Raw genomic sequence first — 113,842 nt, 5'->3', positions numbered from 1 at the left:
CCCCAGTGGCCGCCAGCGCGAGAAGGAGGACGACGACCGCCGCCAGCGGATGGCGTCGTCGTACGGAGAGCTTTTTCACGGATTACCCCGGTGTCAGGATCTTCTGCGTCGATGCTTGCTGGATGTCTCGGTTCGCCGAGCGGGCGCCCCGATTACTTGATCATGTAGATCGTGGCGAAGAGGCCGATCCAGACGACATCGACGAAGTGCCAGTAGTAGGACACGACGATGGCGGCGGTTGCCTGCTCGTGAGTGAACCTCTTGGCGGCGTACGTCCGGCCCAGGACCAGCAGGAAGGCGATGAGACCGCCCGTCACGTGCAGGCCGTGGAAGCCGGTGGTCAGGTAGAACACGGAGCCGTACGGGTCCGACGAGAGCGAGAGACCCTCGTGCTTGACCAGCTCGGTGTACTCGAAGACCTGGCCGCCGATGAAGATCGCACCCATCACGAACGTGATGATGAACCACGTCCGGAGCTTCTTCACATCGCCCCGCTCCGCGGCGAAGACGCCGAGCTGGCAGGTGAGGGAGGAGAGCACCAGGATCGTGGTGTTGGTGGCCGAGAACGGGAAGTTCAGGGCCTCGGCCTGTTCCGCCCAGAATTCGGCACCCGTCACCGATCGCAGGGTGAAGTACATCGCGAAGAGGGCCGCGAAGAACATCAGCTCGGAACTCAACCAGATGATGGTTCCGACGCTGGTGAGGTTCGGTCGATTGACCGACGGGTGCGCGTGCCCGGTTTCTACTGTCGTTACTGTCGCCACGACCGACATTATGTCGGTCGCTTATCCCGCCCTCACTCCGGGGGGTGCCGTTCGGAGTGTCAGGGGCCTGTGGCCAAGCCGAACGGCCCATCGATGCGGCCTCCCAGCCGGTGTCGAACCGGTGTTGACGGGGTGTGGGACGGAGTAGCATCCGCCGCATCGGTTGATGACCTTCACGGAGGAACGATGCAGTCGAGCGCCACGGTCCTGGTCTACAGCGACGACGCGAACACGCGGGAACAGGTGCGGCTGGCTGCGGGGCGCAGGCCAGCGGCCGACGTTCCCCCGGTCGAGTTCATCGAATGCGCGACACTCCCGGCCCTGCTGAAGCGGCTGGACGAGGGCGGCGTCGACGCGTGCGTCCTGGACGGCGAGGCGGTGCCGGCGGGCGGGATGGGCGTGTGCCGCCAGATCAAGGACGAGGTCTTCCGCTGCCCGCCCGTACTGATCCTGATCGGCCGCCCGCAGGACGCCTGGCTGGCCACCTGGAGCCGCGCGGACGCCGCGGTCACCCTTCCGGTGGAACCGGTCGAGTTCACGGCGTCCCTGGCGTCCTTGCTGCGCAAGCGCCTCGCCGTGGACGCCTGACAAGCGCCTGGCTGAGCGCCCCGGAGGTGCACCGAGCCCTCAAATTGAGGGCCTGAGCCGGTTCGGGTTCGGCTCGTGGGCGGCGCTCTTGGTGTCGGTCACCAGGGCGCTGCCCTTGCGCCACTTGTCCCAGGGCATGTTCCAGTCGCCGAAGCCGTTGCCGAACGTGTCCATTGTGTCGCCGTAGCTGTTGACGGTCTTCACGATGTCGCCGGGGCGGACGGTCTCGAAGAACCAGGCCGCGTTCCCTGTCGACATGCCGACACAGCCGTGACTGACGTTCGCCACGCCCTGTGAGCCGACGGACCAGGGCGCGGCGTGGACGTATTCACCACTCCAGGTGACGCGGGTCGCGTAGTAGACGGGCAGGTCGTACGATTCCGCGCTGCCCGCCGCGATGCCCACGCTGGTGCCCCGCATCCGGACGAAGTACTCCTTGCCGAGGATGACTTTGATCCCGTTACGGGTGGAGAAGCCCGGTTTCCCGGTGGTCACCGGAATGGTCTTGATCACCTTTCCGTTGCGCCGCACGGTCATGGAGTACGAGCCCGCGTCCGCGATCGCCTCGATCCGGTCGCCGATCGTCAGCTTCAGCGGCTTCGACTCGCCGCCGTAGAGCTTGTCGCCGACCTTGACGCCCGCGAGGTTGCCCGTGACCGTGATCGCCGCCCCGGCGGGCCAGTACTCCTTCGGACGGAAGTGCAGTTTCTTGTCGTCCACCCAGTGCCAGCCGCCCTCCACCGACGGCGTGGAGCGCACCTTCAGGGCCCGTTCGACCACCGCCCTGGCCGCCCGGTCCTTGACGGGGAGGCTGAGGTCGGCCGTGATGGGCTGTCCGACGCCGTACTTGCCCGCCTCCGGGCCGAACTTCACGGTCAGGGCCCGTTTGGCCGGGGCCGTCTCGAACGTGAACGTACGGGTGCCGGGAGCGCCGTCCTCGTCCTCCGTGGCCACCTTGACCGTGTAGCGGCCGCCGGCCGTCAGAGAGCCCGTGGAACGCCACCGCTGGCCGTCCGCGGTGAGTTCGCCCGCCAGGTGGTGCCCGGTCGCGTCGACGGCCGTCACGTCGGTGATGCGGCCGTCCGTGCCCTTGGCCGTGATTTCCAGCGCCTTGTCCGGGTCGGCCTTCTTGCCGTCCTCGGGAGCGTTGAAGGAGATCTGCCGCTCCGCGTCGTACGGCCTCGCCGACAGCGGATGGCCCTGGGAGCCCGCGCAGGCGGTGGCGCCGGCGGTGACGGTGAGGGCCAGAAGAGTGCAGATCGGAACAGTCCGAATGCGCGGCGTGTCGTTCATGACATCACCGTAAGAACATTCCTCGGAGCCAGCGCGCCGAGTGCTGCAAAAGAGGGGCCCGGGCACTTCGGTGACGAAGCGTCCGGGCCCCTCGGGGTCCTGCGGGTCCTGCGGGTCCTGCCGGGTCCTGCTACTGGTTCTGGTTCTCACCGCGGTAGAACTCGAACACCCAGCCGAAGATGCCGACCAGGATCAGCGGAGCCGAGAAGTACAGGATCCACCAGCCCATCGCGACACCGAGGAAGGCGAGAGCGCCACCGAGGGCCAGCGAGAGCGGCTGCCAGCTGTGCGGGGCGAAGAAGCCCAGCTCGCCGGCCTCGTCCGCGACGTCGGCCTCCTTGTCGTCCTGCGCCATGGCGTCCACTCGCCGGGCCGTGAAGGCCAGGTAGTAGCCGATCATGATGGCGAGGCCGAAGGCCAGGAAGAGCGCCGTCGTACCGACCGGCTCCTTCGACCACACGCCATAGAGGATCGCCATGGCGAGGATGAAGACGCTCAGCCAGATGAACATCTTGCCCTGGATCTTCACTTGCCGGCCTCCTTGCCACCGGAGAGGGCAGCCACCTCGTGAGGCTTGTTCTCGAGCTGGTCGAGAGCGGCGATCTCAGGGTGGTGCAGGTCGAACGCCGGGGATTCGGAACGGATCCGGGGCAGGGTGAGGAAGTTGTGCCGCGGCGGCGGGCAGGACGTCGCCCACTCCAGCGAACGGCCGTAGCCCCACGGGTCGTCGACCTCGATCTTCTTGCCGTACTTGGCGGTCTTCCATACGTTGTAGAAGAACGGCAGCATCGACAGGCCGAGCAGGAAGGAGGAGATCGTCGAGATCGTGTTCAGCAGGGTGAAGCCGTCGGCCTCCAGGTAGTCCGCGTAACGACGCGGCATGCCCTCGGCACCGAGCCAGTGCTGCACCAGGAACGTGCCGTGGAAGCCCACGAACAGCGTCCAGAAGGTGATCTTGCCGAGCCGCTCGTCCAGCATCTTGCCCGTGAACTTCGGCCACCAGAAGTGGAAGCCGGAGAACATCGCGAAGACCACGGTGCCGAAGATGACGTAGTGGAAGTGCGCGACGACGAAGTACGAGTCGGAGACGTGGAAGTCCATCGGCGGCGAGGCCAGGATGACGCCGGTCAGACCACCGAAGGTGAACGTGACCAGGAAGCCGACGGCCCAGAGCATCGGTGTCTCGAAGGACAACGAGCCCTTCCACATCGTTCCGATCCAGTTGAAGAACTTCACACCGGTCGGTACGGCGATGAGGAACGTCATGAAGGAGAAGAACGGCAGCAGCACACCACCGGTGACGTACATGTGGTGCGCCCACACCGTCACGGACAGACCCGCGATCGCGATCGTCGCGGCCACCAGACCGATGTAACCGAACATCGGCTTGCGGCTGAAGACCGGGATGACCTCGGAGATGATGCCGAAGAACGGCAGCGCGATGATGTACACCTCGGGGTGGCCGAAGAACCAGAAGAGGTGCTGCCACAGCAGCGCTCCACCGTTGGCCGCGTCGAAGATGTGCGAGCCGAACTTCCGGTCCGCCTCCAGGGCGAACAGCGCGGCCGCGAGCACCGGGAAGGCGAGCAGGACCAGAACACCGGTCAGCAGCACGTTCCAGGTGAAGATCGGCATCCGGAACATCGTCATGCCCGGAGCGCGCATGCAGATGATCGTGGTGATGAAGTTGACCGAACCGAGGATCGTGCCGAAGCCGGAGAAGGCCAGACCCATGATCCACATGTCGGCACCGACACCCGGCGAGCGGACGGCGTCCGACAGCGGGGAGTAGGCGAACCAGCCGAAGTCGGCCGCACCCTGCGGGGTGAGGAAGCCGGCCACCGCGATGATCGAGCCGAAGAGGTACAGCCAGTACGCGAACATGTTCAGCCGCGGGAACGCCACGTCGGGCGCGCCGATCTGCAGCGGCATGATCCAGTTCGCGAATCCGGCGAACAGCGGCGTCGCGAACATCAGCAGCATGATCGTGCCGTGCATCGTGAACGCCTGGTTGAACTGCTCGTTCGACATGATCTGCGTGCCCGGACGGGCAAGCTCGGCGCGCATGAAGAGCGCCATCAGACCGCCGATGATGAAGAAGACGAACGACGTCAGCAGGTACATCGTGCCGATCGTCTTGTGGTCGGTGGTCGTCAGCCACTTCACCACGACGTTGCCGGGCTGCCTGCGGCGTACCGGGAGCTCGTTCTCGTACGAGTCCTCAGCCGCGGCCGCACCCTGGGGTTCGTTGAGGATGCTCACAGTTGGTTCTTCTCCGCATTCCTGGCCGGGTCCGTCTGCTCAATGCCCGACGGGATGTAGCCGGTCTGCCCCTTCTCCGCCAGCTCCTTCAGGTGCTGCTGGTAGCGCTCCGGGGAGACCACCTTGACGTTGAAGAGCATCCGGGAGTGGTCGACACCGCAGAGCTCGGCACACTTGCCGAGGAAGGTGCCCTCCTGCGTCGGGACGACCTCGAAGGCGTTGGTGTGCCCCGGGATGACGTCCTGCTTCATCAGGAAGGGGACCACCCAGAAGGAGTGGATGACGTCACGGGAGGTCAGGACGAACCGGACCTTCTCGCCCTTGGGCAGCCACAGGGTCGGGCCCGGGTTGCCGGTCTGCGGGTTCCGGTCACCGGGGATACCGGCGTCGTAGACGCCGCCGGCGTTCGCCGGGAAGTCGTCCTTGTACCGGTCCGGAATGGCCGCCAGGTTGGGGTTCGTCTGCGCGTCGCCCGTCACTCCGGGCACGTTCTCGACGTAGTTGAAGCCCCAGCTCCACTGGTAGCCGACCACGTTGATGGTGTGGGCCGGCTTGTCGGAGAGTTCGAGGAGCTTCGACTCGTCACGCGCGGTGAAGTAGAAGAGCACCGAGACGATGATGAGCGGAGTGACCGTGTAGAGCGCCTCGATGGGCATGTTGTACCGCGTCTGCGGAGGTACCTCGACCTTGGTGCGGCTGCGCCGGTGGAAGATGACCGCCCACATGATCAGACCCCACACCAGGACACCCGTGGCGAGCGCAGCCGCCCACGAGCCCTGCCAGAGGGAAAGGATCCGGGGCGCCTCTTCCGTCACCGGGGTCGGCATACCAAGGCGGGGGAAGTCTTCCCAGTTGTACGAGCAGCCCGTGGCTGTCGCCAGGATCAGGCCCGCAGTCAGCACCTGCGGCAGCTTCCGCCGCATCGGGCGCCGCGACGAGCGGTCGGAGCCGTTGGGACTCACGTAGCGCCTTCCCGAGAGTCTCGGCCCGCGCTGGTCGGCCACGGCCGTCCGTCACGCTGGTCGGTCGCCGCCCCGGCCGCGGGCAGGGGTTTGGATGTTTATGCGGACCAAACCCTACTGGACGCTATTTGGGGTCGCGCGGGGAGGGTGCCCAACGCGCCGTCCGACTCCCCGAAGGGATGGACCCCGCCCTTCCGGAGGGGGGTCCCGGACCCCTGGGGGAGGTCCGACCGGCGGCGCGGGCGGGGCATCTGACGGAGGGTCGGCGCACGGGGGCTAGCGTGGTCGTGTGCCCTACTTCGATGCCGCCTCCTCCGCACCGCTCCACCCCGTCGCACGCCAGGCGCTGCTTGCCTCCCTGGACGAGGGGTGGGCCGACCCCGCCCGTCTCTACCGCGAGGGGCGGCGGGCCCGGCTGCTCCTGGACGCGGCGCGGGAGGCCGCCGCGGAGGCCGTGGGCTGCCGCCCCGACGAGCTCGTGTTCACTCCTTCGGGGACGCGCGCGGTTCACTCCGGAATTTCCGGCGCGCTCGCGGGGCGTCGGCGTGTCGGAACCCGGCTGGTGTTCTCGGCGGTCGAGCACTCCTCCGTCCTGCACGCGGCCGAGGCGCACGCGGCGGCGGGCGGGTCGCTGGCGGAGGTGCCGGTGGACCGGTCCGGGGCGGTGGAGGCCGCGGCCTTCGCGGCGGCCCTGGACGCGGGGACCGCGCTGGCCTGTCTGCAGTCCGCCAACCACGAGGTGGGGACGGTGCAGCCGGTGGCGGAGGTCGCGGAGGCCTGCCGCGCCGCGGGGGTGCCGCTGCTGGTCGACGCGGCGCAGTCGCTGGCGTGGGGACCGGTGGAGGGCGACTGGTCGCTGCTCGCGGCGAGTGCGCACAAATGGGGCGGACCGGCCGGGGTGGGGCTGCTCGCCGTACGCAAGGGGGTGCGGTTCGCGCCTCAAGGTCCGGCGGACGAGCGGGAGTCGGGGCGGGCGCCCGGCTTCGAGAACCTGCCGGGGATCGTGGCCGCGGCGGCGTCGCTGCGGGCGGTGCGGGCGGAGGCGGAGGCCGAGTCGGTACGGCTGCGGGCTCTGGTGGACCGGATCCGCGCCCGGGTGCCGGAGCTGGTGCCGGACGTGGAGGTGGTGGGCGACCCGGTGCGCCGGCTCCCCCATCTGGTCACGTTCTCCTGTCTCTATGTCGACGGGGAGACCCTGCTGCACGAGCTGGACCGGGAGGGTTTCTCCGTTTCGTCCGGTTCGTCGTGCACCAGCTCGACGCTGACGCCCAGCCATGTGCTGCGTGCGATGGGGGTGCTGAGCGAGGGAAACGTACGGGTCTCGCTGCCGACGGGAACGCCGGAGGAGGACGTGGACCGCTTCCTGGAGGTGCTGCCGGGGGTGGTCGCGCAGGTACGGGAGCGGCTCGGCGCCCCGGAGGCGGTGACGGGGGCGGACGGGTCGGGGGCGCTCGTGGTCGATGCGCGGGGCAAGCGCTGCCCGATCCCGGTCATCGAACTGGCGAAGGTGATCGGCGACGTACCCGTGGGCGACACGGTCACCGTCCTCGCCGACGACGAGGCGGCCCGCCTGGACATCCCCGCCTGGTGCGAGATGCGCGGCCAGGAGTACGTGGGCGAGGAGCCGTCCCCTGAGGGCGGCACGGCGTACGTGGTGCGCCGGGTGGCGTAGGCGGTAGGCACCGAGGTGCGGGGGCGGGGCGCCGGGGCGGGGATGCCCGCCCCGGCACGCTCCGGGTCAGGACAGGTGCGCCTGGACCTCGACCGCGGCGTCGTCGCCGTACGCCTTGGTGAAGCGCTCCATGAAGTGGGCGCGGCGCAGGGTGTACTCCTGGGTGCCGAGGGTCTCGATCACCAGCGTCGCGAGCATGCAGCCGACCTGGGCCGCGCGCTCATGGCTGACGCCCCAGGACAGACCGGTCAGGAAGCCGGCGCGGAACGCGTCGCCGACGCCCGTCGGGTCGACCTTGGCCTCCTCCTCCGGGCAGCCGACCTCGATGACCGGGCCGCCGACGCTCTCGATGCGCACGCCGCGCGAGCCGAGCGTGGTGACCCGGTGGCCGACCCGGCCCAGGATCTCCGCGTCGGTCCAGCCCGTCTTGGACTCGATGAGGCCCTTCTCGTACTCGTTGGAGAAGAGGTAGGTGGCGCCGTCGAGCAGGGTGCGGATCTCGTCGCCGTTCATCCGCGCGATCTGCTGGGAGAAGTCGGCGGCGAACGGGATGCCGCGCGTCTTGCACTCCTCCGTGTGGCGGAGCATCGCCTCGGGGTCGTCGGCGCCGATCAGGACGAGGTCGAGGCCGCCCACGCGGTCGGCGACGGCCTTCAGCTCGATCTGCCGGGCCTCGCTCATCGCGCCCGTGTAGAAGGAGCCGATCTGGTTGTGGTCCTTGTCCGTGGTGCAGACGAAGCGGGCGGTGTGCAGGACCTCCGAGATCCGCACCGAGCCGGTGTCGACGCCGTGGCGGTCGAGCCAGGCGCGGTACTCGTCGAAGTCGTATCCGGCCGCGCCCACGAGGATCGGGTTGCCGCCGAGTTGGCCCATGCCGAAGCAGATGTTCGGGCCGACGCCTCCCCGCCGGATGTCGAGGTTGTCGACGAGGAAGGAGAGGGAGACCGTGTGGAGCTGGTCCGCTACGAGCTGGTCTGCGAACCGGCCGGGGAAGGTCATGAGGTGGTCGGTGGCGATGGAGCCGGTGACTGCGATACGCACGGCTGAGCGCTCCTGCGGGACGGAAAGGGGTTGACAGTTCACGCTACCCGGTGGAAAGCGCCCTGCCGAACAGTGGAAACTACCCCAGAGTAGGCCTTTTCCCCGAAGCTGTGCCGTGCGTACGGTGCGCCTATGTCCACGTACCCCGCTCCTCGTGAGCACCAGGAGTCCGAGCTCAGCCTGGCCCAGCTGCGCGGCGACAGCGCGCGGATGGCCCCGCACTGGGTGGTGCCCGCGGCCTCCGTGGCCGCCCCGGTCTCCCCGGCCCTCATCCACGGTGTCGTCGTCCCGCCCGATTCGGCACGGCTGATCGACGCCACCTCCGAATACGGCGCCTGAGGGACGGAACCACCCGCTCGCCCATTCCGTCCCACTGATGTCTTCCAGGGATGAAGGAGCGATGCGGTGAGCGGTACGGAGAACCGGCGGATGCGGCACCGGCCGCTGCTCGTCGCCTCGGTGGCGGCGAGCGTCCTGCTCGCCGGGGGCGGCGGGGCGTATCTCGCCACCACGGCATCGGAGGGTGACGGCCGGCCTTCCGGGGCGGCCGCTCCCCCGCCGCTGCGCCTCGACGGCACGGACACGGGCCCAGGACCCGGTATCGCGCCGGGCGAGCCCGACCCCGGCGGCGGCGCCGTCTACAAGGCCAAGGGGCCCCTCCCCGACGGGCCCTCCTCGGCCGCGGTCCACCTGCCCGAGGGCAAGGTCACCTCGGCGGACGTGACCCGGCTGGCAAGGGCGCTCGGTATCGCGGGCACGCCGAGGCTGGAGGGCGCGGTCTGGAAGATCGCGCCGGAGAAGGACGGCGAGGGGCTGCGCCTCGACGTGATGGCCGAGGCCCCGGGCAGCTGGACGTTCTCCCGGTACGACGGGGGTCCGGCCGGCGACACCTGCCTCAAGGGCAAGGCGTGCCCGCCGCCGGGAGAGACGAAGCCCCCGGGCGGTGCGCCGGTGAGCGAGGCGGCGGCGCGGGCGGCGGCCACGCCCGTCCTGAAGGCGATCGGCCAGGAGGACGCGAAGCTGGACACGAGCCAGCTGATGGGCGGGACGGTACGGGTCGTCAACGCCGAGCCGGTCGTGGGCGGGCTGCCGACGTACGGCTGGTCGACGGGGATCCACGTCGGACCCGACGGTGCGCTGGTGGCGGGCAGCGGGCAGCTGAAGGACCCGGTGGCGGGCCACACGTATCCCGTGATCGGCGCCGAGAAGGCCCTCGAGGAGCTGAACAAGGCGGGTGCGGGCACGATCGGTATCGGCGGCTGCGCGACCGATCCGCCGGCCGTCACGACGGAGGGCGGCGCGGACGCCCCGGCGATGACCTGCGAGCCGGACGCCCCGCAGCGGGAGCTGACGGTGACCGGTGCGGTGTTCGGGCTCGCGTCGCAGTACGTGGACGACAAGCGGGCGCTCGTGCCGGCCTGGCTGTTCTCGGTGGAGGAGAAGCCGGGGGCCCGGCCCTTCACCGTCGTACGGACGGCGGTGGCTCCGGAGCATCTGGCGCCCCCGGAGAAGCCGGCCCCGACGCCTCCCCCGACCCCCACACCGGTTCCGGACGAGGGCACGGAGCCCGCGCGGCGCGTGGAGTCGTACCGGGTCGACGGGGCGGGCACGAAGCTCTCGGTGACCTTCTGGGGCGGGGTGTGCAGCGAGTACACGGTGTCGGCGCGGGAGAGCGCCGACAAGGTCACCGTGAAGGTGGCGGAGCGGCCCATGGACCCGGACAGGGTCTGCATCGCCATCGCGGTGGAGGTGACCCGGACGGTGACGCTGGAGCAGCCGCTGGGCGCCCGGGCGGTCGTGGACGCGGCGAGCGGGGAGCCGGTGCCCCGTAAGTGAGGCGGTGAGGTGTACGCACGAAGGCGGCCGCCCGGATGTCCGGGGCGGCCGCCTTCGTACGTACGACTGGCGACGTGACGCGCGACTCAGCTGAACGAGTCGCCGCAGGCGCAGGAGCCCGTGGCGTTCGGGTTGTCGATCGTGAAGCCCTGCTTCTCGATGGTGTCGACGAAGTCGATGGAGGCGCCGCCCAGGTACGGGGCGCTCATGCGGTCGGTGACGACCTTGACGCCGTCGAAGTCCTTGACGACGTCGCCGTCGAGCGAACGCTCGTCGAAGAAGAGCTGGTAGCGCAGGCCGGAGCAGCCGCCGGGCTGTACGGCGACACGCAGCGCCAGGTCGTCGCGGCCTTCCTGGTCGAGGAGGGCCTTGACCTTGGCCGCGGCGGCGTCAGACAGGAGGATGCCGTCGCTGACAGTGGTCTTCTCGTCCGATACGGACATCTGCTTCTCTCCCGGGTTGTACGGAGAACGGAGACTGCTTGCCGACGGTTGCAACCGGCGGGGCCCGGGATTCATTCCGGGCGAGCCCTAGTCTTTCCCTTTCATGCTCGCACACCCGCTCGCGGACCAGCACAGCCCTGCACAGCCCGGCACCGGCAAGTGCCGCCGCGTGGAGAGCGAATTCGTCACATCGACACTATGGACATCGTCAAACTGACGTGAAGCAGTTATGATAGATAGCGTCATTTAGACGAAAAGGTCTTCCGCAGAAAGAAAGGGTGCGTGACGTGACCACCGCCCAGCCCCTGGACGTCCAGCCGACGCCGCTCGCCCTGCTGCTGCTCGGCCGCGAGGCCGACCCGAAGAGCGAGCGCGGAGTGGAGTGTCCCGGCGACCTTCCGTCGCCCTCCGACCCCGACCTGGTGGAGCGCGCCCGCGCGGCCAAGGAGAAGCTCGGGGACAAGGTCTTCGTCCTCGGGCACCACTACCAGCGCGACGAGGTCATCCAGTTCGCCGACGTCACGGGCGACTCCTTCAAGCTCGCCCGTGACGCGGCGGCGCGCCCGGAGGCCGAGTACATCGTCTTCTGCGGTGTGCACTTCATGGCCGAATCGGCCGACATCCTCACCACCGACGACCAGAAGGTCGTCCTGCCGGACCTCGCGGCCGGCTGCTCGATGGCCGACATGGCCACGGCCGAGCAGGTCGCCGAGTGCTGGGACGTGCTGACCGAGGCCGGCATCGCCGAGCAGGTCGTGCCGGTCTCGTACATGAACTCCTCGGCCGACATCAAGGCCTTCACCGGCAAGCACGGGGGCACGATCTGCACCTCGTCGAACGCCAAGCGCGCCCTGGACTGGGCCTTCGAGCAGGGGGAGCCCCATTCGACAAAGGTCCTGTTCCTGCCCGACCAGCACCTGGGCCGAAACACCGCGGTGCGGGACATGGGCATGTCGCTCGACGACTGCGTCCTGTACAACCCGCACAAGCCGAACGGCGGCCTGACCGTCGAGGAGCTGCGCAACGCCAAGATGATCCTGTGGCGGGGTCACTGCTCGGTGCACGGCCGCTTCTCGCTGGACTCGGTCAACGACGTACGGGAGCGGATCCCGGGCGTGAACGTGCTCGTGCACCCGGAGTGCAAGCACGAGGTCGTGGCGGCCGCGGACTACGTCGGCTCGACCGAGTACATCATCAAGACCCTGGAGGCGGCCCCGGCCGGCTCGAAGTGGGCGATCGGCACGGAGCTGAACCTGGTCCGCCGCGTGGCCGACGCGCACCCGGACAAGGAGGTCGTCTTCCTCGACAAGACGGTCTGCTTCTGCTCGACGATGAACCGGATCGACCTGCCGCACCTGGTGTGGGCGCTGGAGTCGCTGGCCGAGGGCAACCTGGTCAACCGGATCCAGGTCGACAAGGAGACGGAGAGCTTCGCGAAGCTGGCGCTGGAGCGGATGCTGGCGCTGCCGTAACGGTTCTGTACGTACGCCGAAGGGGCGCCCCCGAGCGGGGGCGCCCCTTCGGCGTACGGGGCCGGGGCCCCACGAACGGTCAGACCTTCGCCGACTCCTTCGCCTGCGGCGGGAGCGGCGCCTCGTCGGACTTCGCCGACCGCTTCGCCGCCTTCTTCTTCGCGCGGCGCTCCTTGCGGAGCTCGACCATCGCGTAGAGCGTCGGGACCAGGAGCAGCGTAAGCAGCGTCGAGGTGATCAGACCGCCGATCACCACCACCGCCAGCGGCTGGGCGATGAAGCCGCCCTCACCGGTGATGCCGAGGGCCATCGGGAGCAGCGCGAAGATCGTCGCCAGCGCCGTCATCAGGATCGGTCGCAGACGGTGGCGGCCACCCTCGACGACCGCCTCGACGACGCCCAGGCCCTGGGCCCGGTACTGGTTGATCAGGTCGATCAGGACGATCGCGTTGGTGACCACGACGCCGATCAGCATCAGCATGCCGATCATCGCCGGGACGCCCATCGCCGTGCCGGTCGCCACCAGCAGACCGATGGCGCCGGTCGCCGCGAACGGGATCGAGACCAGCAGGATCAGCGGCTGGATCAGGGACCTGAAGGTCGCGACCAGGAGCATGAAGACGATCGCGATCGCCGCGAGCATCGCGAGGGCCAGGTTGAGGAAGGCCTCGGACTGGTCCTCGGAGACGCCGCCGATGGAGGCCGTCGCGCCCTCAGGGAGCTCCAGAGCGTTGATCTTCGACTGGAGTGCGGCGCTCACCGCGCCGGTGTTGTCACCGGTCGGCTTGGCCGTGATCGTCGCCGCGCGCGAGCCGTCGATCCGGGTCATCGAGACCGGGCCGGGGACGAGCCGTACGTCGGCGATGTCGCCGAGCTTGACCGGGCCGAGCGGCAGCGCCTTGAGCTCCGCCATCGTCGTGGCCGGCTTCGCCGAGGTCAGGACGATGTTCCGCTCGGTGTCGTCGAGGATCGCCTTGCCGGCCGGGGTGCCACGGACCGCCTGCGCGACGGCCATGCCGAGGGTCGTGTCGTCGAAGCCGAGGTCGGCCGCCTTGGCGGTGGCCTTGACGGAGATCCGCGGCACCGACTGGGACAGGTCGCTCTGGACGTCGGTGACGTCGTCGAGCTCGGCGACCTCGGCCTTGACGGCCTCGGACGCCTTCTTCAGGGTGTCCGCGTCGGACGCCTTGACGACCACGCTCAGGTCCTGGCTGCCGAAGCCGTCGCCCGCCGCGATCGTCGTGTCGCCGATGCCGTCGAGCTTGGCAAGGGACGCGTCGATGGCGTCGCGGGTCGTCTCGTACGACGCCGAGTCCTCCAGCGTCACCTGGTACGAGGCCTGGTTGGCGCCCGTGCCGCCGCCGAAGGCGGCCATGAAGCCCGAGGAGCCGACCGTGACCTGGTAGTCCTTCACGCCGTCGGTGGTGGAGAGGACCTGCTCGACCTTCTTCGCGGCCTCGTCGGCCGCACCGAGGCTGGTGCCCGGGGCCAGCTCCTGCTTGATGCTGAGGATCTCCTGCTCGCCCGGGTCGAAGAAGTTGGTCTTCAGGAGCGGGGCCATGCCGAAGGTGCCGACCAGGACGACCAGCGCGATCGCCACGCTGGTGAGGCGGCGGCGGGTCGCGAACCGCAGGACCGGGACGTACAGGCGCTGGAGCCGGCTCTTGTTCTCCTTCTCCTCGGCCAGGCGCCGGGCCTCCTCCGGGTCCGCCGACGTGCCCTTGGGGGCGCGCAGGAACCAGTACGAGAGGACCGGGACGACGGTGAGCGAGACCAGGAGGGAGGCGAGCAGGGCGGCGGTGACCGTCAGGCTGAACGAGCCGAACAGCTCGCCGACCATGCCGCCGACCAGGCCGATCGGCAGGAAGACCGCGACCGTGGTGAGGGTGGAGGAGGTCACGGCGCCCGAGACCTCGCGTACCGCCGTGAGGATCGCCGCCTGGCGCTCCTCGCCGTAGCCGAGGTGCCGCTTGATGTTCTCCAGGACCACGATCGAGTCGTCGACGACCCGGCCGATGGCGATGGTGAGAGCGCCCAGCGTCAGCATGTTGAGCGACAGGTCGCGCGTCCACAGCACGATCAGGGCCAGGACGACCGAGAGCGGGATGGAGACCGCGGTGACCAGGGTCGAGCGCAGCGAGGCCAGGAAGACCAGGATCACCAGGACGGCCATGACGAGTCCGAGCGCGCCCTCCGTCGTCAGACCGGAGATCGACTTGGAGACGGCCGGGCCCTGGTCGGAGACGACCGTCAGCTCGGCGCCGGCGCCGAGGTCCTCGCGGAGCTCGGGCAGCTTGTCCTTGACCGCGTCGGAGATGGCGACGGCGCTGCCGTCGTTGTCCATGGTGGCCATGACGGCGAGGCTCGGCCTGCCGTTGGTACGGGTGATGGAGACCCGGGAGGACTCCTCCTGCTTCACCGTGGCCACGTCGGCGAGGCGGACGGCCGCGCCCTTCTCGGGCTTGATGCGCAGGTCCTGGATCTGCTGGAGCGAGGTGAAGCCGCCGCCGACCTGGACCGTGCGGCTCTTGCCGTCCTCGGAGAAGGAGCCGGCGGGAACGGTGGCTCCGCCCGCCCTGAGGGCCTCGGCGAGCTTCATCGTGTTCAGGCCGGCCGCGGCGAGCTTCCGCTCGTCCGGGGTGACGGAGACCTGGAGGTCCTGGACGCCGTCGATGGAGACCTGGCCGACGCCGTCGATGTCCTCGAGGGCGGGCACGACGGTCCGCTCCAGCTGGTCGGCGAGATCCCCCAGAGCCTCCGGCCTGGGGGTACCCCCAGGCTGGTCCATGCCAGAGGACACGGCGAGGACGACGGTCGGGATGTCGTCCGTCGAGCCGGCGACGACCTGCGGGTCGACGCCGTCGGGCAGGGCGACCCTGGCCCGGTTCACGGCCTGCTGGATGTCGGCGACGAGCTGCTTGGTGCCCTCGTCGCCGTAGTCGAAGCTCGCCATGATGAGGGCGTTGCCCTCGGACGCCGTGGAGGTGACCCCCTTGACGCCGTCGACGGCCTTGATGGTGTTCTCGAGCGGCTCGACGACCTGCTTCTCGACCACGTCGGGAGAAGCGCCCTGGTACGGGGCGAGGACCGAGACCATGGGCAGCTCGATCGAGGGGAACAGCTGCTGCTTCAGCTGCGGTATCGCTATCGCTCCGAAGACGATGGCGACGATGGACATCAGCCCGATCAGGGCCCGTTGCGCGAGGCTGAATCTGGACAGCCAGGACATGGGGTCTCTCTTCTGTGGCGTGCTCGGCAGGCGGGCGCCAGGACGTTCCAGGGGTGCCCGACTACACGATCAGCCATGAGGAGGCCCGGTTCCTCGGCCCCGGGGGCCAAATCCTTGTCCCCGCATACCGCGTCTGGAGTACGCGAAGGGGCCCCGTCACTCCACCCTTGGACGTACCAGTCCCGATTCGTAGGCCGTGACCACCAGCTGGGCGCGGTCCCGGGCGCCGAGTTTGGCCATCGTCCGGTTGACATGGGTCTTCACCGTGAGGGGGCTGACCTGGAGGCGTTCGGCGATCTCGTCGTTGGAGTGACCGCCGGCCACGAGGACGAGGACCTCGCGTTCGCGGGTGGTGAGCGCGGCGAGACGCTCGGAGTACGCCGGGGAGTCCTCGTCGCCGTCGGGGTCCGAACTTCCGCCCTGTGCCAGGAACTTGGCGATCAGGCCCTTGGTCGCGACGGGCGAGAGCAGGGCCTCTCCGGCGGCGGCGATACGGATGGCGTTGAGCAGTTCCTCCGGCTCCGCGCCCTTGCCGAGGAAGCCGGAGGCGCCCGCGCGGAGGGACTGCACGACGTACTCGTCCACCTCGAAGGTGGTCAGCATGACGATCCGTACGGCGGACAGCTCCGGGTCCGCGGTGATCAGGCGGGTGGCGGCGAGTCCGTCCGTGCCGGGCATCCGGATGTCCATCAGGACGACATCGGCCCGCGTGGAGCGCGCGAGGGCGACGGCCTCGGCCCCGTCGGCGGCCTCGGCGACGACCTCCATGTCCGGCTCGGAGTCCACGAGCACCTTGAACGCGCTGCGGAGCAGGGCCTGGTCGTCGGCGAGCAGCACCTTGATGGTCATGTGTCCTCCCCCGTACGGGCCGTTGCGGGCAGTATCGCCTGTACGCGGAAGCCGCCGCCGTAGCGGGGCGCCGCGGTCAGCGTGCCGCGGAGGGCGGTGACCCGCTCGCGCATGCCGATCAGCCCGTGGCCGCCGCCGTCGGTGGGGGCGCCGGGCTGCGGGGTGCCGTTGTCGAGGACGGTGATCTCGACGGTCCGGCCGACGCGGACGACGCTCACCTCGGCCTTGGCGTCCGGGCCCGCGTGCTTCTGCACATTGGTCAGGGCCTCCTGGATGATCCGGTACGCGGCGAGGTCGACCGCCGCGGGCAAGCGAAGCGCGGTGGGGGCACCCCCCGGCTGAAAGCGCAGGGGGACCGCGTCGTCGGCGGAGACCCGGGCCAGCTCGACGGGGAGGCCCGCGTTGCGGAAGGTGGCGAGGAGCTCGTCGAGGACGGCGAGGCCGGGGGCCGGTTCGGTGGGGGCCTCGGGGTCGCCGGACTGGCGCAGCAGACCGACGGTGGCCCGCAGCTCGTTGAGGGCGGAGCGGCTGGCCTCGCGGACGTGCGCGAGGGCCTCCTTGGCCTGGTCGGGGCGCTTGTCCATGACGTGCGCGGCGACCCCGGCCTGGACGTTGACCAGGGCGATGTGATGGGCGACGACGTCGTGGAGGTCGCGGGCGATCCGGAGGCGTTCCTCGGCGACCCTGCGCCGGGCCTCCTCGTCCCGGGTCCGTTCCGCGCGCTCGGCCCGCTCGCGGATGGCGTCGACGAAGGCGCGGCGGCTGCGGACGGCGTCGCCGGCGGCCGCGGCCATGCCGGTCCAGGCGAAGACGCCCAGATTCTCCTGGGCGTACCAGGGGGTGGGCCCGAAGAGCATCGCGGCGCCGGTCAGCACGGTCATCGTGGCGAGGCCGACCCGCCAGGTGGTGGGGCGGTCGGTGCGGGAGGCGACGGTGTAGAGCGCGACGACGGCGCTCATGGCGACGGGGGCGGGCCGGTCGTCGGCGATCAGCTCGATCAGGGTGACCCCGCCGGTGAAGGCGAGGACGGCGAGGGGGTTGCGCCGCCGCAGGACCAGGGCCGCGGCGCCCAGCACCATGAGGAGCACGCTGCTCGGGTCGGGGGTGCGGTCGCCGAAGGTGGGGCCGTTGGGGCTGCCGTGGGGGTCGGCGAAGGAACCGGTGACCATGCAGGCGAGGACGGCGAGCGCGAGGGCGCCGTCGAAGGCGAGGGGGTGCGCCCGCAGCCACTGGCGGCCCCGCAGGAAGCCGTTGTCGAGGGAGGTCACGTCAGGCAACGGTACGGGGTCAGAACGCACCGGTGCCCCGCCCCCTGCGGTGAGGGAGACGGGGCACCGTCGCTGTTGGAGGCGTCAGCCCGGGATCAGACCGTTGTCGGAGAGCATCTCGCGCACCTCTTCGAGCGTCGCGTCCGGGGACGGGAGAATCAGCTCAGAGGGTTCCAGCGCGTCGTCCGGGAGAGGTTCGCCGATGTCGCGGACCTCGTCGAGCAGAGCCGAAAGCGTGCGGCGGAAGCCGTCCGCGTCCCCCGACTCCATCTCTTCGAGCAGCTCGTCGTCCAGCCTGTTCAGCTCGGCGAAGTGGCTGTCGGCCAGCTTCCACTGGCCCTCCCCCATGATCCTTACGATCATGACGTGCCGTCCTTAAGGAGCTCGTCTACTGCTTGTCGAATCGGGGCTGCGAGGACTGCTGCTGCTGGTCCTGAGGCGTCGCCGTGCCGCCCTCGATCGCCTGCTTGGAGGCCGAGGGGCCACCCGCCAGCTCCGCCTTCATCCGCTGGAGCTCCAGCTCGACGTCCGTACCGCCGGACAGCCGGTCGAGCTCCGCCTGGATGTCGTCCTTGGCCAGGCCCGACTGGTCGTCGAGCGCGCCCGAGGCGAGCAGCTCGTCGATCGCGCCGGCCCGGGCCTGCAGCTGGGCCGTCTTGTCCTCGGCGCGCTGGATCGCCACGCCGACATCGCTCATCTCCTCCGAGATACCGGAGAACGACTCGGCGATCCGGGTCTGCGCCTGGGCAGCCGTGTAGGTCGCCTTGATCGTCTCCTTCTTCGTACGGAAGGCGTCGACCTTGGCCTGCAGCCGCTGCGCGGCCAGGGTGAGCTTCTCCTCCTCGCCCTGCAGCGTCTGGTGCTGCACCTCGAGGTCGCTCACCTGCTGCTGCAGCGCCGCCCGCCGGGACAGCGCCTCGCGCGCCAGGTCCTCGCGGCCGAGCGCCAGCGCCTTGCGGCCCTGGTCCTCCAGCTTCGAGGACTGGCCCTGGAGCTGGTTCAGCTGCAGTTCGAGCCGCTTGCGGGAGGTCGCCACGTCGGCGACGCCCCGCCGGACCTTCTGCAGGAGCTCCAGCTGCTTCTGATAGGAGTAATCGAGGGTCTCGCGCGGATCCTCGGCCCGGTCAAGGGCCTTGTTTGCCTTCGCGCGGAAGATCATCCCCATACGCTTCATCACACCGCTCATGGGCTTCGCGCGCCCCCTTCTGACGGACTCGGCTCAAGCACTCCAACAGGATCCACAGTACGGTCCCTGTCTCCATTACCGCACTGTTCGGGGCCGGATGTGCTCCTCCCCAAGGACGAGTGCGTACGGGCTCTCTCAGGCCCAGGGAGTAGAAGGACCTCGGGGAAACCGTGCGCGTCGCCCCTCCGTACCTCCACAGACGCAGGCTGTTAGCGGATCGTTCCCGCCCGCACTGGGGTCCATGCCTGCCACCACGTACCCTGGGCCATGTGTTCCGTAGCCGTTCCAAGGAAGAGAAGGCCGCCACCGACAAGGTGAGCGTCGACTTCTCCAAGCAGCCCCGCGACCCCGAGGCCCCCAAGGGCCGCCCGACCCCGAAGCGGAGTGAGGCCCAGACGCAGCGTCGTCGTGCCGCGACGGTACCGACCGACCGCAAGGAGGCCGCCAAGCGCCAGCGCGAGGCGCGCCGTGCGGACCTCGCCCGCCAGCGCGAGGCGCTGGCCAGCGGTGACGAGCGCTATCTGCCGGCCCGTGACAAGGGTCCGGTGCGCCGCTTCGTGCGCGACTTCGTCGACTCGCGCTTCGCCATCGCGGAGTTCTTCCTGCCGATGGCCGTGGTGATCCTGGTCCTGTCCATGATCCGCGTCCCGGCGCTGCAGAACATCTCGCTGCTGCTCTGGCTCGGTGTGATCGTCATGATCATCATCGACTCGATCGGCATCTGGCTCCGTCTGAAGAAGCAGCTGGCCGAGCGCTTCCCGAACGAGCCGAAGCGCGGTGCCGTGGCCTACGGCCTCATGCGTACGCTCCAGATGCGCCGACTGCGACTGCCGAAGCCGCAGGTCAAGCGCGGAGAGCGGCCCTGAGCGCGGACAGCTCCGCTTCCGGCGTGGGCGGTGGTCCGCTGCTGCCCGCCACCTCCCCGTGGCCGAGCGGGTACGGCGGGCTGCGCGAGACCGTCCGCCAGGAGCTCATCGCGCGCCAGCTCGACGAGCAGATAGCCGCCCGCTACCCGGTGGGGCAGCGGCTGCGGATCCTGGACGCGGGCATGGGGCAGGGCACCCAGGCGCTGCGGCTGGCCAGGGCCGGTCACACGGTGACCGGTCTCGAGGCCGATCCTGAGCTGCTCAAGGCCGCCCGTGAGTCGCTGGCCACCGAACCGGCCGGGATCCGTGAGCGGGTCCGGCTGATCGAGGGCGACGGCCGCGAGACGGGCGTGCACTTCCTGCCGGGCAGCTTCGACGTGGTGCTCTGCCACGGTGTGCTGATGTACGCGGACGAGCCGGACGCGCTGCTCGCGGGCCTCGCCCGGATGCTGGCGCCCGGCGGTCTGCTCTCCCTGGTCGTACGGAACGCGGAGGCGCTCGCCCTGCGGCCGGGTATGGCCGGGGACTGGACGGGTGCGCTGGCCGGCTTCGAGTCGGACACGTACACCGACGGGAACGGGTTCAAGGTGCGGGCCGACCGGCTCGACGCGCTGCGGTCGACGCTGGCGGGGATCGCGGCGCCGCTGCACGCCTGGTACGGCGTGCGCGTCTTCACCGACGGGGTGCCGGGCGACGTGGGGCTGCCGGCGGCCGAGGAGCTGGAGCGGCTGCTGGCCGCGGAGGACCGGGCCGGCCGGACGGAGCCGTACCGCAGGATCGCGGCGCTGCTGCACCTGTGCGGTGTGCGGGGCTGACGGCCGCTGAAGTCGTGCCCCCGTGGGCACCGCGGGCACCGCGGGCACCGGGAGCCTGGGCCCGGCAAGGGCGCCGTCCCGTGTGCCCACCCGTCCCGCCTGGGGGTCCCCCGGACGGAGTCCGGGGGAGGGACGAACGCCCACGACGGCGGGGTGGCGGGGTAGGACCCAGGGCCCCGTGGGGCCCCGGGTGCCGGGCGCTCTAGCCCTCCGCGTTCAGGGGCATCGGGCCGTAGATCTTCGTGCCGTCCTCGGAGAGGGTGACCTGGTCCGCGCCGCCCTCCAGGAGGTCCTTCCAGTACTCGCCGATCCAGGACTCGGCGTCACCCTGGGTCGTGAACTCCTCCGGCACCACCGCCGGCTGGACCTCCGTGCCGTCGGACTTCTCGAACCGCCACGTCCATGCCATGTCCGCCTCCTGGGGCTCACCGGATGATCGGTTTCCTGCCCGCAGCGTAGCCGGGCGCGCACCCCTCGCGGTGACGCGGGAGGATCAATGCGTGGAACTGACTCTGCTCGGCACCGGAGCCCCCCTCGGGCTTCCCCGCCCCGACTGCCCCTGCGCCGTGTGCGCGACCGCTCGTCGTGACCGGGCGCGCGCCGCCACCGCGCTGCTCGTGGACGGGGCGCTGCTGCTCGATCTGACGCCGGGGGCCGCGCTGGCCGCCGCCCGGTCGGGGCACTCCCTCGTCGGCGTACGGCAGGTGCTGCTGACGCATCCGCACGACGGGCCCTCGGTCGAGGTGCCGGCCGGGCTGCCGGCCGCGGTCCGGGTGCCGGACGGGCGGGAGCTGACCCTGATCAGCGGGCACCGGGTGCGGGCCGTGTCGATGGACTCCCCCGGTACGGGGTACGAGGTGACGTCCCCGGACGGCGAGCGGCTCCTCTATCTGCCGCCCGGCGGCTCCCCCGCCGGTCTGACCGGCGATCACCTCCGCCCGTACGACATGGTCGTCGCGGACGTCACGGGCCGGCCCGACGCGCTGGCCCGGCTGCGGTCGACCGGGGCGGTCGGGGCGAGCACGGACGTGATCGCCGTCCACATCGACCACGACGTGCCGAACGGCGCGGAGCTGGACCGGCGGCTCGCGGCGGCCGGGGCTCGGACGGTGCCGGACGGGACGACCCTCTACGTCGGCGAGTACCACGCCGTGCCCGACGTCCCGCGCCGCACGCTGGTGACCGGCGGGGCCCGCTCGGGCAAGTCGCTGGAGGCCGAGCGGCGCCTGGAGTCGGTTCCCGAGGTGCTGTACGTGGCGACCGGCGGGATCCGCGAGGGCGACCCGGAGTGGGCGGAGCGGGTGACCCTGCACCGGGACCGGCGGCCCGGCTCCTGGCGTACCGCCGAGACCTGCGATCTCGTACCGCTCCTGGAGGCCGACGGTCCCGCGCTGCTGATCGACTGTCTGTCCCTGTGGCTGACGGACGCCATGGACCGGGTGGGGGCCTGGGACGACGAGCGGTGGGCGAGCGGCGCGCAGGAGGCGCTGCGGGAGCGGGTCGCGGAGCTGGTGGCGGCGGTGCGGGCCACGTCCCGTACGGTCGTCGCCGTCACCAACGAGGCCGGCTCGGGGGTGGTGCCGGCGACCGCGGCGGGGCGCCGTTTCCGTGACGAGCTGGGCCGGCTGAACGCGGCCTTCGGCGACGAGTGCGAGCACATGCTCCTCGTCGTGGCCGGTCAGGCTGTCGTGCTGCGTTGACGGGCGGGGTCGCCGGGTAGGGTGCGATCACCGATGGCCCCACGATGACGTCACAAGGATGACCCTTGAATCTGGACGACTTCTCCGATCTGATCGAGCGCCCCGACGGCGGTATACGGCGTGACGCCGAGGAACGCCGGGAGCGGCTCATCGTTCCGCCCGGTGCGCTCGGCCGGCTCGACGAACTCGGCGAGTGGCTGTCGGCGGCGCAGGGTTCGGTTCCGGTGCGGGCGATCGAGCAGCCGCGGGTCGTGCTCTTCGCGGGCGACCACGGCGTGGCCTCGCTCGGGGTGTCGGGCCGTCCGGCGGGGACCGCGTACGAGCTGGTCCGCTCGGTGCTCGACGGTGCGAGCCCGGTGGCGGTGCTGGCCCGGAGCGCGCACGTGCCGGTACGGGTGGTGGACGCCGGTCTGGACTGCGACCCGGAGCTGCTGCCCGCCGAGGTGGTACGGCACCGGGTGCGGCGCGGCAGCGGCCGGATCGACATCGAGAACGCGCTGAGCGCCGAGGAGACCGAGGCGGCGATCCGGCTCGGCATGACGATCGCCGACGAGGAGGCCGACTCGGGCACGGATCTGGTCGTGCTCGGCGATCTGAGCGTGGGCGGTACGACGCCGGCCTCGACGCTGATCGCGGCCCTGTGCGGGACCGACGCCTCGGTGGTCACCGGCCGGGGCGGGGCCGGGATCGACGACCTGGCGTGGATGCGCAAGTGCGCGGCCGTCCGGGACTCGCTGCGGCGCGCCCGGCCGGTCCTGGGCGATCAGCTGGAGCTGCTCGCCGCGGTCGGCGGGGCGGACCTGGCGGCGATGACGGGCTTCCTGCTGCAGAGCGCGGTGCGCCGGATGCCGGTGATCCTGGACGGTGTGGTGGCGGCGGCCTGCGCGCTGGTGGCGCAGCGGGCGGCGTTCCGGGCGCCGGACTGGTGGCTGGCGGGTCAGGTCAGCGGTGAGCCGGCGCAGTCGAAGGCGCTGGACAGGATGGCACTCAACCCGCTGCTCGACCACGGCGTCACTGTGGGCGAGGGAACCGGGGCATTGCTCGCTCTTCCCCTCGTCCAGGCCGCGGCCGCCCTGGCGGCGGAGCTGCCGGAGCAGACCACTCCGGACACCGCGGCCGACGAGGAGAACTGAGACGGATCACGGCACCGGACGCGGCCCCTCCCCCGAGGACTTCGTCCTGGGGGACCCCCATCGCGCGGAGGGCCGCCTCCGGTGCCCGGCCATGACAAGCGATGCCCCATATGATCGCTTTTCATGGGAGAGGTCCGTTTGTCCATCGAAGGAGCGCCCGGGGGAACCGTCCGTTCGCGGCGCAGCGCCGCGTTCGCCGTCTGGTACCTGCGCGCCGTCACGTTCGTCAACTTCCTGAGCGCCGTCTGGGTCTCCCTGGGCCAGGATCTCCGCCGGCACAACACGGACGACTACTTCACTCCGTACATGCTGACCGCAGGCTTCGCCTCGGGTGTCTTCACGCTCTTCCTGGCGATCACCATGCGCCGCCGCAAGCGCGCCGCGTGGATCCTGAACCTCGTGCTCAGCGGCCTGTTCCTGGCGCTGTTCGCGCTGGCCGTCGGCCTGGACGCCGGCATCCGGCAGCACGCCCAGAACTGGATCTCGCTCACCCTGACCGCCGCGTTCGTCCTCGCCCTGCTCCTCGGCCGCAAGGAGTTCTACGCGAAGGGCGACCGCTCCAACCCGCTGCTCGCCGCGGCCGTGGCGGTCGGCGGACTGTTCGTCACCTCCCTGCTCGCCGCGGGCCTGGTCACCGTCACCAACACCTCCACCGGCACCTCCACCTTCCTGGAGCGCTGGCGGTACGGCGTGATGCGGCTGGTCACCGTCGCCGCCGACGACTCGCGCTTCGACGGGATCGCCACCCCCGGCTGGGTCGACGTCACCATCAACGTCCTGTCCACGCTGCTGCTGTTCGCGGTGCTCTTCGCCGCCTTCCGTTCGCGCCGGGCCGTCGACCCGCTGACCGAGGAGGACGAGGAGAGGCTCCGGCTGCTGCTCGACAAGCACGGAGAGCGCGACTCGCTCGGCTACTTCGCGCTGCGCCGCGAGAAGAGCGTGGTGTGGTCCCCCAGCGAGAAGGCCGCCGTCGCCTACCGGGTCGTCGGCGGGGTCTCGCTCGCCTCCGGCGACCCGATCGGCGACCCCGAGGCATGGCCGGGGGCGATCGAGCCGTGGCTGGCCGAGGCCCGCGAGCACGGCTGGATCCCGGCCGTGATGGGCGCGAGCGAGGAGGCGGGCACCATCTACGCCCGGCACGGCCTGGACGCGCTCGAACTGGGCGACGAGGCGATCGTGGACATCGACGAGTTCACCCTCGACGGCCGGGCCATGCGCACGGTGCGGCAGGCGTTCAACCGGGTCAAGCGCGCCGGGTACGAGGTGCGCGTCCGGCGCCACGAGGACATCCCGGCCGACGAGATGGACGAACTGCTCCGCAAGGCCGACGACTGGCGCGACGGTGCCACCGAGCGGGGCTTCTCGATGGCGCTCGGCCGGCTCGGCGATCCGCGGGACGGTCAGTGCGTGATGCTGGAGTGCGCCGACGAGCGGGGCGAGCTGCGCGCGGTGCTCTCGTTCGTCCCCTGGGGCCCCAAGGGCCTCTCGCTGGATCTGATGCGCCGTGACCGGGACTCCGAGAACGGCCTGATGGAGTTCATGGTCATCGAACTCCTCCAGCGCGCGAAGGAGATCGGGATCACCCAGGTCTCGCTGAACTTCGCCATGTTCCGTTCCGTCTTCGAACGTGGCTCGAAGCTCGGGGCGGGACCCGTGCTGCGGATGTGGCGTTCGCTGCTCGGCTTCTTCTCCCGCTGGTGGCAGATCGAGTCGCTGTACCGCGCCAACGCCAAGTACCGACCGATCTGGGAGCCCCGCTTCATGCTCTTCGAGAAGAGCGCCGACCTGCTGCGCATCGGCCTCGCCGCGGGCCGCGCCGAAGGCTTCCTGGAAGCCCCCGGCCTGCCGAACTGGATGCACCGCAAGCACCTGGAGGGCCGGCGTTGAGCCCCTCGCTGCAGGCATTCGCGCGCCGTGAGTGGGGACCGCTGTTCACCACCGTACGGACGGCGCTCGTCACGAGACGATGGCGCGCGATCCCGATGACGCTGGCCGCCGTCTGCCTCACGGCGCTGTTCCAGCTCGTGCAGAACCAGGACTGGGGGTACCAGCCGGTCCAGGACATCGGCTCGGTGCGGGCCGAGGTCCCGCTCTGGCTCGCCCTCCTGCGAACCCCGCTCTCGCTCTTCGTCCCCGCGCTCGATCTGCCGGTGTGGGGCGCGCTCGCGCAGATCCTGCTGGTGTTCGGGATCGCCGAGATCTGTCTGGGGCGGTGGCGGACGCTCGCCCTCGCGTATCTGGCGACGCTGGCCGGGACGCTGTACGCCCGGGCCGGGATCGCGCTCGGCCCTGACAGCCCGCTGGGGCTGCCCGCCTCGGACGCGCGGGTCGTCGACACCGGCCCCTCGGCGGCGGTGGTCGGCCTCGCCGTCTACGTCTGCTGGCGCCACCGGGCCTGGTGGACGGGGACGCTCGTGGTCGTGGCGATGGTCGTCGAGGTGCTGTTCAAGAACAACCTGGCGGGCAAGGAGCATCTGGCGGCGATCGCGGCGGTGCTCGTGCTCGTGGCGGTCATGGCCTGGCGCGAACGCCGTCAGGGCGCGTCGGAGCCCCGCCCCGGGACGCGCTCCTGGAAGCCGCCGATCACGTCCTGAACCTTGCGGCGGACGCGGTCCCAGCGTCGGTCGTGCCGGTAGGTGCGCAGCCGGGAGCGGGCCCGGGCCTTGGGGCGGCGGGCGTAGGCGCGCCGGGACCACCAGGAGCCGGGCCGGGCGAGCCGTACGGCGCCGATGACCGCCACGAACGGCACCAGCGTGCCGATGACGGCCATCCGGAACTTCCCCTTCACCAGGGCGACGAGGACGAACAGGAAGTTCACCAACAGGGTGAGGATGAAGGCGGACCGGTTCTGGCGCTCTTCCGCGGTGAGTTCGTCGACGCCGAACGGCGAGAAGCCGCCGAGGACGAGCATCACCAGGGCCGCGGTCAGGACGACCACCTCGACGCTCTTGCGGCCCTCGTCGCTCCAGTAGACGTCGTCAAGGTGGAGGATCAGCGCGAACTCGTCCAGGACGAGGCCCGCGCCGATCCCGAAGACCGCCGCGAAGACGCAGGCGGTGACCCCCTCACGGCCGGTGGCCACCGCGCCGAAGCCGCCGCCGACGGTCAGCACGACGCCCGGCACGACGTGGTGGATGTGCAGCCCGCCCGCGGCCTTCACATTGCGGAACGGGCCCTTCCCGGCCCTGATCATCCGGACGATCATCCGCGTGACCAAGAAGGTCACGACGAACGAGGCGAGGGCGATGAGCAGCGGGAGCTTTCCCGGCTCGACGAAGTTGCGGTAGAACCAGTGACCCATGCCACCCGCTTCCGATATGTGCCTGATGCGCAACTTACAAGGTGCGGCTCTGCTTTACGCTCCCCGGATGGACGGCCTGCGTTTCGCCTTCGGCACCCTCACCGTGCTCCCCGCCCGCATCACCCGCTGGGACCGGGACGCGGCGCGGGCCGGAATGCTCTGGGCCCCGCTCGCGGGTCTCGTCGTCGGGCTCTTCTCCGCCGCGCTCGGCGGGGTGTTCCTGCTGCTCGGCTCCGGCCCGCTGCTCGCGGCGGTGGTCACGGCCTCGGTCCCGGCGCTGATGACCCGGGGCCTGCACCTGGACGGGCTCGCGGACACGGCGGACGGGCTCGGCAGCGCGAAGCCGGCGGAGGACGCGCTGCGGATCATGAAGCAGTCGGACATCGGCCCCTTCGGTGTCATCGTGCTGCTCTTCGTCCTCTTCGCCCAGGTCGCCGCGCTGTACCGGCTGTACGAGGAGGGCTGGGCGTACGGTACGGTCGCCGCCGCCCTCGCCGCCACGGTCGCGCGCCTCGCGCTCACCCACGCCTCCCGCCACGGCGTTCCGGCGGCTCGCCCGGAGGGCCTGGGCGCGATGGTCGCCTCCACCGTCCCGGTCCGCGCCGCGGCCCTGGTGACCGCGGGCGTCCTGGTGGGGTGCGCGGTGGCGGGCGCGCTGTTCTCCCCGTACGACGCGCTGCGTCACGTCCTCGCGGCCGTCGCGGGGCTCGGCGCGGCGGCGCTGCTGCTGCGGCGGTGTGTGCGGCGGTTCGGCGGGGTGACGGGCGATGTGTTCGGGGCGGTGGAGGAGGTGGCGGGCACGGTGGCGCTCGTCGCGCTGACCCTGGGTTGATCGCCGGGGTGATCGTTTCGTGATGCGCCGGAGGGCAACCCTCCGCGCGTCCGCCCGGTCATGAAGGCGTGATCAGACGCCTCGCCCGTACCGCCGCCGCGCTCGCCGCCGCCTCCCTGCTGCTCACCGCCTGCGGCGGTGGTGCCGACGACGGGGGTGCCGAGCCGAAGGCGAGCCCTTCGCAGCACCCGGTCTTCGACCAGCCGCTCGACCGCCAGGTCTTCCTGGCCCTGCGCGAGACGCAGAAGGCGGGCACCGCGAGCTTCACCCAGACGCTGACCTTCGAGTCGAGGAAGGGCCGGGCCGTGCAGACGGTCAGCGGCCGGCTCGACTTCGCGCGGGGCGTGGGCGAGGCGACGGTGAGCTGGCGGATACCGGAGAAGTTCGACGAGCGGGCCAAGGAGACGCTCCTCGGCCGGACTCCCGGCCGGGGCCACGGCGACACCTCGGGCAGCTATCTGATCGACCGGCAGCAGATCCGCTACCGCGCGGAGTCCTCGCCGTACTGGCTCGCGTACAGCAGCGCCGACACCCTCGGGGTCTTCGGGGACGACCCGATCGACCACCTGCGCGGCACGGAGAGCCCGGTCGGCGGCATGCTGCTGGAAGGCATCAGCGGTGCGAAGGCGCAGAAGCAGCACCCCGCGGGCGCCGGCCGCGACTACCGGGCCGAGCTGCCGCACACCGTGACGCAGGAGATGTTCCCGCGGGATCTGAGCAACGAGCTCAGAACCCCTCTGTACGTCGCCCCCGGCGTGGAAGAGGCCGGGCATCCCCTGACCGTGTCCGTGGACGCCCAGGGCAGGATCACCCACGGCCGGGCGGACCTCACCGGCCTCCTGGAGAAGGAGGGGGGCGTCTTCGCCGGTATGACCTCCCTGACGATGGAGCTCACCCTCAGCGGGTACGGCGCGTCGCAGCCGGCCACGACCCCCACGGGGAAGGTCCGGAAGGCCGCCGAGGCCGTGCTGCCCGTCGCCGAGGTGAAGGCCGGGAACTGCGTCGACTTCAACACCGGGCAGCGCGAGGCGCAGTCGGTCGTGAGCGTGCCCTGCGCGGAGCCTCACGACGGGCGGGTGTGGGCGCAGAAGTCGCTCGGCGAGCGCGCGTACCCCGGCGCGGCCGCCGCGAGGTCCGCGGCGCGTGACGCCTGCCGCGACGCGTACCGCGCCGCCCCGTCCTCCTGGACGAAGGAGTCCGTGCAGGCCGGCCGTTACTGGTACATGTGGTCGTCCGAGCGCGCGTGGCGGGACGCCGGCGCCGGGCGCGTCACCTGCTACGTCGAGACCCGCAAGGGCGCGTCCTAGCGGCTCGGCGACTCATCCGTGCTGCCGGCACGGCTCCAGGGCGTGCGGGAGCGTGCCCCAGGGGTGGGCGCCGGTGCCCGGGACCGTGCAGTGGACGCGCGTGGTCGGCTGGGCCTCGCGGGGGGCCGCGTAGACCAGATGGCAGTAGTGGTCGGCGACCGGCAGGTCCAGGCCGCGGTACGTGTCCCAGGGGCCCTCGAAGGTGACCAGCAGATCGGCGAGTTCGGCGTAGCCGGGGTCGGGGTGCGCGCCGTGGTTGAGGACCAGCGTCCGGGCCCCGGCGGCGCGGGCGGCGACGCCGACGCGGCGGACGTGGGCGAGGGCATCGGGCGCGGTGGGCACCTGGTCGAGGAAGGCGCCGTCGGCCCCGTACCAGTCGCGGTGGCGCAGCAGTTCGGCGACGACCTCGCCGTGCGGCCGGCGGCCGTACGCGGTGTCGGTGTAGCCGAGCACACGCACCCCGGCGGCCCGGAGCCGCTCGGCGACGGCGGCGAAGGCGGGGTCGGGGCGCGTCCCCGCGCCGTTCGCGGGGTTGATGACCACGCCGTAGAGCGACGGCGCGGCCTCGATCACGGCGGACCAGTCCTCGGGCCGGTCGGCCGGATGCTCGTAGAAGGGCACCAGCAGGGAGGAGTTCACGGGTGGGTCCTCAACGGTGACTAAGCACGGTGGGCGGTGGGGCGGGCGAGGAGGGCGCAGGCCAGGACGGTCAGGACGGCGGCGGCCGTCGCCGCGACGGCCGGGCCGGAGGCCGGGGTGAGGGTCTGGGCCGCGGCGGCGAGGGTGCAGACCGTGGCCGCGCCGCGTACCGCGCCGAAGGCCTGGAGGAGCAGGCCGAGCCAGAGCACGATCCCGACGAGCAGCAGCCCGAGGAGCCGGATCCCGTCGAGCGCCGGGGCGCCGGGCCACAGCAGGGTGCCGACGGAGGCCAGGGCGAGCAGCACCGCGAGATAGGCGCCGAGGCAGCGGGCGAGCGTTCCCACGGCCGCCCACCGGAACGCGTGCGCGCTGGTGAGGGTCCGCAGTCCGGCGAGGCTCTCGCTGCGGAAGCGGTGCAGCAGCCACTCCGCGGGCCCCATGGAGAGCGTGAGCGCGACCACGGGCGCGGCGCCCGTCACGAGGGCGTCGCCGGCCCCCGCGTACAGCACGAGCAGGCCGCTGCCGAGGCCGAAGAGGCCGTACGGGAGGGAGGCGGCGAGCGGGGGGCCGGACCGGGGCCGCCGGCCGGCGGGGCGCAGCACGATCGACGCGAAGGCGACCGTGGCCGTGAGGGAGAGGATCAGCAGCGCGGCGCGGAGCGGGTCGGGAAGGTCGTACCGGAACGCGGGCACGGCTCCGGCGAGCGGCAGCAGGGCGCAGAGCAGGGCGCGTTCGCGGCCGAGGACGAGCAGGACGGTCGCGGCGCCGAGGTAGAGGGACTGCCCGGCGGCGAACACGACGACCGGCCATTCGCCGGGATCGGCGGCCGCGAAGGCGACGGTCGAGCCGACGAGCGCGCCTGCCGGGGCACCGACCAGCAGGGCGCGGGCGGCGGCCCCGCGGTCGCCGAGGCCGAGCCAGGAGTACGCGCGGTGGGACAGGGCCTGGTTCCACACCCACCCGGCGACGGCTCCGGCGAGCAGCGGGGCCGTGGCCGGCCCGCCCAGGAGCGGCGCCCCCAGCACGTACGCGAGGCCGGGCAGGGCGAAGACGAGGCCGCGCAGCAGGCAGCCGGCGAGTCCGGTGTGCCAGGGGCCCGCGGGCGGCGCCTCGGGGGCGGGGTGGCGCCGCTCCACGCGCGCGTAGAGCTCCTCGGCGAGGGCGAAGGAGTCGGCGCGCCCGTAGGTGAGGCGGATGTGGTCGTCGGTCATGCCGTCCGACTCCAGGATCGCGGCTATCTCGTCGGGGTGGACGGCGTCGGCGGCCAACGCGTGCAGCCGATCGGCGAGTTCGTCGAGGGGGTCGGGGGCGAGGGGCCCGTGCGGGCCGGGGACCGGGTCCGGGGCGAGGGGCCCGTGCGGGCCGGGGACCAGGTCCGGGGCGCACGTGGTGCAGGCGCCCGCGTCGGTCGTCGCCCCGTCAGTCCGCCGCGGGCCGTCGGCGGCGCTGGGCGCGTCGGGTCTGCCGGGTCCGGCGGACAGCGAGCCGCGCCCACCGCACCGGCCGGGCGCGGCATGCGTCGCGGCGCACCACCCCTGCGGGCCCTCGCCCGAGACGCACCGGGCCGGCCCGGCTTCCGCCGTGCGAAGCGGGTGGGGCGGGCGGCACTCCGCCGCGCGGGGCGACGCAACCGCGCCCGCCGGGCGGCCGGCGCCGGGTCCGTCGGCGCAGCACGCGCATGCGCCGTGCGAAGCGGCCGGGCCGTGCGCGGCGCGAGCCGACGCGCGGGGAGCATCCGGCACGGCGGGCGTCGGGCCGTGCGCGGGGCGGGCCGACGCGCGGGGAGCGTCCGGCACGGCGGGCGTCGGGCCGTGCGCGGGGCGGGCCGACGCGCGGGGAGCGTCCGGCACGGCGGGCGTCGGGCCGTGCGCGGGGCGGGCCGACGCGCGGGGAGCGTCCGGCACGGCGGGCGTCGGGCCGTGGGCGTCGGGCGCGGCGCACCCCTCGCGTCGGGCGCCGGGTCCCGCGCCGCCGCGCGGTCGCGGGATCACCGGCAGCGTGTCCCGCATGGAGCCGTTCTTCAGCCAGAGGGAGCCGCTCATGACAGGGAGCCTCCGCCGACGAGGTCCTGGCGCCAGGGGTCGGTGAGGCGGACCGTCCAGTCCTCCGGTTCGGGCGCCGGGCACACCGGCTGTCCGGCGAGCTCGCGGTAGATCTGCCGGAAGCCGTCCACCGAGCGGTGCAGCGTGAACCGGTCGACGACCCGCTGCCGGGCCCTGCGCCCCAGTTCGGCCCGCCGCTCCCCGTCGCGCAGCAGCTCCGTCACGGCCGCGGCCATCACGGCGGGCTCGCGCGGCGGGACGACGACTCCCGTGTCGCCGACGGCCTCCCGTACCCCGCCCACGTCCGTGGAGACCGTCGCCCGGCCGCAGGACATCGCCTCGATCAGGGAGAAGGGGAAGCCCTCGCTGATCGAGGACAGCACCACCACGCTCCCCGCCGCATAGGCGCCGGCCACATCGGAGACCCGCCCCTCGAAGGTGATGCCGTCGGTGACGCCCAGCTCGGCCGCCAGCTTCTCCAGGCGGGTCCGGTAGTCCTCGTTCCCGGCCGGGACCGGGCCGAACAACCGCAGCCTCAGCTCGGGCAGTTCGGCGCGGGAGATCGCGTACGCCCGGATCAGCGTCTCCAGGTCCTTGATGGGGTCGATCCGGCCGCACCAGCTGAGCGTGGGGACCTCCGGTTCGGGGCCCGCCCAGGGGAACGCGGCCGGGTCCACGCCGTTGTAGACGGTCCGGATGCGGTCGGCGGGGGCGCCGCCGCGCTCCTCCCAGCGCCGGTTGTACTGGTTGCAGGGGGTGATCAGGTCGGCCTTGCGGTAGCCGAGGGTGTTGAGCTCGCGGTAGAAGCCGAGCATCAGGGCCTTGACGGGCCAGCGCTGGGCCTCGGTGCGGTATCCGAGGTAGCGCTCGCGGAGATAGATGCCGTGTTCGGTGAGCAGGAAGGGCACCCCTTCGAAGTGCTGGGCGGCGAGCGCCGGCAGGGTCGCGAGTCCGCTGGAGACCGCGTGCGCGACGCTGCTGTCGGATATCCGGGCGGCGAGCGGGCGCAGCGCGTGTTCCAGCAGGTCGGTGGCGGTGAGGGCGTCGTGGACGGTGGGCCGGGCCGCGGCCGTCGGCAGGTGCGGCATGGTCCAGATCCACATCAGCGAACGCAGCGTGCGCTCGGAGCGCAGGGCGGCGGTGAGCCTTCCGCGCCGGGCCAGTTCGGCCAGGGCGTAGAGGCCCTCGCCGAAGTCGTAGCCGGCCTCGGGGTCGAGGATCGAGAGCAGGAAGCGCTCGTAGGTGTCGGCGAAGCGGCTGCGCCGACGGCCCAGCAGGGGCCGGCCGCCCCGCTCCGGGGCGGCGCCCCAGAGCGGGAACGAGGTGTGGCGGTACACGTTGGGCGGCAGCTCCCAGGTGACCGGTTCACGCCCGCTGCCGGTGAGCGCGAGGACGGCGAAGTCGACCTCCGGCATGCCCCGGACGAGCTGGTCGCACCACGTGCTCACTCCCCCGTGGACGTGCGGATAGGTGCCTTCGGTGAGCATGGTGACGTGACGGCCACTGCTCGGCATGTGTGCCTCTCCCCCAGAAGTGACGTGCTGGTCAGGCGGTCGGCAGCTTGAGGGTGATCGCGGACTGCAGCGACTCCGGGGCCGTCCACGCGGACCGCGCGCCCGCGTACGGCGTCCCGAAGACCGCCGTGCCGAGGAGGAGTTGCTTACGGGTTCCCTCGGGCGCGGTGACCGGGGCGGTCACGCCGGAGGGCGCCTTGACGGTGACGGTGGTGCCGACGCGGTACGCGGTGACCTTGCCGGCCGCGAGGGCCTGATCCCAGGCGGTACGGCGGTTGAGCTCGGTGCCGACCTCGCGCTGACGGGGGTTCACCAGGGGGGTGTTGTCGGCGAAGAGGGTCCGGTAGTCGGCGAGGACCCGGTCGAGGACGGGGTAGAGGGTGCGCTCCTCGGCGAGGTTGGACTGGTGGACGTAGTGCGGGCGCGGGTCGTTCGCCACGATGTGGGAGAGGGCCGTGCGGGCCTCCTGCGGGACGATGTGGGAGGCGTACCCGGTGGCGGTGTCGAGCGGGGCGGGCAGGCAGGTGGAGGCCGGGTTGGTCTCGCAGATCCCGCTGCCGCCGTCGGCGCGCGAGGTGTAGACCCAGTTGTACTCGTCGGCCATCTCGGCGGCCGTGCCCACGTTGTAGTACACGTTCATCGGGTGGCGCGGGACGGTCTTCGCGGCGGCCGTACCGGTGCCGACGGCCCGCTGTCCGGGCTCGCGGGAGTTGTCGCTCGCGACCCACTTCACGCGGTTGTCGGAGAGCGCGCCGGCGAGGTTGGGGTTGTCGGTGGGCTGCTGCGGGAGGATCTTCAGGCCGGAGTGCTCGCCGGTGACGAGCTCGGCGCGGTCGACCGAGAGGCCCTTGCCGACGGCCCAGTTGTGGTTGTCGCGGATCTGCCCGGAGATCTCGGAGCGGCTCATCCAGAGCGTGCTGCCGCTGAGGTTCTCGGCGCACGTCCAGGGGACGGTGCTGGTGTCCTGGACGCAGCCGAGGAAGGGGTGGGTGTAGGTGTGGTTGATCCAGCGGTACTGGGCGCGGTCGGCGATCAGCTGCGCGGCGAGCGGGTCGGTGCCGCCGTGCTCGGTCTTCCACTGCTCGCCCTGGCCGCCGTTGTAGACCATGTCGAGCGTGAAGCCCGCGGCCTTCTGCCAGGCGGCCGCGTACCGGGCGTCCTCGGCGGTCATCCGGACGGGGTTCTCGCCCTCGCCCTCGTCCCCGACGCAGTCGAAGTCGCCGGGGGTGCAGTTGCGTTCGGTGTCCCAGCGCGCGTCGGGGGCGAAGACGTCGTCGACGTGGACGGAGAAGTAGTTCCGGCTGCGACCGAGGTGGACGCCCTGGGTGAGCCACTCGACGATGCCGCGGGCGAGCGCCCGGAACTGCCGCTGGTACTGGTTGTAGGCGAAGGTGACGACGAGCTCGCGGCGCCCGTCGTGGGCGTACTCGCCGATCAGGCTGGCCCGTCCGCCGCCGTCGACGGGGATGTCGAGGTAGCTGGTGAAGCCCTCGCGCGGGCGGCCCGCGTAGCCGTAGCTCTCGGAGATCGACGGGTCGTTGTCCTCGAAGGTCAGCGGCCCGTCGAGGTAGCGGAAGGGTCCCGCCCGGCCGGCGGTGGTGACGGAGGCGGCGGCCCCGTCGAGGGGGCCGGAGAAGCCGCCGTCGGAGGTGTAGTCGAGGCCGACGCCGGGGTGGGCCCAGGTGTACGCGTCGACCTGCGGGATGCCGAAGGTCCTGCCGTACGCGGCGAGCGCGGCCTGCTCGGCGGAGTCGGGGCCGAAGGCGGCCTCGTGGGGCAGCACGACGCCCTGGTACTTGGCCCGGGGGCGGCCGGTCGCACTGTCGGCCGGCTCGCTGAGGAAGCCGGCGTCGATCACCGGGCGGCCGGAATCGGCCAGATCGACCCGGCGGTACGGGACGCCGGTGGAGCGCAGCTCGGCGGTGATCGCCTCCACGGCGCTGCCGCCGTCGTCGACGACCAGGACGGTGAGGTCGATCCGCGGCACCGTTTCGGCGGCGCTCGCGCCCGCGGACGGGACGACGGTGGCGAGGAGCGCGGCGGCGAGCAGGGCCGCGGTCCTGGCTGTTCTGGGCATGCGGGATCCGGCAGAGTCCATCGGAGTGGTGTCCCCCCTCGACAGGCCCCCGCCGTTCTGGGAGGACCTGTGGAGATGATGCGGATGATGCAAAGGGGCTGGTGCCGCCCTTGCGGGAATGAGGCGAGTGTGGAGGAGCCCTCGGCCCTCGCGCGGTAAACGTGAAAGAGACACCACGGATGAGTGAATCACCGTCGCCGTGAGCGAACAGGACGAGCGAGCGTAGGCTCGTTCTCGGCGCTCTCCGGGCCGAAATACGATGCGGCGGGCACGGTCGGCCCATCCCTCGACCGCCACAGAACTCAATGGAAGCGAGATTTCACCACCGTGACTGCTCTCACTCTCAGCACTGCCGGTGCGGCGACGCTGCGCGCCGACGCCCTCGTCGTCGGCGTCGCGAAGTCCGGAAAGGGCCTGGTCGTCGCCCCCGGCGCCGAGGCCGTGGACAAGGCGTTCGACGGTAAGCTCGCCGCCGTCCTGGAGACCCTGGGCGCCGCGGGTGCCGAGGGTGAAGCGACCAAGCTGCCCGCCCCCGCCGGCCTGAAGGCCCCTGTCGTGCTCGCCGTCGGCCTGGGCTCCGCCCCCGAGGACGGCGAGGTGTACGGCGCCGAGGCGCTGCGCCGCGCCGCCGGTACCGCCGCCCGCACCCTGCACGGCACGAAGAAGGCCGCGTTCGCGCTGCCGGTCGCGTCCGCCGAGGACGCCGAGGCGATCGCGGAGGGCGCGCTGCTCGGCGCGTACACCTTCACCGCGTACCAGGACAGCAAGAACGGCAAGGACGCGAAGAAGCCGCTGGCCGAGGTCGCCCTGCTCGGCGGCAAGCCGCGCGACAAGGCCTTCAAGGCCGCCGCGGAGCGCGCGCAGGCGCTCACCGAGGAGATCAACCGCGCCCGCGACCTGATCAACATGCCGCCGAACGACCTCACGCCGGCCACCTTCGCCGCCCAGGCGCAGGCCGCGGGCAAGGAGCACGGCCTCAAGGTCCAGGTCCTCGACGAGAAGGCGCTGGCCAAGGGCGGCTTCGGCGGCATCCTGGGCGTCGGCAACGGCTCGGAGAACCCGCCGCGGCTCGTCCGGATCGCGTACACCCACCCGGAGGCGGAGAAGACCCTGGCCCTGGTCGGCAAGGGCATCACCTACGACTCGGGCGGCATCTCCCTGAAGCCGGCCGGTCACAACGAGACGATGAAGTGCGACATGAGCGGCGCCGCCGCCGTGTTCGCCGCGGTCGTCGCCGCCGCCCGGATCGGTCTGGCCGTCAACGTCACCGGCTGGCTGGCGCTCGCCGAGAACATGCCGTCGGGCTCGGCCACCCGCCCCGGCGACGTGCTGCGCATGTACAGCGGCAAGACCGTCGAGGTCCTCAACACGGACGCCGAGGGCCGGCTGGTCCTGGCCGACGCGCTGACCCGCGCCTCGGAGGAGAACCCGGACGCGATCGTCGACGTGGCGACCCTGACCGGCGCGATGGTCCTGGCGCTCGGCCACCGCATGTTCGGGATCATGGCCAACGACGACGACTACCGCACCGCGATCCACGAGATCGCCGAGGAGGTCGGCGAGCAGTCCTGGCCGATGCCGCTCCCCGTGGAGCTGCGCAAGGGCATGGACTCCCCGACCGCGGACATCGCGAACATGGGCGAGCGGATGGGCGGCGGCCTGGTCGCCGGTCTGTTCCTGCAGGAGTTCGTGGGCGAGGGCATCACCTGGGCCCACCTCGACATCGCGGGCCCGGCCTTCCACGAGGGCGCGCCGTACGGCTACACCCCGAAGGGCGGCACGGGATCCGCGGTCCGCACCCTGGTGAAGCTGGCGGAGCGTACGGCCGACGGCGAGCTCTGACCGGTGTGATCCGTGTCCGGCCCCGGGGAGGTCTCTCCGGGGCCGGACACGTTCACCGACAACGGAATCCGTACGTTCGTACACCCTGATCGCCCGTCCGTACGGACGATCGCCCCGTCTCAGAGACCGGCCCCGCGTCCCGCCTTCCGGGAACAAGTGCGAAGATGGGTTCTCGGCAGGACAGGGCCCCCACCACAGGGCCGAAATAAAAGCGGCCGAACACCAGCCGCCGCCCGGTCAGAGAAGACCGGCGACCGGCGCACATGCATGGAGGACGTGACGTGGCGAACGACGCCAGCACCGTTTTCGACCTAGTGATCCTCGGCGGCGGTAGCGGCGGTTATGCCGCGGCGCTGCGCGGAGCGCAGCTGGGCCTGGACGTCGCACTGATCGAGAAGAACAAGCTCGGCGGCACCTGCCTGCACAACGGCTGCATCCCCACGAAGGCGCTGCTCCACGCCGGCGAGGTCGCCGACCAGGCGCGCGAGGCGGAGCAGTTCGGTGTCAAGGCCTCCTTCGAGGGCATCGACATCAAGGCCGTGCACAAGTACAAGGACGACGTGATCTCGGGCCTCTACAAGGGTCTGCAGGGTCTCGTCGCCTCCCGTAAGGTGACGTACATCGAGGGCCACGGCCGCCTCTCCTCCCCCACCTCCGTCGACGTGGACGGCCGCCGCGTCGAGGGCCGTCACGTCCTCCTCGCCACCGGTTCCGTACCGAAGTCGCTGCCGGGCCTGGAGATCGACGGCAACCGGATCATCTCCTCGGATCACGCGCTGACCCTGGACCGTGTCCCGGAGTCCGCGATCATCCTCGGCGGCGGTGTCATCGGCGTCGAGTTCGCGTCCGCGTGGAAGTCCTTCGGCACCGACGTGACCGTCATCGAGGGTCTGAAGCACCTAGTCCCGGTCGAGGACGAGAACAGCTCCAAGCTTCTTGAGCGCGCCTTCCGCAAGCGCGGCATCAAGTTCAACCTCGGCACGTTCTTCCAGTCCGCCGAGTACACCGAGAACGGCGTCAAGGTCACCCTGGCCGACGGCAAGACCTTCGAGGCCGAGGTGCTGCTGGTCGCCATCGGCCGCGGCCCGGTCTCGGCCGGTCTCGGTTACGAGGAGCAGGGCGTCGCGATGGACCGCGGCTACGTGCTCGTCGACGAGTACATGCGGACGAACGTCCCGACGATCTCCGCGGTGGGCGACCTGGTCCCCACCCTCCAGCTCGCGCACGTCGGCTTCGCCGAGGGCATCCTGGTGGCGGAGCGTCTGGCCGGTCTGAAGACCGTTCCGATCGACTACGACGGCGTGCCGCGGGTGACGTACTGCCACCCCGAGGTCGCCTCCGTCGGTATCACCGAGGCCAAGGCCAAGGAGATCTACGGCGCGGACAAGGTCGTCGCCCTGAAGTACAACCTCGCGGGCAACGGCAAGAGCAAGATCCTCAAGACCGCGGGCGAGATCAAGCTCGTCCAGGTCAAGGACGGTGCCGTGGTCGGCGTCCACATGGTCGGTGACCGCATGGGCGAGCAGGTCGGCGAAGCGCAGCTGATCTACAACTGGGAGGCGCTGCCGGCCGAGGTCGCGCAGCTCATCCACGCCCACCCGACGCAGAACGAGGCGCTCGGCGAGGCCCACCTGGCCCTGGCCGGCAAGCCTCTGCACTCCCACGACTGACGCTCACGTCACGGGCGCGACGACCACTTTCCGCAATTCGTTAGGAGCAACTGAAACCATGTCGGTTTCCGTAACCCTGCCGGCGCTCGGCGAGAGCGTCACCGAGGGCACCGTCACCCGCTGGCTCAAGGCCGAGGGTGAGCGTGTCGAGGCCGACGAGCCGCTGCTCGAGGTCTCGACCGACAAGGTCGACACCGAGATCCCCGCCCCCGCGTCGGGCGTCCTCGCCTCCATCAAGGTCGCCGAGGACGAGACCGTCGAGGTCGGCGCCGAGCTGGCCATCATCGACGACGGTTCGGGCGCCGCTCCCGCGGCCGCTCCGGCCCCCGCCGCCGAGCCGGCTCCGGCCGCCGCCCCCGCGCCGGTCGCCGAGGCTCCGGCCGCTCCGGCCGCGCCCGCCGCCCCGGCTCCGGCTGCCGCTCCTGCCGGTGGCGCCACCGGTACGGACGTCGTCCTGCCGGCGCTCGGCGAGTCCGTCACCGAGGGCACCGTGACCCGCTGGCTGAAGTCGGTCGGCGAGACCGTCGAGGCCGACGAGCCGCTGCTCGAGGTCTCCACGGACAAGGTCGACACCGAGATCCCCGCCCCGGCCTCGGGCGTGCTGCTCGAGATCGTGGTCGCCGAGGACGAGACCGCCGAGGTCGGCGCCAAGCTGGCCGTCATCGGCGCCGCGGGTGCCGCCCCGGCCGCCCCGGCCCCGGCTGCTCCCGCCGCGCCCGCCGCCGCCCCGGCCCCGGCCGCCCCCGCCGCCCCGGCTCCGGCTCCCGCCCCGGCCGCCCCGGCCGCCGCTCCGGCTCCGGTCGCGCCCGCCGCCCCGGCCCCCGTGGCCGCTCCGGCTCCGGTCGCGCCCGCCGCTCCGGCCGTCTCCCCGGCCGCCCCGGAGGACGAGGGCGCGTACGTGACCCCGCTGGTCCGCAAGCTCGCCTCCGAGCACGGCGTCGCCCTGGCGTCCGTCAAGGGCACCGGCGTCGGCGGCCGTATCCGCAAGCAGGACGTCCTCGCGGCCGCCGAGGCCAAGAAGGCCGCCCCGGCCCCCGCCGCCGCCGCTCCGGTGGCCGCTGCGAAGGCCCCGGCCCTCGAGGTCTCCCCGCTGCGTGGTCAGACCGTCAAGATGACCCGCATGCGCAAGGTCATCGGCGACAACATGATGAAGGCGCTGCACGGCCAGGCCCAGCTGTCCTCGGTCGTCGAGGTCGACATCACCAAGCTGATGAAGCTGCGCGGCCAGGCGAAGGACTCCTTCGCCGCCCGCGAGGGCGTGAAGCTCTCCCCGATGCCGTTCTTCGTCAAGGCGGCGGCCCAGGCGCTGAAGGCCCACCCGGTCATCAACGCCCGGATCAACGAGGACGAGGGCACCATCACGTACTTCGACTCGGAGAACATCGGCATCGCCGTGGACTCCGAGAAGGGTCTGATGACGCCGGTCATCAAGGGTGCGGGCGACCTGAACATCGCCGGTATCGCCAAGGCCACGGCCGAGCTGGCCGGCAAGGTCCGCGGCAACAAGATCACCCCGGACGAGCTGGCCGGTGCGACCTTCACCATCAGCAACACCGGTTCGCGCGGTGCGCTGTTCGACACGATCATCGTGCCGCCGAACCAGGTCGCCATCCTGGGCATCGGTGCCACGGTCAAGCGCCCGGCCGTCATCGAGACCGCCGAGGGCACCGTCATCGGCGTCCGCGACATGACGTACCTGACGCTCTCCTACGACCACCGTCTGGTGGACGGCGCCGACGCCGCCCGCTACCTGACGGCCGTCAAGGCGATCCTGGAGGCCGGCGAGTTCGAGGTCGAGCTCGGCCTGTAAGGCAACGTAACGAGCCTCACCTGCGGCGCCCCCGCCCGGAAGTGTTTCCGGGCGGGGGCGCCGCCGTATTGTCTTGAGTGTCAACGCGTCCCTTAAGGAGCGGCTTCATGAGCGTCCCCGTCGTCCACTCGCTGCGCGAACAGATCCGCGAGCACATCGTGGAGGGCATCGTCAGCGGGCGCTGGAAGCCGGGCGAGCGGATCGTGGAGCGCCGGATCGCCACGGAGCTGGAGGTCAGCCAGACGCCGGTGCGCGAGGCGCTGCGCGAGCTGGAGTCGCTGCGGCTGATCGAGTCCTCCCCCAACAAGGGTGTACGGGTACGGAATCTCACGGCGGCCGACCTGGAGGAGAGCTACCCGGTCCGGGCCGGTCTGGAGCAGATCGCGGCGGAGCTGGCGGCGACGCGGCTCGCGGCGGACTGCTCGGCCCTGGAGCCGCATGTGGCGGCCCTGTACGAGGCGGACCGGACGGCCGACGGGACGGCGCAGGTGCGGCACACGGTGGCCTTCCACCGCGAGCTGGTGAAGGCGGCCGGGAACAGCGTGCTGCTGCACACCTGGGAGGGCCTGGGCATCGAGGTCTTCACGGCCCTGTCGATCCGCTGGCTGGGCACGGTCCAGAAGTCGTACGCGGAGGAGCACCAGGAGCTGGTGGAGGCCTTCCGCCGCGGCGACCCGAACATCGGCGCCCTCGTCAAGGCCCACGTCCTCGGCTGCGCGCCGAGAGCCTGACGGCATCGCACACCCCTGAGCGGGCCCCCGAGGAGGCCCGCTCATTCGTGCGCGCCCACCCTCATCCGCCTCCCCACCTGCGAAAACAAGGCACCGGGTGCCCATTTTCGCGGCACCCTGTGCCGACTTTCTCGATCCGAAGAGGTTTTCCCCCTCAACCCTTTGATCGATCATCGATCGGCGGCTTACAGTCTTCGGCGGGCCGCTACCCGGCCCTTCGCCCTGTCCTGCCACGACAAGGCACCCCTTCTCCACCCCCACCTGTCCGGAAGGCGGCGATCATGACCGATCCCGTAGGCAAGATTCCGAGCGAGCTCGACCAGCTCCCGGACCGTGACACCGAGGAGACCGCCGAGTGGGCGGCCTCCCTGGACGCCGTCACCAAGGCCGCCGGCCCTCACCGGGCCGCCTACCTGATGCGCCGTACGCTCCAGCACGCCGAGGGCGCGGGCCTGGCCCTGCCCAAGCTGCTGGAGACCGATTACGTCAACACCATCCCCACCTCCGCCGAGCCGGGTATCGACGGCGACGAGGAGATGGAGCGCCGGATCACCGCGTGGAACCGCTGGAACGCGGCCGCCATGGTCACCCGCGGCGCCAAGCACGGCGTCGGCGGCCACATCGCGACCTTCGCCTCCGCGGCCTGGCTCTACGAGACCGGCTTCAACCACTTCTTCAAGGGCAAGGAAGCCGACGGTTCCGGCGACCAGCTCTACATCCAGGGCCACGCCTCCCCCGGCATCTACGCCCGCGCGTTCCTCGACGGGCGCCTCACCGAGGCCCACCTCGACAACTTCCGGCAGGAGTCGGGGGGCAACGGTCTCCCCTCCTACCCGCACCCGCGCCGCCTCCCCTGGCTGTGGGAGTTCCCGACCGTCTCCATGGGTCTGGGCCCGCTCTCCGCCATCTACCAGGCGCGCTTCAACCGCTACCTGACCAACCGCGGCATCAAGGACGTCTCCGCCTCCCACGTGTGGGCGTTCCTCGGTGACGGCGAGATGGACGAGCCCGAGTCGACCGCGGCCCTCGCGCTCGCGGCCCGCGAGGGTCTGGACAACCTGACCTTCGTCATCAACTGCAACCTGCAGCGCCTCGACGGCCCGGTCCGCGCCAACTTCAAGATCGTGCAGGAGCTGGAGGCCCAGTTCCGCGGCGCCGGCTGGAACGTCGTGAAGTCGCTGTGGGGCAACGCCTGGGACGAGCTGTTCGCGCTCGACACCACCGGCGCCCTCGTCCGCCGCCTCCGCGAGGTCCCGGACGCGCAGGTCCAGACGTACCAGACCCGCGACGCCGCCTACATCCGCCAGGACTTCTTCGGCTCGGACCCGGCGCTCGTCGCGATGGCGCGGCTGCTGAGCGACGACAAGATCCTCGAGTGCTTCCACCTCTCCCGCGGTGGCCACGAGCCGCGCAAGGTGTACGCCGCGTACAAGGCCGCCCTGGAGTTCAAGGGCGCGCCGACGGTGATCCTCGCGCAGACCGTGAAGGGCTTCACCCTCGGTGAGGGCTTCGCGTCGAAGAACGCGAACCACCAGATGAAGAAGCTGTCGACCGACGAGTTCAAGGCGATGCGGGACCTGCTCGACCTCCCCATCTCCGACGCCCAGTTCGTCGACGGCGTGGTGCCCTACGGCCACCCCGGCGCCGACTCCCCCGAGGTCCGCTACCTCCAGGAGCGCCGCGCGGCCCTCGGCGGCCCGGCCCCGGCCCGCCGCACGCACGCGGTCGCCCCGCTGCCGACCCCGGCCGAGAAGGCCTTCGCCGCCTTCGACAAGGGCTCGGGCTCGCAGTCGGTCGCGACGACGATGGCCTTCGTGCGGCTGGTGAAGGACCTGGTCCGCGACAAGGAGACCGGCAAGCGCTGGGTCCCGATCGTCCCGGACGAGGCCCGTACCTTCGGTATGGAGTCGCTGTTCCCCTCGCTCGGCATCTACTCGCCGAAGGGCCAGACGTACGAGCCGGTCGACCGCGACCAGCTGATGTACTACAAGGAGGCCGTCAACGGCCAGATCCTCAACGAGGGGATCACCGAGGCCGGTTCGATGGCCGACTTCATCGCCGCTTCGACGTCGTACGCGACGCACGGCGAGACGATGATCCCGTTCTACATCTTCTACTCGATGTTCGGCTGGCAGCGCACCGCCGACCAGATGTGGCAGCTCGGCGACCAGCTCGGCCGCGGCTTCCTCGTCGGCGCCACCGCGGGCCGTACGACGCTGACGGGTGAGGGTCTGCAGCACGCCGACGGCCACTCCCCGGTGATCGCGGCAACAAACCCGGCGGCCCTGACGTACGACCCGGCGTTCGCCTACGAGGTCGCGGCCATCGTCAAGGAGGGTCTGCGCCGGATGTACGGCGAGGCCGCCGAGGGCGAGGACCGGGACGTCTTCTACTACCTCACCGTCTACAACGAGCCGATGCCGCAGCCGGCGAAGCCCGCGGGCGTGGACGAGGGCATCATCAAGGGCCTGTACCGCTTCAACACGGCGGAGTCGGCGGGTCTCGACCTGCCCGCGAACGCCGCGCGCATCCAGCTGCTCTCCTCCGGCACGGCCATCCACTGGGCCCTGGAGGCGCAGAAGCTGCTCGCCGCCGAGTGGGGCGTGGGGGCCGACGTGTGGTCCGCGACCTCCTGGACGGAGCTGCGGCGCGACGCGCTGGAGGCCGACGCGGCGCTGCTGCGCGGCGAGGAGCGGATCCCGTACCTCCGCAAGGCGCTGGAGGGCGTCGAGTCCCCGGTCCTCGCGGTGTCGGACTACATGCGCCAGGTGCCTGACCAGATCGCGCAGTGGGTCGAGCAGGACTGGTCCTCGCTCGGTGCGGACGGCTTCGGCCTCTCCGACACCCGCGACGCGGCCCGCCGCCACTTCGGTGTCGACGCCCAGTCGATCGTCGTCGCGGCCCTCGCGCAGCTCGCGCGGCGCGGCGAGGTCCCGGCCTCGGCCGTGAAGGAGGCGCGCGAGCGCTACGGTCTGTAAGGCCCCCGTCGGCCGGGCAGAATGCGTGTCATGCGCGCTGCCCGGCTGATCAAGATGGTGCTGCTGCTCCAGGCCCGTCCCTCGATGACGGCGGCCGAACTGGCCGCCGAGCTCGAGGTGTCCGAACGCACCGTCACCCGTGATGCCCTCGCCCTCTCGGAGGCGGGGGTTCCGGTGTATGCGGACCGGGGCAGGGCCGGCGGGTACCGGCTGATCAACGGCTACCGGACCCGGCTCACGGGGCTCGCGCGCGGCGAGGCCGAGGCGCTGTTCCTGTCCGGACTGCCGGGCGCCCTGCGGGACATGGGCCTGGAGGACGCGGCCTCGGCGGCCCGGCTGAAGGTGTCCGCGGCGCTGCTGCCCTCGCTGCGCGACGCGCCCGAGTCGGCCGCGCGGCGCTTCCATCTGGACGCGCCGGGCTGGTACCAGGAGCCGGAGACCCCGGGGTCGCTCGCGCCGGTCGCCGAGGCGGTCTGGGACGACCGGATGATCTTCGCGCGCTACCGGCGCGGTGAGCGCGAGGTCGAGCGGGAGCTCGCGCCGTACGGGCTCGTGCTGAAGGCGGGCGTCTGGTACCTGTGCGCGCGGGCGGGTGCGGCGTTCCGTACGTACCGGGTGGACCGCTTCACGGTCGTCGTGCCGGGCGAGGAACGCTTCGTACGGGACGAGGAGTTCGACCTGCCGTCCTTCTGGGCCGAGCGCGCCGCGGAGTTCGCCCGCTCGCTGCTACGGGCGGAGGTCGTCGTGCGTCTCTCGGAGGCGGGAGCGCGCCGCCTTCCGTACGTGACGGACCGGGTGGCGGCCGAGGAGGCGCTGGCGGCCGGCGCGAAGGACGCCGACGGGCGGGTGACGGCGACGCTCCGCGTGGAGAACGAGGAGGTCGCCGCCTCCCAGCTGCTCTCCCTGGGCCCGGAGGCGGAGATCCTGGCGCCGGAGTCGCTCAGGGCCCGTTTCGCGGAGGCGGCCCGGGCCCTGGCCGCGCTCTACCGGTAGTCCTCCACGCGGACGGAGGGATCGGTCTCCTTGGCGATGATGAAACCCCAGGCGTCCGGCCGCGAGCCGTCCGCGTCCGTGAAGCCGTACTCCTTCGCCAGCTGACCGCTGGAGAGCGACCGGCCGTTCCAGCGGGCCCGGCCGGGATCCGCCGCGAGGGCGGCGACCGCGCGGCCCACGTACACGGGGGACTCGGCGACGGCGAAGTCCGGGATCTTCTCGGTCGCGTCGCGCCAGTTCTCCTCGGTCACGCCGAACGTGGCCAGCATCTGCTCGGAGCGCAGCCAGCCGGGGGTGAGGGCGACGGCTGTGCCTCCCACGCTCTCGAGGTCGTGGCCGAGCGCGAACGCCATCCGGAGGGGCGCGTTCTTCGCGAGGTCGTAGAAGAAGTTGTTCCGGAAGCGGGTGTTGTACTCGGACGTGCCGTCGGTCATCTCGACGACCAGGCCGCCGGGGTTCTTGATCAGCAGCGGCAGCGCGAGGCGGGAGGTGATCGCGTGCGTCTTCACGCCGAGCTCCAGCATCCGCAGCCCGCCCGTCAGGTCGGTCTCCCAGACCTTCTTGTCGAACTCGATCAGATGCTCCCCTCCCCAGACGTCGTTGACCAGGATGTCGAGCCGGCCCTGCTCGTTCTCGATCCGCTCCACGAGCGACCGGACCTGGTCGATCTCCAGGTGGTCGGTGGGGACGGCGATGCCCTCGCCGCCGGCCGCCGTCACCAGCTCGGCCGTCTCCTCGATGGTCTCGGTCGCGCGCCCGACCTCGCTGACCTTCTCCCGGGTGGTGCGCCCGGTCACGTACACCGTGGCGCCGGCCGCGCCCAGCTGTACGGCGATGGCGCGTCCCGCGCCCCGCGTGGCGCCCGCGACCAGTGCGATCCTGCCGCCGAGCGGCTTCTTCTCCGTCGTCATGGAAGGAGCGTGACAGGAAAGTACGACATCTCCTGTCCGGATTGATTTTGGTCGTTTCCGGGTGCGCCGCTCTCCCCCACGGTCGATGCTGGATGCCGTGATGGACGAAACGGAGTTCTGGGAGATCATCGACGCCACCCGCGAGGCCGCCGAGGGCGATCCCGAGGAACACGCCGACCTGCTCGTCGAGCGGCTGCTGCAGCTCGACCCCGACTCCGTGCTCGACTTCGCCCGCCATTTCGAGGCCCGTTACAACCGCGCGTACCGCTGGGATCTGTGGGGCGCGGCGGCGGTGCTGCTCGACGGGGCGGGTGACGACGCCTTCGACTACTTCCGCTGCTGGCTGATCGGCCAGGGCCGTGAGGTCTTCGAGGGCGCGGTGCACGATCCCGACGCGCTGGCCGAGCTGCTCGACGAGTTCGACGAGGAGATCGACGGGGACGGCGAGGAGCTGGGCTTCGCCGCGGACGAGGCGTACGAACAGCTCACCGGCACCGAGGCCCCGGATCTGGGGATTCCGCCGCAGCCGGCGGAGCCGGAGGGGGTCGCCTTCGATCTGGAGGACGACGCGGTGCTCGCGGCGCGCTTCCCGCAGCTGTGGGGGCGCTTCGGGGCGGCGGTACCGGACTGACCCGGCTGAGGTACGGACCCGGGGGTCGTCCCCACCCCGGGTCCGTACCGGCCTGTCAGCCCGTCGGGAGCCGGGGGTCCACCTGGCCGAGGATCATGTCCGTGCGCGCGGGCAGCGCCTCGCGGAGCGTCTCGGGCTGCGGGATGACCCAGAACTTCCCCTCCGCGACGCTCGCGAAGACGCGCCGCGCGTGCTCCTCGGGGGTCAGACCGTGCTCGTCGCTCATGGTCTGGAGGTGGTCGGCGAAGCCGGTGACCTCGGGCGCCTCGGGCGGTTCGTTCGCGTCGGGACGCGCCGCCCGGAAGATCTCGCTCCGGACCGCGCCGGGGGTGACCACGGAGACCTGGACCGGCGCGCCCTTCATCCGCATCTCGTGGTGCAGCGACTCGGTGAGGGCGAGCACGGCGAACTTGGTGGCGCTGTACGGGGCCATCAGCGGGCTCGGCAGCAGGCCGCCGATGGAGGACACGTTCACCACCCAGGCCTGCTCGCCGCGCTCCAGCATGCGCGGGACGAAGGCGCGGATGCCGTTGACGTAACCGCCGATGTTGACGCGGAGCATGGCGTCCCAGCGTTCCGTCGGGATCTCCCAGGAGTAGCCCAGGGCCATGATCCCGGCGTTGTTGACCAGGAGGTCGACGGCGCCGAAGCGGGTGTACGCGCGGTCGGCGAGGGCCTCCACGGAGGCCGGGTCGGCGACGTCGGTGACGACCGGTTCGACCTCGGCGCCGGTCGCGCGCAGCTCGTCCGCGAGGGCGGCGAGGCTGTCGGCCGCGATGTCGGCGAGGACGAGCTTCATGCCGAGCCGGGCGGCGTGACGGGCGAGGCCGGCACCGATGCCGGAGGCCGCGCCGGTGATGACGGCCGTTCGGCCGTGGAAGACCTCGGCCGCGGACATCAGAAGTGCGTCCCGCCGTCGATGCGGACCTCGGTGCCGGTGATGAACGTCCCGTCCTCGCTCGCCAGCATCGCGACGACGCCGGCAACGGTCTCGGGTCCGGCGAAGCCCTGGCCGAGGGCGGGGGCGAGCTTCGCGAAGAGCGACCAGTCGGTGTCCTCGGGCAGGCCGGGGCCGACGGACTGGCGGCTGGCGCCGGTGCCGTCGGTCATGCCGGAGGAGATGGAGCCGGGCTGGACGGCGGTGAAGCGGATGCCCTGCTTGGCGTACTCGGCGGCGAGCGCGTGGGTCATGGACTGGATGCCGCCCTTGCTGGCCGCGTAGGCGGCCATATAGGGGTGGGCGAACATCGCCGAGGTGGAGGAGAAGTTCACGACGGCGGAGCCGTTGCCCTCCAGGAGGGCGGGTATCGCCTCGCGGATCACCAGGAAGGTGCCGGTCAGGTTGGTCCGGATGACCTGCTCGAAGGCGTCGAGGCCGGTCTCGTGGGTGTGCGAGGAGCGCAGGATGCCGGCCGCGTTGACCAGCACGTCCAGGCCTCCGCCGCCCAGCGCCGCGACGGCGGCGGCGACGCCCTCGCGTACGGAGGTCTCGTCGGCGACGTTCAGGACCACGGTCGTCAGGCGGTCGGCGTCCGTGCCCGCCTTGGCGAGGGTGTCCTTGAGCCCGTCCTCGCTGATGTCGGCGGCGACGACGCTGCCGCCCTCGGCGAGCATGCGCAGCACGGTGGCCTGGCCGATGCCGGAGCCGCCGCCGGTGACCAGTGCGCGGCGTCCTTCGTAGCGGTTCATGTCCTGTGGGACCTCTCGACGACGGGTGTGCTCGATATCGGGGACACCGTACGCCGAGGTGGCACGTTTTGCCATATCTGCATGATGTGCAAGGTCGGCAGGGGTGGGGCGTACTCTTCGTACGGTGAGCACCAAGCCCCCCTCCCTGACGGAGCGCCGCAAGGCCGCCACCCAGCTCGACATCGCCCGGGCCGCCGCCGAGCTCTTCACCGAGCGCGGCCCGGACGGCACCACGGCCGAGGACATCGCACTGCGGGCCGGGGTCGCCCTGCGCACCTTCTACCGCTACTTCCGCTCCAAGCAGGACGCCGTCGCCCCGCTCCTGGCGGGCGGCGCGGACCGCTGGCGGGAGTCGCTCGCGGCGTCGGAGCCGGGTACGACCGTGCCGGCGGCCCTGGAGCGCTCGATCGCCGAGGCGCTCGCGGCGGACGGCGAGGAGGCGGCCGAGGGGCTGCGCTGGACGCGGGGGCTGCTGCGGGCGGCCGCCGAGGACCCGGCGCTGCGGGCGGTCTGGTACCGGGTCAACCAGGAGTCGGAGGAGAAGCTGCTGAGCGTGGTGGCCCGGCTGGCCGGCCCCGGCGCCGACCCGCTGGAGGTACGGCTCGCGGCGGCGGCGGCCACGGACGCGATCCGGGTGGCGCTGGAGGCCTGGGCCGAGACGGACGCGCCGGTACGGGGCAAGGGCGCACCGGCCGAGCTCGCGGTGCGCTGTCTGCGCGAACTGATGGGCGGGATGGCCCCGCTGACGCCTAAGGCGTGAGCGAGCGGCCCATCAGCACGTCGTCGACGTACGCCCCCTGGAGGAGGAACTCGCCGGGCAGCACGCCCTCGACCACGAAGCCCTCGGACTCGTAGAGCGCGCGGGCCGGGGTGTTGTGGCCGAGGACCCGCAGCGTGATCCGGCTCCCGCCCTGCCGCCGGGTCTCCGCCATCGCCGCGCGCAGCAGCGCACGGGCCACGCCCCGGCCACGGGCGCTCTCGGCGACGGCGAGGCCCTGGATCTGGCGGACGTGCGCGTTGCAGGCCAGCGGGGTGGGCGGCACGAGTTTCAGATAGCCGACCAGGGTCTTACCGCCCAGCTCCGCGACCAGGTAGTCCTCGGGCCGGTGCCGCTCGTCGAAGAACGGGCTGTACGGGGGCTGCGGGGCGGGCAGTACGGCGTGCAGCGTCGACCAGGTGGCGCGGTCCAGCTCACCCAGTGCGCTCTCGTCGGCCGGCCGGGCCCGGCGTATGTGCGTCTCGGGAGCGGTCATGGCGGCCACTGTGCCACGGACTGGCCGGGGAGGGCAGGATGGGCCCCATGCAACGCTCCCGCATCGCCGTCACCGGCGCGTCCGGACTCATCGGCTCGGCCCTCGTGCGCTCCCTGCGCGCCGACGGCCATCACGTCTCCCGCCTCGTGCGGCGGCCCGCCCGGACCGCCGACGAGGTCGAGTGGGACCCGAAGCGGCTGTACGTGGACACCGCCGGGCTCGTCGGCGTCGACGCGGTCGTGCATCTGGCGGGCGCCGGGGTCGGCGAGCGCCGCTGGAACGAGGCGTACAAGAAGGAGATCCGCGAGAGCCGCGTGCTCGGTACGAAGGCGATCTCCCAGGCCCTCGCCTCGCTCGCCGAGCCGCCGAAGGTCCTGGTGTGCGGCACGGCCCTGGGCTACTACGGCGACACGGGCTCGCGCGCGGTGGACGAGAGCGCGCCCGCGGGCGAAGGCTTCCTGCCCTCGGTGTGCGTGGAGTGGGAGGCCGCGGCGGCCCCCGCCGAGGAGGCCGGTATCCGAGTCGCGTACGCCCGCACGGGTCTGGTGGTGGCCCGCGAGGGCGGGGCGTGGGGCCGTCTCTTCCCCGTGTTCCGGGCCGGGGTGGGCGGCCGGATGGGCGACGGGCGTCAGTTCTGGAGCTTCATCTCGCTGCACGACGAGGTGGCCGCCCTGCGGCATCTGATCGACACGGACTCCCTCGCGGGGCCGGTGAATCTGACGGCGCCGGAGCCGGTCACCAACCGGGAGGTGACGGCGGCGATGGGCCGCGTCCTGCGCCGCCCGACGCTCTTCACGGTCCCGGCGCCGGCGCTGCGGCTGGTGCTCGGGGACTTCGCCCAGGATGTGCTGGGCAGTCAGCGGGTGCTGCCGAGCCGTCTGTTGGAGTCGGGGTTCGACTTCGCGTTCCCGACGATCGACGACTCGATCCGGGCGGCGGCCGGCTGACACACCGTACGGTCCCGGGCAGCACCGCGCGGCCGCGTGCGGTCCGTGCGACCCCGTGCTGCGTGCACCCCGGTGCGCGCTGCTGGCGCCGGCGGGAAGGCTGCCTAGGCTGGCAGGTCCTGAAATGCGAACTCGGGCATTCCACGGGCCGGTTGGGGGCATAGGCCTCCCACCAGCCGCGCCGACCTGGGGAGGGGCACGTGCTCAGTACCGCACGCCATACGGATGGCGACACGGACGTCGTCATCGTCGGAGCCGGGATCGCGGGGCTCGCGGCCGCCCATCAGCTGACCAGGGCCGGGATCGGGGTCACCGTCCTGGAGGCCGGGCCACGGGTCGGCGGCCGGATGATCACCGACGACGTCGACGGCTTCCGGCTCGACCGGGTCGGGCCGCTGCTCACCACCTCGTACGCCGAGCTGCTCCGGACACCGGGCCTCGACGGGGTCGTGCTGCGGCCGTTCGCACCGGGGGTGCTCGTGCACAGCGACGGACGGTACGCGAGGACGGGCGAGGCGGGAAGCTCCACGTTCGCGCCCTGGCGCGTAGGGAGGGGGTCCCCCCACGCCCCCTGGGGCGTAGGGGGCGCCTTCACGGTGGCGCGCGCCCTTGCGAGCGCCCCTCGAAATCCGGCCGCGTCGCTCGACCAGGCGCGCCTCGGGGCCGGCCTGGCGCGGCTCGCCGCGACGCCCGCGCAGCGGCTGCTCGCCCGTCCGGAGCGGACCGCCCGCGAGGCGCTGAGCGCGCGGCTGCCGACCCGTACCGTTCAGGGGTTCCTGCGGCCGCTGCTCGCCGCGCTGCTCGGGGACCCGGACCTCACCACGTCCAGCCGCTACGCCGATCTGGCGCTGCGGGCGTTCGCGCGGGGGCGGCTGTGCGTACCGGAGGGCGGGTCGGCCACGCTGCCCGACCTGCTCGCGGCGGCGCTCCCGCCCGGCACGGTCCGTACGGGGGTCCGGGTCACCGACATCGCGGTCAACAAGGTCACGACCGCCGAGCACGGGGAGGTCCGCTGCCGCTCCGTCGTCCTGGCGACCGGTGCCCGTAGCGCCGCCGAGCTGCTGCCCGGGCTGCGGACCCCCGCCTTCCACGCGGTCACGGTGCTGCACCACACGGCGCCCGCCGCGCCCACGCCCGACCCGGTCCTGCTCCTGGAGTCCGACCCGGGCGGCCCGGTCGCGCACACGGCGGTCATGAGCGCGGTGGACCCCACACGCGCCCCCGGGGGCCGGGTCCTGGTCACCTCGACGGTCCTCGGCACGCCGCCCGACGACGCCGAGCGCCGGGTGCGCAAGCATCTCGCGACGCTGTACGGCACGTCGACGGACGAGTGGGAGCTCCTCGCCCTGCGCCACACCCGCGACGCCGTCCCGGCGATGCGCCCCCCACACGACCCCCGCCGCCCGGTGCGCCTCCTCGCGGGCCTCTACATCTGCGGCGACCACCGCGACACGAGCACCCCCCAAGGCGCCCTCACCTCGGCCCACCGCGCCACCCACGCCCTCCTCACGGACCTGGGCCTCCGCCCGGCCGCAGGCTCGCTCGCGGACGCGGCGTAGCCCTGGGACGGCCGGCGGCGCGGGCGCTCCCGGGCCGCCGGCCGCCGAGGGTCCGGCCGAGGGCCGGAGGGCGACGCCTGGTTTCGACAGCCCACGCAGGGCCGCGTCGCGGCGAGACCGCCCCCGGCCTCCGGCAGGGAGCGAACGGCGCCGGACGCGCGCACGCAGCACCGCCGACCGCCGGGCCCTACGGGCTCGGGCGGTCCCTGCGCCCATGGGCGGGGTCCCGCCCGCTAGCCGATCGCCGCCACGCGGTCGCGGTAGGTGCGGACCGCCGCCGCGTCGCGGTAGGGCTCCAGGCGGCGTTCGAAGTCGCGGACGTACTCCAGGGCGCGGGCCGAGCGCATTTCGGAGGCCTGCTGCGCCGCCTCCGCGCCCAGGGCGCACGCCTGGTCCAGTTCGCCGAGGCCGAGGCGGGCCGAGGCGAGGACCACGCGGCAGAAGAGGCGGCTGCGGGCGAAGCCGGGGGCGCGCAGTTGGAGTGAGCGTTCGGCGTGCTGCGCCGCGGACCGGTACTGCTGGAGGTCGCGGTGGCAGTGGCCGAACTCGTCGGCGAGCTGCGCCTCGTCGAACGGCCGCGCCCAGTACGGGACGTCGTCGCCCGGCCGCGCCGCCTCCAGCGCCCGCTCGGCCCTGGCCAGGGACGCGCTGCACGCCCGCGCCTCGCCGAGCACGCCGTGCCCGCGCGCCTCCACGGAGTGCAGCAGCGCCTGGACGACGGGCGGCGCGGCCGAGCCGACGCCCTGCTGGGCGACGCGCGCCAGCTGCACGGCCTCGCGCCCGTGGCCGAGGTACACGGCCTGCCGGCTCATGGTGATCAGGACGTACGAGCCGTACGCCCGGTCCCCCGCGGCCTGCGCGAGGCGCAGCGCCTGGACGAAGTACCGCTGGGCGAGGCCGTGCGCGGCGATGTCGTACGAGGTCCAGCCGGCCAGCCTCGTCAGGTCGGCGGCCGCGGCGAACAGGCGGCGCCCGACGGACTCCCCGTACGTGCCGCGGAGCATCGGCTCGGCCTCGTGCTCCAGGTACCGGACGAGGGCCTGCCGGGCGTGGCCGCCGCCGTAGGCGTGGTCGAGGGTCCGGAACAGTTCGCCGACCGAGCGCAGCGCGGCGATGTCGCCGCTGGAGACCCGCTGCCCCGGCCCCCTGTCGGTGCCGCGCTGTCGGGGCACCGAGGGACGGCCCTGCGGCGGCACCCGGGGGTCCTGGGCGAGGCGTCGCGCGTCGGCGCCGGCCGCCCGCACGTCGGACAGGAGCCGGCCGTCCGGGCCGAGGCGGCCGTTCGGCGACGCCCCGTCCCCCCGGCCCACCCGCTCGTCGGCCCGCCCGATCAGCCAGTCCCGGCTCGGGACCACCAGCCCCGCGGGCGTGAACGCGATCTTGCGGAGCTCGACATGGCTGCCGGAGTCCTTCCGCCACAGCCCGCTGACGATGTCGACCGCCTCCTCGGGCGTCGCCGCGAACTCCAGTCCCGCGTAGACCGGCGCGCAGGCGTCCAGACCGAGGTCCTGCGCCGAGAGGCGGCGGCCCAGGCGCCGGGTGAAGACCTCGGCGATCAGGGCGGGCGTGGTGCCCCGCGGCTGCTGACCGCGCAGCCAGCGGGTCACGGAGGTCTTGTCGTACCGCAGGTCGAGTCCGTGCTCCAGGCCGAGCTGGTCCACCCGTCTGGCCAGGCCCGCGTTGGAGAACCCGGCTTCGGCGATGAGCGCGGCGAGCTGGCGGTTCGGGATGCGCTGCGGGGGTCGTTCCGTCATCAGCTGTGCGGTCTCCTGCCTTCCGGGCCCGGGTGGAAGCCCGTATGGACCCTCATGGAACGGCGTGAATTTAGCGGCCCCCGCCGCCTATACCGCCTCCTTCGCCCCACATTCATCCGATCGTGTGAGGATTGGGGCCATCGCTGACGTAGGCGCAGCGTAGGAACGGCGTAGATCCGGTGGAGACGCCCGTGTCGGAGCCCGTGCTCCCACTCGTCAAGGCACCGGTGTGGGCACCCCCTCACACCTGCCGGACGGCTCTCCGCGGCGCCGCCGTACAGTGGCATGGGCGCGAATGACGCATGGTGCCGAGCCGGCCCGGGACGATCCCCGAACCCGGCCCCGGCACCCAGGAGGAGGCATTGCCGTGAGTGAGCTGCGATTCGTCCGTCTGGGCTTCGGCGAGGAAGCCGTCGAGTACCAGGTGGCCTGGGACAAGCAGCGCGAGGTGCACGCGGCCCGGTTCGCCGACGAGATCGACGACACCTGCCTGCTCCTGGAGCACCCGCCGGTCTACACGGCCGGCCGTCGTACGGAGGACAGCGAGCGCCCGCTCGACGGGACGCCGGTCGTGGACGTGGACCGCGGCGGCAAGATCACCTGGCACGGCCCGGGCCAGCTCGTCGGCTACCCGATCATGAAGCTGCCCCGCCCGGTCGACGTCGTCGCGCACGTCCGCCGCCTGGAGGAGGCGCTGATCCGCACCGCCGCCGAGTTCGGCGTGGAGACCACCCGGATCGAGGGCCGCAGCGGCGTGTGGGTGCTGGGCGACCCGGTGGAGCAGCGCCCGTCGCTCGGAGGGCTGTCGCTGGACTTCGACCCGCGGCTGAGCGACCCCGAGTTCGACCCGCGGCTCAACGGCCCCGAGTACGCGCCGTCCAACGCCGGCCAGCGCCGCGAGGACCGCAAGCTGGCCGCGATCGGCATCCGGGTCGCCAAGGGCGTCACGATGCACGGCTTCGCGCTGAACGTGAACCCGGACAACGCGTGGTTCGACCGGATCATCCCGTGCGGGATCCGGGACGCCGGCGTGGCCTCGCTGGCGAGCGAGCTCGGCCGGGACATCACGATCGAGGAGGTTCTGCCGGTGATCGAGAAGCACCTGCGGGAGGTCCTGGAGAACGCGGACCTGAAGCCGCGCGAGGTCGAGACGGCCTCGGCCTGAGGAATGCAGGGCGTTGGCCACAGGTTGGCCAGACGTAAGACTTGCGAAGCAACGGGCGTACCCTGGTGGACGCCGAAGAATCGAAGCTACAGGGAGCCGGTCGTGTCCGCAGTCGCACCCGACGGACGCAAGATGCTGCGCCTGGAGGTCCGTAACGCTCAGACCCCCATCGAGCGCAAGCCCGAGTGGATCAAGACGCGGGCGAAGATGGGCCCCGAGTACACGAAGATGCAGGGCCTCGTGAAGAGCGAGGGCCTGCACACGGTGTGCCAGGAGGCGGGCTGTCCCAACATCTTCGAATGCTGGGAGGACCGCGAGGCCACCTTCCTCATCGGCGGTGACCAGTGCACGCGGCGCTGTGACTTCTGCCAGATCGACACGGGCAAGCCCGAGGCGCTGGACCGTGACGAGCCGCGCCGGGTCGGCGAGTCCGTCGTCACGATGGACCTGAACTACGCCACGATCACCGGCGTCGCGCGCGACGACCTGGAGGACGGCGGCGCCTGGCTGTACGCGGAGACCGTGCGCCAGATCCACGAGCAGACGGCGGGCCGCGCCGACGGCCGTACGAAGGTCGAGCTGCTCGCCCCCGACTTCAACGCGGTGCCGGAGCTCCTGGAGGAGGTCTTCGCCTCCCGTCCCGAGGTCTTCGCGCACAACGTCGAGACGGTGCCGCGGATCTTCAAGCGGATCCGCCCCGGCTTCCGCTACGAGCGTTCGCTGGACGTCATCACGAAGGCCCGGGACTACGGTCTGGTCACGAAGTCGAACCTGATCCTCGGCATGGGCGAAACCCGTGAGGAGGTCAGCGAGGCGCTGCGGCAGCTGCACGACGCCGGCTGCGAGCTGATCACGATCACGCAGTACCTGCGCCCGTCGGTGCGCCACCACCCCGTGGAGCGCTGGGTGAAGCCGCAGGAGTTCGTGGAGCTGAAGGAGGAGGCCGACGAGATCGGCTTCTCCGGTGTGATGTCGGGTCCGCTGGTGCGGTCGTCGTACCGCGCGGGCCGGCTGTTCCAGCAGGCGATCGAGAAGCGTGGCGCGGTCTCCAACGCCACGCAGGCTGTGTGAATTCACGCACAAGTAGTTACCGGCCAGTAATGGCCGGATCCGTCGCGGCCCGTACGCACTCCCAGGTCAGGGAGCGTGTACGGGCCGCGTCCGGGTTTCCGGGGTCGCACGAATGGCCGTATCAACGTTTCATCAGTGTTTGACCACCGGGTCACGCCCTGGTAACACCAATCTGTGAGCCTGGCTTCACGCACCGCCACTTCGTGTGCGCCGATCCCCGCTCAACCCCCCACCTCATCTCATCCATGCTTGAGGGAGGACCCCGAGATGCAGGCCGCGACCCATGTCCGCGCCACCGCGATCCCGTCCGTCACCGACGCCCTGAAGGCCGTCGAGGCGCTGCTGCTGGCCGGCGGCCAGCGGACCGCCCGCCGCAACGCCTGGACCTCCGTCCTGGAGGACCGCCGCCGGGCCAAGGACCGGGTCGAGGCTCAGCATGTGATGGAGGCCGTGGCTGGCCACGCTTCCCGGGCCACGTAAACTTCAGGACATGGCGAGGAAGGCAAACACGGGCAGCGGAGACGCTGCGAACCAGGGGCGACTGAAGCAGATCGCCCTCACGTACAAGATGACCCGAAAGGCCGACCCGAAGGTCGGGCTTGTCGTCGCGGGCGTGGGCATCGTCGTACTCGGTGTCCTCCTCGCGATCGGCTTCGTGATCGGTCACCCGGTCTACCTGGGCATCCTGGGATTCATCCTGGCGCTGCTCGCGATGGCGATCGTCTTCGGACGACGCGCCGAGCGCGCGGCCTTCGGCCAGATGGAAGGCCAGCCGGGCGCGGCGGCCGCTGTCCTGCAGAACATCGGGCGCGGCTGGACGACCACCCCGGCGGTGGCGATGAACCGCAGCCAGGACGTCGTGCACCGCGCGGTCGGCCGGGCGGGCATCGTGCTGGTCGCGGAGGGCAACCCGAACCGGCTCAAGCCGCTGCTCGCGGCCGAGAAGAAGAAGATGGCCCGGATCGTCGTGGACGTCCCGGTGACCGACATCATCGTCGGCAACGGCGAGGGTCAGGTGCCGCTGAAGCAGGTCCGCACGAAGATGCTGAAGCTCCCGCGGGTGCTCTCCGGCCCGCAGGTGACGGCGGCCAACGACCGGCTGCGCGCGATGGGCGACCTGATGAGCAACATGCCGGTGCCGAAGGGTCCGATGCCGAAGGGCATGCGGATGCCGCGCGGCGGAAAGACGCGCTGAGCACCCCGATACGAACGAGAGCGCCCCGGAGCCGTCGGCTCCGGGGCGCTGTCGTTGTCTTTGCGGCTGTCCTTGCGGCTGTCCTTGCGGCTGTCCTTGCGGCTGTCTTTGGGGGGCGCGGCTAGATGCGGACCTGTACGGCGCCGGAGAGGCGGTCGTGGAGGCCGCGGCCGTCGCGGTCCCAGATGAGGGCCGGGACGGCGAGGCAGACGAGGAGGCTCCGCAGGGCGACGCGCAGGACGCCGAGCCGGCCGCCGCGCTCCGAGACCACCCGGAGGCCGAAGAGGCGCTTGCCGGGGGTCGAGCCGATGGTGCCGACCGTGAGGATGCTCATGACCAGCAGGATGCCGAGGGCCCAGTTGCCGGTCGCCTGGCTGTAGCCGTCGGTGACGAGGCCGTATGCGATCAGCATGCAGAGGGCCCAGTCGACGACGAGGGCGCCGATCCGCCGCCCGGGGCGGGCGATCGAGCCGGGCCCCTCCTCGGGAAGGCCGAGCTGCTCCCCCCGGTAACCGAAGTCGACGCCTGCGTCCTCGGCCGCCGCGCGGGGTCCCGAGAGCCACGATCCCATTGCTTGCCTGTTGTCCACGCGTCCACGGTACTGTGCCCGTTTTTGATCACTTCGGCCTGGGTGGGTGACGGCGTCCCGCGATGCCGCGCACACCCGAGCCGGTTAACTTGGGTGAAACAAATGGGTCATGCTTGAGAAATCCCGCCTGCCTATGGTCGGGTCCAGCGTGTGCCACCGCACTGGCCGCACGACCCGAGCTGCAACCCCGCCCCTCCCCGGGCCGGGAGTAGGAGGAGTTGGATGTTCCAGAACGCCGACGAGGCCAAGAAGTTCATCAAGGACAACGACGTCAAGATGGTCGACGTCCGTTTCTGTGACCTTCCGGGAGTGATGCAGCACTTCACGATCCCGGCGACGGCGTTCGACCCGTCCGAGGAGCTCGCCTTCGACGGTTCGTCGATCCGCGGCTTCCAGGCCATCCACGAGTCCGACATGGCGCTGCGCGCCGACCTGTCGACGGCCCGCCTGGACCCGTTCCGCCGTGACAAGACGCTGAACATCAACTTCTTCATCCACGACCCGATCACGGGCGAGCAGTACAGCCGTGACCCGCGGAACATCGCGAAGAAGGCCGAGGCGTACCTGGCCTCCACCGGCATCGCGGACACCGCGTTCTTCGGCCCCGAGGCCGAGTTCTACGTCTTCGACTCGGTGCGCTTCGAGACCTCGGCGAACCAGGGCTTCTACCACATCGACTCCGAGGCCGGCGCCTGGAACACGGGTGCGCTCGAGGACAACCGCGGTTACAAGGTCCGCTACAAGGGCGGCTACTTCCCGGCCCCGCCGGTGGACCACTTCGCCGACCTGCGTGCGGAGATCTCCCTGGAGCTGGAGAACGTCGGCCTGCAGGTCGAGCGCCAGCACCACGAGGTCGGCACCGCCGGCCAGGCCGAGATCAACTACAAGTTCAACACGCTGCTGGCCGCGGCCGACGACCTGATGCTCTTCAAGTACATCGTGAAGAACGTCGCCTGGCGCAACGGCAAGACCGCGACCTTCATGCCGAAGCCGATCTTCGGCGACAACGGCTCGGGCATGCACGTCCACCAGTCCCTGTGGGCGGGCGGCGAGCCGCTCTTCTACGACGAGCAGGGCTACGCGGGCCTGTCGGACACCGCCCGCTACTACATCGGCGGCATCCTGAAGCACGCCCCGTCGCTGCTGGCCTTCACCAACCCGACGGTGAACTCGTACCACCGCCTGGTCCCCGGCTTCGAGGCCCCGGTCAACCTGGTCTACTCGCAGCGCAACCGCTCCGCGGCCATGCGTATCCCGATCACGGGCTCGAACCCGAAGGCCAAGCGCGTCGAGTTCCGCGCCCCGGACCCGTCCTCGAACCCGTACCTCGCCTTCTCGGCGCTGCTCCTCGCGGGCCTCGACGGCATCAAGAACAAGATCGAGCCGGCCGAGCCGATCGACAAGGACCTCTACGAGCTGGCCCCGGAGGAGCACGCGGGCGTCGCCCAGGTCCCGACCTCCCTCCCGGCGGTCCTCGACGCCCTCGAGGCGGACAACGAGTACCTGCAGGCCGGCGGTGTCTTCACCTCCGACCTGATCGAGACCTGGATCGACTACAAGCGCACGAACGAGATCGCCCCGATCCAGCTGCGCCCGCACCCGCACGAGTTCGAGCTGTACTTCGACATCTAGAACATTGGGCAAACCGGCACAATCAGACCTGCATCGGTGATCGCCAGACTTGCCCGCTGACCTACGGAAACCCCCGGCGACAGCCGTGGGCATTGGTCGACAGTCGGTAGCCTCATGTGCAACACAGGCGCATTCCGACCTTGATCAACTGGCGTAGCGCCAGAAAGAATCTTCACAAAGTCGAGCCCCCGTCACTCTTTACAGAGAGTGACGGGGGCTCAGCCTTTGCCCCGAAAGGTCCAGGTCAGACAGTACCCGTCAGAAAAGAAGCACACCTGATCACGCACCCATAACGAAAACCCCTGCCATGAGCGCCACGGCAGGGGCTCATTTACGCGAGGGATCTCCGACCTGTTCGCCGTCGCTTCCAAACTCGTCCACCTCGACCGCACTCGCTGAGTTCGCCGGAGCACATCCTGATCTCTGTCGTGGTCAGGGGAACGTGGTAGTGGAATCCGCATTCGGCGGACATCACGATCAGGTTCGGATCTTCGGCGACGAGACCCAGCTCGTAACCCTGCGAGATCCATGTCAGCGGCCAGCTGCACGCCACGGGGTCGGCCGTGTGAGTGTGCTCTCGCCTGCTCCCGACCTTGTGAATGCATCGGCCCGGCCGTCCCCTAAGCTCGGTGCCGACGAAGTCGATCAGTCGTGATAGCGCCTCCGGCTTCCGTACAGCCGCGTCCCGGTAGCCCCTGATCTCGGATTCCGTGACGTCTGTGTACTGCTTGCCGTCATAGAGCGTGTGGCAGTTGCAGCACAGCGGGAGCACGTTACCGAGGTCGTGGAAGCGGCTGATGGCTTCCGCGTAGTGCCATGCCTCCGGCGGGGCTAGCCCGTCGATCTCCTCGCCAGCGGACGCGAAGCAGCTCGGCCAGTCCACTATGTGTGCCACCTCCAACGGGCGATCAAGATCGCATCGGAGGCAGCGTGTGCCCAGCATGCGGTAGGTCGCAGCGACGAGGTACTTCGGCGTCTTCAGCCGTTCCGGCCGCTCGAACGTTGACATGCCGTCACGGTACGCAACGGCCCGACAACAACCCTGCCCCGACCGGCTAGAAGCGCCTGCACCGTGCGGTCGGCCAGGGGCCGGGGGAGGCCAATGCAGTTGCCTTTGAGCTGAGGAGATCGTTGCCCCGCGTGTGACGGGGTGGGGTGCGGGCCAGCGGGTGCGGATCGGGATCCTGACGAAGGTGTTCACCGCCGAGCTGGTGGACGCGGCGATAGCCAAGCACGACCGTGGCGAGCGGCGCCGTCGCCTCCTTGCCGCGCGGCTGGTCGTGTACTTCGTCCTGGCCCTGTGTCTCTTCGCCCGGGAGTCGTATGAGGAGGTGTTACGCGTACTGACCAGCGGCATCCCGGCCAGCAGGGCTCTCGCGCGGGTGAACCGGTCGTCGTTGTGCCGGGCTCGCGCTCGGCTCGGGCAGGACGTGCTGGAGACCGTGTTCCGGCAGGTGGCTGGCCCGCTCGCCACCCCGGATACACCTGGCGCGTGGTGGCGAGGGCTGCGGCTCCTCGCCTTGGACGGCACGCAGTTCGACCTTCCGGATTCGACTAGCAACGGCGACACCTTCGACGGCCCCTCCGCTACTGGCGGCGTTCCCTTCGGGTTCCCTCAGGTCAGGGCGGTGATCCTCGCCGAGATCGGAACGCACGGAGTCCTCGATGCCCGCCTCGGCGGCTATCGCGACGGCGAGCGCAGCCTCGCCTACCCGCTGGCCGGCTCCACGGGCACCGGGGACCTTGTCATCGCCGACCGCGGCTTCTGGTCGGTCGAGTTCGCTCACGTCTTCACCGCGGCGGGCGCGGATCTGCTGGTCAGGCTCCAGTCCAACCATCTCGGCACCGCTCAGGAACAACTTCCGGATGGCTCGTACCTGTCGATGGCGCGACCGGGCAAGGAGGTCCGGCTCCGAGCCGCGCGAGAGGGCCGAACGCTGCCCAAGCACGTGATCTACCGGGTCGTCACCTTCGCCAAGGGCGACAAGGTCGCCTACCTGGGCACGACGCTGCTGGACCCCGAGCAGTACCCGGCCGCCGAGCTGGTCGCGCTCTACCGGGAACGCTGGGAGGTCGAGCTCGCCTTCGACGAGATCAAGAACCACCTCGGGCCAGGCGGCCCGATCAGGTCGCGGACACCGGAGGGCGTCCGGCAGGAATTGTGGGCCTACCTCGCGGTTCACCATGCGATCCGCCAGTTCGCCCACACAGCCGCCCTTGCCCGCCCAGCAGTGGACTTTGAGGACCGTGTCTCCTACTTGAAGTGCGTCCGCATCGTCCGCCGCAGCATCCCTTCCCAGCTCGGAGCGACCACCGCCAAGCTCGCCCTCTCCTTCACCGAGGCCGGGCGGGAGGCACGCAGTCGCCTTCTTCCGGCCCGGCGCACCGGGACTGCCCACGCGCGATCAAGAAGCCGAACCGATGGCCGGTACTGAGGACGCGAGCCAGACGAGACACGGTGCAGCCTGGCCGCTGGGCCCACAACCAGACCACGAAGCCGAAGAGCAACCGCCGGGCTGGACGGCCGGTACTCAAGGGAAAGCAGGCCCTCGCGCCGCCCTAAGAGCTGCGGCTGCCCCTACGGTTCGCCGGCGGTGTGGCTCACAGCCCGGCAACCTCCACGGCCCAGCCCCCTGCAGGGCGCTCGTCACCCGGCCGCCGCGAGGTAGGCGAGGAGCACGGCCGGGGGTACGACCATGCACACCAGGTGGGTGAGAACTGAACGAGGCAGACGGAACAGGCCGAACAACAGCAGCCCGCCAGCAAGCCAGCCGAAGTAGAGCCGCTCGGTCAGCTGCTTGGTGGCGTCCATCTCTGCCTGCTGGGTTGCATCCGGCGCACCAAAGGTGATCCCCGAAGCGATGACCATCATGTAGAGCACCCCGCACAGCAGGAGGTCCCCCACCCCGACCAACACCGCCACCAGGGCGTCAGCGCGGCGCACACGCTGGTACCAGCCGACACCGTCCCCCGTCGTGCCCGTCTCATGCATGACGCTCAGCCTGCCCCACACGTATGCAGCAGGGCATGAGTACGGATACTCAGCATCCGTCAGGCGATCAGGGTCGCTCAGCGTTGGAACCGGACGCAACGCCAAGGCAACTGCATTGGCCGGGGGAGGCCCCCGCTGTTACGGACTGCGCCAGACCCGTTGCCAGGCGGGTGCGTACTGAGTGGGCAGTGCCCGTGCAGGCGGCCATGTCTCAATCCACGCATGAGCGGAGAGAGTGTGATCGACCTGTGTAAGTTGAGCGCCGCTCGCTTCCCTGCTCATGGAGAGACTCGATGACACAACCGCCGCCGCCCGGCTACGGCCAACCCCAGTGGTCCGCGCCGTACAGCCACCAGCCGTACCCGCCCCAGCCTCCTACGCCCGCCCGGCGGTGGTGGCAGCACCCGGCGCTCATCATCACGGCCTTGGTCGTCTTCCCGCCCGGCGGTATAGCCCTCGCATGGCTCAGCCGCTGGAGTCAGGCGAAGAAGATCGTTGCCACCGTGCTCGCCAGCCTCTGGTTCCTGACTCCCTTTCTCGGCGACCCGCCGAAGGATCCAAAGGACGACGCCAAGCCGAAGGCCGCCGCGACGACCACTCCGTCTGCGAGCCCGACACCGAGCGGACCGCCCAACTTCGTGGGAAAAAACCTCAAGGAAGCCAAGGCTGCCGCCTACGACACCGGATACAACGCCATCTCGCACGACGCCTCGGACGACAACGCAGGGCAGTGGGATGACGACAACTGGAAGGTGTGTTTCCAGATGCCGGCCGACAGGCAGGTCGGCAAGAAGCCCACCCTGGACTTCGGTGTGGTCCGCAACGAGGCGCCCTGCCCGGCGAAGGACGGCGAGAAGATCCCATGGCCGAAGATGCCCAGCGTCATCGGCATGACGTTCGAGAAGGTGTCCGAGGCGCTGAAACCGATCGGGTTCAAGGGGATCGAGCCGGACAGTGCCTACACCGACGTCACGTTGCCCGGCGCAGTGAACGACTGGAAGGTCTGCTTCCAAGAGCCCGAGGCGGCCACGGAGCTCCAGTCGCCGCAGTACAAAACTGTGCGCCTCAAGCTCACGTCACCGAGCACCGCGTGTCCCAAGACCCCATACACCGAGCTGCACCCCGACCCCGACGTGCCCAGCACCGGGGATGACGGCACCTCTAACTCCGGCGGCTCCTCTTCGACCGGCGGTTCGGGTGGAAGCGGCAGCGTCTACTACAAGAACTGCACGGCGGTCCGCGCCGCCGGCGCTGCCCCCATCCGCCGGGGCGATCCCGGCTTCGGCAGCCACCTCGACCGCGACGGCGACGGCGTGGCCTGCGAGTAGGGAGAGCGGATGAGCAACGGGGCACCCGGCCATGCCGCTTCCAAGCCGTCCGGCTGCGCCATAGGCCGTGGAATCCTGGTCGCCATTCTTCCTCTTGGTGGGGCTCCTCGGCGGCGACTCCGAACCCAGCCAGGAGGAGGAAGACGCCCGGTGGCACAACCGGTCTGTGACGCCACTCACGACAATTGGTTCGACCAAGCGCAGTGCTACGGAGAGCAGTAGATCCCCATGCGTCGAAGCCCCGCCCCAGAGGGCGGGGCTTCGACGTTACCGGTGCGGGCCGATCTCCAGGATGGTGATCACCGGAATTTCGGTTCCTTCGTCGCCCTTCTCGTTGGGCCCGTAAACCCAGTAGATCCGCCACGCGTCAGCGCCGGTGCTGACGTATGAGTCCCACACCTTCGTCCCTCGGGCATAGCCGGGGTAGGACTCGTACTCGTGGCTGCTGAGCGAGGGATGGCGCGGATCCACGGACAGGAACGCGAGTGCTTTACGCACCTGCTTGAGCCGCTTAGCCGTGCCGGGGACGCCATTTTCGAGATCGTCCATCGTGCTGTCGGCGGCCGACATGAAGCGGATCCGGAAGACAGTCACTCATCGTCCTCGTCGTCGAGGTACTGGGTGAAGTCACCACGGTCCTTGCCGCGCTCGCCCGTCTCGATGGCCGCCAGGCCATCATCGAGACGCTCGCGCAGTTCGGGGTCAGTCCAGACGGGAAGCTCCCGCTTGGGGATGGAGATGACCGGGGTCAGTACGACGACTCCGTCCACGTCGACCTCGACGCGGTAGCGGATACCCGGTCGGACTCCGGCTCGTGTGAGCGGCAGCCGGTTGCGGGCGTCAGCTTCGACCTCGCCAACGACCTCTCGCTCCCTCACGGGGGCATCACCCCGTGCTTCCCTGATCATGCGACTGTGCCCCTTTTCAATCAATGCCTACAAGTGGGCACTACCCACCTTACGCCGATACCCACTCCGTCGCATCCTCCACCGAGAATCAGCCCGCACAGGCACACCCACTGACCGAAACCACAGAGTCACGGAGAGTGGCTTGAGCCGCCGACTCCCGGTATCTCGCACATCCGCCGCGCCGCCGTCACTGCGGGGGGTACTGCGCCCACCCCCGCACCGTGTGCAACATTTGCGCAAGATGATCTTCAGAGGGAGACTCCGCCGTAGGTCAGGGCACTGTTCGTGCTGTACTTCGACATCTAAGAGTCGGGGTCGGGTGGCCTGGGTGGAAGCGCACCGCGTGTGCACCGCCCGGCCAACTCCCTGACGTGATGCCAGAAACGCTGCGAGGGCCGCTACCCCATGGTCGGGGTAGCGGCCCTCGTCGGCTCGTGCGGACTGTGTGCGGACCGCTGATACGCCGTCGCTCGACCGGGGCGTCCCCGAGCGAAGCTACGCCGTGGGCGGCTCGGGGATGCGCCAGGTGATGTGGAACCGCTGGTCCGGTGGAAGCCCGAATCTCCCCACCGGGCCGATCTCCTTGATGAGATAGCCGAAGATCTGATGGTGGCCTCCTCGGAGAGTTCGTGCCAGGTCTCCGGGGTCGCGGTCATGATCTCCCGCATCAGGGACGCGTCCGATTCGGCGCGCAGCATCTCGATGCGGTCCTCGCGGTCCATGGTCTCGTCGGCGTGCATGGCGCTGATCGACCGCTGGAGGAGGTTCGGCTCGACCGCCAGGCGCCGGAGGATCCGGTCGCAGCCGTGGAGGAAGGCCGTGTGCGCGTCCACCGCCGCCTGGTCCGGGTAGTGGTAGCCGAAGGGGCTGCCCTGCTCGGCACCGACGTAGTCGCCCTTCAGGGTCCGCAGGAGGGCGCGCAGGGCGAGCTCGGCACCGTGCTCCTCGATGAGGCGGACACCGACCTGCACCCATTCGTCCTCGGAGACCACCGGCTCGTGCGGCACCGCAAGCGAGGGGTCGATCTCGATGGCGTTGAACGGGTTGATCATCATGCCGAACACCGCCTCGGCGGACCACTGCCCGTCGTAGTCGGCGGGCGGCGTCTTCCTACGGACCCCGGCATCCGAGGACGCCGCACATGGGCGTGGTTCGCCCAGCTCCGCACACCAACGTCAGTGGGTTCAGCAGCCATGCGACCCGAGGTGCCGGCCGGGGTGGCGCGAGGTGTCGACATGCCCAGAAGTACGGACAGAGCCCTGGCCCGCGCGTTCGGCGCCGTTTCACGTGACGGCGCGCCGGCACTCGGGCAGTTCCATCGCCCAGGAGCCCCGCGGCCCTACCGCGGACCTGCTGAGGAGGCGGTGCTGTGAAGTGGGACGACGTGACCTTGGTCATCCTCGCCGCGTTCGGCTGCGTCACGCTCCTGCTGACGCAGGTCAGCGAGGTGCTGTCGAGGCTGCCACAGATCATCCGCGCGTGGCGGCAGGTACGGCAGGAACTGAGCGGTGGTACCGATACCGGCCCACGGGACCGCTCGGCGAGCGCCGCCGACCCCGGCAGGAGGGGAAGTCATCCATCCGAAGAACCCGAAGCAGGGCGAGGCGAGGGCTGACCGGCCGACGAAGCGGGCCGCCGCCCCGGGGTTCCGGGGGCGGCGGCCCTTTCGTGGGTGAGCTCGGGTCGGGTCAGCGGCCGTAGCGGATCAGGGCGCGGACCATGCGGCAGGTGGTGTCGGAGGGCGGGTGGATGCCGAGGAGTTCGGCCGTGGTGCGTATCTTCGCGTTGCCGGCCTTCGCCGGGTCGTGGACACCCGCGTCGAGCAGGGCGATCGCGAGGCGCATGGCCTTCAGGCGGCGGTTGTGGGTGATGTACCACTCGCGGGGGCGGCCCGCGGGGAGCGGCTGCTTCCGAAGGGGCTTCCAGGGTTCGATGGACGGTGTCCGGATCATGGCGACGGCCATGGGCGACCTCCTGACGAACGGTGGGTGCGGGCCCTCCCCGGGACCCTCACCTTCACCCACGATTTTACTGCCCCCCACTGACAATCGCCCCTGGCCAGAGGGCGTTTGAGGGGTACCGTGGGGCGCATGGAGATCTGGATCAATCCCGCGTGTTCCAAGTGCCGTAGCGCGATCGGTCTGCTGGACGCGGAGGGCGCCGACTACACCGTCCGCCGCTACCTGGAGGACGTGCCGAGTCCGGACGAGATCCGGGCCGTACTGGAGCGGCTCGGTCTTGAGCCGTGGGACATCACGCGGACGCAGGAGGCCGTCGCCAAGGAGCTGGGGCTGAAGGACTGGCCCAGGGACGAGGCGAGCCGGGACCGTTGGGTGGAGGCGCTGGCCGCGCATCCGAAGCTGATCCAGCGGCCGATCATCACCGCCGACGACGGTACGGCCGTGGTGGGGCGGAGCGAGGAGGCCGTGAGGGACGCGTTGTCACGCTGACGCCAGGAAGCGCGCGATGTGGTCGTACGTCTCCGCCGGGGATCCCGCCGGCAGCGTGTGGTGGGTGGCCCCGGGCAGCGTGTGCGTCTCCACGCCGGGGACCGTCACCCGTGCCCGTGCCGCCACCTCGGCGATGTCGTGGGCCCGGCTCCGCTCGGCGAGGAGGAGCAGCGTCGGCGGTTTCAGGGTGCTCAGCTCCGTGGACGTCGGGCGCGGGCCGGTGACCGGGCGCACGGTGGGGAAGTCCGCCGTGCGCGCGTCCAGTTCCCGCCAGTCGGGGTCGAGCGGCGCGCCACGGGTCTCCCACTCCAGGAACGAGCGGTTCCGGGCCGGAGTGGGGCGGAGCAGCATCGGCAGGGCGCGGAGCACATAGCGCGGGCTGAAGCCGGTGAAGCAGTTCGTCGGGTCGAGCAGCACGAGCCGGTCGACGCGGCCCGGCGCCCGCAGCGCGTACCGGAGGGCGATCCAGGCTCCGTACGAGTGGCCGACGAGGGCCGTGGACGGCAGGTTCAGGCCGGTCAGCAGCGCGTCGAGCCAGGACGTCAGGTCGTCCGCCGTACGGAGGGGGCGGCCGGGCTCCGGCACGCTGCGGCCCGGTTCGCCGATCAGGTCGGCCGCGTGGACGCGGTGGGTCCGGGCCAGTGCGGTGGCCGCTCCGTACCAGCCGGTCGAGGTGGCTCCGCCGCCCGGCAGGAGAAGGACGGGCGGGGCGTCGTGCGGGCCGCAGCTGTGGACGTGGGTGCGTCCGTGCGGCGTGGTGACGTCGGAGTGGGTCGTGCCCTCGGGCCACTTGGCGAGAACAGTGTCGTAAGCGGCGAGGAAAGCCTGGGACATGACGGCTCTGCCTTCCGGTGGAGTTCATTGACTCGCTCGGCGATAATCTCGTTGAGCGAGATAATAGGGGAGGCTGGACGCTGTGGCGGAGAGTTCCGAGCTGCAGATCTTTCATCTGCTGCGCGCGGTCACGGTCGAATACGGCCTGCGGCAGGGCGAGTTCGCGGCCCGTAACCGGATGCACCCCACGGACGTACGGGCCCTGATCTGCCTCCTCGACGCCGAGCGCGCGGGAACGGACGCAACGGCCGGATGGCTCGGCGCGCAGCTCGGCGTCAACTCCGCCGGGACGACCGCCGTCATCGACCGCCTCGAACGGCTCGGCCACATCGCCCGCGTCCGGGACGAGCGTGACCGGCGCCGCGTGCTGCTGCGGGTCGAGGAGCGGGCCAAGGAGCTGGGCCGGGCGTCCTTCGGTCCGCTGATCGACGGGACGGTGGCGCTGCTGCGGGAGTACGACGAGGGCGAGCGGGAGGCGGTACGGCGTTTCCTCACCGGAGTACGGGACGTGCTGGCGGCGTCCGGCGACCCCGAGGGGCGTGGCGCATGACCGACGCCGCCGAGGTCCTCGGGGCCGATCTGCATCTGGAGCTGACCGGGGCGGGCAGCCGGCGCGCCGTGCTGATCCGGGCGCTGCGCGAGGCGGTACGGAGCGGGCGGCTGGCCCCGGGGACGCGACTGCCGCCGTACCGCTCGCTCGCCGCCGATCTGGGGGTCGCCCGCAACACGGTCGCCGACGCGTACGCGGAACTGGTCGCCGAGGGGTGGCTGACCTCCCGTCAGGGGTCGGGGACGCGGGTCGCCGAGCGGGTCGCGACCCCGGAGCCGGAGCGGGCGCCCCGGGACACGGCCCGCCCGCTCCCGTACGACCTGGTCCAGGGCAAGCCGGACCCCGCCGCCTTCCCGCGGACGGCCTGGCTGGCCTCGGCGCGCCGCGCTCTGACGGCCGCGCCGCACGAGGCCTTCGGGATCGGCGATCCACGGGGCCGGGTGGAGCTGCGGCGCGAGCTCGCCGCGTATCTGGCGCGGGTGCGCGGGGTGCGGACCGGCCAGGACCGGATCGTGGTCTGCTCGGGCGCGGCGCACGCGCTGCGGCTCCTCGCCCGGGTCGTGCCCGGCCCGTGGGCGGTGGAGGCGTACGGGCTCCCCTTCCACCGGGGACTCCTCGCCGAGGCCGGGATCCGTACCGTGCCGGTGGCCGTCGACGAGGACGGGGCGCGGCCGGGCGAGATCCCCCGAGGCCCGCGGGCGGTCCTGCTCACGCCCGCGCACCAGTTCCCGACCGGCGGGCCGCTGCACCCCGAGCGGCGCGCGGCCGCCGTCGACTGGGCGCGCGCGACCGGCGGGTTCGTCCTGGAGGACGACTACGACGGGGAGTTCCGCTACGACCGCCGGCCCGTGGGCGCGCTCCAGGGCCTCGCCCCCGACCGGGTGGTCCTGATCGGGTCCGTCAGCAAGAGCCTCTCCCCCACCCTCCGGATCGGCTGGATGGTGCTGCCGGGCGCGCTGACGGACGGCGTCCTGGCGGCGAAGGGCGAGCGCGAGCCGTACTCCTCCGCCACCGAGCAGCTCACGCTCGCCGACTTCCTCGCCTCCGGCGCGTACGACCGGCACGTCCGGCGGATGCGCCGGCGCCACCGTGAGCGCCGCGACCGGCTGGTGGCGGTCCTCGCCGAACGCGTTCCGGGGGTACGGGTGACGGGGATCGCGGCCGGGCTGCACGCGGTGGTGGAGCTGCCACCGGGGACGGAGGCCGCGGCGCTCGCGGCGGCGGCACGGCACGGGGTCGCGGTGGAGGGGCTGGGCGGTTACCGGCATCCGGACGCGGTCTCCCGCTCGGGCGGTGTCGGCGGCGTCGGCGGCGGCGGCGTGCGGGAGGGGGACGGGCTGGTCGTCGGGTACGCGACGCCGCCCGAGCGGCTGTACGGCGGAGCTCTCGACGCCCTGTGTAACGCACTGCACACCGCCCTGCGTTGAGCGGAACCGGCGCGCGCCTCGTATCTGACGCCACAGGAACCGACAGGAAACGAACGGAGCCTCACGTGTCACGCAGGAGAACGCTCAGCCGGAAGAAGAAGATCGCGCTGCTGGCGGGCGCGACCGTACTCGTCGGGGGGACGGCCGTGGTGATGACCGGTACGAGTCAGGCCTCCGTCGCCTGCGACGGTCTGGCCACGGCGCTCGCCAACAACGAGCGGTTCATCGCGGACCAGCGCGCCAACCCGGACGCCCTGTCGCAGGCGCGGATCGCCAACCGGGAGGCCGTGATCGCCGAGATCGGGCGCAAACAGGCGGCGTCGGGGTGTGCCGGTGGTTCGGCAGGGGGCGGCCAGACGGCCGCGCCCACTGTGCCCGCCGCACCTCCCGTGTCCGCCGCACCGCCCGTGTCCGCCGCACCGCCCGCCGGTGGCGCGGGCGATGGCAATGGCGATGGCGGTGGCTCCCGTGACGTCGTCTGCGCCGGTTCCACCGTCACCCTCTCCGGCGAGGGCGGCGCCCCCGCCGCGTCCAGCAACCAGTTCCCGCTCGGCACCCGGCTGAAGGTGACCAACCTGGACAACGCCAAGTCGACCACCGTCGAGGTCACTTCCGTCTCCGGCAGCTGCGTCCTGCTCAACAACGCGGCCTTCGAGCAGGTCCGCGAGCCCGGCAAGTTCCTGATCCGCAAGGCCCGGATCGAGCGCGTGGGCTGAGCCGGCCGGCCGTCAGGCCGTCAGGCGGCGGGTCCCGTGGGGCGCGGGGCCCGCCGCCTGAGTCTCCGCCCAGGTCAGGATCTCCGTGAGCCGCAGCCCGAACCGGGCGTCGCACGCGTGCGGCACCCCTGTCCGCGCCGCCTCGACGAGCGCGTCCACCGCCCCGCCGAACGCTCCCACCGCGCCGTCCCACCCCGGCATCGCCGCGCGTCCCCGCTCGCCGTACAGCGTGAGCGCGGCCTCCGCCGCCTCCGGCGGGGCGCCGAGGGTCAGGGTCGCCGTGCTGCTCGCGCCCGAGGCGTGCCGCAGAACCAGGTGGTGGGTGTCCGCCGGGCCCCGTACGGCCGTCATCTCGGTGACATCGCCGAGGAGCGGGAGATACACGGAGAGCACGTGCGGGCCGACGTCCCACAGGCCGCCCTTGTCGCGCCGCCACGGCGAGGCCGCGTACGCGCTCGTCGAGCCGGGCGCGAACAGCGAGCCCAGCCAGTGCGCCTCCCCGAGGAACCATCCGCCCGCCGCGGCCTGTTCGTCGATCCAGCGTGCGGTCGGCTCCGCGAAGCGCAGCGTGCAGAAGACGACGGACGCAACGCCGGCCCGCTCGGCCGCCTCGGCCACCTCCCGGGCCGCCTCGACGGTCGTGGCCACCGGCTTGTCCAGGAGCAGGTGGCAGCCGGCGGCGGCCGCCCGCACCGCGAGCGGGGCCTGGATGTCCGGGGGCAGGGCGAAGGCGACGGCGTCGCACGCCTCGAAGAGCGCGTCGACGTCGTCGTAGGCGCTCGTGCCGCAGGCGCCGGCGAGCTCGGCGGCGGCCTCGGGGCGCCTGCCCCACACCCCGGCGAACTCGACGCCCTCGTGCGCGGCGAGGGCGGGGGCGTGGGTCCGCACGGCCCAGGGGCCGGTGCCGAGGAGTCCGATGCGGGGCTTCGCGCCTGGGTGCGTGGTCATGCCCCCAGTGTGCCGGGCGCCTCCGACACCGGGGCGGCCGCCGCCCTTGCCAGGCCCAGGCTCCCGGTGCTTGCGGACCCTGGTGGTACTTTTCGTCCGCCGGTCGCGGGACTCCGGTGCGACTTCCGGGACCTGCCTCTACCGCAACGTTTTCGCTGTTCGCTCCCCCATTCCCCGGCCGGCACCCATGTCACTGCGAGGGGAACCATGACGGAGACGCACTCCGACCTCATCGCCGCCGAGGACGTCCTGCTCTTCGTCAACGCGGCCGTCACCGCCACCGGGCAGCGCGAGTTCCGCTCCTCCGCCGGTGAGCAGCGGCTCTCCCTCGCCTTCCTCCACGAGTACGTCCGGGTCAACTACCGGCCGGTGTACGCCGCCGCGCTCGCGCTCGACATCAACGACCACAACGCGGCCCTGATCGTCGAGCAGCTGCTGCGCACCCCCAAGGAGGCCGGGGAGCGGGAGGGCCGGCTGATCGCCGCCCGGCTCGCGCTGATGCCGCCGCAGCGGGTCTACCGTCTCTTCCGCGCCCTGCGCGCCGCCAGGGTCAACAACCGCCGCACGCGCGCGATCATCCGTGACTGGCTGGCCGCCCGCGCGGAGCGCGAAGGGCTCGCGCTCGACGCCGTGAAGTACCGGCCCGGGCTCAAGGCCGCCGCCCGCCACGTCCACCAGCGCTTCGCCGACCCCGAGTGCGGGGACTTCCTCTTCACGCCGGGCCGCCGGGTCCGCTACGAACACCCCTACCTGGACGCGTACCGCCGTGCGCGCTACGAACAGGGGGCGCTGTACGAGCTGCCGTTCACCGTCGCCGAGGGCTTCGCGGCCCGGCACGGCATACCGCGCGAGCGCTTCCTGGAGCGGATCGCGCCGCGGATGACGCGTCTGGAGCGGCTGCGTACGGAGCGGGCGAGCGATCTGACCGTCATGCCGCTGACCCGGCTCGCGCTCTACGTGCTCTCCCTCCCCTTCGGGGAGCGGGTGGCGCGCCGCGCCGAGCTGACGGGTGCGCTGCGGGCGGCCGCGGGCCGGGTCGCGGGGCCGTACGCGGGGACCTGGGGCAGGGTCGCGGCGGTCCTCGACGACAGCTACTCCGCCTCGGGATCGGCCGTGAAGCGGCGTCGTCCGCTCGCGGTCGCCCTGGGCTGCCACTTCCTTCTGGAGGCCCTGGCCGCGCCGGGGGCGTACGCGGCGCACTGGACCTCGGGCGGCGCCGATCCCCTTCTCGTGCGGCCGTGGGGGCCGACCCCGCTCGGTACGCGGATCCTCGACGCCCTGGAGGGCCCGGCCGCCCCCGACCGGCTGGTGATCGTCTCGGACGGCTGGGACAACGCGCCGCCGGGGCTCGCGGGCGAGGTGCTGCGCGTGTGGCGGACGCGGCTCGACCCGGAGCGGCGGACGAGCGCGGTCCATGTGAACCCCGTATACGACGCCGCCGGATTCGATGTGCGCCGGCTCGCGCCGAGCGTGCCCACGGCCGGGATCAGGGACGCGGAGGACCTGGCGGCGCTGGTGGAGATCGCTCAGTTCGCGGAGGGGCGCACGGGGCTGGCGCAGCTCCGGGCGTATCTGGACCGGAGGGTGGAGCTGTTCCTGAAGGGGGCGTCCCGATGACCCGGATCGATCTGACCGGTCTGGAGGTCCGGCCCGCACAGGTGTGGGGTGGTGTCCGGTTGGTCCCGCTCGTCCGACCCGAGCCGGTGGAGGGGCTGCGCCTCCACCGTGAGGTGTACGGGAACGCCGGCTCGGTCGACCTCGGGGACCGTACGACGTACACCTCGTACATCCCGCACGGCTTCGTCGCCGACTGGTCGGGCAAGGGAGCGGAAGGCGCCGCGTACGGCACCCGGCTCGGGGACGGCGAGCCGCGCGCCGTCCCCGTACGCCGCCATCACCGTCTCGCCAAGCGGCGGAACGGCGAGAAGAGGCTCCGTTTCCTTCCCCTCCATCTCGCCCTGGAGGGCTATCTGGCGCTCCACTTCGGCGGCCCGTCCGTGGTCTGGGACGAGTGGTCCCAGCAGGCGGTACGCCAGGGGCTGTCGCCGCGCGCCGAGGCGGCGTACGCGGGGTGGAGTGTGCCGGGGCTCTCGGAGGCCTTGCGGGTCTTCGAGATCCACCCGGGGCAGTGCGGGCTGATGCTGTACGTCGCCGACGCCCTGGCCGCGGCCTTCGTCGTCCCGCACCCGCGGGACTACCGCGTGCTTCACCCCACGCTGATCGAGGACCTGTACGGGGAGCTGGTCCACCAGTACGCCTTCTACGGCGCCCCGGTGCCGGAGTTCACGGCGCGGATCCGGGACGAGGCCGGCTCCGTGCGCACCCTCGCGGATCTGCGGGCGGCGGCCCGCGCGCAGGAGCGCGCGTGGGCCGAGGCGCACGACGGCCTGATGGCGCGGGATCTGCTGGACACCTCGTACGCCTTCGAGCGGGTGTACCGGATGGATTCCTATGATCTGTACCGGTTCCTCCCACCGTTCCACCGGGGCGGTGAGGAACAGCACATCGGTGAGCTGATCGCCGACCACAAGGGGCGCACGCTCTATCTGAAGACCTTCCGGCTCTCCGAGAACCAGATCAGGCGGGGCCATCTCCTGCGCCGTCTCGCGGACTGCGACTGGCACCTGGAGCAGACGGCGGAAGCGCTCGGGACGACGTACGCCGAGGTGGTGCGGCGTGTCACCGCCGCCGGCTTCGGTTCGCTGCTGAACGCCCATGTGATCGCACAGCGTCTGCGCGAAACACAGGAAAGCTGAGTAACACGGGGTTCACAAACGGGCAACGGACGGGAAATCCGGTGTTGCCAAGCTGCGCGCAGACACAGACACCGCAGCTCTCGCAGCGTCGCGAGCCGCAGCACGCTCCCCGCAGCAGCACGCCAAAGGATGAGGCCCGTGACCTTCAAGGCTGAGTACATCTGGATCGACGGCACCGAGCCGACCGCGAAGCTTCGTTCGAAGACGAAGATACTGCCGGGCACGGGCGCCACCCTGGAGGAGCTGCCGATCTGGGGCTTCGACGGATCCAGCACGAACCAGGCCAAGGGCCACGCCTCGGACCGTGTCCTCAAGCCCGTCTTCGTCTGCCCGGACCCGATCCGCGGCGGCGACGACCTGCTGGTGATGTGCGAGGTCCTCAACACGGACATGACGCCGCACGAGTCCAACACGCGTGCCGCGCTGGCCGAGGTCTACGCGAAGTACGCCGCGCAGGAGCCGATCTTCGGCATCGAGCAGGAGTACACCTTCTTCGACGGCGAGCGCCCGCTCGGCTTCCCGGTCGGCGGCTTCCCGGCCCCGCAGGGTGGCTACTACTGCGGTGTCGGCGCCGACGAGATCTTCGGCCGTGACGTCGTCGAGGCGCACCTGGAGAACTGCCTGAAGGCGGGTCTGGGCATCTCCGGCATCAACGCCGAGGTCATGCCGGGCCAGTGGGAGTTCCAGGTCGGCCCGCTGGCGCCGCTGGACGTCGCGGACCAGCTGTGGGTGGCCCGTTGGCTGCTCTACCGCACGGCCGAGGACTTCAAGGTCTCGGCGACGCTGGACCCGAAGCCGGTGAAGGGCGACTGGAACGGCGCGGGCGCGCACACCAACTTCTCCACGAAGGCGATGCGCGAGGGCTACGACGCGATCATCACCGCGTGCGAGTCCCTGGGCGAGGGTTCCAAGCCGCTCGACCACGTGAAGAACTACGGCGCGGGCATCGACGACCGTCTGACGGGTCTGCACGAGACCGCCCCGTGGGACAAGTACTCCTACGGTGTCTCCGACCGCGGCGCCTCGGTCCGTATCCCGTGGCAGGTCGAGCAGGACCAGAAGGGCTACATCGAGGACCGCCGCCCGAACGCGAACGTGGACCCGTACGTGGTGACGCGTCTGCTGGTCGACACCTGCTGCGAGGCGCTGGAGAAGGCCGGCCAGGTCTGATCCGCCCGCTCGTCACGCCGAAGGGGCGCCCGCCGGAACCGGTGGGCGCCCCTTCGGCGTTGGGTCGGGGAGGGCTGCTCCGCGGGCTTGTCTTCTGGTTCAATGGGGGGATGGCCGGGATGCAGAACGACAGTGCGAGGGGTCGCCTCGACCTCGAGCCGTTCTGGCCGTCCCGTCAGCACGACGACTTCGACCGGGTGTGTTGCCGCGCGAGGAACGCGTCGGCCCTCTAAAGCCCCGATCGGTACGGTCCCCAGGTCCCCGGGTCCTCCGGTCCCCCGGCCTTCGGCCGACGCGCAACGACGTACGTACGACGTTCTGTCCGTTCCGTCCGTTTCTTCGCGCGAGAGAGCTGACTTTCCATGGCCCACACCCCGAGCGCTTCCCTCACGGCCGTCCACCCCGGCCGTCACCGACTTCGTGCCGTCGACCCTCATGAGCTCGCCGACCTCTGCGAGGTCGTGGACTTCCTGCCGCCCGGCGCCACTCTGGTGCCCGCGCCCCCGCACGCACTGCCCACGCTGCCCGGGCGGCCGCCGATGGTCGGGTATCTGGTCCTGGTGCCGGCCGACCAGCAGTCGGCGGCGGCTGCTGCTGCTGGTGCTGCTGCTGCTGCGCAGGGTCCCGTGACGATCGACGGTGCGCGGCGGCTGGCCTTCGTGGACGGGGAGGCGCTGGACCTGACGTATCTGGAGTTCGAGCTTCTGGCCCATCTCGTCGCCCATCCCCACCGGGTGCACACCCGCGACCAGTTGGTCACGACGGTATGGGGGTACGGGTACGGGCATGTGGGCGACGGGCGGACCGTCGACGTCCATGTGGCGCGGCTGCGCCGCAAGCTGGGCGCCGAGCACCGCCGCACGATCGAGACCGTGCGGCGGGTCGGCTACAAGTACACGCCCTGATCAGGCCGCGTGCGACCTCGCCCGGACCCGGGCGACCAGGCCGAGGGCGAGGTCGACGACCAGGAACGCCAGCAGGCTGAGGCCCAGCAGCGGGACGAACCAGCCCACGAGGGCGGTTCCCGCGAGCAGCGGCAGCAGCATCGTCGGCGGGACCTTGCGCCAGACCCCGCGCGCGACCGGGCGGCCGGGGCGGCGCAGCCACCACATCCGGTAGCCCCAGACGATCAGCAGGATGAGGCAGAGGGCGAGCGCGGCGAGCGCCAGCTGGTTGAAGAGGCCCAGGAAGACACCCGTGTGGGCGTCGATGCCGAACCGGGTCAGCTGGGCGAGCACCGGGTAGTCGGCGAAGCGCAGTTCGTCCATGACCGTGCCGTCGGCCGGGTTCACCGCCACCGAGTCCAGGTGCACCGGGAACTGGGTGTCGGTCTCCTTGACGACGTAACCCTTGCCCTCGGAGGGCAGGACGACGGACGTCCTCCCCTCGATGCCCTTCGCGCGGGCCGCCTCGACCACCCGGTCGATGCCGACGTCCGGGCCGTTCGCGACGGGGGCCTGGGCCTGGTGGCCGCTGCCGTGGCCCTCGTGGCCCGAGGAGCCGCCGGCGGCCGCGCCTTCGAGCGTCGCGGAGACGGACGGGGTGGCGCCGCCGAGCTGTTCGCGGACCAGGTCGATGTTCTCGCCGGCGTACCGCGACCAGGTCAGGCCGGTCGCGGAGAGCAGGACGAGTCCGGTCACGGCCCACAGGCCGACCGAGCCGTGCCAGGAGAGCGTGCGGCGGCGGGACCGGGGGCCGCGCTCCGGTACGAACAGGGCGCGGCGGTTCTTCCTGCGGCGGCCGAGCCACAGCAGCAGGCCGCCGAGTGCGATCACCCACAGCCAGCTGGCGGCCAGCTCGCTGTAGTTGCGGCCGAGGTCGCCCAGGTGCAGGTCGCGGTGGAGCTCGTCGATCCAGGTGCGCAGCGGAAGCGCGCCGGAGCTGCCGTAGCTGGGCAGCTGTCCGCGTACCTCGGCGGTGTACGGGTCGACGAAGACGGCGAGGGACGTGCCCTCCTCGACGTCGGGGTCGGCCATGAGGACGCGGGTGGTGGCGCCGTCCTCTGCGGAGGGCCAGACGGCGGTGACGGTGCCGTCGGGGTTCACCTTCTTCGCGGCGTGGACCTGCTGCGAGAGCGGCAGGACCTTGTCACCGACCGGGACTTCGAGCTCGTGCGCGTACAGGACCTTCTCTGCCTGGAAGGAGAGCGCGTAGAGCAGTCCGCTGGTGGCGGCGATCAGCAGGAAGGGGGCGATGAGGATGCCGGCGTAGAAGTGCAGGCGCAGGACGAGGGGGCGCAGCGCGCTCCAGGTCCCGGTGCCGGTCCCGGCTGCGGTTGTGCTGTCGCTTTCGGTCTCGGTCGGGTTCTCGGGTGTGGTGGGCGCTGCCGCGGTGTCCGGGCGCGCGGGATCGTCAATGGTCATGGCTGTCCTGGGAGTCGGTGTCGACAGGGGAGGCGACCCCCGGGTCAGACGTGTGCTCCGAGGGCCGTGGCGCGGGGTACGGACAGCCGGGGCGGGCCGCGCCGGGAGAGGGTGTGCGCGAGGACGACGCCGTGCAGCCGGCGGATGTGCGGGCGGCGCGGGCGTGCGGGGTGCGGGAGTTCGGGGACGCGGACGACGGTGAGGAACAGCCGCAGCGGGGTGAAGGCGAGCGTCCCGACGGTCCGGGCGAGCGCGAAGAGGGCGGCCTCGCCACGGGCCAGCCAGAGGCCGCAGAGCAGGGCGGCGAGGAGGTGGGCGGCGAGCATGCCGGTGGAGGAGTGGGCCGCGGCCGTGTGGTCCATCGCGGCGTGGTCCATGGCCTCGTGTGACGACCCGCCCGCCGAGAAGATCAGGTGCAGGACCGTCTGGACGGCGGCCAGGCCTCCGGAGATCGCGTACGCGCCCCGCCGACGGCCACCGGCCAGCCACGCAAGGCCACCCGTGACGGCGAAGGCGAGGGCCAGAGAACCCGCGGGGAGGTCGTGCGCAGACATGAACGAATGCCCCACGGCTGCCAATGTCACGCACACCGCCGCGAAAAGGGCGGCTCGCAGGGCGCGTATCGGCGACCGGGAATCCGTCATGGTCCGGACATCGTGACATCCCGCCCGCCGGCGCGGGAGACCGCCTCCCGCGTTCATCCCTGAGCGGAAGCAGTGGGCGGTCGGCGGGTCCGCGGTGCAGAGTCGTGGCATGAGACTTCTGATCTTGGGCGGGACGGAGTTCGTGGGGCGCGCCGTGGCCGAGGCGGCGCTCGCCCGCGGGTGGGAGGTGACGGTCTTCCACCGCGGCCGTCACGAGCCTCCTGCCGGAACGTTTTCGCTTCTCGGCGACCGTACGGCCCCGGACGGACTCGCCGCCCTCGCCTCCGCCGGATCGACCTGGGACCTGGTCCTCGACACCTGGTCGGGCGCGCCCTCGGCCGTGCGGGACGCGGCCCGGCTCCTCGCGGACCGGGTGGAACGCTTCGTCTATGTGTCGAGCCGGTCCGTGTACGCCTGGCCGCCCGCCGCCGGTCTTGGCGAGGACGGGCCGCTGGTCGAGGGTTCGCAGGACGCCGGCGAGGTGCCGTACGCGCCGGCCAAGCGGGGCGGGGAGCTCGCGGCCGTCGAGGCGTTCGGCTCCGGGCGGACCCTGCTGGCCCGCGCGGGGCTGATCATCGGGCCGTACGAGAACGTGGGCCGCCTCCCCTGGTGGCTGGGGCGCATCGCCCGCGGCGGCCCGGTCCTCGCGCCCGGCCCGCGCGCGCTGCCGCTGCAGTACATCGACGTCCGCGATCTGGCCGAGTGGACGCTCGACGCGGCCGAGGCCGGGCTCTCGGGGCCGTACAACCTGGTCTCGCCGCCCGGGCACACCACCATGGGCGAGCTGCTCGACGCCTGCGTGCGGGCGACCGGTTCGGACGCCGAGCTGCGCTGGACCGACCCGGAGAGGCTCCTCGCGGCCGGGGTCGAGCCGTGGTCCGATCTGCCGGTCTGGATTCCGCCGGGCGAGCTGTACGACGCGATGCACACCGCCGATGTCTCCAAGGCGCTCGCGGCGGGGCTCCGCTGCCGCCCGGCGGCGGAGACGGTCGCGGACACCTGGGCCTGGCTGCGGTCGATCGGCGGGGTGGCGCCGCAGCGCCCGGACCGGCCGTCACTGGGTCTCGCCCCGGAACGGGAGGCGGCCCTTCTGTCGGACTGACGTACGCATCGGTTCGGTTGAACGCGTGGGGCCTTTCTTCCGTATGAAGGCCCATGCGACGCACACGAAAACGTTCGACACGCGCGAAACGAGCGGTGGCCGCCTCCGTCGCCCTGATTCTGGGCGGGGGCGGCCTGATCGCCGCCAATGTCTACGCCTCGGCCGGTGAGGGCTGGGGCGATCCGCCCCCCGGCCGGCAGAACGCGGTCTCGACGATCGACTGTCCCGAGGTCATCGACGAGCTGCCCGAGATTCCGGAGTCCGTACGGGGTGCGGTGGACCGGGAACTGGCCACGCTGGACAGCCAGATCACCGTCGCGTACCAGCGCTTCGCCGACAACAAGGAGCGGGTGGAGAGCGATCCGGCCTTCGCCGAGCAGCAGATCCTCGCTCCGTTGGAGAACGAGCGGCTGGTCATCCTGCAGCGGATCGTGGCCCTCATCGACCGGGAGGGAGAGGCCCCCAAGGACCTGGAGAAACTCGCACCCTGCACGCTGCGCGCCGACGACGACGGAGATCCGCAGGGCGGGAACGGGGACGGAGACGGAGACGGCGGAGACGAGCAGGGCGAGGGCCAAGGCCAGGGGCAGGGGCAGGCCGGCAACGGGCCCGAGGCCTCCGACTTCGTCGACATCCGCTCCGTGGAGCCGAACGTGAAGAAGCCCCGGCAGCGCTCCGGCGCCTCGCGCGGCACCTTCACCACCGACTGCGGACGCAACCGGAACGGCAAGTTCAATCCGGACAACGTCATCGTCGCCCCGGGCGTGAGCAACGGCGCCCACCATATGCACGACTACGTCGGGAACCAGGCCAACGACGCCTTCGCCGGGGACGACGACCTGGCCAGGGGCCGGACCAGCTGCCGTAACCAGGGCGACCGGTCGACCTACTACTGGCCCGTGCTGCGGCTCCAGAACGGGCAGGCGGAGGAGGACGCCCGGGCCGACGGCGGCGGGAAGGACAAGAACGTCGGCGAGATCCAGACACCCGCGCAGGTCACGCTGAACTTCGTCGGCAATCCCGTCTCCAAGGTCACCGCGATGCCGCGCTTCCTGCGGATCATCACCGGTGACGCCAAGGCGTTCACCAACGGCGACGCCAACGCCAACGCCTCGTGGTCCTGCACCGGCTTCGAGGACCGTCAGCTGAAGGACAAGTACCCGATCTGTCCCGAGGGCAGCAAGGTGGTGCGGACGTTCCGGTTCCAGAGCTGCTGGGACGGCCAGAACACCGACAGTGCCAACCATCGCACCCATGTGGCCTTCGCCGACCCGGTCAACGGGCGGTGCGGAAACGGCTTCCGTGCCATTCCGCAGCTCGTGCAGCGGATCGTCTACGACATGCCTCCGGGCCCCGGTTTCGCCGTGGACTCGTTCCCGGAGCAGCTGCACAAGCCGATCACCGACCACGGCGATTTCATCAACGTCTTCGACGAGCGGCTGATGCGCCGGATGGTGAGCTGCATCAACGAGGGGCGCCGCTGCACCTAGTGCTGTCCCGCGGTGTGTCCCGCGGTGTGTCCCGCGGTGTGCCCCTCACCATGTCCCTCGTCGGTCTGTCCCGAGGGATGCGACCCGTGCGGCTCGGTGGTCTCTATCTGACCGCCGAGCCGTTCGCGTACCTGCTTCACCGTCCCCGCGTCGGCGGACACGGTCCACTTGCGGCCGACGAGATACGAACCGCCGTAGTCCTTGGCCTGGTTGAGCCATTCACGCTGCCCGCGGTCGGTCGCGAAAGTGGTCAGGACGTACGTCCCGTCGCCCGTCGCGCACTTCGCCTGGCGCAGCTCGGCCGCGTCCGTCTGGAGGTCGGGGGCGCAGCCTGCGCGCTCCGCGATCTGCTCCAGCGTGCCGGTCGCCTCCTCGGGCGCCGACGCGCACCCCGTCAGCACCAGGAGAACCGCCACCGCCGCCGTTCGTCGCGTACGCATCAGCATCCGCCCATCCTGCCCGCCCGGTCGCGCCGGTGGTACCGGAATCCGATCGGTTACGGTTTGGGCGATACGTATCGATATGGAGGAGTCGACGCCATGCCCGCCATCCCCGCCGCCACCGTCGCCAACCTCCGTGATCTCGGCACCCTGCCCCTCGGCGAGGGGCGCAGTGTCCGTTCGGGCCGGCTCTTCCGCTCGGCCCAGCTCGACCGCCTCGATCCCGCCGACCCCGTGGTGTCCGCGCTCGGCATCCGTACCGTCGTCGACTTCCGCACCGAGAGCGAGCGCGCAGAGCGGCCCGACCACCTCCCGCCCGGCGGGCGGCTGCTCGTCGCGGACGTGCTCGCCGACTATCTGGCCAACAGCGGCCTGCCGCCGGCCGCCCGGCTGAAGGCCCTGCTCGCCAACCCGGTGCTGGCCGAGCAGGTGCTCGGCGGGGGCCGGGCGCACGAGGTCTTCGCCCGGACCTACCGGGCCTTCGTGTCGACCGATTCCGCCCGCCTCGCCTACCGGGCCTTCCTCACCGAGCTGGGCGATCCGCGCACGGGCCCGCTGCTCTTCCACTGCACGGCGGGGAAGGACCGCACGGGCTGGGCGGCGACGATCGTGCTGTCGCTGCTGGGCGCGGACGACGAGACGATCATGACGGAGTTCCTGTCGGTCAACGGGGCGGTGCGGCAGGCCTTCGCGCCGATGATCGAGGGGTTCACGGCGCAGGGCGGCGATCCGGAGCTGGCGCTCGCGCTGATCGGGGTCGTACCGGAGTATCTGACCGCGGCGCTCGACGAGGTGACGGTGCGGCACGGTTCGATGGAGAAGTACGTACGGGAGGGGCTGGGGGTCCCCGACGAGGTGACGGACGTGATCCGGGAGCGGCTCACGGTGTACGAGGCCTGACGCGCGAGGCCTGACGCGCGAGGGCCGCCGGAGCGGGCCGCGCCCGGGGTGACCATCGGATGATTCGCTCGTTCTGCTGAATGTGAGCACCCAGGATCTCGCCCCCTCCCCCCTCGGCCCCGTCGATGTCGAGCAGGCCGAGGCCGCGCTCGTCGAGCACTATCCGCGGCTGGTCCGGATCGCGTATCTCGTCCTGCCGCCCTCGCTGGGGCGCAACCGGCGGGTGCTGACGGCGCACGCGCTGGTCCAGCGCTCGCTGCCGCGGCGCCGGACGTCCGCCGCGGGCCTCCCGGGCTCGCGCCGCTCCGAGGACGCCGTCGACCCGGGCTATGCGTACGTACGAGGCGTGGTCCTGCGGCAGGCGCTGATCGCGGGTCTGCCGCTGAGGCGCCGGGCGCTGCCGCGGCGGGCGCAGTTCCCGCCGCTGCTGCCGCAGGTGTGGGGGCTGCGGGTCTTCCCGCGCGCGGGCGGCGCCGACGAACTGGCCCTGGACCAGCGGCTCTCCGCCCTGTCCGGGCCGGCGCGCGCGGCGTACGTGCTGCGGGGCCTGGAGCGGCAGGGGGACCCGGAGGTGCTGCGGGTGCTCGTGGCGGCGGGGGTGCCGGAGGCGGAGGCGGAGGGGGCCCTCGCGGAGGCGGACGGGGTGGAGGCGCTCTACGCCCTGCTCGACTCGCCCGAGTTCGACCCGTGCTCGCTCCAGGCCCGGCCGACGGATCTGATGCGCCGCCGTCAGCACGGCAAGGCCGCGCTCGCGGCGGCGGCGGCCGTGGTGGTGTGCGGGACGCTGCTCGGGCTGCCCGGGGACGGCTGGGGGCGAAACGGTGCTGCGGCGCCCTCGTACGCGCGCAATCCGGCGGCCGAGGCGGCGCTCGATCCGGGGAAGCTGCGGCGGGTCCCGGCGGGCCTCTGGCAGCGCTCGGCGCGTACGGACTTCTCGGTGTGGCCGACGCGGGGCGGTCTGGCGCAGGACCGGGAGCTGCTGCGGCGGGCGCTCGCGGTGTGGGCGCGGCCCGGCGGTTCGGTGCAGGCCTCGGCGACGCCCGGGACGCCGGTCGGGCCGCCGATGGGATCGCCGCAGCTGCTGTACGCGGGGGAGATCGACGGCTGGCGGGTGGTGCTGTTCCACGACGGGCTGCGGGCGGTGCGGTACGCGGAGCCGGCGGGGGCGGCGAGCGGGGCGGCCCTGGACTTCGCCCGGACGGACGGGGCGGACGCGGTCGGCTCGGCGGCGCTGGTCCTCTCGCGCACCACGGCCAACGTCCGCTATCTGACGGCCCCTTGGGTACGGGAGACGGCGGTACGGGACCTGTTGGCGCCGGCCAAGGAGCCCTGGGTGCTGGCGCGGGACGCGGACGGGGTGACGAGTGCGATGCTCAGCCCGGCGCAGGCGCGGGGCTGCACGGTGTGGAACACGCTCCAGGTGCGGGACGAGACGGGGGTCCGGCTGCTGACCGATCTGGGCGAGCTGACGCCGGCCCGGCTGACCTCGGGGCCTCCGACGCCGACCGCGGCCGCGGTGGACGCGACGGGGGCGGCGGCGCGGGCGGTGTGGGCGCGGACGGCCTGCCAGTTGGCGACGGTCCGCTCGCACGGGGTGCGGTCGGTGAACGCCTGGGCGTTCGCCGAGCAGCGGCTGCCTGAGGGCGGGGGCCGGGCGGCCTGGCTGTGCACGCGGGCGGAGACCTGGCGGGGCACGGGCAGCCGGGTGCTCGCCCAGTTCCAGGTCCCGGCGCCGGGGGCTGGGGCGGGGGCGGCCGCGGCCGTCGTGGCGAAGGCCGAGGAGTCCCCGGCGTGCGGGGTGCGCGAGCCGCGGGTCCTCGCCGGGGTGCTCTGGCAGGCGAAGGGCGGCCAGTGGTACGTCCTGGCCGCCGGCAGCGAGGAGTTCGCGTCCCTGCGCACCACGGGCGGGGTGGAGGGCGAGGCGGAGGGACGTCTGCTCGCGGTGAAGGCGAAGGCGGGTGCCCGGGCGGACCTCCACGGCACGCTGGAGAACGGGACGAGGGTGGGCGCGCTGCGCTAGCCGCCGCAGGTGCCGTGGACGCCGTGGACGGCGTGGACGGCGTGGACGCCGTGAGAAACCGTGTGCACGAGTCTGTTGCCAACTGCTTACTCCTCAGTACATTGACGCCATGTCTAATACGCAGCCTGCACCGGTGGCGTCGGAGCACATCGAACTCAAGGCCCGCAAGGTCTCCTTCGACTGGGAGAAGACCCCGCTCCACTGGGTTCCCGGCGACCCGTTCACCACTCACACCATCAATGTGCTGCACCTGCTGCTCCCGGCAGGCGAACGCTGGTTCGTCCACGTCTACAAGCAGGTGCTCCCGTTCATCACCGACGACCGGCTGCGTGCGGACGTCATCGGCTTCATCGGCCAGGAGGCCGTCCACTCCCAGGCGCACGACGACGTGCTCCCGCACCTCAAGAAGCTCGGCCTCGATCCCACTCCGTACACCGCGCAGGTCGACTGGTTCTTCGAGAAGCTGCTCGGCGACCGGACCCTGCCGCCCGGCAGGCCGCGCCGCTGGTGGCTGATGGAGCGGGTCGCGCTCATCGCCGCCATCGAGCACTACACCGCCTTCCTCGGCAACTGGGTCCTCAACGCCGAGGAGCTCGACCGCAGGGGCGCCGACCCGACGATGCTGGACCTGCTGCGCTGGCACGGCGCGGAGGAGGTGGAGCACCGCTCCGTCGCCTTCGAGCTGTTCATGCACCTCGACGGCGGTTACCGGCGGCGCGCCCGCACCTGGGCCACCGCCTTCACCGCGCTGGTCTTCCTCTGGCAGCGCGGCACCCGCTTCTTCATGGAGAACGACCCCACCCTCATCGACGGCAAGGCCTCGGTCGGGCAGCTCGTCCGCAAGGGCCGCGAGGGCGTCCTGCCGTCCACGCCCGACCTGCTGCGCGCCATCCCCCGCTACCTCAGCCGCGCCTACCACCCCTCCCAGGAGGGGAACACCGCCCAGGCTGTCGCGTATCTGGCCGACTCCCCCGGCGCCAACGGAGGTCGCTGACCATGCCCCGTCTGCGTACCGTCGTCCTGGTCGCCGGGGCCGCGGTCCTCGCCAAGCGCGCCATGCGCCGCCGGATCACCGCCGCCCCGCTGTGGCCCATGCCCGCCCTCGACGAGCCGGTATCGGGCCGCGGCCGGCTCGCCACCGTGACCCGGAGGGTCCTCGTCACCGGGCGCACCGAGCCCGCCGAGGGCGTGATCCAGCTACGGCTCGAAGGGACGGGCCTGCCCGCCTGGCAGCCCGGCGCCCATGTCGACCTGGTGCTGCCGTCCGGTCTGGTGCGCCAGTACTCCCTGTGCGGGGATCCGGCCGACACCGACACGTACACGGTGGCGACCCGGCTGATCGAGCGGGAGCAGGGCGGCCGGGGCGGCTCGCGCGAGGTGCACGAACAGCTCCACGAGGGCACGGAGATCGAGATCCGCGGGCCGCGCAACCGCTTCCCCCTCGTCGACGCCCCCGCCTACGTCTTCGTCGCCGGCGGCATCGGCATCACCCCCGTGCTGCCGATGCTGCGCGCGGCGGAGGCGGCCGGCGCCGACTGGCGGCTGCTGTACTGCGGGCGCAGCCGCGCGACCATGCCGTACCTCGACGGGATCGGGAAGCTCGCGGGCGACCGCGCGAGCGTCGTCACCGAGGACGAGTCCGGGCTTCCGGAGCTCGGCTTCCTCGCGGAGCTGCCGGCCGACACCGCCGTCTACTGCTGCGGGCCCGACGGGCTGATGGACGCCGTGACCGCCGCGATGCCCGAGGGCCGCACTCCGCATCTGGAGCGCTTCTCCCCCGCCGCCCCGGCCGGTGGCGGCGCCTTCGAGGTCGAACTGCGCCGCTCCGGCCGTACGGTGACGGTGGCGGCGGACGAATCGGTGCTCGCCGCGGTCCGTGCCGAGGTGCCCGGTGTCTCGTACTCCTGCGAGCAAGGCTTCTGCGGGACCTGCCAACAGCGGGTCCTGGAGGGCGAGATCGACCACCGGGACGAGCTGCTCACGGACGCGGAACGCGGCGACTCGATGCTGATCTGCGTCTCGCGATGCGCGGGAGAGCGGCTGGTCCTGGACCTCTAGGACCGAGCGGCGAAGGGCATGTCGAGGACCCCCATTCCACGGCTGCTCGCCCCTGGGGCACTCGCTCCGCACGGCGACCTGGAAGCCCTTACGGAAGGATCAGCCAGTCGAAGGCGAGGGCGGCGGCGAGACCGCCCACCAGGAGCCAGGTGCCCAGGCGGGTACGGCCGTTGCGGGAGAGCTCGATCACGACGCCGCAGAGGATCATGGCCAGCCCGTACACGCCGACGACCAGCACGGACGTACGGCTCGCGAGCCGGATCACCAGGACCGCCGCCATGGCGACCAGCAGGACGGACGCTGCCGCGATCCGCAGTTGGCGGGCCTGCTTCGGGCTCAAACCGGAGGTGCTCATGTCGTGGGAGCGTAACGGACGGCGGTTAGGCTGTTCGCATGACGACCGGGGTGCGCCGCAGGATGGGCGTCGAGGAGCGCAAGCAGCAGCTGATCGGAGTGGCTCTCGAGCTGTTCAGCCACCGCTCTCCCGACGAGGTCTCCATCGACGAGATCGCCGCGGCCGCGGGGATCTCGCGGCCGCTGGTCTACCACTACTTCCCCGGCAAGCAGAGCCTGTACGAGGCGGCGCTGCGCCGGGCGGCCGACGAGCTGGCCGCCCGCTTCCTGGAGCCGCCGCAGGGCCCGCTGGGCGCGCGGCTGCTTCGGGTGATGGGCCGGTTCTTCGACTTCGTGGACGATCACGGGCCGGGTTTCGCGGCGCTGATGCGCGGCGGGCCGGCGGTGGGTTCGTCCACCACCAACGCGATGATCGACGAGGTGCGGCAGGCCGCGTACGAGCAGATCCTGGCCCACCTGGAGGTGGAGACCCCCTCCGCCCGGCTCGAACTGGTCGTCCGTTCCTGGGTGTCGCTCGCCGAGTCGACGGCGCTGATCTGGCTGGACGGGCGCCGCGTGCCGCGCGCGGAGCTGGAGTTGCAGCTCGTGCACGACTTCGCGGCCCTGTCAGCGGTGAGCGCGGCGTACGACGAGGAGATGGCGGACATCCTGGTCCGGATCCTGGCCGACGAGCCGGCCGACGGGCCGTTCGGCGACCTGGTGGGCCGGCTCATGGCCCTCACGCCGCGCGTGCCCGCCCAGCGACCGTCCTGATCAGACCTTCGTGATCAGACCTTGCGGTAGGACGGCTCCAGGTCGCGCACCTCGGCGGAGAGCCGTACGCCCTCCTTCTCCTTGAGGTGGTGCGGAAGCAGGTCGAGCACGGCCTCGGAGAGCCGCGCCTTGACCTCGTCCGTACGGCCGGGCAGCAGGGCGATCTCGACGTGGACGACGGCGTCGTGCGTGGAACCGTCCGCGACGACCAGCTCCTCGACCTCGCGGAAGCGGGTCTTGCAGGCGTCAAGCCGCGTGTCGACCGTCTCCACGACGATCGGGTGCAGCGCGAGCGCGAAGCCGCGCCGGTCGAGGGGCGCGGAGTAGTCCACGGTGATCTGCGGCATGGGGGGCACTCCTGGTTGTACGGATGTCTGGCCACACCTTTACGGTGATCGTCATGAGCGCACAAGTGACCTTCCGGCAGGCGGACGACCACGACCTCGACCTTCTGGTGAGGTTGTTCGACGGGGCGGCGCACTGGATGGTGCGTAACGGGATCGACCAGTGGAAGCCGGGCGACAAGACCGCGGAGCACTTCCGGGCGCGGATCTCGACGGGCGAGGTGTGGCTGGCGTCCCACGGGGGCCGGGCCGTCGGGGCGTACGAGCTGTGGTGGGAGGACGAACAGGCGTGGGGGCCGCAGCCCCCGGTCGCCGGCTATGTCCACCGGCTGATGACCGACCGGGAGGCCGCCCCCGCCGGGTCCGGCCGCACGGTCCTCGCGCACGCGGAGGGCCGGATAGCGGCCGGGGGCCGGGCGGTGGCGCGGCTGGACTGCGTGTCGAGCAATCCGCGGCTGCGGACGTACTACGAGGCCGCGGGCTATACGGCAGTCGGCGACGAGCCGGGAAAGCTCGCCGCCGACGGCACGCGTTACGGGGTGATCCTGCTGGAGAAGATCCTCACCCGGCCTTGAACACGGCCACCGTGCGGGCCGGGACCGTGAAGGTGCCCGAACCGGCCTCGTAGGAGGCGGACTTGACGGTGGTGTCCGAGCCCGACGCCTGGACCGGGTGCAGGGCGTAGCCCTTGCCGGACAGGGCGGTGACCCGCTGGTCCTGGCGCTCCGGGGTGGCGTTGAAGACCACGACCAGGTCCCCGAGGCGCATGGTGATCACGCCGGGGGTCTCCTCCGTGCCGGAGAGCGGGAAGGACAGGGCGTCCTGGACCTGCCCGGCGGTGGCGAGGGAGAAGACGGACTCGGTCGTACGGATCTTCTGCAGGTCCCGGTAGGCGGCCGAGGTGCCGTCGATCTGCTCGCAGCCGACCGTCAGGGACGGGCCGGTGAGCAGCGGCTTTCCGTAGCCCCACTTGGCCTTGTTGTCGGCCGCCGGCGGCAGGCCGCGGCCGAAGCCGTTGCCGTCCCGGCAGTCCCAGTGGATCGCGTTGAACCAGTCGCCGCTGTCGTACGAGTTGCGGTCCAGGGACTTGGAACGCAGCAGGTCCGAGCCCGCCTGGGAGAGCGCGGGGCCCTGGGAGAGCGTGGCCGTCGCCATGGCGAGGACCTGCATGCGCGCCCGGTCGGCGGCCGAGGTGCCCGCCGGGAGCTTGAAGGCGAGCGCGTCGTACAGGGTCTCGTTGTCGTGGGCGTCGGCGTAGGCGAGGGCGTCGCCGGGGGCGGCGGCGTAGCCGGCCGGGGCGCCGTTGTAGTCGACCTGGGAGCCCTTGACCGTACGGCCGGAGGTGTCGGTGAAGGAGTAGGACGCCAGGTTGCCGGAGAGGCCGACCTTGATCAGGTCCTGGTAGTGCAGGAGGCGGGCTTTCTGCTGCTCCGGGGTGCCGTTGGCCGTCGAGGAGTTGGGGTCGGTGAACAGGCCGGAGGCGAAGCCCTGGATGCCCGGGTCCTCGTCGAAGGGGCCGCCGCCGCGGACGGCGTCACGGGCCCGGTCGGAGAAGGTCGCGATGCCGGTACCGGCCATGTTCTTCTGGGTGGCCTGGACGAAGCGGGAGTCGTCGGCGATCTCGCCGAAGTTCCAGCCCTCGCCGTAGAGGACGATCGCCTTTCCGTCGACGCCGTCCTTGGCGACGGTCAGGGCGTCGAGCGCCTTGCGGACGGCGAGGATGTTCTCCTTCGGGTGGTGGCCCATGAGGTCGAAGCGGAAGCCGTCGACCTTGTACTGCTTGGCCCAGGTGACGACCGAGTCCACGACGAGCTTGCCCATCATGGCGTTCTCGGGCGCGGTGTTGGCGCAGCAGGTGGAGGTGGCGACGGAGCCGTCGGCCTGGAGCCGCTGGTAGTAGCCGGGCACGATCTTGTCGAGGACGGACTTGTCGGACTGGCCGGAGGCCACGGTGTGGTTGTAGACCACGTCCATGACCGTGCGCAGTCCGGCGCCGTTGAGCGACTGGACCATCTGCCGGAACTCGACCGTGCGGCGGGTGCCCTCGGGGTCGGTGGCGTAGGAGCCCTCGGGGACCGTGTAGTGCAGCGGGTCGTAGCCCCAGTTGTAGGCGTCCTTGGCCGCGGCGGCGGCCACGCAGGCCTGCTGCTCCTCGGAGTCGGGGGCGAAGACCTTCAGGTCACAGGCGGGGGTGGTCTGCTCGGACTTCTTCTCCGGGATGGTGCCGATGTCGAAGGCGGGCAGGAGGTGGACGTAGGAGGTGCCGGTGGCGGCCAGTGCACGCAGGTGCTTCGAGCCCTTGCTGCCGGCGTCGGTGAAGGCGAGGTAGGTGCCCTTGTGCTCCGGGGCGGCCGTGGCGTCCGCGATCGAGAAGTCGCGGATGTGCAGCTCCTGGATCTGGGCGTCCCGCAGCGGTACGGCGGCGGGCTTCGTCAGGCTCTTCCACCCCTTGGGGGCGAGCTTCGGGTCCGCGAGGTCGACGATCAGGCTGCGGGCAGAGTCGGTGGTCAGGGCGGTGGAGTAGGGGTCGGTGACCTTGTTGGTGACGATCTCCCGGGCGGCGGGCGCCCAGACCTTCACCACGTACCGGTACGGCTTTCCGGTCCACGCGCGCGTGCCGGTGACGGACCAGACGCCGGAGGCGGCGTCGCGGCGCATGGGCACGGTCTTGCCGCCGAGTTCGAGGGCGACGGACTGGGCGGTGGGCGCCCAGAGGGACAGCGTGGGCCGGCCGTCACGGAAGACCGGGCCGAGGGACGCCCCGGTCGCCTTCGTGGCGTAGAGGTCGTCGAGCACTCCGGCGAGCTGGACGCCGGTGGCGGTCAGGACGGCGCCGTTCGCCGCGTACTGGGCGGCGACGAGCTGGCCCTTGAGCGCCTCGCGGACGCGGTCGCGGTCGCGCGGGTCGACCGTGAAGGCTCCGTAGGACTTCAGGTGCGGGAAGGCCGCCTTCTGCGCGTCGGTGAGCTGCGTCCTGCTCAGGCGCAGCACCTGGCGGTCGCCGGTGAGCGCCCCGTCCTTGACCGCGATCGAGCCGTTGCGGGAGGACAGGAGGACGCTGGAGGCGGCGGCGTCGCTGCCGTTCCAGGCGAGGGTGGTCTCGTCGATCCAGACGGCCTGTGCCTTGGTGAGGTCGAGCGCCGCGCCGCTGCCCTTGGGCTGCGGGAGCAGGTACTTCTCCTGGCCGGCGAGCAGCCAGACCTCGTGGCCGTTGGCCTTGAGGTCGAGGGACTGGTCGGAGGGCAGGTCCTTCTCGTCGCCCTTGTGCAGGATGTAGCTGAGCGAGGTCGCGCCGGCCGCGAGCGGTACTTCGTAGACCGCTCCGTAGGCGTCGGTGCGCACCGGCTCCAGCGGCTTGCTCCAGTCGGTCGGGTTCGCGGCGCCGGTCCAGGTGTGCAGGCCCCAGCCCGCGTAGTTCCCGTCGGCCCGCTTGTAGTGCAGCACCGCCTTTGTCGTGTCCTGCGGCGGGTACGCGCCCTCGGGCGCGGCGTTCAGGACCTCGGACCTGCCCTGCTCGATCCAGACCTCGCCGGTACGGGAGAGGTCGATGGCGCGGTCGGCGTCGGTGTCCTTGACGCCGTCCTTGTTCACGGCGATGAAGCCGACCGAGGAGGCGCCGGGCTTGAGCTTGACGTAGGCGAAGGCGCCGTACGCGTCACGGCCGGTGAAGGGCTTTCCGGCGGGCCAGGTGGTGCCTTCGCCGTCGGCGATGTCGCCCCAGGTGTAGAGGCCCCAGTCGGCGTAGTCGCCGTCGGTGCGCTTGTAGTGGACGATCGCGTAGTCGCGCTGGGTGGCGGTCGGCGGTTGTTCGACGGCCGGGGCGCCGCTGGTGCTCGCGGCGGTCGCGCTCGCGGTGCGGCCGGCGCTGTCGACGACGACGGCCTTGTAGCGCAGGGCGGTGCCGGCGGGCGCGGTGATCTTCTGGGTGACCTTGTACGGGGCGTGGTCGGCGGAGCCGAGGACCTGCCACGGTCCGCTGCCGGTCTGGGCGGCGAAGACGACGCGGTTGAGCTGTCCGCCGTCGACGTCGGCGGAGATCTCGACGGTGCCGGTGGCCCCGGCCTCGGGGGCCTTGAGGGTGATCGTCGGCGTGGCGGCGGGTGCCGGAAGGGCCTTGTCGGCCTTCAGAACCAGGGAGGAGAGGGCCGGGACGGTGACGGTGACGTTGCCGTTCTCCGCGTGGACGGCGCCCTGACCCCCGTACAGGACACGGAAGTCGGCGGAGTCGACCGGCACGGTGACCGTCTTCGGGGTGGTGGCGCTGTTGGTGGCGACGAGGTAGTCGGCCTTCGTCTTCGCGTCCGTACGGGAGAAGGCGTAGACGGAGCCCTCGGCGTACCGCTGCTGCTGGACGCCGTCGCGGAGCGCCGGGTGCTCGCGGGTGAGCTTCGCGAGGGCGGCGATCTGCCGGTAGAGCGGGTGCGAGGTGTCGTACGCGTCGGCCGCGTGGGTGCGGTCGGTGCCGAGCTGGTCGTCGTCCAGGTAGTCGGCGGTCTTCGACGCGAACAGGGTCTGGCGGGCGTCCTTGTCGCCACCGGCGCCGGTGTAGCCCTGCTCGTCGCCGTAGTAGACGACGGGGTTGCCGCGGGTGAGGAACATCAGCTCGTTGGCGAGCCGGTAGCGCTGGAGGAGTTCGGCGTCGGTTGCGTTCGGGTTGTCCTGCTTGAGGAACGTGCCGAAGCGGCCCATGTCGTGGTTGCCGAGGAAGGGCACCGACTCGTAGGCGTTGGCCTTGTCCGTGGTGTAGCGGTAGTCCTGCGCGAAGAGGTTCGCCAGCTTGTCGGCGGAGCCGCTCTGCGAGGCGAAGGTGCGGGCCGCGTCCTGGAAGGGGAAGTCGAGGGTGGCGTCGAGGCGGCCCTCGGTGACGTACGGGGCGGTGATCGCCGGGTCGGCGGAGTACACCTCGCCGAACATGAAGAAGTCGTCGCGTCCGCGGCGGGCGGCGTACTCGTCGAGGGCGGTGGCCCACTGGGTCCAGAACTCGGTGTTGACGTGCTTGACCGTGTCGATGCGGAAGCCGTCGATGTCGAAGTCGCGCACCCAGCGCTGGTAGATCTTCTCCATGCCCTCGACGACCTCGGGACGCTCGGTCCACAGGTCGTCCAGGCCGACGAAGTCGCCGTACTGGGAGGACTCGCCGGCGAAGGTCGAGTCGCCCCGGTTGTGGTACATCGTGGGGTCGTTGAGCCAGGAGGGGACCTTGAGGTTCTTCTTGTCCGCGGCGACGACGGGGGTGCGGGGGAAGGAGTCCTTGTCGACGGCCGGGAAGGGGTCGGCGGTGCGGTCGTCGAAGGGGACGCCGTCCTTGGTGAGGTAGGGGAAGGCGCCCTTGGAGAGGTAGTTGTAGGACTGTTCCTTGTAGTCGACGACGTCGGCGGTGTGGTTGGTGATGACGTCGAAGAAGACCTTCATGCCCTTGGCGTGGGCCTGGTCGATCAGCTTCTCCAGGTCGGCGTTGGTGCCGAAGTGCGGGTCGACCTGGGTGAAGTCGGTGATCCAGTACCCGTGGTAGCCGGCGGAGGCGTCCTTGCCGGTGCCCTGGACGGGCTGGTTCTTGAAGATCGGCGCGAGCCAGATGGCGGTGGTGCCGAGGCCCTTGATGTAGTCGAGCTTCTTGGTGAGCCCCTTGAGGTCGCCGCCCTGGTAGAAGCCCTTGTCGGCGGGGTCGAACCCGGTCTCGAGCCGGCTGCCGGTGAGTCCGCCGCGGTCGTTGGCGGTGTCGCCGTTGGCGAAGCGGTCGGGCAGCACGAAGTAGAACTGCTCGCGGGTGAGGTCGTGGCGGGCGGGCTGCGCGGCGAGCGCCTTGTCGGAGGGCGGGGGTGGGGGCGGGGCGGCGGCGGAGGCCGGCAGGGCGGGTATGAGCCCGGCTGCCAGGGCCGCGACGACGGCGGTGGCGGCGGTGTGCCGCCTGATGCTGGACAAGGGGTTCTCCTTCAAGAGTTCGGACACCCCACCCCACCCCTTCCCGAGACCCTGCCGGGGGCTGGTGGGGGCGAGGGGGCTATGCGGGGGCTGCGCCCCCATCACCCCCGGGAGCGGCAGCTTCGCGCCGCGGGGTGGTCGGCGGGGCGCCACTGGCTCGCGCCCCCCGTTGTGGGCATACGTTCCGCCCGGGGCGGAACCGGTGGGCACAACCCACGAGGGCCGTGCCCGGAACAGGGCCCTTCGGCCCAAGCCCCGTCACAGGAGCGACAGCTCCGCGAGCCGCAACCGTTGGGGGCATACGTTCCGCTTGGGTCGGAACCGGTGGGCACAACCCACGAGGGCCGTGCCCGGAACAGGGCCCTTCGGCCCAAGCCCCGTCACGGGAGCGACAGCTTCGCGAGCCGCAACCGTTGGGGGCATACGTTCCGCTTGGGTCGGAACCGGTGGGCACAACCCACGGGGGCCGTGCCCGGAACAGGGCCCTTCGGCCCAAGCCCCGTCACAGGAGCGGCAGCTTCGCGCCGCCGGCCCCGCGCGGGGCGGACGGCCCCGTCAGGGGCGGAACGTGTCCGTCAGGACGACCTGGCCCGACGGCGGGACCGTCGCGACGCGGTTGGCGCCCGATTCCCACGTCACGTTGCCCGCCGCGTCCTTGCGGATGTACTTGTACTCGAAGGACGTGCCCGCGGGCAGGGAGACCGTCAGCTTCCAGACCGGGTACGCGGCCGGGTCGAGCTTCAGGGCCGCCGACGGGGACCAGTTGCCCAGTTCGGCGCGGTTGCCCGTGACGTAGATGTTCTGGCCCACGGACGTCGTCGCGGTGACGTTGAAGGAGGCACCAGCCACCGCCGGCGCCGTCCCGCAGTCCTTCGCGCCGACGTGCAGCGCGACCGCCGTGTGCGCGCCGAGCGTGGCCGTGACCTGGCCGGACGCGTTCACCGTCACCGCCGTGTTGCTCTGCACGTCGCAGTACGTGCCGGCCGGCAGCCCGGTCTGGAAGGTGCGGGTGAGCGACGAGCCCTCGTGGTTGATCGCCACGTACGCCTTGTCGCCCCGGCCGAACGCGATCGCGTTGTTGCCGTTGTCCCACCAGTTGCCGACCGCCGTGCCACGCGCCGCGTTGCGGAAGCCGACCATCGAGGCGATCTCGCGCCAGGCGTGCTGGCACTTCCAGCCGTCGCTGTAGCAGGCGTTCACCTGGCCGCCGTTCGGCGCGCCCGCGTCCTTGTCGGACCACTCGTAGCCGGAGTGGACGTCCGGGGAGCCGTAGGGCCAGGCGAGCATGAAGACCGAGGCGAGCGTGTAGGCGGACCCGTACGTGTAGTTGAGGGTGTCGCCGCCGCGCTCGGTGTCGTGGTTGTCGACGAAGACACCGGACTTGCCGCTCGCCATGTAACCCCAGCTCTCGCCGAAGTTGCTCAGGTAGGCGAGCTTCTCCGAGCCGAAGATCCGCTTGAGGTCCCGCGCGTAGCGGAACTCCTGCACGTCTCCGTTGCCGAGGTATTCGCTGGGCGAGACCGCCTCGCCCGCGCCGTATATCGCCTCCTGCTTCCAGTACACGCCGGGGTTGCTGAGCCGCGACTTGATGTTCGCGAGGTCCGCGGCCGGCATGTGCTTGGCGGCGTCGACGCGGAAGCCGTCCACGCCGAGCGAGAGCAGGTCGTTCATGTACGCGGCGATCCGGCCGCGTACCCAGTCCTCGCCGGTGTCGAGGTCCGGCAGCTGGACGAGCTCGCAGTTCTGGACGTCAGCCCGGTCCTGGTAGTTCGAGATGGTGGCCCGGCAGTCGTCCATGTCGGCGCCCGAGTAGAGGCCCGGGTAGTCGTACTTGGAGAACGAGGTCCCGCCCGTTCCCGTACCCGACGCGTTCGCCATGTGGTTGATGACCGTGTCCGCGACGACCTTCACGCCCGCCGCGTGACAGGTGTCGATCATGTTCTTGAAGGCCGTGCGGTCGCCGAGGGGCCCGGCGATCTTGTAGCTGACCGGCTGGTACGCGGTCCACCATGTGGAGCCCTGGATGCGTTCCTGGGGCGGTGAGACCTGGACGTAGCCGTAGCCGGCCGGACCGAGCTGGTCCGTGCAGGCCTTGGCGACAGAGGCGAACTTCCACTCGAACATCACCGCGGTGACGTCCTTCTCGCCGGGTGGGGCGGCCTGCGCGGGGGCAGGTGCCGTGACGGCCACAGCGGCTCCCGCCACGAAGGCGAGTGCAGCGGCCACGGTCTTTCTGGCCATGGGTTCCTCCTGCTGACTTCACTGTCGCAAGATGTTGCCGAAATTAACAGCAACTGTTTTCAGCCGTGACCGTACGAGTGCCCCGGGGTGCGGTCAACCCTTTGGACCCCTCAACGCAAGCGATTACGCAATGAGTTGCGAGGGCGGCGGTTGCGCCGTCGAGCCCCGTACCACCAGCTCCGGCTGGAAGACGAACTCCGTGCGCTGCACGGGGTTGCCCTCGACCTCCTCCAGGAGCGCCCCCACCGCCGCCGTCGCCATCGCCTGCACCGGCTGGCGCACGGTGGTGAGCGGCGGGTCCGTGAAGGCGATGAGCGGCGAGTCGTCGAAGCCGACCACCGACACGTCGCGGGGCACGTCGAGGCCCCGGGCGCGGACGGCGCGGATCGCGCCGAGCGCCATCAGGTCGGAGCCGCAGACGATCCCGGTGCAGCCCTGGTCGAGCAGGATGTCGGCGGCCGCGTGCCCGCCCTCGACACCGAACAGCGTGGGGCGGACGTACCGTTCGGCCTCGGCCCGCTCGATCCCGAGCTGGTGGTGCAGCTCGGCGGCGAAGCCCTCCGCCTTGCGGCGCGAGGGTACGTAACGGGTCGGGCCGGTCGCGAGGCCGATGCGCTCGTGGCCCAGCTCGACCAGGTGCCGTACGGCCATCCGCGCCGCCGCCCGGTCGTCGGGCGAGACGAAGTTGGCGTCGACCCGTTCGTTGAAGCCGTTGATGAGGACGAACGGGACGCCCCGCGCGGCCAGCCGGACGTACCGCTCGGGGTCGGCGGTGGCGTCCGCGTGCAGCCCGGAGAGGAAGATGATGCCGGTGACGCCGCGCTCCTCCAGCTGCTCGACCAGCTCGTCCTCGGTGGCACCGCCGGGCATCTGGGTGCAGAGCACCGGGGTGTAGCCGTGCCCGGCCAGGACCTGTTCGATGACCTGGGCGAAGGCCGGGAAGATCGGGTTGGTCAGCTCGGGCACGAGCAGGCCGACCAGGCCCGCGCTGCGGCGTTTGAGCCGTACGGGACGCTCGTAGCCGAGCACGTCGAGCGCGGCCAGGACGCGGTGCCGGGTCGCGCCGGCCACGCCCGCCTTGCCGTTGAGGACGCGGCTGACGGTGGCCTCGCTGACGCCCGACTGGGCCGCGATGTCCGCGAGCCGCGGGGCGCCGTTCCCGGCGCCCCGCGGCAGGGGGATCGTCACACCGCCCACCAGACCGTGGTGTCGGCGGGCAGCTCCACGATGCCTTCCCCGTGGGAGATCGGCTCGTTGGAGAGGAGGAACCGGCCGGGCAGCGGGACGGAGATGGCCCGGCCGGTGGTGTTGGCGGTGCAGACGAAGCCGTCGCGGCGGAAGGAGAGCACACCCTCAGGTGCCTCCAGCCACTCGACGCCCTCGCCCGCACCGAGCTCTGGCCGCTCGCGCCGCACGGCGAGCGCGCTGCGGTACAGCTCCAGGGTGGAGCCGGGGTCCCCGGCCTGCGCCTCGACGCTGAGCCCGCCCCAGGTGGTGGGCTGCGGCAGCCAGCTGCCGCCGCTGCCGAAGCCGTACGAGGAGCCCTCGACGGTCCACGGGATGGGTACCCGGCAGCCGTCGCGGAAGCCGTCCTGGCCGGTGGCCCGGAAGAACGACGGGTCCTGGCGGACCTCGTCCGGCAGGTCGGTGACGTCCGGCAGGCCGAGCTCCTCGCCCTGGTAGACGTACGCCGATCCGGGCAGCGCCAGCATCAGCAGCGTCGCGGCCCGGGCCCGGCGCAGGCCCAGCTCACGGTCGCCCGGGGTGCGCAGCTGGGTGCCGAGGCCCGCCGGGTTGGCGAAGCGGGTGGCGTGCCGGGTGACGTCGTGGTTGGAGAGCACCCAGGTCGTCGGGGCGCCGACCGGGCGCATCGCGGCGAGCGAGGCGTCGATGACGCGGCGCAGCTCGGCGGCGTCCCAGTGGGTGCCCAAGTACTGGAAGTTGAAGGCCTGGTGCATCTCGTCGGGGCGCACGTAGTTCGCGGTGCGCTCGACGGTCGGGGTCCACGCCTCGGCGACGAGGACGCGCTCCCCGTCGTACTCGCTCAGGACCTGCCGCCAGGAGCGGTAGATCTCGTGGACACCGTCCTGGTCGAAGAACGGCATGACGTCGTTGCCGAGCAGCTTGAGCTGGTCGTGGGCGCCGATGTCGGGCAGGCCGGCGGCCTTGACCAGACCGTGGGCGACGTCGACGCGGAAGCCGTCGACGCCCATGTCGAGCCAGAAGCGCAGGATGGAGCGGAACTCGTCGCGTACGGCCGGGTGCTCCCAGTTGAAGTCCGGCTGCTCGGGCGCGAAGAGGTGCAGGTACCACTCACCGGGGGTGCCGTCGGGCTCCTCCACGCGCGTCCACGCCGGGCCGCCGAAGATGGACTCCCAGTCGTTGGGCGGCAGTTCGCCGTTCTCCCCCTTGCCCGGGCGGAAGTGGTAGCGCTCGCGCAGCGGGGAGCCGGGGCCCTCGCGCAGCGCGCGCTGGAACCACTCGTGCTGGTCGGAGGAGTGGTTGGGCACCAGGTCGACGATGATCCGCAGGCCCAGCTCGTGCGCCTCGCGGATGAGCGCGTCGGCGTCGAGGAGGCTGCCGAACATCGGGTCGATGGCCCGGTAGTCGGCGACGTCGTAACCGGCGTCGGCCTGCGGGGAAGCGTAGAACGGGCTGAGCCAGACGGCGTCGACGCCGAGCTCCTTCAGGTACGGCAGCCGGCCGCGGATGCCCTCCAGGTCTCCCATGCCGTCGCCGTTTCCGTCGGCGAAGCTGCGCGGATAGACCTGGTAGATCACCGCGTCTCTCCACCAGCCCGTGTGCGTGCCGGTGGTCGGGGCGGCGGCGGGGGCAGCGAGGTGCTGGGTCATGTCTTCCTTGGGAGGTAAGGAGGTACGTAGAAGGGGGGTGCTCAGGGCTCAGCCCTTGACAGCGCCGGCGGACATGCCGGTCACCAGGTGCCGCTGGGCGACGAGGAACACCAGCGCCGCCGGGACGGCGATGAGAACGGAGGCCGCGGACATCGGCCCCCACTGGGCGCCGTACTGGTTGACGAACTTCTGCAGACCGCCGGCCAGGGTGAGGTTCTCGTCGCCGACCATGAAGGCGGAGGCGTAGGCGACCTCGCCCCAGGCGGTGATGAAGGAGTAGAACGCGGTCACCGCGAGGCCGGGCTTGGCGAGCGGCAGGATCAGCCGCCAGAAGGTGCCGAACGGGTTGAGTCCGTCGACCTGGCCCGACTCGTCGATCTCGCGCGGGATGGTGTCGAAGAAGCCCTTCATCATCCAGGCGCAGAACGGGACGGCGATGGTGAGGTACGTGATGACCAGACCGGCCGCCTTGTTGAGCAGTCCGAGCGACGACATGATGTTGTAGATCGGCACGATCAGGACGGCGACCGGGAACATCTGGGTGATCAGCAGCGTCCACATCAGTCCGCGCTTGCCGGGGAACCGGAAGCGGCTGACGGCGTAGCCGGTGGTGGCGGCGATGAAGACGCCGAGGAGCGTGGTGAGGGCCGCGATGAGCAGCGAGTTGCCGAACCAGGTGAGGAACTCGGTGTTCTCGAGCAGGTCCGTGTAGTTCGCGAGCGTCGTCTCCTTGAAGAAGTCGGTCGTGGTCGCGTACTTCGCCGGCTTCAGCGAGGTGAGCAGGACCCACAGCACCGGGAAGACGGCGATCACGGAGGCGACGATCAGGGTGGTGTGCAGCCCGATCGAGGCGAGCGGCGAACGGCGGCCGCGGAGCGGGGCGTTGGCCTGGGGCGTGGTGGTCTGTGCGGTGGTCACCAGACTTCTCCCTGCTTGCGGAGGACTCGCCGGTAGACCGCGGCGAAGGCCATCAGGAGGATCAGGATCAGGACGCCCCAGGTGGACGACTGGGCGAAGTCACGGGGGCTGATCTCGAAGGAGAACTTGTACGCCTGGGTGACCAGGATCTGGGTGGCCTCGCCGGGCCCGCCCCGGGTGAGCAGGAAGATCACCGGGAACATGTTGAACGTCCAGATGGTGCTCAGCAGGATCACCGTGGTGGACACGGACCGCAGCCCGGGCAGGGTGATGTGGCGGAAGCGCTGCCAGGCGTTCGCGCCGTCCATCTCGGCGGCCTCGTAGAGCTCGCCGGGGATGGACTGCAGTCCGCCGAGGAGGGCGACCATCATGAACGGCACACCGAGCCAGACGTTGACGGCGATGACCGAGAACTTGGCCCAGGTGGGGTCGTTGAGCCACGGCACGGCGTCGATGCCGCCGCCCGCGAGCAGCTTGTTGAGCAGACCGTTGTCCTGGTTGTACAGGAAGCGCCAGGCGAACACGGAGACGAAGCCGGGCACGGCCCAGGGGAGGATCAGCAGCATCCGGTAGACGGAGCGGCCGGCGATCTTCCGGTTGAGGATGTTGGCGAGGGCCAGGCCGAGGGCGAAGGTGACGGAGACACAGGACACCGTCCACACCAGCGTCCAGCCGAGGGTTCCGAGGAACTGGCTCCCGGTGAGCGCGTCGACGTAGTTGTCGAGGCCCACGAACTCGTAGGTCGCGGGAATCTGGTTGACGCCGATGCTGCGCGCGACGTTGCGCTCGTTCGCGTCGGTGAGCGAGAGGTAGATCCCCCGGACCAGCGGGTAGCCGATGATCACGGCGATCACCACGGTCACCGGGGCGACCATCGCCCAGGCGTACCAGTGGGTGGTGAGAGAACGACGGACCTTGCCGCCGGACGTGCCAGTACCACGGTGCCGGCCGCGGGCGTCGACGCCCGCGGCCTTCACCGCCGACTGGCTGCTGGTGTCCACAGCCATCAGCCGGCCTGCCTTCCTTGTTACTTCCAGTCCTTCAGGAGCTTGCGGTAGGCGTCACCGGTCGCCTTGGCTCCCGCTTCCGGGGTGGTCTGGCCGGTCAGGACCTTGGTGTACTCGGTCTGCAGCGGCGCGAAGAGGCTGCCGGCCTCCGGGATCCAGGGGCGCTCGACGGCCTTGTCGACGACCGGCTTGAAGAAGCCGATCATCTCGTTGCTCGCCACGTCCGGCTTGATGTAGACGGACTCGCGGGTCGGGAGCAGGCTGAGCTCCTTGGCGGCGGTGGCCTGCGCCTCGACGGAGGTCATGTACTCGACGAAGGCGTACGAGGCGTCCAGGTTCTTGGAGCCCGCGTAGACGGCGAGGTTGTGACCGCCCTGCGGGGCGCCCTGGCCGGCGGAGCCGGCGGGGACCGTGGCGATGCCCAGGTTCGCCTTGTCGGCGAACTCCTTGCCCGCGAAGGTGTCGGCGACGGCCCACGGGCCGTTGATCATCATGGCGACCTTGCCTTCCTTGAAGGCGGTCTGCATGTTGTTCCAGCCGTCGGTGGCGTCGGTCTTGGCGGCACCGGAGGTGACCAGGTCCTTGACCGTGGCCATGGCCTTCACACCGGCGGCGTTGTCGACGGTGACGGTCTTGCTGTCGGCGTTGACCAGGTCGCCGCCCTCGCCGTACAGGAAGGAGAGGAACCAGTAGGCGTCGTCGCCGCGCAGGTAGAGACCGGTCTTGCCGGTCTTCTCCTTGATCTTGGCGGCGACGGTCTTCAGTTCGGCGATCGACTTGGGCGCCTCGACACCGGCCTCCTTGAAGATCTTCTTGTTGTAGAAGATGCCCATGGAGTCGATGACCTGCGGGACGCCGTAGGTCTTGCCGTTGTACTTGGTGGAGGCGGCGGCCTGCTTGAGGAAGTCCTTGTCGTCCTTCAGGGCGGCCGTGCCGTCCAGCGGCGCGAGGTAGCCGAGGTTGGCGAAGTCCGGGGTCCAGGCGACCTCGGAGCGGATGACGTCGGGAGCGCCGTTGCCGGACTGGGCGGCGTTCTTGAACTTGTTCTGCGCCTCACCGAACGGCACGTTCACGTACTTGACGGTGACCTTCGGGTGCTTCTTGGTGAAGTCCTCGGCCAGCTTCTTGAAGACCTTGTCCTCGCTGCCGACGCTCGACGTGTCCCACCAGGTGACCGTGCCGGAGAGCTCGCCCGAGCTCTTCGAGCCGCCGCCGTTGGAACCGTCGCCGCTTCCGCACGCCGCCAGGGTCACGCCCAGGGCCGCGACCAGCGCGGTGGCTGCTATGCCACGCCGCATGTGAACTCCTTCAACTGATCCCGGGGTGACGAGGGGCTGGAACCTGCCTCATGCGACCGCTCCCTCGCGGCGCGCCGGGTTGCCAGGAACGTAACAGGGATGAAAACGAGCCGAAAGAGCTTGCGAGAAATTTCTGCAAGCCCGGCCGATCGTTACATCCGCGTGTCCCGAAGGTTGCCATCGAGTCGCTTGACACGGGACTTCACGCCCTCTTGCGGTGCCCGTCCGGCCCTGCAAACCTTTGCATCATCTCTTGCAGGACCGTTTCACGGTCGCCCTGACCTCGTTGTCAGTACGACTCCCCGCACCCGAAACACGCGAGAGGGACACCGCACATGGCCCACGAGCTCACCTCACCGTCGCTGTCGGACCCTGCAAGCCCTTGCGCAAGCGATCCCCGCACCGGTTGGTGGCGGGACGCCGTCATCTACCAGGTGTACGTCCGGTCCTTCGCGGACAGTGACGGCGACGGGATCGGCGACCTGCGCGGCGTACGGGAGCGGCTGCCGCACATCGCCGGGCTCGGCGCGGACGCGGTGTGGCTGACCCCGTTCTACGCGTCCCCGCAGGCGGACGGCGGCTACGACGTGGCGGACTACCGGGCCGTCGACCCCGTCTTCGGGGACCTGGCGGACGCCGACGACCTGGTGCGCGCGGCGCACGGGCTCGGCCTGAAGGTCATCGTGGACATCGTCCCCAACCACACCTCGGAGCGGCACCCCTGGTTCGAGGCGGCGCTCGCGGGCGTGGGCCGGGACCGGTACGTCTTCCGCCCGGGGCGGGGCGAGGACGGCGCGCTGCCGCCCAACGACTGGGAGTCCGTCTTCGGCGGTCCGGCGTGGACCCGGGTGGCGGACGGCGCCTGGTATCTGCATCTCTTCGCGCCCCAGCAGCCGGACCTGAACTGGAAGAACGACGAGGTACGGGCCGAGTTCGACTCCGTGCTCCGGTTCTGGCTGGATCTGGGCGTGGACGGCTTCCGGATCGACGTCGCCCACGGGATGGTCAAGGCGGACGGGCTGCCCGACATCGGGCACGGGGAGCAGGCGAAGCTGATCGGCATCCAGCGGCTGCCGTTCTTCGACCAGGACGGGGTGCACGAGATCCACCGGGGCTGGCGCCGGCTCCTGGAGTCGTACGGCCCCGACCGCATCGGGGTCGCGGAGGCGTGGGCGCCGACACCGGAGCGGCTGGCGCTCTACGTACGCCCCGACGAGCTGCACCAGGCGTTCAACTTCCAGTTCCTGAACTGCGCGTGGGACGCGGCGGCGCTACGGACGGTCGTCGAGGAGTCGCTGCGCGCGACGGCCTCGGTGGGCGCGCCGACGACCTGGGTGCTCTCCAACCACGACGTGGTGCGGCACACCACGCGGTACGGGAGCCTGTCACGGGCTCGCGCGGCGGCGCTGCTGATGCTGGCGCTGCCGGGCTCGGCCTACGTCTACCAGGGCGAGGAGCTGGGCCTGCCCGAGGTCATGGACCTCCCGGACGAGCTGCGCCAGGACCCGGCGTTCTGGCGGGGCGGCTCCGCCGCCAGGAAGGGGAGCGGCAGCGGAGGCGAGCCGGAGGCGAGCGGCCAGGAGGGGCTGCGCGACGGCTGCCGGGTCCCCCTGCCGTGGACGCCGGACGGCCCCTCGTACGGCTTCGGCCCCTGCGGCGCCTGGCTCCCGCAGCCCCCGGAGTGGGCCGCCCTGAGCGTCGCCGCCCAGCACGCGGACCCGTCCTCCACCCTGGAGCTCTACCGCCACGCCCTGCGCCTGCGCCGCGAGCACCCGGCGCTGGGCGCGGGCGAGACGGTGGAATGGCTGGACGTCCCGGAGGGCGTGCTGGCCTTCCGCCGCCGCGCGGAGGGCGGCGACGTGGTGGTCACCCTGAACACGACGGACCGGGACGTGGACCTGCCGCTCCCCGGCTCCCCCCTGCTGAGCAGCACCCCCCGCGCCCACGGCACGGAAGCCGACGGCGACCGGCTCGGCGGCGGGGGAATCGAGGGTTCCGCACCCGTACTGCCCTCGCCCTCCGAGGAGTTCGTCCCCGGCGCCGCGGTCGTGCGCAACGTCCGGGTTCCCGCCGACTCCTGCGTTTGGTGGGCAATCTGACGTGCGACCGGTACAGTCCAACCCCATGACCGCGCGGCTTGCCGACATCGCAGCCCAGGCGGGGGTCAGTGAAGCCACAGTCAGCCGCGTGCTCAACGGCAAGCCCGGTGTGGCCGCGGCCACCCGTGAGTCCGTGCTTGCCGCACTCGACGTCCTCGGATACGAGCGGCCCGTACGGCTGCGTCAGCGCAGCGCCGGGCTCGTCGGGCTGATAACCCCCGAACTGGACAACCCGATCTTTCCCGCGCTCGCGCAGGTCATCGGGCAGGGCCTGACACGTCAGGGCTACACCCCCGTCCTCGCCACCCAGACCCCCGGCGGGTCCACCGAGGACGAGCTCACCGACATGCTGGTCGAGCGGGGCGTCTCCGGGATCATCTTCGTCTCCGGGCTGCACGCCGACACCACCGCCGACATGACGCGCTACGACCAGCTGCGCGGCAAGGGCGTCCCGTACGTCCTCATCAACGGTTTCTCCCCCAAGGTGCAGGCCCCCTTCGTCTCGCCCGACGACCGGGCCGCGATGCAGCTGGCCGTGACGCACCTGGCCGCCCTCGGGCACACCCGGATCGGGCTCGCGGTGGGCCCCAAGCGGTTCGTGCCCGTGCTGCGCAAGATCGAGGGGTTCCAGCGCGGCATGCAGGAGCGGCTCGGGCTCTCGCCCGAGGAGTCCGAGGCGCTGATCCAGCACTCGCTGTACACCCTGGAGGGCGGCCAGGCCGCCGCCGGCGCGCTGATCACCGCCGGCTGCACGGCCGTGGTCTGCGCGAGCGACATGATGGCGCTCGGCGCCATCCGGGCCGCCCGCCAGCAGGGGCTGCAGGTCCCCCGGGACGTCTCCGTGGTCGGCTTCGACGACTCCCCGCTCATAGCGTTCACCGATCCGCCGCTGACCACGATCCGCCAGCCGGTGCAGGCGATGGGGCAGGCCGCGGTCCGGGCGCTGCTCGAGGAGATCGGGGGGACCCCGGCCCCGCACAGCGAATTCGTCTTCATGCCTGAGCTGGTCGTTCGCGGGTCGACAGCTTCCGCCCCGAGTCAGGGAAACCCCTGACTCGGGCTCCTGCTCAAGGCGGAGCACGTGCGCCTCTCACCCGACCGAGGGATGATCGGACGAGAGGCATGGATCTGGCAGACTCTCCTCCTATGGGTGAAGCGACCGTGAAGAGTTTGGAAGGCCGTACGGCGGCCACCCCGTCACCCATGCCGGACGGTGGCGGAGTGCGGGCGCGCCTGCGCGCGCCCCGGCGTCCGAGGATCTGGTTCGAGATCCTCCTCATCGGCGTCAGCTACTGGACGTACTCGCTCATCCGCAACGCGGTTCCGGAGCAGAAGGCCCAGGCGCTGAAGAACGCCGACTGGATCTGGGACGTCGAGAAGTCCCTGGGACTCGCCTTCGAGCAGGCCGTCAACCATGCCGTCAATTCGGTGACATGGCTGATCGTGTCGATGAACTACTACTACGCCACGCTGCACTTCGTCGTGACGATCGGTGTGCTGGTGTGGCTGTACCGATGGCATCCGGGCCGTTACGCGGCGTCCCGTACGGTCCTGTTCGCCACCACCGGTGTGGCGCTGGTCGGTTACTACCTGTATCCGCTCGCACCGCCCCGGCTGATGAACGGCCAGAGCTTCGTCGACACGGTCCTGGTGCACCACACCTGGGGCTCGATGGCCTCGGGCAACCTCAAGCACATGTCGAACCAGTACGCGGCGATGCCGTCGATGCACATCGGCTGGTCGCTCTGGTGCGGCCTGATCATCTTCGCCCTGGCCTCGGCGCCCTGGGCGCGCATCCTCGGCCTGCTCTACCCGGCCGCGACGCTGGTCGTGATCGTCGCCACCGCGAACCACTTCTGGCTGGACGCGGTGGGCGGCATGATCTGCCTGGCGTTCGGCTTCGCCGTCTCGTACTTCTGGTACGGCTCGCTGCCGCAGCGGCTGCCCAAGCTGGTGGAGACGCCCGCGCCGGTGGCGCACGGCGGCCCGCCCCCGCGTACGGAGACGGACCACGAGCAGGAGCCGGAGCGGCTCAGCTCCGGTAGGTGATCCGGCCGCCGGCGACCGTGAGCCGGACCGGGGCCTGTTCGGTCTCGTCGGCGGGTGCCGTCACCGGGTCGACCGTGAACGCGGTCAGATCCGCCCGGTACCCCGGGGCGATCCGTCCGGCGACCCTCTCCTCCCCCGCCGCGACCGCCGCGTGCGTGGTCATCCCCTCCAGGGCCATCAGCCCGGTCAGGCCGTGCCGGGCGGACGCCGCGCCGCGCGGGGCCTGGGCGGTGGCGAGGACCTGACGGGCGTCGTAGTGGGCGATGGGCCAGTCCGAGCCGAGCGCGAGGTACGCGCCCGCGTCCCGCAGGTCCCGGCAGCGCCAGGCCCGGTCCGCGCGCTCGTCGCCGAGCCGCTTGGACCACTCGTCGGTGTGGTCGGCGCGGGTGTACGCGGTGTGCGGGGGCTGCATCGAGGCGACGACGCCGAGGGCGGCGAACCGGGCGAGATGGTCGTCCGGGACGGTCTCGATGTGCTCGATCCGGTGCCGTGGCCCGCCGGCGCCGAGGCTCTCCACCGTGTCGAGGACGTGCCGGACGGCCGCGTCGCCGATGGCGTGCGTGGCGGTGCCGGTCCCGGCCTCGTGGAGGTGGCGTACGGCGGCGGTGTAGGCGGCCGGGTCGGGCCAGAAGGCGTCCGTGCCCTGGCCGTGGCAGTCGGCGTGCTCCAGCCAGGCGGTGCCGCCCTCGACGGTGCCGTCCATGAAGAACTTCACGCCGCCGACCCGCCACAGGCGCCCGGACCGCTCCTGGAGCCGTACGAGCTCCTCCAGCGTCTCGCGGTCGGCGCCGGGCATGCACCAGGGGGCGAGCCGGAGCCGGAGCGGCAGGTCTCCGTCCCCCTCCAGGGCCGTGAGCAGCCCGGGTACGTCGTGGCCGCCGAGGTCCATGACGTGGGCGCCGGTCAGTCCGGTGGCGGCCATGGCGGTCAGCAGCTCGACGAGCCGGGCGCGCCGCTCGGCGTACGGCCGGCCGGGCAGGACGGGGGTCATGAGGTCCATCGCGGCGTGCTCGACGAGATGGCCGGTGGGCCGTCCTTCGGCGTCGCAGACGATCTCGGAGCGCTGGGCGAAGACGCGAGGTCCGTCGATGCCCGCGGCCTTCAGGGCCGTCTCGCTGACGAGGGCGGAGTGGCCGTCGTAGAGCCGCAGGAAGGCGGGGGCGCCGCCGAGGGCGTCCTCGACGAGTTCGCGGTGGACCGGCCGGCCGCCGAAGACGTTGTGGTCGAGGCCGAAGCCGGTGATCCAGCCCTCGCGGCGCTCGGCGCCGGCCAGGACCGCGCGCAGTTCGTCGAGGTCGCGCACGGCGGAGAGATCGGTGCCGGTGAACATCTCCAGGCCCCAGACGGGGTGGCTGTGGGCGTCGGTGAGGCCGGGGGTGAGGGTGGCCCCGCCGAGATCGACCGTCTCGGTGCCGGGTCCGCGCCAGGCGCGCGCGTCGGTGTCGTCGCCGACGGCGGTGATCACTCCGTCGCGGACGGCGACGGCGGTGTGGCCGGTGAGCTCGGGAGCGCGGACACGGGCGTCGACGAGGACGAGGTCGGGTGCGGGCACGGCGGCTGTTCTCCTTCGGTGGGTACGGGCTCGGCGGCGAAGTTCGCGTAGACCTCGGGGCGCGCGCGGCGCAGTCGGTACGCGAGGAGGAGCCCGAGGGCGAAGACGGCGGGGACGAGGGTGACGAGGACGGTGTTGACGGTGGCGGAGGCGCCGGTGAAGAGGGCGACCTTGGAGACGACCAGGCCGATCGCCACGGCGAGCAGCAGGGCGGCGGCGACGGGGGCGATCAGGGTGCGCAGGGCGCCCTCGTCGTGCGGGGCGCGGCGAAAGTAGCGGACGACGGCGAGGGCGGCGAGCAGCATCAGCGCCATCAGGCCGATCATTCCGGGGGTGTTCACCCAGAGCAGCAGCTGCGTGTACGGGTCGGCGCCGGCCGCGGCGAAGCCGAGGACGATGACCGCGCCGAGGACGGTCTGGGCGAGGCCCGCGACGTACGGGGAGCGGTGGCGGGGGTGGATCCGGCCGAGTGCGGCAGGCAGGACGCCCTCCTCGGCCAGGGCGAGGCCGTAGCGGTTGATCGCGTTGTGGAAGGCGAGCAGCGAGGCGATGATGCTGGTCACGATGAGGATGTGCATCAGGTCCGCGGCCCAGGCGCCGACGTAGACCGTGATGGCGGAGAAGAACAGGCCGCCGGGGTCGTCGGTCGCGGCCTTGACGACGGCGTCGTCGCCGAAGGCCTGGATCACGGTCCAGACGATGAAGGCGTAGAAGAGGCCGAGGAAGCCGACCGCGATGTAGGTGGCGCGGGGGATGGTGCGGGCGGGGTCGCGGGCCTCGCGGCGGTAGATCACGGTCGACTCGAAGCCGGTGAAGGCGGAGAACGCGAAGGCGAGGACGGCGGCCGTGCCGGGGACGAGGACGTTGCCGGGCGTGAAGGAGGTGAGCGAGATCCCGTCTGCGCCGCCCTGGAGCAGGACGCCGCCCGCGAGCAGGACGAGGATGCCGGTCTCGGCGACGAGCAGGACGCCGAGGACCTTGGCGCCGAAGTCGATCGAGCGGAAGCCGCCGTACCAGATGAGCAGGAGCCCGGCGAGGGAGACGGGGAGCCAGGGGATGTCGATGCCCCACAGGGAGTGGGCGGTGTCGGCGGTGGCGGTGCCGAGGAGTCCGTAGACGCCGATCTCCATGCCGTTGTAGCCGAGCATGGCGAGCAGGGCGGCGGCGATGCCGACGGGCTTGCCGAGGCCCCGGGTGATGTACGCGTAGAACGCGCCGCCGCTGTTCACATGGCGGCTCATGGTGGTGAATCCGACGGCGAAGACCGCGAGGGTGATGCCGGCGAGGAGATAGCCGGCGGGGGCGCCGATGCCGCCGAGGACGAGGGCGATGGGGGCGACGCCCGCCATCACGGTGAGCGGTGCGGCGGCCGAGATCACGAAGAACGAGATGTCGGCGGTGGAGAGGGTGGCGCGGCGCAGGGTGACCGGTGGCGCTTGGCGGTCGTCGGGCGTGGTCGCGGGCATGGGGAGGGAAGCCCTTCTGCTGACGGCAGGGGGAGGTCAGGAGCGGTGAAGCAGAAACCTAAAGGCTTTCGGTTGCGGCAATGTAGCCTCCGTTACGGCGTACGGGAAGACCTCACGGAGAGCGAGAACATGGGACGGCCGCGGACACCTCTGCTCGACCCCGAGCGAATCACCACGACGGCGCTGCAACTCGTCGACGAGCAAGGGGAGTTCAGCGTTCCGCAGATCGCCCGCACACTCGGGGCGCAGACCGGCTCGGTGTATCACCACGTGGACGGGCGCGGTGGGGTGATCGAGCTGATGCGCGAGCGGGTCTGCGAGGCGATCGACGACGGGACGCTCGACCTGGAGCCGTGGGACGCGGCCATGGCCGCCTGGGCCCGCTCCTACCGCGCCGCCTTCGCCGCCCACCCGAGGGTGATCCCGCTGCTCATGACCTCACCGGTGCGCGCGCCGAAGGTGCTGGCCCAGTACGAGCGCGCGGTCGGCCGGCTGCTCGCCGCCGGGTTCGCCGACGCGGACGTCATGACGGTCATCATCGCCCTGGAGAACCTGGTCCTCGGCTCGGCCATCGACCTGGCCGCCCCCGAGGCGATGTGGGAGCTGCCCGACGAGACGGCGACGCCGCGGCTGGCCCGCGCCCTGGACGCCGTCGGCGAGGGGCGCGCGGACGCGGCCTTCGAGCTGGCGCTCGCGGGGTTCCTTGCGCACTGCCGGGTGCTGTTGGAGGCGACGCCGCCCCCTCAGGCCCCGTAGAACTCACGCCCTGTCATCACGCCCTGGACTCACGCCCTGTACTCACGCCCCGTAGAAGAGCTCCTCCACGACGGCGCGCGCCCGGCGCGTGACGCGACGGTAGTCGTCGACCATCTCCCCGACGTGCCCTGAGCCGTAGCCCAAGTACCGCCCGACCGCCGCCAGTTCGCGCCCGTCCGAGGGGAAGGTGTCCCCCGGGCGGCCGCGCACCAGCATCACCGCGTTGCGGACGCGGGTCGCCAGGACCCAGGCCTCGTCCAGTATCTGGGCCTCGTCCGTGGGGATCAGGCCCGCCGCGTGGGCGGCGGCCAGCGCCTCGCGGGTGCGGGTGGTGCGCAGGCCCGGCTCGGCCCAGCCGTGGTTCATCTGGAAGAGCTGGACCGTCCACTCGACGTCGCTCAGCCCGCCCCGGCCGAGCTTGGTGTGCAGTGTCGGATCGGCGCCGCGCGGCAGCCGCTCGGTCTCCATCCTGGCCTTGAGGCGCCGGATCTCGCGGACGGCGTCTTCGCCGAGCCCCTCCGCCGGGTAGCGCAGCGGGTCCACCAGCTCGATGAACCGCTCCCCCAGCTCCGGGTCGCCCGCCATCGGCTCGGCGCGCAGCAGCGCCTGGCTCTCCCAGACCAGGGACCAGCGGCGGTAGTAGGCCTCGTACGACTTCAGCGTACGGACCATCGGACCGCTCTTGCCTTCCGGCCGCAGATCGGCGTCGATGAGCAACGGCGGGTCTGCGGTGGGGAGTTGGAGGAGCCGGCGGATCTCCTCGACGACCTGGTTCGCAGCCTTGGCCGCCTCCTGCTCGTCGACTCCCTCGCGCGGCTCGTGCACGAACAGGACGTCGGCGTCCGAGCCGTAGCCGAGTTCGTGCCCGCCGAAGCGGCCCATGCCGATGACCGCGAACCGGGTCGGCAGCGTGTCGCCCCAGCCTGCGCGGACGGCGGCCCGCAGCGCGCCCGCGATCGTCGCCGCGTTCAGACCGGTGAGGGCCGGGCCGACCCGGTCGACCAGCGCGCCCGGATCGAGCTCGCGGGGGCTGTCCTCCGTACCGTACGAGCCGATGAGATCGGCCGCGGCGGTACGGAACAGCTCCCGGCGGCGTACGCCACGGGCCGCCGCGACCGCCTGCTCGGCGCCGTCGGCGCGGCCGACCGCCGCGAGGATCTCCTGCTCCAGATGGTCGCGCCCGCGCGGTTTGAGACCCTCCGGGTCGCCGAGGATCGCCACCGCCTCCGGGGCGCGCAGCAGCAGGTCGGGGGCGAGCCGCCCGGCCGACAGGACCCGGGCGAGGTTCTCGGCCGCCGCTCCCTCGTCGCGAAGGAGACGCAGGTACCAGGGGGTCTTTCCGAGCGCGTCGGAGACCTTGCGGAAGCCGAGCAGCCCCGCGTCCGGGTCGGCGGAGTCCGCGAACCAGCCGAGCAGCACCGGCAGCAGCGTCCGCTGGATCGCGGCCTTGCGGGTGACCCCGGAGGCGAGCGCCTCCAGATGGCGCAGGGCGGCGACGGGATCGGCGTACCCGAGCGCTTCGAGCCGCTGCCCGGCCGCCTTGGGGCTGAGCCGGGTCTCGCCGGGGGTGAGCTGGGCGACGGCGTCGAGCAGCGGGCGGTAGAAGAGCTTCTCGTGCAGCCGGCGGACCACTGCGGCGTGCCGCTTCCACTCCTTGTTCAGCTCGGCGACCGGATCGGTGCGCATCCCGAGCGAGCGGCCGAGGCGGCGCAGATCGGTCTCGCCCTCGGGGACGAGATGGGTGCGGCGCAGCCGGTGGAGCTGGATGCGGTGCTCCATGGCCCGCAGGAAGCGGTACGCCTCGTCGAGCTGGGCCGCGTCGGCGCGGCCGACGTAGCCGCCGGCGGCGAGCGCGGCCAGGGCGTCGAGGGTGGTGCCGCTGTGCAGCGTGGCGTCCCCGCGGCCGTGGACCAACTGCAGGAGCTGGACGGCGAATTCGACGTCGCGCAGTCCGCCGGGGCCGAGCTTGAGCTCGCGGTCGATCTGGGCGGCCGGGATGTTGTCGACGACCCGGCGGCGCATCTTCTGCACGTCGGGGACGAAGTTCTCGCGCTCGGCGGCCTGCCAGACCAGCGGGGAGACGGCGTCGATGTACTCGGAGCCCACCTCCGGGTCGCCCGCCACCGCCCGGGCCTTGAGGAGGGCCTGGAACTCCCAGGTCTTGGCCCAGCGCTGGTAGTAGGCGAGATGGCTGGACAGGGTCCGTACGAGCGGGCCGTTGCGGCCCTCCGGGCGGAGGTTGGCGTCGACGGGCCAGATGGTGCCCTCGACGGTGGTCTCCGAGCAGATCCGCATGAGGTGGGAGGCGAGCCGGGTCGCGGCCTGCATCGCCTTGCCCTCGTCGGCGCCCTCGACGGGCTCGGCGACGAAGATCACGTCCACGTCGGAGACGTAGTTCAGTTCGTTGCCGCCGCACTTGCCCATGGCGATGACGGCGAGCCGGCAGTGGGCCGCGTCGGCGGGGGCGGCGGTACGGGCGATGGCGAGGGCGGCGCGCAGGGTCGCGGTGGCCAGGTCGGCCAGCTCGGCGGCGGTCTGGGCGACGTCGATGGTGCCGCAGACGTCCCGGGCGGCGATGGCCAGGAGGCAGCGGCGGTAGGCGATCCGCAGGGAGACCGGATCGGTGGCCTCGGCGAGACCCCGCTCGAACTCGGCGACCCCGGGGTGCAGATCGGCGGCCTCGTAGGTGACCAGGGCCTGCCAGTCCCTGGGGTGCTTGGCGAGGTGGTCGGCGAGCGCCTCGGAGGCGCCGCACACACCGAGGAGCCGGTCCCGGAACGGCTTGGCGGACAGCAGCGTGCTGGTGAGGGTCTGGCGCTCCTCGTCCGGCTGCGCCTCGACGAGACGGACGAGGCCGCGCAGGGCGAGGTCGGGGTCGGCGGTCGCGCCGAGCGCGTCGAGGAGCACGGGGTCGTCGCGCAGGGCGGCCAGCTCGGGGACGTCGAGCAGCCGCTCGGCGCCGGACGGATCGGTGAACCCGTGCCGCAGCAGCCGGGTGAAGGTACTGCTTCTGCGCCCCGGCACCGTCATTCCGCCGCTCCCTCCACCCGTCCAAGGTTCGCCAATCGAGCCTATCCGGAGCGGGGGGCGGGGTCGCCCCGAGGAGCATCACAGAACGAAAGGGACATAACGACCATCCGTTGACCTTCGTTTCGCAAGAGATCACACGTGATGTCTCGCACATTCCTCACTATCGGCCGCCGATGAACCGTACTCCTTGAAAGTCCCTCTTCCTGGCCGAAGACCCGACCGCCGCCTGCCCGAAAGCACACCCTGTCGATGCCTGTCCGCCTCCGTCGCCCCGCCCGCCCGCCGCGTACCCGGATCGTCTCCGTGATGACGACGACCGTGCTCGTCGGCGCCTCCTTCGCGGGGCTGCTCCATCTGTCCTCCGGCTCCGTCCTCGGAGCCCCGGTGAGCGAGGCCCCGGCGGCGACCGACGACGCGCCACGCCAGGCGGTGACATCGGGGCTCGGCGCGAAGCCGGTCCGCACCGACGACGTCTCCGTGGCGCAGATCGTGGCCCACCCGGACGACGACCTGTACTTCATGAACCCGGACATCGCCCAGTCCATACGCTCGGGCCGCTCCCTGACCTCGGTGTATCTGACCTCCGGCGAGTCG

At 71.5% G+C, this 113,842-nt stretch carries 100 protein-coding genes (2 of these 100 only partly in view); 52 read left to right on the top strand and 48 right to left on the bottom strand.

From position 1 onward, the window contains the following. Both qcrC and ctaE read right to left on the bottom strand, forming a co-directional pair. On the bottom strand, nt 1–79 hold the 5' end (the start) of the coding sequence (gene qcrC, locus FDM97_RS08965) for a cytochrome bc1 complex diheme cytochrome c subunit (protein ID WP_137989841.1). Its footprint begins 731 nt before the window's first position; the window shows 79 of its 810 coding nt (coding positions 1–79); it begins with the start codon at nt 77–79; the stop codon falls past the left edge of the window. Nucleotides 80–152: 73 nt separating this feature from the next. Further along, nucleotides 153–773: an aa3-type cytochrome oxidase subunit III gene (ctaE, locus tag FDM97_RS08960; RefSeq protein WP_137989839.1), complete on the bottom strand. Its 621-nt coding sequence runs from the start codon at nt 771–773 to the stop codon at nt 153–155. Nucleotides 774–950: 177 nt separating this feature from the next. Here ctaE and FDM97_RS08955 point away from each other — a divergent pair, with 177 nt between their 5' ends. Further along, on the top strand, nt 951–1,352 hold the full coding sequence (locus FDM97_RS08955; protein ID WP_137989837.1) for a response regulator transcription factor: 402 nt from the start codon (nt 951–953) through the stop codon (nt 1,350–1,352). A gap of 39 nt (nt 1,353–1,391) precedes the next feature. On the opposite strand, the gene FDM97_RS08950 is transcribed toward FDM97_RS08955, so the two are convergent. The 4 genes from FDM97_RS08950 to ctaC form a co-directional block, all read right to left on the bottom strand. Beyond that, the gene (locus FDM97_RS08950) at nt 1,392–2,645 is read right to left on the bottom strand and encodes a L,D-transpeptidase (protein ID WP_137989835.1); all 1,254 of its coding nucleotides are present in this window, start codon (nt 2,643–2,645) and stop codon (nt 1,392–1,394) included. 130 nt (nt 2,646–2,775) lie between these two features. Then, nucleotides 2,776–3,174 (bottom strand): cytochrome c oxidase subunit 4, encoded by a 399-nt coding sequence (locus FDM97_RS08945; RefSeq protein ID WP_137989832.1) that lies wholly within the window; start codon nt 3,172–3,174, stop codon nt 2,776–2,778. Further along, on the bottom strand, nt 3,171–4,907 hold the full coding sequence (gene ctaD / locus FDM97_RS08940) for an aa3-type cytochrome oxidase subunit I (RefSeq protein WP_137989830.1): 1,737 nt from the start codon (nt 4,905–4,907) through the stop codon (nt 3,171–3,173). The genes FDM97_RS08945 and ctaD overlap by 4 nt, the downstream gene beginning before the upstream one ends. Continuing rightward, on the bottom strand, nt 4,904–5,869 hold the full coding sequence (gene ctaC, locus FDM97_RS08935) for an aa3-type cytochrome oxidase subunit II (protein WP_137989828.1): 966 nt from the start codon (nt 5,867–5,869) through the stop codon (nt 4,904–4,906). The genes ctaD and ctaC overlap by 4 nt, the downstream gene beginning before the upstream one ends. A 289-nt stretch (nt 5,870–6,158) precedes the next feature. On the opposite strand from ctaC, the gene FDM97_RS08930 reads away from it, so the two are divergent. Then, on the top strand, nt 6,159–7,541 hold the full coding sequence (locus FDM97_RS08930; RefSeq protein WP_137989826.1) for a cysteine desulfurase/sulfurtransferase TusA family protein: 1,383 nt from the start codon (nt 6,159–6,161) through the stop codon (nt 7,539–7,541). Nucleotides 7,542–7,607: 66 nt separating this feature from the next. Here FDM97_RS08930 and FDM97_RS08925 read toward each other — a convergent pair whose 3' ends face one another. Beyond that, the gene (locus FDM97_RS08925) at nt 7,608–8,582 is read right to left on the bottom strand and encodes a carbohydrate kinase family protein (RefSeq protein ID WP_137989824.1); all 975 of its coding nucleotides are present in this window, start codon (nt 8,580–8,582) and stop codon (nt 7,608–7,610) included. 132 nt (nt 8,583–8,714) lie between these two features. On the opposite strand from FDM97_RS08925, the gene FDM97_RS08920 reads away from it, so the two are divergent. Together FDM97_RS08920 and FDM97_RS08915 are read left to right on the top strand one after the other, a co-directional pair. Next, nucleotides 8,715–8,921 (top strand): hypothetical protein, encoded by a 207-nt coding sequence (locus tag FDM97_RS08920; protein WP_137989821.1) that lies wholly within the window; start codon nt 8,715–8,717, stop codon nt 8,919–8,921. 90 nt (nt 8,922–9,011) lie between these two features. Further along, the gene (locus tag FDM97_RS08915; protein WP_137994736.1) at nt 9,012–10,418 is read left to right on the top strand and encodes a hypothetical protein; all 1,407 of its coding nucleotides are present in this window, start codon (nt 9,012–9,014) and stop codon (nt 10,416–10,418) included. 86 nt (nt 10,419–10,504) lie between these two features. On the opposite strand, the gene FDM97_RS08910 is transcribed toward FDM97_RS08915, so the two are convergent. Continuing rightward, entirely contained in the window at nt 10,505–10,861 is a 357-nt protein-coding gene (locus FDM97_RS08910) for a HesB/IscA family protein (protein WP_018848827.1), read from the bottom strand. A gap of 278 nt (nt 10,862–11,139) precedes the next feature. On the opposite strand from FDM97_RS08910, the gene nadA reads away from it, so the two are divergent. After that, nucleotides 11,140–12,333: a quinolinate synthase NadA gene (nadA, locus tag FDM97_RS08905; protein WP_137989819.1), complete on the top strand. Its 1,194-nt coding sequence runs from the start codon at nt 11,140–11,142 to the stop codon at nt 12,331–12,333. A gap of 79 nt (nt 12,334–12,412) precedes the next feature. On the opposite strand, the gene FDM97_RS08900 is transcribed toward nadA, so the two are convergent. The 5 genes from FDM97_RS08900 to FDM97_RS08880 form a co-directional block, all read right to left on the bottom strand. Continuing rightward, nucleotides 12,413–15,562 carry an efflux RND transporter permease subunit gene (locus tag FDM97_RS08900; protein ID WP_137989817.1) on the bottom strand — a complete coding sequence of 1,050 codons (3,150 nt, stop codon included), beginning with the start codon at nt 15,560–15,562 and terminating at the stop codon, nt 12,413–12,415. A 156-nt stretch (nt 15,563–15,718) separates the two neighbouring features. Beyond that, nucleotides 15,719–16,411 (bottom strand): response regulator, encoded by a 693-nt coding sequence (locus FDM97_RS08895; RefSeq protein ID WP_137989815.1) that lies wholly within the window; start codon nt 16,409–16,411, stop codon nt 15,719–15,721. Next, the gene (locus FDM97_RS08890) at nt 16,408–17,688 is read right to left on the bottom strand and encodes a sensor histidine kinase (RefSeq protein ID WP_137989813.1); all 1,281 of its coding nucleotides are present in this window, start codon (nt 17,686–17,688) and stop codon (nt 16,408–16,410) included. Before FDM97_RS08890 ends, FDM97_RS08895 begins: the two co-directional genes overlap by 4 nt. Nucleotides 17,689–17,763: 75 nt before the next feature. Next, complete coding sequence (pspAA, locus tag FDM97_RS08885; protein ID WP_137989812.1) at nt 17,764–18,042, bottom strand: PspA-associated protein PspAA; 279 nt, start codon at nt 18,040–18,042, stop codon at nt 17,764–17,766. A gap of 25 nt (nt 18,043–18,067) precedes the next feature. Continuing rightward, a complete protein-coding gene (locus FDM97_RS08880; RefSeq protein ID WP_137989810.1) occupies nt 18,068–18,865 on the bottom strand; it encodes a PspA/IM30 family protein in 798 nt (265 codons plus the stop codon). Nucleotides 18,866–19,134: 269 nt separating this feature from the next. On the opposite strand from FDM97_RS08880, the gene FDM97_RS08875 reads away from it, so the two are divergent. Beyond that, nucleotides 19,135–19,731, top strand: a complete 597-nt coding sequence (locus FDM97_RS08875; protein WP_137989808.1) for a DUF3043 domain-containing protein — start codon at nt 19,135–19,137, stop codon at nt 19,729–19,731. An 80-nt stretch (nt 19,732–19,811) separates the two neighbouring features. Beyond that, entirely contained in the window at nt 19,812–20,546 is a 735-nt protein-coding gene (locus FDM97_RS08870; protein WP_137994735.1) for a class I SAM-dependent methyltransferase, read from the top strand. Nucleotides 20,547–20,748: 202 nt separating this feature from the next. Here the strand turns inward: FDM97_RS08870 and FDM97_RS08865 are convergent, their stop codons facing one another. Further along, a complete protein-coding gene (locus tag FDM97_RS08865) occupies nt 20,749–20,955 on the bottom strand; it encodes a hypothetical protein (RefSeq protein ID WP_137989805.1) in 207 nt (68 codons plus the stop codon). A 91-nt stretch (nt 20,956–21,046) separates the two neighbouring features. On the opposite strand from FDM97_RS08865, the gene FDM97_RS08860 reads away from it, so the two are divergent. The 4 genes from FDM97_RS08860 (at nt 21,047) to FDM97_RS35720 (ending at nt 25,973) form a co-directional block, all read left to right on the top strand. Continuing rightward, nucleotides 21,047–22,246: a bifunctional adenosylcobinamide kinase/adenosylcobinamide-phosphate guanylyltransferase gene (locus tag FDM97_RS08860; protein WP_137989803.1), complete on the top strand. Its 1,200-nt coding sequence runs from the start codon at nt 21,047–21,049 to the stop codon at nt 22,244–22,246. A gap of 65 nt (nt 22,247–22,311) precedes the next feature. Then, complete coding sequence (cobT, locus tag FDM97_RS08855; protein ID WP_137989801.1) at nt 22,312–23,379, top strand: nicotinate-nucleotide--dimethylbenzimidazole phosphoribosyltransferase; 1,068 nt, start codon at nt 22,312–22,314, stop codon at nt 23,377–23,379. A gap of 123 nt (nt 23,380–23,502) precedes the next feature. Beyond that, complete coding sequence (locus FDM97_RS08850; protein ID WP_137989799.1) at nt 23,503–25,266, top strand: phosphatidylglycerol lysyltransferase domain-containing protein; 1,764 nt, start codon at nt 23,503–23,505, stop codon at nt 25,264–25,266. Continuing rightward, nucleotides 25,263–25,973, top strand: coding sequence for a hypothetical protein (locus FDM97_RS35720; protein WP_175439069.1), 711 nt, complete (start codon nt 25,263–25,265; stop codon nt 25,971–25,973). Before FDM97_RS08850 ends, FDM97_RS35720 begins: the two co-directional genes overlap by 4 nt. Here the strand turns inward: FDM97_RS35720 and FDM97_RS08840 are convergent. After that, the gene (locus tag FDM97_RS08840) at nt 25,913–26,680 is read right to left on the bottom strand and encodes a hypothetical protein (protein ID WP_137989798.1); all 768 of its coding nucleotides are present in this window, start codon (nt 26,678–26,680) and stop codon (nt 25,913–25,915) included. The genes FDM97_RS35720 and FDM97_RS08840 overlap by 61 nt on opposite strands. Before the next feature lie 67 nt (nt 26,681–26,747). Here FDM97_RS08840 and cobS point away from each other — a divergent pair, with 67 nt between their 5' ends. Together cobS and FDM97_RS08830 are read left to right on the top strand one after the other, a co-directional pair. Next, entirely contained in the window at nt 26,748–27,512 is a 765-nt protein-coding gene (gene cobS, locus FDM97_RS08835; RefSeq protein ID WP_137989795.1) for an adenosylcobinamide-GDP ribazoletransferase, read from the top strand. Between the two features lie 68 nt (nt 27,513–27,580). Continuing rightward, on the top strand, nt 27,581–28,819 hold the full coding sequence (locus FDM97_RS08830; RefSeq protein ID WP_137989793.1) for a septum formation family protein: 1,239 nt from the start codon (nt 27,581–27,583) through the stop codon (nt 28,817–28,819). A 12-nt stretch (nt 28,820–28,831) separates the two neighbouring features. On the opposite strand, the gene FDM97_RS08825 is transcribed toward FDM97_RS08830, so the two are convergent. Genes FDM97_RS08825 through FDM97_RS08810 form a run of 4 tightly spaced genes read right to left on the bottom strand, consistent with a single transcriptional unit; the run spans nt 28,832 to nt 35,091 of the window. Continuing rightward, nucleotides 28,832–29,458, bottom strand: coding sequence for a spherulation-specific family 4 protein (locus tag FDM97_RS08825; protein WP_137989791.1), 627 nt, complete (start codon nt 29,456–29,458; stop codon nt 28,832–28,834). Between the two features lie 20 nt (nt 29,459–29,478). Beyond that, nucleotides 29,479–31,500, bottom strand: a complete 2,022-nt coding sequence (locus tag FDM97_RS36995; RefSeq protein ID WP_349775379.1) for a hypothetical protein — start codon at nt 31,498–31,500, stop codon at nt 29,479–29,481. Continuing rightward, a complete protein-coding gene (pelF, locus tag FDM97_RS08815) occupies nt 31,497–33,014 on the bottom strand; it encodes a GT4 family glycosyltransferase PelF (RefSeq protein WP_137989789.1) in 1,518 nt (505 codons plus the stop codon). The genes FDM97_RS36995 and pelF overlap by 4 nt, the downstream gene beginning before the upstream one ends. A 31-nt stretch (nt 33,015–33,045) precedes the next feature. After that, nucleotides 33,046–35,091, bottom strand: a complete 2,046-nt coding sequence (locus FDM97_RS08810; protein ID WP_254705541.1) for a hypothetical protein — start codon at nt 35,089–35,091, stop codon at nt 33,046–33,048. A gap of 327 nt (nt 35,092–35,418) precedes the next feature. Between FDM97_RS08810 and FDM97_RS08805 the strand changes: the two genes are divergently transcribed. The 6 genes from FDM97_RS08805 to FDM97_RS08780 all read left to right on the top strand — a co-directional run bounded on the left by FDM97_RS08805 (nt 35,419) and on the right by FDM97_RS08780 (nt 45,115). Further along, on the top strand, nt 35,419–36,933 hold the full coding sequence (locus FDM97_RS08805) for a leucyl aminopeptidase (RefSeq protein ID WP_137989786.1): 1,515 nt from the start codon (nt 35,419–35,421) through the stop codon (nt 36,931–36,933). A gap of 281 nt (nt 36,934–37,214) precedes the next feature. Beyond that, a complete protein-coding gene (lpdA, locus tag FDM97_RS08800; RefSeq protein WP_137989784.1) occupies nt 37,215–38,603 on the top strand; it encodes a dihydrolipoyl dehydrogenase in 1,389 nt (462 codons plus the stop codon). Nucleotides 38,604–38,661: 58 nt separating this feature from the next. After that, nucleotides 38,662–40,413: a 2-oxoglutarate dehydrogenase, E2 component, dihydrolipoamide succinyltransferase gene (gene sucB / locus FDM97_RS08795; protein WP_137989782.1), complete on the top strand. Its 1,752-nt coding sequence runs from the start codon at nt 38,662–38,664 to the stop codon at nt 40,411–40,413. A gap of 107 nt (nt 40,414–40,520) precedes the next feature. Continuing rightward, nucleotides 40,521–41,144, top strand: coding sequence for a GntR family transcriptional regulator (locus tag FDM97_RS08790; protein WP_137989780.1), 624 nt, complete (start codon nt 40,521–40,523; stop codon nt 41,142–41,144). Between the two features lie 281 nt (nt 41,145–41,425). Next, the gene (gene aceE, locus FDM97_RS08785; RefSeq protein ID WP_137989778.1) at nt 41,426–44,122 is read left to right on the top strand and encodes a pyruvate dehydrogenase (acetyl-transferring), homodimeric type; all 2,697 of its coding nucleotides are present in this window, start codon (nt 41,426–41,428) and stop codon (nt 44,120–44,122) included. Nucleotides 44,123–44,152: 30 nt separating this feature from the next. Next, nucleotides 44,153–45,115, top strand: a complete 963-nt coding sequence (locus tag FDM97_RS08780) for a helix-turn-helix transcriptional regulator (RefSeq protein WP_137989776.1) — start codon at nt 44,153–44,155, stop codon at nt 45,113–45,115. On the opposite strand, the gene FDM97_RS08775 is transcribed toward FDM97_RS08780, so the two are convergent. Further along, the gene (locus FDM97_RS08775; RefSeq protein WP_137989774.1) at nt 45,106–46,026 is read right to left on the bottom strand and encodes an SDR family oxidoreductase; all 921 of its coding nucleotides are present in this window, start codon (nt 46,024–46,026) and stop codon (nt 45,106–45,108) included. The two genes, FDM97_RS08780 and FDM97_RS08775, sit on opposite strands and share 10 nt — an antisense overlap. A 100-nt stretch (nt 46,027–46,126) precedes the next feature. Here FDM97_RS08775 and FDM97_RS08770 point away from each other — a divergent pair, with 100 nt between their 5' ends. Further along, a complete protein-coding gene (locus FDM97_RS08770) occupies nt 46,127–46,657 on the top strand; it encodes a DUF4240 domain-containing protein (RefSeq protein WP_137994734.1) in 531 nt (176 codons plus the stop codon). A gap of 55 nt (nt 46,658–46,712) precedes the next feature. On the opposite strand, the gene FDM97_RS08765 is transcribed toward FDM97_RS08770, so the two are convergent. Beyond that, the gene (locus FDM97_RS08765) at nt 46,713–47,555 is read right to left on the bottom strand and encodes an SDR family NAD(P)-dependent oxidoreductase (RefSeq protein ID WP_137989772.1); all 843 of its coding nucleotides are present in this window, start codon (nt 47,553–47,555) and stop codon (nt 46,713–46,715) included. After that, entirely contained in the window at nt 47,555–48,346 is a 792-nt protein-coding gene (locus tag FDM97_RS08760; protein WP_137989770.1) for an SDR family NAD(P)-dependent oxidoreductase, read from the bottom strand. Before FDM97_RS08760 ends, FDM97_RS08765 begins: the two co-directional genes overlap by 1 nt. Nucleotides 48,347–48,470: 124 nt before the next feature. Between FDM97_RS08760 and FDM97_RS08755 the strand changes: the two genes are divergently transcribed. Next, nucleotides 48,471–49,106, top strand: coding sequence for a TetR family transcriptional regulator (locus FDM97_RS08755; protein ID WP_137989768.1), 636 nt, complete (start codon nt 48,471–48,473; stop codon nt 49,104–49,106). Here the strand turns inward: FDM97_RS08755 and FDM97_RS08750 are convergent. Further along, entirely contained in the window at nt 49,096–49,599 is a 504-nt protein-coding gene (locus FDM97_RS08750) for a GNAT family N-acetyltransferase (RefSeq protein WP_137989766.1), read from the bottom strand. The two genes, FDM97_RS08755 and FDM97_RS08750, sit on opposite strands and share 11 nt — an antisense overlap. Before the next feature lie 47 nt (nt 49,600–49,646). Between FDM97_RS08750 and FDM97_RS08745 the strand changes: the two genes are divergently transcribed. Together FDM97_RS08745 and FDM97_RS08740 are read left to right on the top strand one after the other, a co-directional pair. Beyond that, nucleotides 49,647–50,546, top strand: a complete 900-nt coding sequence (locus FDM97_RS08745) for a TIGR01777 family oxidoreductase (protein ID WP_137989764.1) — start codon at nt 49,647–49,649, stop codon at nt 50,544–50,546. A gap of 200 nt (nt 50,547–50,746) precedes the next feature. Further along, the gene (locus FDM97_RS08740) at nt 50,747–52,105 is read left to right on the top strand and encodes an NAD(P)/FAD-dependent oxidoreductase (protein ID WP_137989762.1); all 1,359 of its coding nucleotides are present in this window, start codon (nt 50,747–50,749) and stop codon (nt 52,103–52,105) included. 233 nt (nt 52,106–52,338) lie between these two features. Here the strand turns inward: FDM97_RS08740 and FDM97_RS08735 are convergent, their stop codons facing one another. Beyond that, a complete protein-coding gene (locus FDM97_RS08735; protein ID WP_137989760.1) occupies nt 52,339–53,859 on the bottom strand; it encodes a regulator in 1,521 nt (506 codons plus the stop codon). 367 nt (nt 53,860–54,226) lie between these two features. Between FDM97_RS08735 and lipB the strand changes: the two genes are divergently transcribed. The 4 genes from lipB to FDM97_RS08715 all read left to right on the top strand — a co-directional run bounded on the left by lipB (nt 54,227) and on the right by FDM97_RS08715 (nt 57,290). Further along, on the top strand, nt 54,227–55,024 hold the full coding sequence (gene lipB, locus FDM97_RS08730) for a lipoyl(octanoyl) transferase LipB (protein WP_137989758.1): 798 nt from the start codon (nt 54,227–54,229) through the stop codon (nt 55,022–55,024). 102 nt (nt 55,025–55,126) lie between these two features. Continuing rightward, nucleotides 55,127–56,095 (top strand): lipoyl synthase, encoded by a 969-nt coding sequence (gene lipA, locus FDM97_RS08725; RefSeq protein WP_137989757.1) that lies wholly within the window; start codon nt 55,127–55,129, stop codon nt 56,093–56,095. Between the two features lie 267 nt (nt 56,096–56,362). Continuing rightward, nucleotides 56,363–56,575 carry an SCO2195 family GlnR-regulated protein gene (locus FDM97_RS08720; protein ID WP_137994733.1) on the top strand — a complete coding sequence of 71 codons (213 nt, stop codon included), beginning with the start codon at nt 56,363–56,365 and terminating at the stop codon, nt 56,573–56,575. A 10-nt stretch (nt 56,576–56,585) separates the two neighbouring features. Further along, a complete protein-coding gene (locus FDM97_RS08715; RefSeq protein WP_137989755.1) occupies nt 56,586–57,290 on the top strand; it encodes a DUF4191 domain-containing protein in 705 nt (234 codons plus the stop codon). A 121-nt stretch (nt 57,291–57,411) separates the two neighbouring features. Here FDM97_RS08715 and FDM97_RS08710 read toward each other — a convergent pair whose 3' ends face one another. Further along, on the bottom strand, nt 57,412–57,879 hold the full coding sequence (locus FDM97_RS08710) for an RDD family protein (RefSeq protein ID WP_137989752.1): 468 nt from the start codon (nt 57,877–57,879) through the stop codon (nt 57,412–57,414). Nucleotides 57,880–58,101: 222 nt separating this feature from the next. Here FDM97_RS08710 and glnA point away from each other — a divergent pair, with 222 nt between their 5' ends. Continuing rightward, nucleotides 58,102–59,511 carry a type I glutamate--ammonia ligase gene (gene glnA, locus FDM97_RS08705; protein ID WP_137989749.1) on the top strand — a complete coding sequence of 470 codons (1,410 nt, stop codon included), beginning with the start codon at nt 58,102–58,104 and terminating at the stop codon, nt 59,509–59,511. A 331-nt stretch (nt 59,512–59,842) separates the two neighbouring features. Here glnA and FDM97_RS08700 read toward each other — a convergent pair whose 3' ends face one another. Next, nucleotides 59,843–60,520 carry an HNH endonuclease signature motif containing protein gene (locus tag FDM97_RS08700; protein ID WP_137989746.1) on the bottom strand — a complete coding sequence of 226 codons (678 nt, stop codon included), beginning with the start codon at nt 60,518–60,520 and terminating at the stop codon, nt 59,843–59,845. A gap of 160 nt (nt 60,521–60,680) precedes the next feature. Between FDM97_RS08700 and FDM97_RS08695 the strand changes: the two genes are divergently transcribed. Next, nucleotides 60,681–61,946, top strand: a complete 1,266-nt coding sequence (locus FDM97_RS08695) for an IS4 family transposase (protein ID WP_175439068.1) — start codon at nt 60,681–60,683, stop codon at nt 61,944–61,946. 212 nt (nt 61,947–62,158) lie between these two features. Here the strand turns inward: FDM97_RS08695 and FDM97_RS08690 are convergent, their stop codons facing one another. Beyond that, the gene (locus tag FDM97_RS08690; RefSeq protein WP_137989740.1) at nt 62,159–62,503 is read right to left on the bottom strand and encodes a hypothetical protein; all 345 of its coding nucleotides are present in this window, start codon (nt 62,501–62,503) and stop codon (nt 62,159–62,161) included. Nucleotides 62,504–62,928: 425 nt separating this feature from the next. Here FDM97_RS08690 and FDM97_RS37070 point away from each other — a divergent pair, with 425 nt between their 5' ends. Then, nucleotides 62,929–63,831 carry an excalibur calcium-binding domain-containing protein gene (locus FDM97_RS37070; protein WP_432816203.1) on the top strand — a complete coding sequence of 301 codons (903 nt, stop codon included), beginning with the start codon at nt 62,929–62,931 and terminating at the stop codon, nt 63,829–63,831. Between the two features lie 267 nt (nt 63,832–64,098). On the opposite strand, the gene FDM97_RS08680 is transcribed toward FDM97_RS37070, so the two are convergent. From FDM97_RS08680 to FDM97_RS08670, 3 genes are all read right to left on the bottom strand, one after another. Further along, on the bottom strand, nt 64,099–64,425 hold the full coding sequence (locus FDM97_RS08680) for a hypothetical protein (protein ID WP_254705540.1): 327 nt from the start codon (nt 64,423–64,425) through the stop codon (nt 64,099–64,101). Continuing rightward, nucleotides 64,422–64,709, bottom strand: coding sequence for a hypothetical protein (locus FDM97_RS08675; RefSeq protein WP_254705539.1), 288 nt, complete (start codon nt 64,707–64,709; stop codon nt 64,422–64,424). The genes FDM97_RS08680 and FDM97_RS08675 overlap by 4 nt, the downstream gene beginning before the upstream one ends. A gap of 428 nt (nt 64,710–65,137) precedes the next feature. Then, nucleotides 65,138–65,794 carry a hypothetical protein gene (locus FDM97_RS08670; protein ID WP_254705538.1) on the bottom strand — a complete coding sequence of 219 codons (657 nt, stop codon included), beginning with the start codon at nt 65,792–65,794 and terminating at the stop codon, nt 65,138–65,140. A gap of 314 nt (nt 65,795–66,108) precedes the next feature. On the opposite strand from FDM97_RS08670, the gene FDM97_RS08665 reads away from it, so the two are divergent. Next, complete coding sequence (locus tag FDM97_RS08665; RefSeq protein ID WP_137989736.1) at nt 66,109–66,354, top strand: hypothetical protein; 246 nt, start codon at nt 66,109–66,111, stop codon at nt 66,352–66,354. 73 nt (nt 66,355–66,427) lie between these two features. Here FDM97_RS08665 and FDM97_RS08660 read toward each other — a convergent pair whose 3' ends face one another. Next, nucleotides 66,428–66,703 (bottom strand): hypothetical protein, encoded by a 276-nt coding sequence (locus tag FDM97_RS08660; protein ID WP_137989728.1) that lies wholly within the window; start codon nt 66,701–66,703, stop codon nt 66,428–66,430. Nucleotides 66,704–66,829: 126 nt separating this feature from the next. Here FDM97_RS08660 and FDM97_RS08655 point away from each other — a divergent pair, with 126 nt between their 5' ends. Beyond that, the gene (locus tag FDM97_RS08655) at nt 66,830–67,189 is read left to right on the top strand and encodes an arsenate reductase family protein (protein ID WP_137989725.1); all 360 of its coding nucleotides are present in this window, start codon (nt 66,830–66,832) and stop codon (nt 67,187–67,189) included. On the opposite strand, the gene FDM97_RS08650 is transcribed toward FDM97_RS08655, so the two are convergent. Beyond that, on the bottom strand, nt 67,181–68,023 hold the full coding sequence (locus FDM97_RS08650; RefSeq protein WP_137989722.1) for an alpha/beta fold hydrolase: 843 nt from the start codon (nt 68,021–68,023) through the stop codon (nt 67,181–67,183). The genes FDM97_RS08655 and FDM97_RS08650 overlap by 9 nt on opposite strands. 82 nt (nt 68,024–68,105) lie before the next feature. Between FDM97_RS08650 and FDM97_RS08645 the strand changes: the two genes are divergently transcribed. From FDM97_RS08645 to FDM97_RS08635, 3 genes are all read left to right on the top strand, one after another. Continuing rightward, complete coding sequence (locus FDM97_RS08645) at nt 68,106–68,573, top strand: MarR family transcriptional regulator (RefSeq protein WP_254705537.1); 468 nt, start codon at nt 68,106–68,108, stop codon at nt 68,571–68,573. Further along, nucleotides 68,570–70,000 carry a MocR-like pyridoxine biosynthesis transcription factor PdxR gene (gene pdxR / locus FDM97_RS08640; protein WP_137989719.1) on the top strand — a complete coding sequence of 477 codons (1,431 nt, stop codon included), beginning with the start codon at nt 68,570–68,572 and terminating at the stop codon, nt 69,998–70,000. The genes FDM97_RS08645 and pdxR overlap by 4 nt, the downstream gene beginning before the upstream one ends. 65 nt (nt 70,001–70,065) lie before the next feature. Further along, complete coding sequence (locus FDM97_RS08635; protein WP_137989716.1) at nt 70,066–70,716, top strand: RlpA-like double-psi beta-barrel domain-containing protein; 651 nt, start codon at nt 70,066–70,068, stop codon at nt 70,714–70,716. A 12-nt stretch (nt 70,717–70,728) separates the two neighbouring features. On the opposite strand, the gene FDM97_RS08630 is transcribed toward FDM97_RS08635, so the two are convergent. Then, nucleotides 70,729–71,664, bottom strand: a complete 936-nt coding sequence (locus FDM97_RS08630; RefSeq protein WP_137989714.1) for a Gfo/Idh/MocA family protein — start codon at nt 71,662–71,664, stop codon at nt 70,729–70,731. Between the two features lie 207 nt (nt 71,665–71,871). Between FDM97_RS08630 and FDM97_RS08625 the strand changes: the two genes are divergently transcribed. From FDM97_RS08625 to FDM97_RS08610, 4 genes are all read left to right on the top strand, one after another. After that, complete coding sequence (locus FDM97_RS08625) at nt 71,872–73,281, top strand: hypothetical protein (protein ID WP_137989712.1); 1,410 nt, start codon at nt 71,872–71,874, stop codon at nt 73,279–73,281. After that, on the top strand, nt 73,278–74,420 hold the full coding sequence (locus FDM97_RS08620) for an ARPP-2 domain-containing protein (RefSeq protein WP_137989709.1): 1,143 nt from the start codon (nt 73,278–73,280) through the stop codon (nt 74,418–74,420). Before FDM97_RS08625 ends, FDM97_RS08620 begins: the two co-directional genes overlap by 4 nt. 138 nt (nt 74,421–74,558) lie before the next feature. Further along, entirely contained in the window at nt 74,559–75,590 is a 1,032-nt protein-coding gene (gene glnII, locus FDM97_RS08615) for a glutamine synthetase (protein ID WP_137989707.1), read from the top strand. A 362-nt stretch (nt 75,591–75,952) separates the two neighbouring features. Further along, nucleotides 75,953–76,495 (top strand): winged helix-turn-helix domain-containing protein, encoded by a 543-nt coding sequence (locus FDM97_RS08610; RefSeq protein ID WP_137989704.1) that lies wholly within the window; start codon nt 75,953–75,955, stop codon nt 76,493–76,495. Here FDM97_RS08610 and FDM97_RS08605 read toward each other — a convergent pair whose 3' ends face one another. Both FDM97_RS08605 and FDM97_RS08600 read right to left on the bottom strand, forming a co-directional pair. Then, nucleotides 76,496–77,953, bottom strand: coding sequence for a PepSY-associated TM helix domain-containing protein (locus FDM97_RS08605; protein ID WP_137989701.1), 1,458 nt, complete (start codon nt 77,951–77,953; stop codon nt 76,496–76,498). It lies immediately after the preceding gene. Nucleotides 77,954–77,997: 44 nt separating this feature from the next. After that, nucleotides 77,998–78,507: a hypothetical protein gene (locus tag FDM97_RS08600; protein ID WP_254705536.1), complete on the bottom strand. Its 510-nt coding sequence runs from the start codon at nt 78,505–78,507 to the stop codon at nt 77,998–78,000. Between the two features lie 199 nt (nt 78,508–78,706). On the opposite strand from FDM97_RS08600, the gene FDM97_RS08595 reads away from it, so the two are divergent. Both FDM97_RS08595 and FDM97_RS08590 read left to right on the top strand, forming a co-directional pair. Further along, nucleotides 78,707–79,699, top strand: coding sequence for an NAD-dependent epimerase/dehydratase family protein (locus FDM97_RS08595; RefSeq protein WP_175439067.1), 993 nt, complete (start codon nt 78,707–78,709; stop codon nt 79,697–79,699). A gap of 53 nt (nt 79,700–79,752) precedes the next feature. Beyond that, a complete protein-coding gene (locus FDM97_RS08590) occupies nt 79,753–81,189 on the top strand; it encodes a DUF1996 domain-containing protein (RefSeq protein ID WP_137989696.1) in 1,437 nt (478 codons plus the stop codon). On the opposite strand, the gene FDM97_RS08585 is transcribed toward FDM97_RS08590, so the two are convergent. After that, nucleotides 81,186–81,629 (bottom strand): hypothetical protein, encoded by a 444-nt coding sequence (locus tag FDM97_RS08585; protein ID WP_175439066.1) that lies wholly within the window; start codon nt 81,627–81,629, stop codon nt 81,186–81,188. The two genes, FDM97_RS08590 and FDM97_RS08585, sit on opposite strands and share 4 nt — an antisense overlap. Nucleotides 81,630–81,728: 99 nt before the next feature. Here FDM97_RS08585 and FDM97_RS08580 point away from each other — a divergent pair, with 99 nt between their 5' ends. The 4 genes from FDM97_RS08580 (at nt 81,729) to FDM97_RS08565 (ending at nt 86,607) form a co-directional block, all read left to right on the top strand. Further along, nucleotides 81,729–82,529, top strand: a complete 801-nt coding sequence (locus tag FDM97_RS08580) for a tyrosine-protein phosphatase (RefSeq protein WP_137989693.1) — start codon at nt 81,729–81,731, stop codon at nt 82,527–82,529. 82 nt (nt 82,530–82,611) lie between these two features. Further along, a complete protein-coding gene (locus FDM97_RS35715) occupies nt 82,612–84,549 on the top strand; it encodes a hypothetical protein (RefSeq protein WP_432816202.1) in 1,938 nt (645 codons plus the stop codon). A 109-nt stretch (nt 84,550–84,658) separates the two neighbouring features. Beyond that, nucleotides 84,659–85,543, top strand: a complete 885-nt coding sequence (locus tag FDM97_RS08570) for a metal-dependent hydrolase (protein WP_137989690.1) — start codon at nt 84,659–84,661, stop codon at nt 85,541–85,543. Continuing rightward, the gene (locus FDM97_RS08565; RefSeq protein WP_137994729.1) at nt 85,540–86,607 is read left to right on the top strand and encodes a PDR/VanB family oxidoreductase; all 1,068 of its coding nucleotides are present in this window, start codon (nt 85,540–85,542) and stop codon (nt 86,605–86,607) included. The genes FDM97_RS08570 and FDM97_RS08565 overlap by 4 nt, the downstream gene beginning before the upstream one ends. Nucleotides 86,608–86,695: 88 nt before the next feature. Here FDM97_RS08565 and FDM97_RS08560 read toward each other — a convergent pair whose 3' ends face one another. Next, nucleotides 86,696–86,962: a hypothetical protein gene (locus FDM97_RS08560; RefSeq protein ID WP_137989687.1), complete on the bottom strand. Its 267-nt coding sequence runs from the start codon at nt 86,960–86,962 to the stop codon at nt 86,696–86,698. A gap of 38 nt (nt 86,963–87,000) precedes the next feature. Between FDM97_RS08560 and FDM97_RS08555 the strand changes: the two genes are divergently transcribed. Continuing rightward, nucleotides 87,001–87,714 (top strand): TetR/AcrR family transcriptional regulator, encoded by a 714-nt coding sequence (locus FDM97_RS08555; protein ID WP_137989685.1) that lies wholly within the window; start codon nt 87,001–87,003, stop codon nt 87,712–87,714. A 14-nt stretch (nt 87,715–87,728) separates the two neighbouring features. Here the strand turns inward: FDM97_RS08555 and FDM97_RS08550 are convergent, their stop codons facing one another. Continuing rightward, entirely contained in the window at nt 87,729–88,061 is a 333-nt protein-coding gene (locus FDM97_RS08550) for a 5-carboxymethyl-2-hydroxymuconate Delta-isomerase (protein WP_137989682.1), read from the bottom strand. Nucleotides 88,062–88,114: 53 nt separating this feature from the next. On the opposite strand from FDM97_RS08550, the gene FDM97_RS08545 reads away from it, so the two are divergent. Next, nucleotides 88,115–88,633, top strand: a complete 519-nt coding sequence (locus FDM97_RS08545; protein ID WP_175439065.1) for a GNAT family N-acetyltransferase — start codon at nt 88,115–88,117, stop codon at nt 88,631–88,633. Here FDM97_RS08545 and pulA read toward each other — a convergent pair. The 7 genes from pulA to FDM97_RS08510 all read right to left on the bottom strand — a co-directional run bounded on the left by pulA (nt 88,620) and on the right by FDM97_RS08510 (nt 102,296). Beyond that, the gene (gene pulA / locus FDM97_RS08540; RefSeq protein ID WP_432816201.1) at nt 88,620–93,980 is read right to left on the bottom strand and encodes a pullulanase-type alpha-1,6-glucosidase; all 5,361 of its coding nucleotides are present in this window, start codon (nt 93,978–93,980) and stop codon (nt 88,620–88,622) included. The genes FDM97_RS08545 and pulA overlap by 14 nt on opposite strands. A 555-nt stretch (nt 93,981–94,535) precedes the next feature. Then, nucleotides 94,536–96,221, bottom strand: a complete 1,686-nt coding sequence (locus FDM97_RS08535) for a carbohydrate-binding module family 20 domain-containing protein (RefSeq protein ID WP_137989677.1) — start codon at nt 96,219–96,221, stop codon at nt 94,536–94,538. 123 nt (nt 96,222–96,344) lie between these two features. Beyond that, nucleotides 96,345–97,418, bottom strand: coding sequence for a LacI family DNA-binding transcriptional regulator (locus FDM97_RS08530; protein WP_137989674.1), 1,074 nt, complete (start codon nt 97,416–97,418; stop codon nt 96,345–96,347). After that, nucleotides 97,406–99,073: a glycoside hydrolase family 13 protein gene (locus tag FDM97_RS08525; RefSeq protein ID WP_137989670.1), complete on the bottom strand. Its 1,668-nt coding sequence runs from the start codon at nt 99,071–99,073 to the stop codon at nt 97,406–97,408. The genes FDM97_RS08530 and FDM97_RS08525 overlap by 13 nt, the downstream gene beginning before the upstream one ends. A 48-nt stretch (nt 99,074–99,121) precedes the next feature. Beyond that, nucleotides 99,122–99,994 carry a sugar ABC transporter permease gene (locus FDM97_RS08520; protein ID WP_432816282.1) on the bottom strand — a complete coding sequence of 291 codons (873 nt, stop codon included), beginning with the start codon at nt 99,992–99,994 and terminating at the stop codon, nt 99,122–99,124. Then, entirely contained in the window at nt 99,988–100,998 is a 1,011-nt protein-coding gene (locus tag FDM97_RS08515) for a carbohydrate ABC transporter permease (RefSeq protein ID WP_137989662.1), read from the bottom strand. Before FDM97_RS08515 ends, FDM97_RS08520 begins: the two co-directional genes overlap by 7 nt. 20 nt (nt 100,999–101,018) lie before the next feature. Beyond that, entirely contained in the window at nt 101,019–102,296 is a 1,278-nt protein-coding gene (locus FDM97_RS08510) for an extracellular solute-binding protein (RefSeq protein ID WP_137989659.1), read from the bottom strand. A gap of 335 nt (nt 102,297–102,631) precedes the next feature. Here FDM97_RS08510 and FDM97_RS08505 point away from each other — a divergent pair, with 335 nt between their 5' ends. The 3 genes from FDM97_RS08505 (at nt 102,632) to FDM97_RS08495 (ending at nt 106,444) form a co-directional block, all read left to right on the top strand. Next, a complete protein-coding gene (locus FDM97_RS08505; RefSeq protein WP_137989656.1) occupies nt 102,632–104,395 on the top strand; it encodes a glycoside hydrolase family 13 protein in 1,764 nt (587 codons plus the stop codon). Nucleotides 104,396–104,420: 25 nt separating this feature from the next. Continuing rightward, complete coding sequence (locus tag FDM97_RS08500; RefSeq protein WP_137989653.1) at nt 104,421–105,449, top strand: LacI family DNA-binding transcriptional regulator; 1,029 nt, start codon at nt 104,421–104,423, stop codon at nt 105,447–105,449. Between the two features lie 92 nt (nt 105,450–105,541). Next, the gene (locus FDM97_RS08495) at nt 105,542–106,444 is read left to right on the top strand and encodes a phosphatase PAP2 family protein (RefSeq protein ID WP_137989650.1); all 903 of its coding nucleotides are present in this window, start codon (nt 105,542–105,544) and stop codon (nt 106,442–106,444) included. On the opposite strand, the gene FDM97_RS08490 is transcribed toward FDM97_RS08495, so the two are convergent. Both FDM97_RS08490 and FDM97_RS08485 read right to left on the bottom strand, forming a co-directional pair. Beyond that, nucleotides 106,428–107,996 carry an amidohydrolase gene (locus FDM97_RS08490; RefSeq protein ID WP_137989647.1) on the bottom strand — a complete coding sequence of 523 codons (1,569 nt, stop codon included), beginning with the start codon at nt 107,994–107,996 and terminating at the stop codon, nt 106,428–106,430. The two genes, FDM97_RS08495 and FDM97_RS08490, sit on opposite strands and share 17 nt — an antisense overlap. After that, nucleotides 107,906–109,462 carry an APC family permease gene (locus FDM97_RS08485; protein ID WP_137989645.1) on the bottom strand — a complete coding sequence of 519 codons (1,557 nt, stop codon included), beginning with the start codon at nt 109,460–109,462 and terminating at the stop codon, nt 107,906–107,908. The genes FDM97_RS08490 and FDM97_RS08485 overlap by 91 nt, the downstream gene beginning before the upstream one ends. Before the next feature lie 129 nt (nt 109,463–109,591). On the opposite strand from FDM97_RS08485, the gene FDM97_RS08480 reads away from it, so the two are divergent. Continuing rightward, on the top strand, nt 109,592–110,218 hold the full coding sequence (locus tag FDM97_RS08480; protein ID WP_137989643.1) for a TetR/AcrR family transcriptional regulator C-terminal domain-containing protein: 627 nt from the start codon (nt 109,592–109,594) through the stop codon (nt 110,216–110,218). 42 nt (nt 110,219–110,260) lie between these two features. Here the strand turns inward: FDM97_RS08480 and FDM97_RS08475 are convergent, their stop codons facing one another. Then, nucleotides 110,261–113,248, bottom strand: coding sequence for a bifunctional [glutamine synthetase] adenylyltransferase/[glutamine synthetase]-adenylyl-L-tyrosine phosphorylase (locus tag FDM97_RS08475; RefSeq protein WP_137989641.1), 2,988 nt, complete (start codon nt 113,246–113,248; stop codon nt 110,261–110,263). Nucleotides 113,249–113,554: 306 nt separating this feature from the next. Between FDM97_RS08475 and FDM97_RS08470 the strand changes: the two genes are divergently transcribed. Continuing rightward, nucleotides 113,555–113,842: the 5' portion of a PIG-L family deacetylase gene (locus FDM97_RS08470; RefSeq protein WP_254705535.1), read on the top strand. 1,743 nt of this gene lie beyond the right edge of the window; 288 of the gene's 2,031 nt are visible here — the first part of the coding sequence; its start codon is at nt 113,555–113,557; its stop codon lies beyond the right edge, outside the window.

The organism is Streptomyces vilmorinianum, assembly GCF_005517195.1.
Lineage (GTDB): Bacteria > Actinomycetota > Actinomycetes > Streptomycetales > Streptomycetaceae > Streptomyces > Streptomyces vilmorinianum.
The sequence above is the reverse complement of the archived record's forward strand: the minus strand, read 5'-3'. Positions and strand labels throughout refer to the sequence as shown.

Bases quoted from the DNA above. Each gene is read 5' to 3' on its own strand.
- ctaE (WP_137989839.1), bottom strand. From the start codon at position 773: ATGTCGGTCGTGGCGACAGTAACGACAGTAGAAACCGGGCACGCGCAC.
- FDM97_RS08955 (WP_137989837.1), top strand. From the start codon at position 951: ATGCAGTCGAGCGCCACGGTCCTGGTCTACAGCGACGACGCGAACACG.
- FDM97_RS08950 (WP_137989835.1), bottom strand. From the start codon at position 2,645: ATGAACGACACGCCGCGCATTCGGACTGTTCCGATCTGCACTCTTCTG.
- FDM97_RS08920 (WP_137989821.1), top strand. From the start codon at position 8,715: ATGTCCACGTACCCCGCTCCTCGTGAGCACCAGGAGTCCGAGCTCAGC.
- FDM97_RS08915 (WP_137994736.1), top strand. From the start codon at position 9,012: ATGCGGCACCGGCCGCTGCTCGTCGCCTCGGTGGCGGCGAGCGTCCTG.
- FDM97_RS08910 (WP_018848827.1), bottom strand. From the start codon at position 10,861: ATGTCCGTATCGGACGAGAAGACCACTGTCAGCGACGGCATCCTCCTG.
- FDM97_RS08900 (WP_137989817.1), bottom strand. From the start codon at position 15,562: ATGTCCTGGCTGTCCAGATTCAGCCTCGCGCAACGGGCCCTGATCGGG.
- FDM97_RS08895 (WP_137989815.1), bottom strand. From the start codon at position 16,411: ATGACCATCAAGGTGCTGCTCGCCGACGACCAGGCCCTGCTCCGCAGC.
- pspAA (WP_137989812.1), bottom strand. From the start codon at position 18,042: ATGATCGTAAGGATCATGGGGGAGGGCCAGTGGAAGCTGGCCGACAGC.
- FDM97_RS08880 (WP_137989810.1), bottom strand. From the start codon at position 18,865: ATGAGCGGTGTGATGAAGCGTATGGGGATGATCTTCCGCGCGAAGGCA.
- FDM97_RS08865 (WP_137989805.1), bottom strand. From the start codon at position 20,955: ATGGCATGGACGTGGCGGTTCGAGAAGTCCGACGGCACGGAGGTCCAG.
- FDM97_RS08850 (WP_137989799.1), top strand. From the start codon at position 23,503: ATGGGAGAGGTCCGTTTGTCCATCGAAGGAGCGCCCGGGGGAACCGTC.
- FDM97_RS08840 (WP_137989798.1), bottom strand. From the start codon at position 26,680: ATGGGTCACTGGTTCTACCGCAACTTCGTCGAGCCGGGAAAGCTCCCG.
- cobS (WP_137989795.1), top strand. From the start codon at position 26,748: ATGGACGGCCTGCGTTTCGCCTTCGGCACCCTCACCGTGCTCCCCGCC.
- FDM97_RS36995 (WP_349775379.1), bottom strand. From the start codon at position 31,500: ATGAGCGGCTCCCTCTGGCTGAAGAACGGCTCCATGCGGGACACGCTG.
- pelF (WP_137989789.1), bottom strand. From the start codon at position 33,014: ATGCCGAGCAGTGGCCGTCACGTCACCATGCTCACCGAAGGCACCTAT.
- FDM97_RS08810 (WP_254705541.1), bottom strand. From the start codon at position 35,091: ATGCCCAGAACAGCCAGGACCGCGGCCCTGCTCGCCGCCGCGCTCCTC.
- sucB (WP_137989782.1), top strand. From the start codon at position 38,662: ATGTCGGTTTCCGTAACCCTGCCGGCGCTCGGCGAGAGCGTCACCGAG.
- FDM97_RS08790 (WP_137989780.1), top strand. From the start codon at position 40,521: ATGAGCGTCCCCGTCGTCCACTCGCTGCGCGAACAGATCCGCGAGCAC.
- aceE (WP_137989778.1), top strand. From the start codon at position 41,426: ATGACCGATCCCGTAGGCAAGATTCCGAGCGAGCTCGACCAGCTCCCG.
- FDM97_RS08780 (WP_137989776.1), top strand. From the start codon at position 44,153: ATGCGCGCTGCCCGGCTGATCAAGATGGTGCTGCTGCTCCAGGCCCGT.
- FDM97_RS08775 (WP_137989774.1), bottom strand. From the start codon at position 46,026: ATGACGACGGAGAAGAAGCCGCTCGGCGGCAGGATCGCACTGGTCGCG.
- FDM97_RS08770 (WP_137994734.1), top strand. From the start codon at position 46,127: ATGGACGAAACGGAGTTCTGGGAGATCATCGACGCCACCCGCGAGGCC.
- FDM97_RS08765 (WP_137989772.1), bottom strand. From the start codon at position 47,555: ATGTCCGCGGCCGAGGTCTTCCACGGCCGAACGGCCGTCATCACCGGC.
- FDM97_RS08760 (WP_137989770.1), bottom strand. From the start codon at position 48,346: ATGAACCGCTACGAAGGACGCCGCGCACTGGTCACCGGCGGCGGCTCC.
- FDM97_RS08750 (WP_137989766.1), bottom strand. From the start codon at position 49,599: ATGACCGCTCCCGAGACGCACATACGCCGGGCCCGGCCGGCCGACGAG.
- FDM97_RS08745 (WP_137989764.1), top strand. From the start codon at position 49,647: ATGCAACGCTCCCGCATCGCCGTCACCGGCGCGTCCGGACTCATCGGC.
- FDM97_RS08735 (WP_137989760.1), bottom strand. From the start codon at position 53,859: ATGACGGAACGACCCCCGCAGCGCATCCCGAACCGCCAGCTCGCCGCG.
- FDM97_RS08720 (WP_137994733.1), top strand. From the start codon at position 56,363: ATGCAGGCCGCGACCCATGTCCGCGCCACCGCGATCCCGTCCGTCACC.
- FDM97_RS08715 (WP_137989755.1), top strand. From the start codon at position 56,586: ATGGCGAGGAAGGCAAACACGGGCAGCGGAGACGCTGCGAACCAGGGG.
- glnA (WP_137989749.1), top strand. From the start codon at position 58,102: ATGTTCCAGAACGCCGACGAGGCCAAGAAGTTCATCAAGGACAACGAC.
- FDM97_RS08700 (WP_137989746.1), bottom strand. From the start codon at position 60,520: ATGTCAACGTTCGAGCGGCCGGAACGGCTGAAGACGCCGAAGTACCTC.
- FDM97_RS08690 (WP_137989740.1), bottom strand. From the start codon at position 62,503: ATGCATGAGACGGGCACGACGGGGGACGGTGTCGGCTGGTACCAGCGT.
- FDM97_RS08670 (WP_254705538.1), bottom strand. From the start codon at position 65,794: ATGATGATCAACCCGTTCAACGCCATCGAGATCGACCCCTCGCTTGCG.
- FDM97_RS08660 (WP_137989728.1), bottom strand. From the start codon at position 66,703: ATGGCCGTCGCCATGATCCGGACACCGTCCATCGAACCCTGGAAGCCC.
- FDM97_RS08655 (WP_137989725.1), top strand. From the start codon at position 66,830: ATGGAGATCTGGATCAATCCCGCGTGTTCCAAGTGCCGTAGCGCGATC.
- FDM97_RS08650 (WP_137989722.1), bottom strand. From the start codon at position 68,023: ATGTCCCAGGCTTTCCTCGCCGCTTACGACACTGTTCTCGCCAAGTGG.
- pdxR (WP_137989719.1), top strand. From the start codon at position 68,570: ATGACCGACGCCGCCGAGGTCCTCGGGGCCGATCTGCATCTGGAGCTG.
- FDM97_RS08630 (WP_137989714.1), bottom strand. From the start codon at position 71,664: ATGACCACGCACCCAGGCGCGAAGCCCCGCATCGGACTCCTCGGCACC.
- FDM97_RS08625 (WP_137989712.1), top strand. From the start codon at position 71,872: ATGACGGAGACGCACTCCGACCTCATCGCCGCCGAGGACGTCCTGCTC.
- FDM97_RS08620 (WP_137989709.1), top strand. From the start codon at position 73,278: ATGACCCGGATCGATCTGACCGGTCTGGAGGTCCGGCCCGCACAGGTG.
- FDM97_RS08610 (WP_137989704.1), top strand. From the start codon at position 75,953: ATGGCCCACACCCCGAGCGCTTCCCTCACGGCCGTCCACCCCGGCCGT.
- FDM97_RS08605 (WP_137989701.1), bottom strand. From the start codon at position 77,953: ATGACCATTGACGATCCCGCGCGCCCGGACACCGCGGCAGCGCCCACC.
- FDM97_RS08600 (WP_254705536.1), bottom strand. From the start codon at position 78,507: ATGTCTGCGCACGACCTCCCCGCGGGTTCTCTGGCCCTCGCCTTCGCC.
- FDM97_RS08595 (WP_175439067.1), top strand. From the start codon at position 78,707: ATGAGACTTCTGATCTTGGGCGGGACGGAGTTCGTGGGGCGCGCCGTG.
- FDM97_RS08590 (WP_137989696.1), top strand. From the start codon at position 79,753: ATGCGACGCACACGAAAACGTTCGACACGCGCGAAACGAGCGGTGGCC.
- FDM97_RS08585 (WP_175439066.1), bottom strand. From the start codon at position 81,629: ATGCGTACGCGACGAACGGCGGCGGTGGCGGTTCTCCTGGTGCTGACG.
- FDM97_RS08580 (WP_137989693.1), top strand. From the start codon at position 81,729: ATGCCCGCCATCCCCGCCGCCACCGTCGCCAACCTCCGTGATCTCGGC.
- FDM97_RS08570 (WP_137989690.1), top strand. From the start codon at position 84,659: ATGTCTAATACGCAGCCTGCACCGGTGGCGTCGGAGCACATCGAACTC.
- FDM97_RS08560 (WP_137989687.1), bottom strand. From the start codon at position 86,962: ATGAGCACCTCCGGTTTGAGCCCGAAGCAGGCCCGCCAACTGCGGATC.
- FDM97_RS08555 (WP_137989685.1), top strand. From the start codon at position 87,001: ATGACGACCGGGGTGCGCCGCAGGATGGGCGTCGAGGAGCGCAAGCAG.
- FDM97_RS08550 (WP_137989682.1), bottom strand. From the start codon at position 88,061: ATGCCGCAGATCACCGTGGACTACTCCGCGCCCCTCGACCGGCGCGGC.
- FDM97_RS08545 (WP_175439065.1), top strand. From the start codon at position 88,115: ATGAGCGCACAAGTGACCTTCCGGCAGGCGGACGACCACGACCTCGAC.
- FDM97_RS08535 (WP_137989677.1), bottom strand. From the start codon at position 96,221: ATGGCCAGAAAGACCGTGGCCGCTGCACTCGCCTTCGTGGCGGGAGCC.
- FDM97_RS08525 (WP_137989670.1), bottom strand. From the start codon at position 99,073: ATGACCCAGCACCTCGCTGCCCCCGCCGCCGCCCCGACCACCGGCACG.
- FDM97_RS08515 (WP_137989662.1), bottom strand. From the start codon at position 100,998: ATGGCTGTGGACACCAGCAGCCAGTCGGCGGTGAAGGCCGCGGGCGTC.
- FDM97_RS08510 (WP_137989659.1), bottom strand. From the start codon at position 102,296: ATGCGGCGTGGCATAGCAGCCACCGCGCTGGTCGCGGCCCTGGGCGTG.
- FDM97_RS08505 (WP_137989656.1), top strand. From the start codon at position 102,632: ATGGCCCACGAGCTCACCTCACCGTCGCTGTCGGACCCTGCAAGCCCT.
- FDM97_RS08500 (WP_137989653.1), top strand. From the start codon at position 104,421: ATGACCGCGCGGCTTGCCGACATCGCAGCCCAGGCGGGGGTCAGTGAA.
- FDM97_RS08495 (WP_137989650.1), top strand. From the start codon at position 105,542: ATGGGTGAAGCGACCGTGAAGAGTTTGGAAGGCCGTACGGCGGCCACC.
- FDM97_RS08485 (WP_137989645.1), bottom strand. From the start codon at position 109,462: ATGCCCGCGACCACGCCCGACGACCGCCAAGCGCCACCGGTCACCCTG.
- FDM97_RS08480 (WP_137989643.1), top strand. From the start codon at position 109,592: ATGGGACGGCCGCGGACACCTCTGCTCGACCCCGAGCGAATCACCACG.
- FDM97_RS08475 (WP_137989641.1), bottom strand. From the start codon at position 113,248: ATGACGGTGCCGGGGCGCAGAAGCAGTACCTTCACCCGGCTGCTGCGG.